112 protein-coding genes and 5 tRNA genes (2 of these 117 only partly in view) are annotated in these 110,482 nt (G+C 68.0%); 84 read left to right on the forward strand and 33 right to left on the reverse strand.

All coding sequences use genetic code 11. The features are described 5' to 3' along the window. The 3 genes from ACFOMD_RS12960 to ACFOMD_RS12970 all read right to left on the reverse strand — a co-directional run. Positions 1-158, reverse strand: the 5' portion of a protein-coding gene (locus tag ACFOMD_RS12960; protein ID WP_380862028.1) for a hypothetical protein. It extends 28 nt beyond the left edge of the window; the window shows 158 of its 186 coding nt (coding positions 1-158); it begins with the start codon at positions 156-158; its stop codon lies off the left edge, out of view. After that, positions 151-384 (reverse strand): hypothetical protein, encoded by a 234-nt coding sequence (locus ACFOMD_RS12965; RefSeq protein WP_380862030.1) that lies wholly within the window; start codon positions 382-384, stop codon positions 151-153. The genes ACFOMD_RS12960 and ACFOMD_RS12965 overlap by 8 nt, the downstream gene beginning before the upstream one ends. Positions 385-476: 92 nt before the next feature. Beyond that, entirely contained in the window at positions 477-1,577 is a 1,101-nt protein-coding gene (locus ACFOMD_RS12970) for an NAD(P)-dependent alcohol dehydrogenase (protein WP_380862032.1), read from the reverse strand. A gap of 176 nt (positions 1,578-1,753) precedes the next feature. On the opposite strand from ACFOMD_RS12970, the gene ACFOMD_RS12975 reads away from it, so the two are divergent. The 6 genes from ACFOMD_RS12975 (at position 1,754) to proC (ending at position 8,319) form a co-directional block, all read left to right on the forward strand. Next, on the forward strand, positions 1,754-2,836 hold the full coding sequence (locus ACFOMD_RS12975) for an efflux RND transporter periplasmic adaptor subunit (protein ID WP_380862034.1): 1,083 nt from the start codon (positions 1,754-1,756) through the stop codon (positions 2,834-2,836). Between the two features lie 3 nt (positions 2,837-2,839). Then, positions 2,840-5,953, forward strand: a complete 3,114-nt coding sequence (locus ACFOMD_RS12980) for an efflux RND transporter permease subunit (protein WP_380862036.1) — start codon at positions 2,840-2,842, stop codon at positions 5,951-5,953. Positions 5,954-5,957: 4 nt separating this feature from the next. Next, a complete protein-coding gene (locus tag ACFOMD_RS12985) occupies positions 5,958-6,521 on the forward strand; it encodes a TspO/MBR family protein (RefSeq protein ID WP_380862038.1) in 564 nt (187 codons plus the stop codon). 4 nt (positions 6,522-6,525) lie between these two features. Continuing rightward, positions 6,526-6,858, forward strand: a complete 333-nt coding sequence (locus ACFOMD_RS12990) for an accessory factor UbiK family protein (RefSeq protein WP_380862040.1) — start codon at positions 6,526-6,528, stop codon at positions 6,856-6,858. 118 nt (positions 6,859-6,976) lie between these two features. Beyond that, positions 6,977-7,465, forward strand: a complete 489-nt coding sequence (locus ACFOMD_RS12995; RefSeq protein WP_380863443.1) for a type III secretion system chaperone family protein — start codon at positions 6,977-6,979, stop codon at positions 7,463-7,465. 11 nt (positions 7,466-7,476) lie between these two features. Further along, entirely contained in the window at positions 7,477-8,319 is an 843-nt protein-coding gene (gene proC, locus ACFOMD_RS13000) for a pyrroline-5-carboxylate reductase (protein ID WP_380862042.1), read from the forward strand. Here the strand turns inward: proC and ACFOMD_RS13005 are convergent. Next, positions 8,264-8,761: a MarR family transcriptional regulator gene (locus tag ACFOMD_RS13005; RefSeq protein WP_380862044.1), complete on the reverse strand. Its 498-nt coding sequence runs from the start codon at positions 8,759-8,761 to the stop codon at positions 8,264-8,266. The genes proC and ACFOMD_RS13005 overlap by 56 nt on opposite strands. A gap of 189 nt (positions 8,762-8,950) precedes the next feature. Here ACFOMD_RS13005 and ACFOMD_RS13010 point away from each other — a divergent pair, with 189 nt between their 5' ends. Both ACFOMD_RS13010 and ACFOMD_RS13015 read left to right on the forward strand, forming a co-directional pair. Continuing rightward, on the forward strand, positions 8,951-9,160 hold the full coding sequence (locus tag ACFOMD_RS13010; protein WP_380862046.1) for a hypothetical protein: 210 nt from the start codon (positions 8,951-8,953) through the stop codon (positions 9,158-9,160). A gap of 89 nt (positions 9,161-9,249) precedes the next feature. Next, a complete protein-coding gene (locus ACFOMD_RS13015; RefSeq protein WP_380862048.1) occupies positions 9,250-12,108 on the forward strand; it encodes an SLBB domain-containing protein in 2,859 nt (952 codons plus the stop codon). Positions 12,109-12,149: 41 nt separating this feature from the next. Here the strand turns inward: ACFOMD_RS13015 and ACFOMD_RS13020 are convergent, their stop codons facing one another. Next, positions 12,150-12,917 carry a YdcF family protein gene (locus ACFOMD_RS13020; RefSeq protein ID WP_380862050.1) on the reverse strand — a complete coding sequence of 256 codons (768 nt, stop codon included), beginning with the start codon at positions 12,915-12,917 and terminating at the stop codon, positions 12,150-12,152. Then, positions 12,914-13,909, reverse strand: a complete 996-nt coding sequence (locus ACFOMD_RS13025) for an NAD-dependent epimerase (protein ID WP_380862052.1) — start codon at positions 13,907-13,909, stop codon at positions 12,914-12,916. Before ACFOMD_RS13025 ends, ACFOMD_RS13020 begins: the two co-directional genes overlap by 4 nt. 117 nt (positions 13,910-14,026) lie before the next feature. Here ACFOMD_RS13025 and ACFOMD_RS13030 point away from each other — a divergent pair, with 117 nt between their 5' ends. The 10 genes from ACFOMD_RS13030 (at position 14,027) to apaG (ending at position 25,330) form a co-directional block, all read left to right on the forward strand. After that, positions 14,027-15,049, forward strand: a complete 1,023-nt coding sequence (locus ACFOMD_RS13030) for a glycosyltransferase family 4 protein (RefSeq protein ID WP_380862054.1) — start codon at positions 14,027-14,029, stop codon at positions 15,047-15,049. Between the two features lie 46 nt (positions 15,050-15,095). Next, positions 15,096-15,170, forward strand: a tRNA-Gln gene (locus tag ACFOMD_RS13035). 112 nt (positions 15,171-15,282) lie between these two features. Further along, positions 15,283-16,131: a MurR/RpiR family transcriptional regulator gene (locus ACFOMD_RS13040; protein ID WP_380862056.1), complete on the forward strand. Its 849-nt coding sequence runs from the start codon at positions 15,283-15,285 to the stop codon at positions 16,129-16,131. Then, positions 16,128-17,477 (forward strand): aspartate aminotransferase family protein, encoded by a 1,350-nt coding sequence (locus ACFOMD_RS13045; protein ID WP_380862058.1) that lies wholly within the window; start codon positions 16,128-16,130, stop codon positions 17,475-17,477. Before ACFOMD_RS13040 ends, ACFOMD_RS13045 begins: the two co-directional genes overlap by 4 nt. After that, complete coding sequence (locus ACFOMD_RS13050) at positions 17,468-19,015, forward strand: M81 family metallopeptidase (RefSeq protein ID WP_380862060.1); 1,548 nt, start codon at positions 17,468-17,470, stop codon at positions 19,013-19,015. The genes ACFOMD_RS13045 and ACFOMD_RS13050 overlap by 10 nt, the downstream gene beginning before the upstream one ends. After that, the gene (locus ACFOMD_RS13055; RefSeq protein ID WP_380862062.1) at positions 19,012-21,006 is read left to right on the forward strand and encodes a S9 family peptidase; all 1,995 of its coding nucleotides are present in this window, start codon (positions 19,012-19,014) and stop codon (positions 21,004-21,006) included. Before ACFOMD_RS13050 ends, ACFOMD_RS13055 begins: the two co-directional genes overlap by 4 nt. Continuing rightward, positions 21,003-22,226, forward strand: a complete 1,224-nt coding sequence (locus tag ACFOMD_RS13060) for a dicarboxylate/amino acid:cation symporter (RefSeq protein WP_380862064.1) — start codon at positions 21,003-21,005, stop codon at positions 22,224-22,226. The genes ACFOMD_RS13055 and ACFOMD_RS13060 overlap by 4 nt, the downstream gene beginning before the upstream one ends. Position 22,227: 1 nt before the next feature. Further along, positions 22,228-23,667 (forward strand): amidohydrolase, encoded by a 1,440-nt coding sequence (locus tag ACFOMD_RS13065; RefSeq protein ID WP_380862066.1) that lies wholly within the window; start codon positions 22,228-22,230, stop codon positions 23,665-23,667. 50 nt (positions 23,668-23,717) lie between these two features. Beyond that, entirely contained in the window at positions 23,718-24,926 is a 1,209-nt protein-coding gene (gene metZ, locus ACFOMD_RS13070; protein WP_380862068.1) for an O-succinylhomoserine sulfhydrylase, read from the forward strand. Further along, positions 24,923-25,330: a Co2+/Mg2+ efflux protein ApaG gene (apaG, locus tag ACFOMD_RS13075; protein WP_380862070.1), complete on the forward strand. Its 408-nt coding sequence runs from the start codon at positions 24,923-24,925 to the stop codon at positions 25,328-25,330. Before metZ ends, apaG begins: the two co-directional genes overlap by 4 nt. A gap of 29 nt (positions 25,331-25,359) precedes the next feature. Here the strand turns inward: apaG and ACFOMD_RS13080 are convergent, their stop codons facing one another. From ACFOMD_RS13080 to ACFOMD_RS13095, 4 genes are all read right to left on the reverse strand, one after another. Continuing rightward, positions 25,360-25,776, reverse strand: a complete 417-nt coding sequence (locus ACFOMD_RS13080; RefSeq protein ID WP_380862072.1) for a DUF3617 domain-containing protein — start codon at positions 25,774-25,776, stop codon at positions 25,360-25,362. A 73-nt stretch (positions 25,777-25,849) separates the two neighbouring features. Then, positions 25,850-26,761: an Hsp33 family molecular chaperone HslO gene (locus ACFOMD_RS13085; RefSeq protein ID WP_380862074.1), complete on the reverse strand. Its 912-nt coding sequence runs from the start codon at positions 26,759-26,761 to the stop codon at positions 25,850-25,852. Between the two features lie 82 nt (positions 26,762-26,843). Continuing rightward, positions 26,844-27,776 (reverse strand): ornithine carbamoyltransferase, encoded by a 933-nt coding sequence (argF, locus tag ACFOMD_RS13090; RefSeq protein WP_380862076.1) that lies wholly within the window; start codon positions 27,774-27,776, stop codon positions 26,844-26,846. A 1-nt stretch (position 27,777) separates the two neighbouring features. Then, positions 27,778-28,965, reverse strand: a complete 1,188-nt coding sequence (locus ACFOMD_RS13095; RefSeq protein ID WP_380862078.1) for an aspartate aminotransferase family protein — start codon at positions 28,963-28,965, stop codon at positions 27,778-27,780. Between the two features lie 160 nt (positions 28,966-29,125). Between ACFOMD_RS13095 and ACFOMD_RS13100 the strand changes: the two genes are divergently transcribed. Together ACFOMD_RS13100 and ACFOMD_RS13105 are read left to right on the forward strand one after the other, a co-directional pair. Beyond that, a complete protein-coding gene (locus ACFOMD_RS13100; protein ID WP_380862080.1) occupies positions 29,126-29,380 on the forward strand; it encodes a type II toxin-antitoxin system prevent-host-death family antitoxin in 255 nt (84 codons plus the stop codon). Between the two features lie 4 nt (positions 29,381-29,384). Next, positions 29,385-29,831, forward strand: a complete 447-nt coding sequence (locus tag ACFOMD_RS13105) for a hypothetical protein (RefSeq protein WP_380862082.1) — start codon at positions 29,385-29,387, stop codon at positions 29,829-29,831. Here ACFOMD_RS13105 and ACFOMD_RS13110 read toward each other — a convergent pair. Continuing rightward, positions 29,828-30,613, reverse strand: a complete 786-nt coding sequence (locus ACFOMD_RS13110; RefSeq protein WP_380862084.1) for an ABC transporter permease — start codon at positions 30,611-30,613, stop codon at positions 29,828-29,830. The genes ACFOMD_RS13105 and ACFOMD_RS13110 overlap by 4 nt on opposite strands. A gap of 132 nt (positions 30,614-30,745) precedes the next feature. Here ACFOMD_RS13110 and ACFOMD_RS13115 point away from each other — a divergent pair, with 132 nt between their 5' ends. Together ACFOMD_RS13115 and ACFOMD_RS13120 are read left to right on the forward strand one after the other, a co-directional pair. Beyond that, entirely contained in the window at positions 30,746-31,309 is a 564-nt protein-coding gene (locus ACFOMD_RS13115) for a GcrA family cell cycle regulator (protein ID WP_380862086.1), read from the forward strand. Positions 31,310-31,333: 24 nt separating this feature from the next. Beyond that, positions 31,334-32,449: an alpha/beta fold hydrolase gene (locus ACFOMD_RS13120; protein WP_380862088.1), complete on the forward strand. Its 1,116-nt coding sequence runs from the start codon at positions 31,334-31,336 to the stop codon at positions 32,447-32,449. Between the two features lie 102 nt (positions 32,450-32,551). Here ACFOMD_RS13120 and ACFOMD_RS13125 read toward each other — a convergent pair whose 3' ends face one another. Beyond that, positions 32,552-34,315, reverse strand: coding sequence for a PHA/PHB synthase family protein (locus ACFOMD_RS13125; protein WP_380862090.1), 1,764 nt, complete (start codon positions 34,313-34,315; stop codon positions 32,552-32,554). Positions 34,316-34,398: 83 nt separating this feature from the next. Between ACFOMD_RS13125 and ACFOMD_RS13130 the strand changes: the two genes are divergently transcribed. The 11 genes from ACFOMD_RS13130 (at position 34,399) to ACFOMD_RS13180 (ending at position 44,473) form a co-directional block, all read left to right on the forward strand. Further along, complete coding sequence (locus ACFOMD_RS13130; protein WP_380862092.1) at positions 34,399-35,616, forward strand: LL-diaminopimelate aminotransferase; 1,218 nt, start codon at positions 34,399-34,401, stop codon at positions 35,614-35,616. Further along, positions 35,613-36,071 (forward strand): endonuclease domain-containing protein, encoded by a 459-nt coding sequence (locus ACFOMD_RS13135; RefSeq protein WP_380862094.1) that lies wholly within the window; start codon positions 35,613-35,615, stop codon positions 36,069-36,071. Before ACFOMD_RS13130 ends, ACFOMD_RS13135 begins: the two co-directional genes overlap by 4 nt. Positions 36,072-36,073: 2 nt before the next feature. Then, a complete protein-coding gene (locus tag ACFOMD_RS13140; RefSeq protein WP_380862097.1) occupies positions 36,074-37,366 on the forward strand; it encodes a homoserine dehydrogenase in 1,293 nt (430 codons plus the stop codon). Between the two features lie 46 nt (positions 37,367-37,412). Beyond that, positions 37,413-38,396 carry a class II fructose-bisphosphatase gene (glpX, locus tag ACFOMD_RS13145; protein WP_380862099.1) on the forward strand — a complete coding sequence of 328 codons (984 nt, stop codon included), beginning with the start codon at positions 37,413-37,415 and terminating at the stop codon, positions 38,394-38,396. A gap of 158 nt (positions 38,397-38,554) precedes the next feature. Further along, on the forward strand, positions 38,555-40,324 hold the full coding sequence (recJ, locus tag ACFOMD_RS13150) for a single-stranded-DNA-specific exonuclease RecJ (protein ID WP_380862101.1): 1,770 nt from the start codon (positions 38,555-38,557) through the stop codon (positions 40,322-40,324). Positions 40,325-40,374: 50 nt separating this feature from the next. Then, positions 40,375-40,450 (forward strand) — tRNA-Glu (locus tag ACFOMD_RS13155). Between the two features lie 154 nt (positions 40,451-40,604). Next, on the forward strand, positions 40,605-41,456 hold the full coding sequence (locus tag ACFOMD_RS13160) for a chromate resistance protein ChrB domain-containing protein (protein ID WP_380862103.1): 852 nt from the start codon (positions 40,605-40,607) through the stop codon (positions 41,454-41,456). After that, on the forward strand, positions 41,453-42,670 hold the full coding sequence (gene chrA / locus ACFOMD_RS13165) for a chromate efflux transporter (RefSeq protein ID WP_380862105.1): 1,218 nt from the start codon (positions 41,453-41,455) through the stop codon (positions 42,668-42,670). The genes ACFOMD_RS13160 and chrA overlap by 4 nt, the downstream gene beginning before the upstream one ends. Before the next feature lie 46 nt (positions 42,671-42,716). Beyond that, positions 42,717-43,112 (forward strand): hypothetical protein, encoded by a 396-nt coding sequence (locus tag ACFOMD_RS13170; protein WP_380862107.1) that lies wholly within the window; start codon positions 42,717-42,719, stop codon positions 43,110-43,112. Positions 43,113-43,173: 61 nt separating this feature from the next. After that, on the forward strand, positions 43,174-43,668 hold the full coding sequence (locus tag ACFOMD_RS13175; protein WP_380862109.1) for a DUF1003 domain-containing protein: 495 nt from the start codon (positions 43,174-43,176) through the stop codon (positions 43,666-43,668). 34 nt (positions 43,669-43,702) lie between these two features. Then, entirely contained in the window at positions 43,703-44,473 is a 771-nt protein-coding gene (locus tag ACFOMD_RS13180) for an SDR family NAD(P)-dependent oxidoreductase (RefSeq protein ID WP_380862111.1), read from the forward strand. Here the strand turns inward: ACFOMD_RS13180 and ACFOMD_RS13185 are convergent. The 4 genes from ACFOMD_RS13185 to ACFOMD_RS13200 all read right to left on the reverse strand — a co-directional run bounded on the left by ACFOMD_RS13185 (position 44,470) and on the right by ACFOMD_RS13200 (position 46,903). Next, a complete protein-coding gene (locus ACFOMD_RS13185) occupies positions 44,470-45,441 on the reverse strand; it encodes an MBL fold metallo-hydrolase (protein ID WP_380862113.1) in 972 nt (323 codons plus the stop codon). The two genes, ACFOMD_RS13180 and ACFOMD_RS13185, sit on opposite strands and share 4 nt — an antisense overlap. A 51-nt stretch (positions 45,442-45,492) precedes the next feature. Then, complete coding sequence (locus ACFOMD_RS13190) at positions 45,493-46,218, reverse strand: SIMPL domain-containing protein (protein ID WP_380862115.1); 726 nt, start codon at positions 46,216-46,218, stop codon at positions 45,493-45,495. Between the two features lie 94 nt (positions 46,219-46,312). Continuing rightward, positions 46,313-46,567: a GlsB/YeaQ/YmgE family stress response membrane protein gene (locus ACFOMD_RS13195; RefSeq protein WP_380862117.1), complete on the reverse strand. Its 255-nt coding sequence runs from the start codon at positions 46,565-46,567 to the stop codon at positions 46,313-46,315. 72 nt (positions 46,568-46,639) lie between these two features. Further along, entirely contained in the window at positions 46,640-46,903 is a 264-nt protein-coding gene (locus ACFOMD_RS13200; protein ID WP_380862119.1) for a GlsB/YeaQ/YmgE family stress response membrane protein, read from the reverse strand. A gap of 331 nt (positions 46,904-47,234) precedes the next feature. Here ACFOMD_RS13200 and ACFOMD_RS13205 point away from each other — a divergent pair, with 331 nt between their 5' ends. Genes ACFOMD_RS13205 through ACFOMD_RS13215 form a run of 3 tightly spaced genes read left to right on the forward strand, consistent with a single transcriptional unit; the run spans position 47,235 to position 52,834 of the window. Further along, a complete protein-coding gene (locus tag ACFOMD_RS13205) occupies positions 47,235-48,401 on the forward strand; it encodes an efflux RND transporter periplasmic adaptor subunit (RefSeq protein WP_380862121.1) in 1,167 nt (388 codons plus the stop codon). A 29-nt stretch (positions 48,402-48,430) separates the two neighbouring features. After that, on the forward strand, positions 48,431-51,574 hold the full coding sequence (locus tag ACFOMD_RS13210) for an efflux RND transporter permease subunit (protein ID WP_380862123.1): 3,144 nt from the start codon (positions 48,431-48,433) through the stop codon (positions 51,572-51,574). Between the two features lie 57 nt (positions 51,575-51,631). Continuing rightward, positions 51,632-52,834, forward strand: a complete 1,203-nt coding sequence (locus tag ACFOMD_RS13215) for a DUF445 domain-containing protein (protein WP_380862125.1) — start codon at positions 51,632-51,634, stop codon at positions 52,832-52,834. A gap of 100 nt (positions 52,835-52,934) precedes the next feature. Here the strand turns inward: ACFOMD_RS13215 and ACFOMD_RS13220 are convergent, their stop codons facing one another. Next, positions 52,935-54,134, reverse strand: coding sequence for a pyridoxal phosphate-dependent aminotransferase (locus tag ACFOMD_RS13220; RefSeq protein ID WP_380862127.1), 1,200 nt, complete (start codon positions 54,132-54,134; stop codon positions 52,935-52,937). Between the two features lie 102 nt (positions 54,135-54,236). Between ACFOMD_RS13220 and ACFOMD_RS13225 the strand changes: the two genes are divergently transcribed. The 12 genes from ACFOMD_RS13225 to groL all read left to right on the forward strand — a co-directional run bounded on the left by ACFOMD_RS13225 (position 54,237) and on the right by groL (position 64,503). After that, a complete protein-coding gene (locus tag ACFOMD_RS13225) occupies positions 54,237-54,617 on the forward strand; it encodes a MerC domain-containing protein (protein WP_380862129.1) in 381 nt (126 codons plus the stop codon). 31 nt (positions 54,618-54,648) lie between these two features. Beyond that, positions 54,649-55,125 (forward strand): Fur family transcriptional regulator, encoded by a 477-nt coding sequence (locus ACFOMD_RS13230; RefSeq protein ID WP_380862131.1) that lies wholly within the window; start codon positions 54,649-54,651, stop codon positions 55,123-55,125. A 73-nt stretch (positions 55,126-55,198) separates the two neighbouring features. Further along, on the forward strand, positions 55,199-57,124 hold the full coding sequence (gene dxs / locus ACFOMD_RS13235; RefSeq protein WP_380862133.1) for a 1-deoxy-D-xylulose-5-phosphate synthase: 1,926 nt from the start codon (positions 55,199-55,201) through the stop codon (positions 57,122-57,124). Further along, complete coding sequence (locus tag ACFOMD_RS13240) at positions 57,121-57,648, forward strand: hypothetical protein (protein WP_380862135.1); 528 nt, start codon at positions 57,121-57,123, stop codon at positions 57,646-57,648. Before dxs ends, ACFOMD_RS13240 begins: the two co-directional genes overlap by 4 nt. Before the next feature lie 79 nt (positions 57,649-57,727). Further along, positions 57,728-58,096, forward strand: coding sequence for an endonuclease domain-containing protein (locus ACFOMD_RS13245; protein WP_380862137.1), 369 nt, complete (start codon positions 57,728-57,730; stop codon positions 58,094-58,096). Positions 58,097-58,098: 2 nt separating this feature from the next. Continuing rightward, a complete protein-coding gene (locus ACFOMD_RS13250) occupies positions 58,099-58,419 on the forward strand; it encodes a hypothetical protein (RefSeq protein WP_380862139.1) in 321 nt (106 codons plus the stop codon). Then, complete coding sequence (locus tag ACFOMD_RS13255) at positions 58,419-59,168, forward strand: TlyA family RNA methyltransferase (RefSeq protein WP_380862141.1); 750 nt, start codon at positions 58,419-58,421, stop codon at positions 59,166-59,168. The genes ACFOMD_RS13250 and ACFOMD_RS13255 overlap by 1 nt, the downstream gene beginning before the upstream one ends. 61 nt (positions 59,169-59,229) lie before the next feature. Next, a tRNA-Leu gene (locus ACFOMD_RS13260) sits at positions 59,230-59,314 on the forward strand. A gap of 44 nt (positions 59,315-59,358) precedes the next feature. After that, positions 59,359-60,996 (forward strand): trigger factor, encoded by a 1,638-nt coding sequence (gene tig, locus ACFOMD_RS13265; protein ID WP_380862143.1) that lies wholly within the window; start codon positions 59,359-59,361, stop codon positions 60,994-60,996. A 177-nt stretch (positions 60,997-61,173) separates the two neighbouring features. Beyond that, positions 61,174-62,367 carry a GGDEF domain-containing protein gene (locus ACFOMD_RS13270; RefSeq protein ID WP_380862145.1) on the forward strand — a complete coding sequence of 398 codons (1,194 nt, stop codon included), beginning with the start codon at positions 61,174-61,176 and terminating at the stop codon, positions 62,365-62,367. Between the two features lie 152 nt (positions 62,368-62,519). Continuing rightward, the gene (gene groES / locus ACFOMD_RS13275; RefSeq protein WP_380862147.1) at positions 62,520-62,816 is read left to right on the forward strand and encodes a co-chaperone GroES; all 297 of its coding nucleotides are present in this window, start codon (positions 62,520-62,522) and stop codon (positions 62,814-62,816) included. Positions 62,817-62,862: 46 nt separating this feature from the next. Continuing rightward, positions 62,863-64,503 (forward strand): chaperonin GroEL, encoded by a 1,641-nt coding sequence (gene groL, locus ACFOMD_RS13280; RefSeq protein ID WP_380862149.1) that lies wholly within the window; start codon positions 62,863-62,865, stop codon positions 64,501-64,503. 55 nt (positions 64,504-64,558) lie between these two features. Here the strand turns inward: groL and pabB are convergent, their stop codons facing one another. After that, the gene (gene pabB, locus ACFOMD_RS13285) at positions 64,559-66,313 is read right to left on the reverse strand and encodes an aminodeoxychorismate synthase component I (RefSeq protein ID WP_380862151.1); all 1,755 of its coding nucleotides are present in this window, start codon (positions 66,311-66,313) and stop codon (positions 64,559-64,561) included. A gap of 98 nt (positions 66,314-66,411) precedes the next feature. On the opposite strand from pabB, the gene ACFOMD_RS13290 reads away from it, so the two are divergent. Further along, a complete protein-coding gene (locus ACFOMD_RS13290) occupies positions 66,412-67,077 on the forward strand; it encodes an MBL fold metallo-hydrolase (RefSeq protein WP_380862153.1) in 666 nt (221 codons plus the stop codon). Here ACFOMD_RS13290 and ACFOMD_RS13295 read toward each other — a convergent pair. Continuing rightward, entirely contained in the window at positions 67,074-67,469 is a 396-nt protein-coding gene (locus ACFOMD_RS13295; protein ID WP_380862155.1) for an MAPEG family protein, read from the reverse strand. The genes ACFOMD_RS13290 and ACFOMD_RS13295 overlap by 4 nt on opposite strands. A gap of 180 nt (positions 67,470-67,649) precedes the next feature. Between ACFOMD_RS13295 and rpmF the strand changes: the two genes are divergently transcribed. The 9 genes from rpmF to ACFOMD_RS13340 all read left to right on the forward strand — a co-directional run bounded on the left by rpmF (position 67,650) and on the right by ACFOMD_RS13340 (position 73,894). Further along, positions 67,650-67,829 carry a 50S ribosomal protein L32 gene (gene rpmF / locus ACFOMD_RS13300; RefSeq protein WP_380862157.1) on the forward strand — a complete coding sequence of 60 codons (180 nt, stop codon included), beginning with the start codon at positions 67,650-67,652 and terminating at the stop codon, positions 67,827-67,829. 24 nt (positions 67,830-67,853) lie between these two features. Then, positions 67,854-68,894 (forward strand): phosphate acyltransferase PlsX, encoded by a 1,041-nt coding sequence (gene plsX, locus ACFOMD_RS13305; protein ID WP_380862159.1) that lies wholly within the window; start codon positions 67,854-67,856, stop codon positions 68,892-68,894. Beyond that, positions 68,891-69,868 carry a beta-ketoacyl-ACP synthase III gene (locus ACFOMD_RS13310; RefSeq protein WP_380862161.1) on the forward strand — a complete coding sequence of 326 codons (978 nt, stop codon included), beginning with the start codon at positions 68,891-68,893 and terminating at the stop codon, positions 69,866-69,868. Before plsX ends, ACFOMD_RS13310 begins: the two co-directional genes overlap by 4 nt. 39 nt (positions 69,869-69,907) lie before the next feature. After that, the gene (locus ACFOMD_RS13315; RefSeq protein ID WP_380863445.1) at positions 69,908-70,258 is read left to right on the forward strand and encodes an integration host factor subunit alpha; all 351 of its coding nucleotides are present in this window, start codon (positions 69,908-69,910) and stop codon (positions 70,256-70,258) included. Positions 70,259-70,263: 5 nt separating this feature from the next. Further along, positions 70,264-70,692, forward strand: coding sequence for a MerR family transcriptional regulator (locus tag ACFOMD_RS13320; RefSeq protein WP_380862163.1), 429 nt, complete (start codon positions 70,264-70,266; stop codon positions 70,690-70,692). Positions 70,693-70,766: 74 nt separating this feature from the next. After that, complete coding sequence (locus ACFOMD_RS13325) at positions 70,767-71,204, forward strand: MarR family winged helix-turn-helix transcriptional regulator (protein WP_380862165.1); 438 nt, start codon at positions 70,767-70,769, stop codon at positions 71,202-71,204. A gap of 1 nt (position 71,205) precedes the next feature. Beyond that, positions 71,206-71,976 carry an enoyl-CoA hydratase gene (locus tag ACFOMD_RS13330; RefSeq protein WP_380862167.1) on the forward strand — a complete coding sequence of 257 codons (771 nt, stop codon included), beginning with the start codon at positions 71,206-71,208 and terminating at the stop codon, positions 71,974-71,976. A gap of 321 nt (positions 71,977-72,297) precedes the next feature. Continuing rightward, entirely contained in the window at positions 72,298-73,173 is an 876-nt protein-coding gene (tesB, locus tag ACFOMD_RS13335; protein WP_380862169.1) for an acyl-CoA thioesterase II, read from the forward strand. A gap of 13 nt (positions 73,174-73,186) precedes the next feature. Further along, positions 73,187-73,894, forward strand: a complete 708-nt coding sequence (locus tag ACFOMD_RS13340; RefSeq protein WP_380862171.1) for a class I SAM-dependent methyltransferase — start codon at positions 73,187-73,189, stop codon at positions 73,892-73,894. A gap of 130 nt (positions 73,895-74,024) precedes the next feature. Here ACFOMD_RS13340 and ACFOMD_RS13345 read toward each other — a convergent pair whose 3' ends face one another. Then, entirely contained in the window at positions 74,025-75,806 is a 1,782-nt protein-coding gene (locus ACFOMD_RS13345) for an ABC-F family ATP-binding cassette domain-containing protein (protein WP_380862173.1), read from the reverse strand. Positions 75,807-75,917: 111 nt separating this feature from the next. Between ACFOMD_RS13345 and ACFOMD_RS13350 the strand changes: the two genes are divergently transcribed. From ACFOMD_RS13350 to ACFOMD_RS13360, 3 genes are all read left to right on the forward strand, one after another. Continuing rightward, positions 75,918-76,211 (forward strand): PepSY domain-containing protein, encoded by a 294-nt coding sequence (locus ACFOMD_RS13350; protein WP_380862175.1) that lies wholly within the window; start codon positions 75,918-75,920, stop codon positions 76,209-76,211. A 10-nt stretch (positions 76,212-76,221) separates the two neighbouring features. Then, entirely contained in the window at positions 76,222-76,890 is a 669-nt protein-coding gene (locus ACFOMD_RS13355; protein WP_380862177.1) for a response regulator transcription factor, read from the forward strand. A 76-nt stretch (positions 76,891-76,966) separates the two neighbouring features. Next, entirely contained in the window at positions 76,967-78,289 is a 1,323-nt protein-coding gene (locus ACFOMD_RS13360) for a sensor histidine kinase (RefSeq protein ID WP_380863447.1), read from the forward strand. On the opposite strand, the gene ACFOMD_RS13365 is transcribed toward ACFOMD_RS13360, so the two are convergent. Next, on the reverse strand, positions 78,279-79,457 hold the full coding sequence (locus ACFOMD_RS13365) for an alanine racemase (RefSeq protein ID WP_380862179.1): 1,179 nt from the start codon (positions 79,455-79,457) through the stop codon (positions 78,279-78,281). The genes ACFOMD_RS13360 and ACFOMD_RS13365 overlap by 11 nt on opposite strands. Positions 79,458-79,733: 276 nt before the next feature. Between ACFOMD_RS13365 and ACFOMD_RS13370 the strand changes: the two genes are divergently transcribed. From ACFOMD_RS13370 to ACFOMD_RS13410, 9 genes are all read left to right on the forward strand, one after another. After that, a tRNA-Gln gene (locus ACFOMD_RS13370) sits at positions 79,734-79,807 on the forward strand. 46 nt (positions 79,808-79,853) lie between these two features. Further along, the gene (locus ACFOMD_RS13375; RefSeq protein WP_380862181.1) at positions 79,854-80,669 is read left to right on the forward strand and encodes a hypothetical protein; all 816 of its coding nucleotides are present in this window, start codon (positions 79,854-79,856) and stop codon (positions 80,667-80,669) included. A 150-nt stretch (positions 80,670-80,819) separates the two neighbouring features. Beyond that, positions 80,820-81,872 (forward strand): Ppx/GppA phosphatase family protein, encoded by a 1,053-nt coding sequence (locus ACFOMD_RS13380; protein WP_380862183.1) that lies wholly within the window; start codon positions 80,820-80,822, stop codon positions 81,870-81,872. After that, positions 81,872-82,552, forward strand: a complete 681-nt coding sequence (locus tag ACFOMD_RS13385; RefSeq protein ID WP_380862185.1) for an RlmE family RNA methyltransferase — start codon at positions 81,872-81,874, stop codon at positions 82,550-82,552. Before ACFOMD_RS13380 ends, ACFOMD_RS13385 begins: the two co-directional genes overlap by 1 nt. A 55-nt stretch (positions 82,553-82,607) precedes the next feature. Beyond that, complete coding sequence (locus ACFOMD_RS13390) at positions 82,608-83,597, forward strand: agmatine deiminase family protein (RefSeq protein ID WP_380862187.1); 990 nt, start codon at positions 82,608-82,610, stop codon at positions 83,595-83,597. A 49-nt stretch (positions 83,598-83,646) separates the two neighbouring features. After that, on the forward strand, positions 83,647-84,495 hold the full coding sequence (gene aguB / locus ACFOMD_RS13395; protein WP_380862189.1) for an N-carbamoylputrescine amidase: 849 nt from the start codon (positions 83,647-83,649) through the stop codon (positions 84,493-84,495). Between the two features lie 62 nt (positions 84,496-84,557). Continuing rightward, positions 84,558-85,055 carry a 2-amino-4-hydroxy-6-hydroxymethyldihydropteridine diphosphokinase gene (gene folK / locus ACFOMD_RS13400; protein ID WP_380862191.1) on the forward strand — a complete coding sequence of 166 codons (498 nt, stop codon included), beginning with the start codon at positions 84,558-84,560 and terminating at the stop codon, positions 85,053-85,055. 57 nt (positions 85,056-85,112) lie between these two features. Further along, entirely contained in the window at positions 85,113-86,300 is a 1,188-nt protein-coding gene (locus ACFOMD_RS13405; RefSeq protein ID WP_380862193.1) for a hypothetical protein, read from the forward strand. A 37-nt stretch (positions 86,301-86,337) separates the two neighbouring features. Then, a tRNA-Lys gene (locus ACFOMD_RS13410) sits at positions 86,338-86,413 on the forward strand. Positions 86,414-86,486: 73 nt separating this feature from the next. Here ACFOMD_RS13410 and ACFOMD_RS13415 read toward each other — a convergent pair. Beyond that, on the reverse strand, positions 86,487-86,792 hold the full coding sequence (locus ACFOMD_RS13415; protein WP_380862195.1) for an addiction module antidote protein: 306 nt from the start codon (positions 86,790-86,792) through the stop codon (positions 86,487-86,489). 17 nt (positions 86,793-86,809) lie between these two features. After that, positions 86,810-87,013, reverse strand: coding sequence for a type II toxin-antitoxin system RelE/ParE family toxin (locus ACFOMD_RS13420; RefSeq protein ID WP_449329080.1), 204 nt, complete (start codon positions 87,011-87,013; stop codon positions 86,810-86,812). A 140-nt stretch (positions 87,014-87,153) separates the two neighbouring features. On the opposite strand from ACFOMD_RS13420, the gene ACFOMD_RS13425 reads away from it, so the two are divergent. Both ACFOMD_RS13425 and ACFOMD_RS13430 read left to right on the forward strand, forming a co-directional pair. After that, positions 87,154-87,477, forward strand: coding sequence for a hypothetical protein (locus ACFOMD_RS13425; protein WP_380862197.1), 324 nt, complete (start codon positions 87,154-87,156; stop codon positions 87,475-87,477). Positions 87,478-87,485: 8 nt separating this feature from the next. Beyond that, on the forward strand, positions 87,486-87,779 hold the full coding sequence (locus tag ACFOMD_RS13430; RefSeq protein ID WP_380862199.1) for a PRC-barrel domain-containing protein: 294 nt from the start codon (positions 87,486-87,488) through the stop codon (positions 87,777-87,779). Here ACFOMD_RS13430 and ACFOMD_RS13435 read toward each other — a convergent pair. Further along, complete coding sequence (locus ACFOMD_RS13435; protein WP_380862201.1) at positions 87,772-88,794, reverse strand: hypothetical protein; 1,023 nt, start codon at positions 88,792-88,794, stop codon at positions 87,772-87,774. The genes ACFOMD_RS13430 and ACFOMD_RS13435 overlap by 8 nt on opposite strands. A 33-nt stretch (positions 88,795-88,827) precedes the next feature. On the opposite strand from ACFOMD_RS13435, the gene ACFOMD_RS13440 reads away from it, so the two are divergent. Next, on the forward strand, positions 88,828-89,355 hold the full coding sequence (locus ACFOMD_RS13440) for a 2'-5' RNA ligase family protein (RefSeq protein WP_380862203.1): 528 nt from the start codon (positions 88,828-88,830) through the stop codon (positions 89,353-89,355). Here ACFOMD_RS13440 and moaB read toward each other — a convergent pair. The 3 genes from moaB to ACFOMD_RS13455 are packed head-to-tail and all read right to left on the reverse strand — an operon-like array spanning position 89,330 to position 92,355. Beyond that, on the reverse strand, positions 89,330-89,857 hold the full coding sequence (moaB, locus tag ACFOMD_RS13445) for a molybdenum cofactor biosynthesis protein B (protein WP_380862205.1): 528 nt from the start codon (positions 89,855-89,857) through the stop codon (positions 89,330-89,332). The genes ACFOMD_RS13440 and moaB overlap by 26 nt on opposite strands. Then, positions 89,847-91,592, reverse strand: a complete 1,746-nt coding sequence (locus ACFOMD_RS13450; protein ID WP_380862207.1) for a lytic transglycosylase domain-containing protein — start codon at positions 91,590-91,592, stop codon at positions 89,847-89,849. The genes moaB and ACFOMD_RS13450 overlap by 11 nt, the downstream gene beginning before the upstream one ends. Beyond that, positions 91,585-92,355, reverse strand: a complete 771-nt coding sequence (locus tag ACFOMD_RS13455) for a uracil-DNA glycosylase (RefSeq protein ID WP_380862209.1) — start codon at positions 92,353-92,355, stop codon at positions 91,585-91,587. Before ACFOMD_RS13455 ends, ACFOMD_RS13450 begins: the two co-directional genes overlap by 8 nt. A 120-nt stretch (positions 92,356-92,475) precedes the next feature. Here ACFOMD_RS13455 and ACFOMD_RS13460 point away from each other — a divergent pair, with 120 nt between their 5' ends. The 6 genes from ACFOMD_RS13460 (at position 92,476) to ACFOMD_RS13485 (ending at position 99,202) form a co-directional block, all read left to right on the forward strand. Beyond that, positions 92,476-94,131, forward strand: coding sequence for an electron transfer flavoprotein-ubiquinone oxidoreductase (locus ACFOMD_RS13460; protein ID WP_380862211.1), 1,656 nt, complete (start codon positions 92,476-92,478; stop codon positions 94,129-94,131). An 18-nt stretch (positions 94,132-94,149) separates the two neighbouring features. Next, entirely contained in the window at positions 94,150-95,826 is a 1,677-nt protein-coding gene (locus tag ACFOMD_RS13465; protein ID WP_380862213.1) for a tetratricopeptide repeat protein, read from the forward strand. Continuing rightward, on the forward strand, positions 95,823-96,656 hold the full coding sequence (locus tag ACFOMD_RS13470) for a 4-(cytidine 5'-diphospho)-2-C-methyl-D-erythritol kinase (protein WP_380862215.1): 834 nt from the start codon (positions 95,823-95,825) through the stop codon (positions 96,654-96,656). Before ACFOMD_RS13465 ends, ACFOMD_RS13470 begins: the two co-directional genes overlap by 4 nt. A 64-nt stretch (positions 96,657-96,720) precedes the next feature. Next, positions 96,721-97,908, forward strand: a complete 1,188-nt coding sequence (locus tag ACFOMD_RS13475) for an acyl-CoA dehydrogenase (RefSeq protein WP_380862217.1) — start codon at positions 96,721-96,723, stop codon at positions 97,906-97,908. A gap of 187 nt (positions 97,909-98,095) precedes the next feature. Continuing rightward, positions 98,096-98,380 (forward strand): hypothetical protein, encoded by a 285-nt coding sequence (locus ACFOMD_RS13480; protein WP_380862219.1) that lies wholly within the window; start codon positions 98,096-98,098, stop codon positions 98,378-98,380. Between the two features lie 105 nt (positions 98,381-98,485). Next, positions 98,486-99,202: an N-formylglutamate amidohydrolase gene (locus ACFOMD_RS13485; protein WP_380862221.1), complete on the forward strand. Its 717-nt coding sequence runs from the start codon at positions 98,486-98,488 to the stop codon at positions 99,200-99,202. A gap of 123 nt (positions 99,203-99,325) precedes the next feature. Here the strand turns inward: ACFOMD_RS13485 and ACFOMD_RS13490 are convergent, their stop codons facing one another. Together ACFOMD_RS13490 and ACFOMD_RS13495 are read right to left on the reverse strand one after the other, a co-directional pair. Beyond that, positions 99,326-100,132, reverse strand: a complete 807-nt coding sequence (locus ACFOMD_RS13490; RefSeq protein ID WP_380862223.1) for a PEP-CTERM sorting domain-containing protein — start codon at positions 100,130-100,132, stop codon at positions 99,326-99,328. A 111-nt stretch (positions 100,133-100,243) separates the two neighbouring features. Continuing rightward, entirely contained in the window at positions 100,244-101,014 is a 771-nt protein-coding gene (locus tag ACFOMD_RS13495; protein WP_380862225.1) for a PEP-CTERM sorting domain-containing protein, read from the reverse strand. Between the two features lie 319 nt (positions 101,015-101,333). Between ACFOMD_RS13495 and ilvD the strand changes: the two genes are divergently transcribed. Further along, positions 101,334-103,055, forward strand: coding sequence for a dihydroxy-acid dehydratase (gene ilvD / locus ACFOMD_RS13500; RefSeq protein ID WP_380862227.1), 1,722 nt, complete (start codon positions 101,334-101,336; stop codon positions 103,053-103,055). On the opposite strand, the gene ACFOMD_RS13505 is transcribed toward ilvD, so the two are convergent. After that, positions 103,052-103,204: a hypothetical protein gene (locus ACFOMD_RS13505; RefSeq protein WP_380862229.1), complete on the reverse strand. Its 153-nt coding sequence runs from the start codon at positions 103,202-103,204 to the stop codon at positions 103,052-103,054. The two genes, ilvD and ACFOMD_RS13505, sit on opposite strands and share 4 nt — an antisense overlap. 46 nt (positions 103,205-103,250) lie before the next feature. Here ACFOMD_RS13505 and ACFOMD_RS13510 point away from each other — a divergent pair, with 46 nt between their 5' ends. The 3 genes from ACFOMD_RS13510 to ACFOMD_RS13520 all read left to right on the forward strand — a co-directional run bounded on the left by ACFOMD_RS13510 (position 103,251) and on the right by ACFOMD_RS13520 (position 106,480). Beyond that, positions 103,251-104,690, forward strand: coding sequence for an NAD(P)H-hydrate dehydratase (locus tag ACFOMD_RS13510; protein ID WP_380862231.1), 1,440 nt, complete (start codon positions 103,251-103,253; stop codon positions 104,688-104,690). Further along, complete coding sequence (locus ACFOMD_RS13515; RefSeq protein WP_380862233.1) at positions 104,687-105,892, forward strand: class I SAM-dependent RNA methyltransferase; 1,206 nt, start codon at positions 104,687-104,689, stop codon at positions 105,890-105,892. Before ACFOMD_RS13510 ends, ACFOMD_RS13515 begins: the two co-directional genes overlap by 4 nt. 147 nt (positions 105,893-106,039) lie before the next feature. After that, complete coding sequence (locus ACFOMD_RS13520) at positions 106,040-106,480, forward strand: SRPBCC family protein (RefSeq protein ID WP_380862235.1); 441 nt, start codon at positions 106,040-106,042, stop codon at positions 106,478-106,480. Between the two features lie 154 nt (positions 106,481-106,634). Here the strand turns inward: ACFOMD_RS13520 and ACFOMD_RS13525 are convergent, their stop codons facing one another. The 3 genes from ACFOMD_RS13525 to ACFOMD_RS13535 form a co-directional block, all read right to left on the reverse strand. Beyond that, on the reverse strand, positions 106,635-107,060 hold the full coding sequence (locus tag ACFOMD_RS13525) for an MAPEG family protein (RefSeq protein WP_380862237.1): 426 nt from the start codon (positions 107,058-107,060) through the stop codon (positions 106,635-106,637). Between the two features lie 84 nt (positions 107,061-107,144). After that, entirely contained in the window at positions 107,145-108,200 is a 1,056-nt protein-coding gene (locus ACFOMD_RS13530; RefSeq protein ID WP_380862239.1) for a 1,9-bis(guanidino)-5-aza-nonane synthase, read from the reverse strand. 131 nt (positions 108,201-108,331) lie between these two features. Then, on the reverse strand, positions 108,332-109,522 hold the full coding sequence (locus ACFOMD_RS13535) for an alanine racemase (protein ID WP_380862241.1): 1,191 nt from the start codon (positions 109,520-109,522) through the stop codon (positions 108,332-108,334). 243 nt (positions 109,523-109,765) lie between these two features. Here ACFOMD_RS13535 and ACFOMD_RS13540 point away from each other — a divergent pair, with 243 nt between their 5' ends. Continuing rightward, positions 109,766-110,482, forward strand: partial view of a threonine ammonia-lyase gene (locus ACFOMD_RS13540; RefSeq protein ID WP_380862243.1) — the 5' portion only. Its footprint extends 189 nt past the window's final position; the window shows 717 of its 906 coding nt (coding positions 1-717); the start codon lies at positions 109,766-109,768; the stop codon falls past the right edge of the window.

The following is a 110,482-nucleotide window of genomic DNA, read 5'->3' on the forward strand; positions in this document are numbered from 1 at the left end:
CCGCGCCGGGCATCGCCCGGCTCGCCGTGGAGCTGGGTAACGCCCGCCTCGCGGTGCGGCTTGCGCTTGCCGCCGCGGCCGTCGGCCATGGTGTCGCCGCCATCGGCGCGCAGCGCAGCGCTGCTGTCCTGCGGTTTGGGGGGCGCTGGATCACTCATCGTCGAAGTCACGCGGGTCGGGCCCCGGGCCGCCGGCGACCAGATTGGTGTCGATGATGCTGGCGCCGTCGAGGCTGTCCTCGCCGCGGATCGACGGATCGCCGTCACGCGACGGGTTGCGGCCGTCGGCCGTCCCGCGCAGGCCGCCGAGATGGCCGGTCGAATTGAAGTCGGTGCCCGAGGGGCCGACGCTGTCGCTGCCGAGATCTTCGCGTTCGTTCGCCATCGTCGCTCTCCTGTCTGCGCGGGTACAGGGAGAACGAAGCAGGGCAGGCGCGGTTGCGCCGCCCCCGGCCCTGAAGGCGACGGAACGGCCGATCAGTGCGGCATGCGCAGAATCGGCTTGATGCTCTTGCCGCTGCGCATGTCGGCGATCGCCTCGTTGATCTCGTCGAGGCCGTAATAGGTTATCAGCCGGTCGAACGGGAATTTGCCCGCTTCGTGAAGCTCGATCATCCGCGGGATGAACTCCTGCGGGTCGGCGTCGCCCTCGGTCACGCCGATGATCTTGCGGCCGGCAAGCAGCATCGACGGCATGATCGTCACCTCGACGCCCGGGGCGACCGCGAGCACCGCGCAGGTGCCGCGCTGCGCCAGCACGTCGATCGCGGCCTTGATGCTCGACGGCTTGCCGCTGGTGTCGACCGAGAAGGTCGCGCCGTCGGGCAGGATCGCCTTCAGCTGCTTCATCAGATCCTCGGCGTCGCCGCGAACGGTGTGGGTCGCGCCCAGTTCCTTTGCCAGCTCCAGACGGCCGTCATGCACATCGACCGCGACGACGGTGCCGCAATCGCTGGCCACGCCCGCCATCATCGCCGCCATGCCGACAGTGCCGACGCCGAACACCACGAGGCTGTCGCCCGCCTGCGGCTTCAGCGTGTTGAGCACGGTACCGGCACCGGTCTGCAGCCCGCAGCCGAGCGGCCCCAGTGCTTCCAGATAATGGTGGCGCGCGACCTTCACGGTGTTGCGCGCGGTCGATAGGGCAAAGGTGGCGAAAGAGGACTGGCCGAAGAAGCCGCCCCACACCTTCTCGCCGCCATCATCATGGTAGGTCGGCTCGCGGTTCGGCCGGTAGCCCTTGAAGTTCCGCAGGCCGAATTCGAGGCAATATTGCGGCTTGCCGTCATCGCAGACCGCGCAGGCACCGCAGGAGGCGTAGGACAGGATGACATGGTCGCCGCGCTTGACGTGCGTCACGTTGGCGCCGACCGCCTCGACGATGCCGGCGCCTTCATGGCCGAGCACGATGGGGAGGGGCGGGGCGAAGGCGCCGTGCTGGCAGGCGATGTCCGAATGGCAGATGCCGACCGCGACGAGACGGACCAGCACCTCGTCCTCGCTGGGCGCCGCCATCTCCAGCGACTTCACCTCGAAGGGTTTGCCGAACTCGCTGATGACCGCCGCTTCGACCTTCATGCCATTTCTCCCCGTCGTTCGTTGTCCCCACGCTAGTCCGCCACGAAACGGCGCGCGAGCCCCTTGAAGCGTGAGGGATCAAGGGCCTGCGCTACGTAGCGTCATTGCTTTGTCGCGTTGTTGCGGCCAAAGGGCAGCCTTGCGAGTCCCCCGCAAAGTTCAGGAGCCGCGTCCCGATGATTTTCCGCCCGCGTTCGGCACTTCCGGTCCTCGCGCTGCTCGCGCTCGCCGCCTGCGGCGATGGTGATGCCGCCAAGGCGCCCGGCGGACCCGGCGGCGGGCAGGCGCCCTCGGTGACCACCGCGACGGTGCAGCCGATCGCCTTTTCCGATCGCATCGAGGCGGTGGGCACAGCCTATGCCCGCGAGTCGACGACGATCGCCGCGACGGTGACCGAGCGGATCGTGCGGCTCAACTTCACCGATGGCGCCTATGTGCAGCGGGGCCAGATCATCGCCGAGCTGTCGCGCGGCGAGCAGGCCGCCGGCCTCAACGAGGCGCAGGCGCGGCTGACCGAGGCTCAGCAGCAGCTGACCCGCCTTCGCCAGCTGCAGGATCGCGGCTTTGCCACCAATGCCCGCGTCGACGAGCAGGTGGCGATGGTCAATGCGGCGCGCGCGCAGGCCGGGCAAGCGCAGGCGCAGATCGGCGACCGCGTCATCCGCGCTCCGTTTTCGGGCGTCGTCGGCCTGCGCCGCATCTCGGCGGGCGCGACCGTCAGTCCGGGCACCGAGATCGCGACGATCAGCGACCTGTCGCAGATCAAGCTCGACTTCGCGCTGCCCGAGACCTTCCTGTCGGCGATGCGCACCGGCCAGGCGATCGAGGCCCGCGCCGCCGCCTTCCAGAACGAGGTGTTCCGCGGGGCGGTCGAGAGCATCGAGCCGACCGTCGATCCGGTCACCCGCTCGGTCACGGTGCGCGCGGTGCTGCCCAACCCGGATGCGCGGATCAAGCCGGGCATGCTGCTGACCGTCAACGTGCTCGCCAACCCGCGTACCACGCTGGCGGTGCCCGAACTGGCGCTCGTTGCCGAACGTGATCGCAGCTTCGTGTTCAAGGTAGATGACGAGAGCACCGCGCTGAAGACGCCGGTCGAGGTCGGCATCCGCCAGCAGGGCATGGTCGAGGTGAAGCGCGGCCTTGCGGCGGGGGACCGCATCGTCGCCGAAGGCACGATCAAGGTACGTGACGGGGGCAAGGTTCGCACGGCGCCGGCAGCGGGAACTGCTGCCGCCGCGCGCGGCGCAGCGGAGTAGCCGATGTTTCTATCCGATGTCTCGGTCAAGCGGCCGGTCTTCGCGGCGGTCATCGCCATCCTGCTGGTGCTCGCCGGCGCCGTCGCCTTCTTCAGCCTGTCGGTGCGCGAAGTGCCCGACATCGACCCGCCGATCGTCTCCATCGAGACCAACTACCGGGGCGCCGCCGCCAACGTCGTCGAAAGCCGCATCACCCAGGTCATCGAAGACCGGATCAGCGGCATCGAGGGCGTCGAGTCGATCACCTCGAACTCGGAAAACGGTCGCTCGTCGATCAGCATCGAATTCTCGTCCAACCGCGATATCGACGCGGCGGCGAACGATGTGCGCGACCGCGTCAGCGGCGTGCTCGACAACATCCCCGAAGAGGCCGACCCGCCCGAAATCCGCAAGGTCGACGCCGACGAGCAGCCGATCATGTGGATCGCGCTGTCCGGCAAGGGCTGGACCTCGATGCAGCTCACTGACTATGCCGACCGCTTCCTCGTCGATCGCTTCGGCTCGATCGACGGCGTCGCGCGCGTGCAGATCGGCGGCGAGGCGCGGCCCTCGATGCGCATCTGGATCGACCGCGAGCGGCTGGCGGCGCTTGGCCTGACCGTCGGCGATGTCGAGGCGGCGTTGCGCCGCCAGAATGTCGAGCTGCCGGCGGGGCGTGTCGAGACGCAGGGCCAGAACCTGACCGTCCGCCTCAACCGCGCCTATGCCAACGCCAATGATTTCCGGCAGTTGATCGTCTCGCGCGGCGAGACCGGCTATCTCGTCCGCCTCGGCGATGTGGCGCGCGTCGAGGTCGGGCCGGAGAATCCCTACAGCCTCTTCCGCGGCAACGGCGTTTCGGCGGTCGGCCTCGGCATCGTCCGCCAGTCGGGCGCCAACACGCTCGAAGTGGCCGACGCGGCGCGCGCGGTGATGGAATCGGCGCAGAAGAATCTGCCCGAGGGCGTCAACCTCGACGTGAACAGCGATTCCTCGCAGTTCATCTCGGCCGCCATCGACAACGTCTACCAGACCTTGATCGAGGCGGCGGTGCTCGTCGTGCTGGTCATCTACGTCTTCCTCGGCTCGGCGCGCGCCACGCTGATCCCGGCGATCACCGTGCCGATCTGCCTGCTCGCTACCTTCATCGTGCTGTGGGCGCTCGGCTTCTCGATCAACCTGCTGACCTTGCTGGCCCTGGTGCTGGCGATCGGCATCGTCGTCGACGACGCCATCGTCGTTCTCGAAAATATCTATCACCGCATCGAGCAGGGGGAGAGCCCGCTGGTCGCGTCCTACAAGGGCGCGTCGCAGGTCGCCTTCGCCGTCGTCGCCACCACGCTCGTCGTCTGCGCGGTGTTCGTGCCGGTGATGTTCATCAGCGGCAACACCGGCATGCTGTTCCGCGAGCTGGCCGCCGCGATGATCGGGGCCATCGCCTTCTCAGGCTTCATCGCGCTGTCGCTGACGCCGATGCTCTGTTCGAAGATGCTGAAGCCGGCGGGCAGCTCCAACCGCTTCACCCGCTTCGTCGATGCGCGCTTCGAGCGCCTGAACGCGCGCTATGAAGGCGTGCTTCGCCGCATCATCAACAAGCCGCTGCTGGCGGGCGGCGCGGCGCTGATGTTCGTCATCGCCTGCCTGGGCCTCGGCACCACGCTCCAGTCGGAGCTGGCACCCGAGGAGGACCAGGGCAATTTCCAGATCTCGGTGACCGCCGCCGAGGGCACCGGCTGGGACACGATCGTCCGTTACATGGGCGAGCTCGAGCGCGAGCTGCTGCCGATGATCGAGGACGGCCCGATCCGCCGCCTGATGGTGCGCGCGCCCAACTCCTTTGGCGCCAGCGAGGATTTCGCCGGCGGCCGCATCATGGTGTTCCTCCACTCCTGGGCCGACCGCGACGTGACCACTCGCGAAGTGGTTCAGCAGGTCGAGGACAAGCTGCGCGACAACCCCGCAGTGCGTGTCAGCGCCGCGGTGCCGTCGGCACTGTCGCGTGGCCGCGGCCGGCCGCTGATGTTCGTGATCGCCGGCGACACCTTCGAGGAACTCGCCAGCGCCCGCGACAAGCTGCTGGCGGCCGCCGAGAGCAATCCGAACATCCGCGATCTCGATAGCGACTACAAGGAAACCCGCCCGCAGGTGCTGATCGACATCGACACCGCGCGCGCCGGCGACCTCGGCGTGTCGGTGACCGAGATCGGCTCGACGCTCGAGACGATGATGGGTTCGCGTCGCGCCACCACCTTCGTCGACCGCGGCGAGGAATATTATGTGGTGCTGCAGGCCGAGGCCGAGGACCGTATCAGCCCGCAGGATTTGACCAACGTCTATGTCCGCTCGTCGACGACCGGCCAGCTGGTGGCGCTATCGAACCTGGTGACGTTGCGCAACTTCGCCGACGCGGGCTCGCTCGGCCGCTACAACAAGCTGCGCGCGGTGACGCTCAGCGGCAGCCTCGCGCCCGGCTATTCACTCGGCGAGGCGTTGACCTGGCTGGAGAATGAGGCGGCGCAGATCCCCGAGATCACGCAGGTCGGCTACAAAGGGGAATCGCTCTCCTACAAGCAGACGGGCTCCTCGATCGTCATCGTGTTCCTGCTGACGATCATCATCGTCTACCTGGTGCTGGCGGCGCAGTTCGAAAGCTTCATCCACCCGGCGGTGATCATCCTGACCGTGCCGCTGGCGGTCGGCGGCGGCGTGCTCGGGCTGGTGGTGATGGGCGGGACGCTCAACATCTACAGCCAGATCGGCATCGTCATGCTCGTCGGTTTGGCGGCGAAGAACGGCATCCTGATCGTCGAGTTTGCCAACCAGCTGCGCGACAGCGGCCGGTCGATCGAGCAGGCGGTGATCGAAGCCTCGACCCGGCGCCTCCGCCCGATCCTGATGACCTCGATCGCCATCGTCGCCGGCGCCATCCCGCTGATGATCGCGAGCGGCGCCGGCGCCGCGGCGCGGCAGGCGATCGGCGTGGTCATCGTGTGGGGCGTCAGCATCGCCACGCTGCTGACGCTGTTCCTGATCCCGGTGTTCTACAACCGGCTGGCCCGCCGCACCGGCTCACCGGAAGCGGTGGCACGCAAGCTCAAGGACGAACTGGGCGGCGGCGCCGCGCAGCCGGCCGAGTAGGCACATGTCGCAGCTGGCTTCCCCCGCGCAGCTTCGCGGCGCGCTGCTGCGTGCCGTGCTGGTGGCGGTGCCGCTGATCATCCTGCTCGGCACGATTTCGGGCCGGGTGGCGGGGTCAGCCGAGTCGAACCCCTGGTTCCAGGCGCTGGTGAAGCCCGACATCTACCCGCCCGGCTATGTGTTCGGGATCGCCTGGACGATCCTCTATGCGATGATGGGCATCGCGGTGGCGATGATCTGGAGCGCGCGCGGCGCGACGATGCGCTGGCCGGCGCTGCTGCTGTTCGTGGTGCAACTCGCCGCCAATCTCGCCTGGTCGCCCTTGTTCTTCCGCGCGCAGCGAATCGAGGATGCCTTCTGGCTGCTGGTCGGCATCGGCGTCGCGGCGCTGCTCACCACCATCGCCTTCTTCACGGTGCGCCGCCTTGCAGCGCTGCTGATGCTTCCCTATCTCGCGTGGCTCGGCTTTGCGGGCGTCCTCAACTGGCGCATCCATGAGCTGAATTTGGACGGCGGACCCGCTATCGCCGTCGCAAGCGTTGAGCTTGCGTTGCCGTCACAGGAGTAGGCCCGTGCAGACGCAGAACCGTTTCTTCGAGGATCTCGCCAAGCTGGCGACGGGCGCGGCCGGTACGCTGGCCGGCGTCGGTCGCGAAATGGAGGCTAACATGCGCCAGGCGTTCGAACGGATGATCGGCGGCATGGACCTGGTCAGCCGCGAAGAGTTCGAGGCGGTGAAGGCGATGGCCGCCACTGCGCGCGCCGAGGCCGAGGCGCTGAAGGCGCGACTCGACGCGCTGGAAGGCCGTTCGGCGGTGCCAACGAGCGCCGATCCTACGCCCAAGCCGGCGCCGAAGCGTAGCCGCGGCGCCTCACGTGCATCGCCCGGCGACGCCAAAGCGTGATTATCCACAGGAATCCGCATTTTGCCGCCTCCGCGGGGCTTGCGGACTCGCATGACGCCCGACAGCATTATCGCTGCAGGGGTAGGAGCTTTGCCGGGTGACCCACCTGGAAACCGAGATGACCCAGGCGCCGGCGGCGCCGATCGACATGCTAGAGCATTATTTCGGCGCGCATGGCTGGGCCTGTGAACGGCACGGCGACGAGGAAATCGTGGCGTCGGTCGAAGGGTCGTGGACGCAGTATCAGCTGCGCGCGCTGTGGCGCGAGGACGAGCGGATGCTGCAGTTCGTGGCGCTGCCCGACGTGCGCGTGCCCGATGCCAAGCGCTCGGCGATCTACGAGACGATCGGCCTGATCAACGAGCAATTGTGGATGGGCCATTTCGAGATGTGGGCGGCCGACGGCACCTTGCTGTTCCGCCACGCCACCCTGCTCGACGGCGATGACGAGATCGGCCTGTCGCTCGATCAGGCGGAAACGCTGGTCGAGGCGGCGATCGACGAGTGCGAGCGCTACTATCCGGTGTTCCAGTTCGTGCTGTGGGCCGGCAAGAAGCCCGCCGAGGCGCTCGACGCCGCGCTGATCGACACCGTCGGCGAAGCCTGATTCTCCCGGCGATGGACGCCCCGCGTCTCGACCGGATCGGCACCCTCTGGGTGGTCGGCTGCGGTAACATGGGCAGCGCGCTGCTCACCCGCTGGATCGCCTGCGGTGTCGATCCCGAGCATGTCGTTGTCATCGATCCCGGTGCGAAGGACGTCCCGGCCGGTATCCGCGTGGTCGCGACGGCCGCTGAAGCGGGACGGGCGCCCGACATCGTGCTGCTGGCGATCAAGCCGCAGTTGCTCGCCGAGGTCGCGCCGACGCTCACCGCGCACTTCGACAACCCGCTGATCCTGTCGATCCTCGCGGGCGCACGGCTGGCGACGCTCGGCAGCCTGTCGTTGCGGGTGATCCGCGCCATGCCCAACACCCCGGCCCGGATCGGGGAGGGAACGACGGTGCTGTGCGGCGGCGTTCCCGAGGATCGTGGCTTCGCCGAGGCGCTGATGGCGACGGCGGGGGCGGTTCACTGGATCGACGACGAATCGCTGTTCGATGCAGTGACCGGCGTGTCGGGATCGGGCCCGGCCTATGTGTTCCGCTTCATCGAGGCGCTGGCGGCGGCGGCGACCGCTGCGGGGCTGCCCGCCGAGACGGCACAGGCGCTGGCGCTCGAGACGGTGACGGGGGCGGCGGCGCTCGCGGCGCTGCGCGAATCAAGCCCGGCGGAGCTGCGCAAACAGGTGACGAGCCCCAACGGCACGACGGCGGCGGGGCTTGCGGTGCTCGATGGTGACGGCAGCTTGACCGCGCTTCTGGCCGAGACGGTCGCGGCGGCGGCCGCGCGGTCTGCCGAGCTGGCTAGCGCAGCGTCGCCTGCAATTCCTGGATCATCGGCCGGTCCAGCGGCGGGATAAGACCGAGCAGGACGGCCCAAAAGCCCGTCACCGCCTGTTGCCCGGCCTGCGTATAGGCGGCGACCATCCGCTCACGCAGCTTGTCGAACAGCATCGCTTCCATCGCGGTGCCCTCCGGCGTGAGGCGCAACAGCCGCTGCCGCCGGTCGCGCTTGCCGACTTCCTGACTGACGAGGCCCTTGGCCTGCAATTCGCCAAGCACGCGGCTCAGCGACTGTTTGGTGATGTTGAGCAGACGCAGCAAGTCGGAGACCGGCATGCCGGGACGGCGGGCGATGAAGTAGAGCGCGCGATGGTGCGCGCGGCCGAGCCCGACCTCCTCGAGCCGCGCATCTGCGCCTTTGATCATGCTGCCATAGCCGAAGTAGAGGAGTTCGATCCCCCGGCGCACTTCGGCTTCGCGCAGGAATTGCGGCGAGGCCGCGGGCGTCAGTTCAGCCATGCCCGATATCTTCCACGGATAGGCCGGACGGGCAACCGGCGCGTTGGGCCGAGTGCGCGCTTCTTTTGCCGCGCCGCGCAACGACTTGCTCTTGTAACATGGCTGGAGTATGAGGCGCTCGGGTTCAATAGACGAAATACGTCCTGACTCGCATCTTGCGGGTCATGGGGAGTGGGCACAGTATTGGGCATGACGCGCAAGGCAAGGTTCTTTGCGATGGTGGCGCTGGCCACCGGACTGGCGATGGTTCCGGCCATCGGTTCGCAGGGCGCGGGAGCGCTCGGCGAGTCGCGTTCGCATGCCGATTCGCACATGCTCACGCCTGGCCAGTCGCCGCTGGTGCTCGACGCGGCAAGCGGCGTGGCGGAAGCGCGCGTGGCGGAGATCGTCCGCCTCTAGGCGAACGCGACGCGAGGCGCCGTTGACGGCCTGCGCGCTTGTTCCTATCACCCGATCAGACATCGGGGTTTCTGACATTGGAGTGGTCTGTGCGACGCCAGTTGCGGTTCAATTTCGCGCGGCGTCTGACCGCGCTCTGCGTTGCTTCGCTCGTTGTCGTGATCCCGGCGTTGGCGCAACAGATCGACCCCTCCGTTCTCGGCCGTATCCAGGGGCAACTCGGCGCGGGCACCAATGCCGGCGAGCAGCTCGACCAATCGCGTCAGGAAGGCGACATGGACGCGGCGAGCACCGCTGCCCAGCCTGCCGGGCCGACCAGCGAGGAGCTCGAACTCCGGCGTCAGCGTTCGCGCGTGCAGCTCGACCGCCTGTACACGCCGTCGACCGTCGAGCGTGAGTATCGCGAGCGCCTGGGCGACCCGACGCTCCGCCAGTTCGGCTACGACCTGTTCCGCTCGTCGGAGGGCGGCAGCGGCCCGCTGACCGGTGCCGTCGGCGATGGCTATATCCTGGGTGTCGGCGATCAGGTCGTCGTATCCTTCCAGGGCGCGACGAACGAGAGCCAGACCGTGCGCGTCGACCGGGAAGGCCGGATCGTCGTCGGGCAGATTCGCCCGATCCGCGCCGCGGGCCGCTCGATCGGCGCGGTTCGTTCCGAACTCGCCGCCGAAACCCGGCGCACGCTGCTCGGCACCGATGTTTATATTTCGCTCGGCTCGGTTCGGGCGATCTCGGTTTTCGTCGGTGGCGAGGTGGAGCGTCCCGGCCAGTATCGCATGACCTCGCTCGGCGACGTGGCGACGGCGATCGCGCGCGCCGGCGGCATTCGCCGCAACGGCTCGCTGCGCAACGTGCGGATCGAGCGCTCAGGCGGCGGTCGCACCACGGTCGACCTCTACGGTCTGCTCGGCATCGGCACGCCGTCGTCGGTACGCCTTCAGGACGGCGACCGGATCGTCATCCCGGTGATCGGCGGCACCGTCGCGGTCGCCGGCGCGGTGGCGCGTCCGGGCATCTACGAGGTTCGCGGCTCGACGACGCTCAGCCAGCTCATCAGCTATGCCGGCGGCGCGCTGCGCCCGCGCGGCTATCAGGCGGCCGTCAGCCGGATTGCGCCGGACGGCAGCGAGAGCTTCATCCGCGCGACCGGTTCGGCCCAGACGATCATGGCCGGCGATGCCGTGCAGGTGTCGGGCGGCAGTGCCGGCGGCGCGCAGAACCGCGTGGCGTTGAGCGGCTTCGTCGCCAACCCTGGCGCGCGGGCGCTGGGCATGACGGCGACGGTGCGCGAACTGCTCGGCGATCCCGACGATCTTCGGGCCGGCACCTATCTGCCGATGGCGGTGCTGGCGCGGCGTGACGAGATCACCGGCTCGCGGGTGTATGAGGGCGTCAACCTGATCACCGCGCTGCGCAACAGCCCCGCGGTGCCGCTGCGCAGCGGCGACGACCTGTTCGTGTTCAGCCGCACCGACATCGATTTCCTCAACAGCGCCGCGGTGCGACGGGTGGTGACCGGGCAAGGCAATCTGCTGCCCGAGTGCCGGTCGCTCGAAAATCTCCGCACGCTGGCGGAGGATGTGCAGTCGTCACGCTTTGCCGCGGTGGCGCGCGGTTCCGGCCGGTTGGCTACGGCGCGCCGGCCCGTGCTGTCGCGCAGCAACTACGATCTCGACGAACGGCAGCGCCGCCGCGGCGAAACGCCGACGGTCGAGGGCGGGCTGCCGTCGACCCAGACGCAGCAGCAAGTGCCGGCCAGTGCATCGGGCGCCGGCAACGCGCAGCAGGCGCAGGTGCCGCAGCTCGACGACGATGAGGCGGATATCCGCCGTCGCCGGCTGCTCAACGCCGAGCGCGAGGCCGACCGCTATGCGCGCTCGGGCGGCGAACTCGAAGGCCAGAATACCGGCGAACCGCTGTGCCCGGCGGTGTTCGAGGCCCAGCCCGACCTGCTGCCGATGCTGATCGAGCATGCGGTGACCATCGGCGGCGCGGTGCGCGAGCCGGGCGCCTACCCGGTGGCCACCGATATCGCGGCCGCCAGCCTGGTCAGCGTCGCGCAGGGCACGACGGTCAATTCGCGCAACATGCTCGCCTCGGTGATCCGCGCCGACGATGATGCGGCGGTGGCGCCGCAGCCGAACGCGGGGCTCGCCTCGCTGGTCATCCGGCCTGGCGACGACCTGCGCATCGGTGCCTCGCAGCCGCAGTTCGAGATGGGCGGCGTGCTGCTGTCAGGCGAGTTCGCGCAGCCGGGCTATTACACGATCCGCAAGGGCGAGACGCTCGGCCAGCTCATCACGCGCGCCGGCGGCCTGTCGAGGCTGGCCTATCCCTATGGCGCGATCTTCACGCGCAAGAGCGTGAAGGAGCTCCAGCAGGAGGGCTTCAAGCGCACCGCCCGCGAGCTGAACGCCGGCCTGCTGGCCGCGATCAGCCGCCGCGGCGCCGAGGCTGGGTCGCTGACCGCCGCCACCGACCTGATCGACCGCCTGAGCAACATCGAGGCGCCCGGCCGCATGGTCGTGGAGACCGACCCGCAGGTACTCGCCGTTCGTCCGGAACTCGACACCGTGCTCGAGGGCGGCGACGTGATCGTCATGCCGAAGACGCCGAACTTCGTGCTGGTGCTCGGCGACGTCAACAATCCGGGCGCGCTGCAGTTCGTTGCCGGCAAGTCGACCAAGAACTATGTTCGCGAGGCGGGCGGTCTGCAGTCGTCGGCCGAAGCCGACCGGGCGTTCCTGGTGCTGCCGAACGGCACGGCGCAGCCGCTGTCGTCGGCCGGCTGGACGCGTACCGCCGCGGTGGTGCCGCCGGGCAGCACGATCATCGTGCCGAAGGAAATCGATCCGGGCCGGACGCTCGACCTCGTCCGCGATGTCGCGACGATCTTCGGCCAATTCGCGACGGCGATCGCCTCGATCGCGATCCTGTCGAACCAATAAGGCCGGCAGCGGCGCCTTCCTCGCGAAGGCGCCGAGCGCCCTTAACCGACGGGCAGCAGCGTGCTGGTCCGGCCGCGCACCCGGTAATAGGCGAGGCCGATCCATTCATGGAGCGCAGTGTCGACCTGGCGGAGGTTGCCAATCACCGATCGCGCGCTGCCGGTACCTGATGGCCGGATCGTGTAATCGACGGGATAGGGTGCGGCACGTACGCCATTCGCCTCGAAGCAGGCGACAGCGCGCGGCATGTGCATCGCCGAGGTTACCAGCAGGATTTCCCCGCTGAGCCGCCGCGCGGCGACGCCGGCCGCGTTGGCGCAGGTGTCGAGCGTGTGGTCGATGATGCGGATACGTTTCGCGGCGATGCCGAGGCGGGTCCAGGCGAGGCGCGCCCATTCGACATCGGCACGGCCATGGCGCCGCACGCCGCCGGCGATCCACAGCGTGGCGCGCGGGTGCGCGTGCGCCAGCGCCGCCGCCTCGAGCAGCCGGTCACCGGCACCGCCGACCTCCGGCCGACCGGCGACCGCCGACGCGTCGAGTTCTTCGGATCCGGCCAGCACCACGATATGCGCGGGGTCGGCCATTGCCGCGTCATACGGCGGGAAGTGCGTCTCAAGCGGGCGGGCCAGCCAGTCGCCGGTCGGTACGAGGCCGAAGGCGATGAACAGCGCGAGCGACGCGATCAGCAGTCGCCGCGGCCAGCGGGCGCGGGTGCGCTTCAGGAAACCGGCAAGCAGTGCCAGCAACGCGAGCCACGCCGGCCAGGTGGCGGGCCCGAACAGGCCCCAGATCGCGTAGTTGCTCACACCCCGTTGTAGCGGCGGAACCACTCGACGAAGCGGGGCACGCCCTCGTCGATGCTGGTCGTCGGTGCGAAGCCGAGGTCGCGCTGGATCGCCGAGATATCGGCGAAGCTGTCCTTCACGTCGCCGTCCTGCATCGGCAGATATTCCTTGATCGCCTCGCGCCCGACCGCCGCTTCGATGAGGCCGATCATCCGCATCAGTTCTTCCGAGCGGTGATTGCCGATGTTGTAGAGGCGATGCGGGTTCACCGAGCCGCCGGCCTTCGGCTGACCGTCGTCCGCCGGCGGATTGTCGAGCGAGGCGACGATGCCGGTGACGATATCGTCGATATAGGTGAAGTCGCGGCGCATGTTGCCGCCGTTGAAGATCTTGATCGGCCGGCCCTGCAGAATGGCGTCGGTGAACAGCCACATCGCCATGTCGGGACGACCCCAGGGGCCATAGACGGTGAAGAAGCGCAGCCCGGTCTGCGGCAGCCGGTAGAGATGGCTGTAGGTCTCGCTCATCAGCTCGTCGGCCTTCTTGGTCGCGGCATAGAGCGAGATCGGGTGATCGACCCGGTCCTCGACGGCGAAGGGAAGCTTGGTGTTGCTACCGTAGACCGAGGACGACGATGCGTAGACGAGATGTCGCACGCCGTTGTGGCGGGCGTATTCCATCAGGTTCAGGTGCCCGACGAGGTTCGACTGAACATAGGCGTGCGGGTTGGTGATCGAATAGCGGACACCGGCCTGCGCGCCGAGATGGACGATCCGGTCGATGCCGAGGCCCTGCAGCGCGGCGTTGACCGCGGCCATGTCGGCGAAGTCGCACTGCACGAAGCGAAAGGCGTTGTGGTGTCGCTCCAGTTCGGCGACGCGCGCCTGCTTCAGGCCGACATCATAATAGTCGTTCAGGCTGTCGAGGCCGATCACTTCGTCGCCCCGCGCGAGCAGGCGCTGAGCGACGTGGAAGCCGATGAATCCCGCCGCACCCGTTACCAGCACCGTCATCGGTCAACCCCTTGCGTCCGCATCGCTCCTCGGGCATCGCCGGGAGACTTGAAGGCGGCTTAGAATATCCGCCGCGTTGCCGCAATCGAGGCTGTCCGGGGTGAAGCGTTGAGCAATATGGCATGGATCGCTCTGGCCGCCGCGTTGGCGCTGGTCATCAGCGGGCTGGTCGGCGCCAACGCGATGCGCCTCGGCAAGGCGATTGGCGTTCTCGACTTCCCCGATACGGCGGGCGGCCGAAAGCAGCATGCGAAGATCACGCCGCTGGTCGGCGGGCTTGGAATCGTATTGTCGGTCGTCGCGGTGGTACTGGCGGTGCTGGCCGATCCGACGACGGTGGCGGCGGTGCGCATCCATCTTGCCTGGTTCGCCTTCGCGGTCGCCAGCATGTTCCTGATCGGCCTTGCCGACGACCGCTTCGCGCTGGGGCCGAAGATCCGCCTGGCGCTCGCGTTTATCGTGCTGCTGCTTGTCGTGCTCTATGCACCCGACTTTGGGCTGCCGTTCCTGCGCTTCTCGATCTCCGACCGCACCTGGTTCCTCGACGATGCGGGGCAGGGGTTCGCGCTCCTCTGCCTCGTCGGGCTGCTCAACGCGGTCAATATGGCGGACGGCAAGAACGGCCTCGTCACCGGCATCTGCCTGGTCTGGAGCCTCACCCTGCTGCCGCACTGCCCCGGGCCGCTGCTCCCGGTGCTGGCGGCGACGACCGTCGCGCTGGCCGTGACGATGGCCTTCAATCTGAAGGGCAAGCTGTTTCTCGGCGACGGCGGCAGCTACGCGCTCTCGGGCGTCTTCGGCCTGTTCGCCATCTATACCTACAATCACGAGTTCGCGGCGATCCGCGCCGACCATATCGCGGTGCTGTTCGCGATCCCGGTTTTCGACACCATCCGGCTGATGTCGGTGCGTATTCGCCGCGGTGTATCGCCGTTCCTGGGCGATCGTGATCACCTGCATCATCATCTGGCGCTGCGCTGGGGCTGGCCGCGCCGCGGGCTGTTCATTTACCTTGCGATGGTCGCCGGGCCGAACGCGCTGACCTTGCTCTGGCCGCAGCTGAGCCTCGCCTGGCTGGCGCTGGCGCTGGCCGCCTACACGGTGGTGATCTCGCACGCGGCGCGCACGACGCGCGCTTAAGGGGTTTTCAGCACCCGGAGGCGCCGATATATCGCCTCCACCCTGTTGGGGCGTAGCCAAGTGGTAAGGCAGCGGTTTTTGGTACCGCCATTCCCTGGTTCGAATCCAGGCGCCCCAGCCAATCCGCGAAAACCTGAACCTCGCCACCGATTTTCGTCGCGCCTGCGGATGAAACAGATGTTGCGTATCTGCGATTCGCTCTGCGACATTCGTTTCATCGGGCGAGGGGAGCGATGGCGTCATCTTTGGCGAGACGGCTGGTTCGGGCAGCGGCAACGCTGCCGCCGCAGTTGTCGGCGGCCGCCCGCTATGTCGCCGACCACCCCTTCGACGCCGCCAGCCTGCCGATGCGGGCGCTGGCGCGGGGCAGCGCGCAGTCTCCGACCACCTATACGCGGCTGGCCCGATCGTTGGGCTTCGGCGGCTGGGACGAACTGCGCGCGGCGCTGCTCGCCGAGGCGCGCGAGGATCTGGATGCGGCGCGGGCCGCTCCCTTCTCCAGCCGGCCGGCGCCCGATGCGGGGGTGGCGGCGCGGATGCTCGCCGCCGACCAGCAGGCGATCGGCGCGATCGACACCGTCTCGCTGGAAGCCGCGGCGGACGTGCTGGAGGCGGGGGCGCGGGTGTTCGTCGCCGGCTTCCGTTCCTGCGCCGCGCCGGCCGCGCATTTCCATTATCTCTACCGGCTGTTCCGACCCGAGGTGGCGCTGATCGGCACCACCGGCGCGCTCGACCTCGATCTCGGCGGGCTGCGGCGCGGCGATGCGCTGCTGCTGTTCGGCTTCGCGCCTTATTCGCGTGACGGACTGATGACCGCGCAGGCGGCGCTGGCGGCGGGGGCGCGGCTGGTGGTGGTGGCCGACGACGCGTCCGCGCCGCCGACGAAGGGCGCCGACGCGGTGCTGACCTATGATGCCGGCTCGCCAGGCTTTTTCCCCTCGCTGACCGCCTGCACCGCGCTGCTGCAGGCGCTGGCCGAGACGCTGTATCTTCGGGCTGGCGCCGAAGGGCGGGCACAGTTGCAGGCCTCCGAGGCGCGTATCGCGGCGCACACCGCCTATGTCTCGGCGGGGCGGCTATGACCTTGCTGCTGCACCGCGACCTGCGCCGCCCGCCGGCGCGCGCGCTGAGCGCCAGCGGTGTCCGCATCCGCACCAGCGCAGGACGCGAGGTGATCGATGCGTCGGGCGGCGCCGCCGTCTCCTGCCTCGGCCACGCGCATCCGGCGGTGATCGAGGCGATCCGCCGCCAAGCGGAGACGCTGGCCTATGCGCACAGCGGCTTCTTCACCACCGAGCCCGCCGAACGGCTCGCGGAGGCGCTGGTCGGCGACGTGCCGGGCGGGCTGACGCGGGCGCTGTTCGTCAGCGGCGGGTCGGAGGCCATGGAGGCGGCGGTGAAGCTCGCGCGCCAATATTTCCTCGAAGTGGGCGAGCCGCAGCGGCGCCGCTTCGTCGCGCGGCGGCAGAGCTATCATGGCAATACGCTCGGCGCGCTGGCGCTGTCGGGCAATCTGCCGCGCCGTGAGCCCTATGCGCCGTTGCTCGGCACCGCCTTCAGCCATGTCTCGCCGGCGTTTGCCTATCGTTATCGCGCGGCGACCGAGAGCGATGCCGACTATGTCGAGCGGCTGCGCGCCGAACTGGTGGCCGAGTTCGAGCGGCTGGGCGGCGACACCGTCGCGGCCTTCGTCGCCGAGACGGTGGGTGGAGCCACGTCGGGGGCGGTGACCGCGCCCCCCGGCTATTTCCGCATGGTGCGTGAGGTGTGCGACCGCTACGGCGCGCTGCTCATTCTCGACGAGGTGATGTGCGGCTTGGGGCGAACGGGTACCCGCCACGCCTGGATGGCGGAAGGCGTTGCGCCTGACCTGCAAATTGTCGCGAAGGGCCTGGGCGGCGGCTACCAGCCGATCGGCGCGCTGCTGGTTGGCGCGGGCATCGTGGACGCGATCGAGGCGGGCTCGGGCACGCTGATGCACGGCCACACCTATATGGCGCATCCGATTGCCTGTGCCGCCGCGCTCGCGGTGCAGCGGGTGATCGTCGAACAGGAACTGGTCGGCGAGGTGCAGCGGCTCGGGCGGCGGCTCGAGGCGCGGCTGCACCAGCGGCTGGGGCAGCATGCGCATGTCGGCGACATCCGCGGGCGCGGGCTGCTGATGGCGGTCGAGCTGGTTGCCGATCGCGAGACGGAGGCGCCGTTTGCGCCGCAAGCGGGCGTGGCGGCGAGCATCAAGGCGGCGGCGCTCGACCGCGGGCTTGCCTGCTATCCAGGCAACGGCACCATCGACGGCATCAGCGGCGACCATGTGCTGCTGGCGCCGCCCTTCGTCAGCAGCGCCGCCGACATCGACCTGATCGTCGAGCGGCTGGCCGATGCGATCGACGCGGTCTGCGCGCGGGCGAAAGGGCAGCCATGCGGATGACGCGGCGGGAAATTCTCCTCAGCGGCGCGGCGCTCGCTACCATCGCCGCCGCGCCGAAGCGGCCGCGGCTGGCGGTCGCGATGCTTTCGCACGAAGGCAACAGCTTTGCGCCGGTGACGATCGGCTTTGACGAATTCCGCAGCAGCGTCTGGGCGAAGGGCGACGAGGCGCAGCGCTTTACGGGCAGCGCCACCGAACTGGGCGGGGTGCTGGCCTTTGCTGCCGCGAACCCCGGCTGGCAGGTCGATTTCCTGCGGCTGGCGCAGGCGACGCCCTCGGGGCCGGTGCGCGCCGATGTGTATGACGCGATCGTTGCCGAGGTGGTCGCCGACCTGAAGGCGGACGGGTCCTACGACGCAGTGCTGCTGATCCTGCACGGCGCGCTGCTGGTCGAGGGGCGCGACCTCGCCGACCTCGCTTTCGTGCAGGCGGTGCGCGACGCAGTGGGGCCGGGGGTGGCGCTGGGGGCGAGCTTCGACCTCCATGCCAACATCGACCCGCGGCTGGTGGCGCTGCTCGACGGCGGGAGCGGCTATAAGACCCACCCGCATGTCGATCAGGCCGAGGCGGCGCAGCGGGCGCTCACCATGCTCAAGGGCAAGGTCGAGGGGCGGCTGAACCCTGCGGGCGCGCTGGTGAAGGCGAAGGCGATCCTGCCGTCGATCAACATGCGCACCGCCGATGGGCCGATGGCCGAGCTGGAGACGGTCGCCGCCGCGATGATCGGCGGCAAGGTGCTCGACGCGGTGCCGTTCGGCGGCTTCTCCTATGGCGACAGCGTCGCCGCCGGCGCGTCGGCGCTGGTGTTCACCGATGGCGACCGGACGCTGGCGCAGGCGACGGCGACCCGGCTCGCCGGTGAGATCGACGCTCGCACCGACCGCTTTTTCATGGCGTTGCCGAAGCCGGCCGAGGCGATCAGGAAGGCGCTGGCCGGGCCGAAGCCGGTGGCGATCGTCGATGCGGGCGACAATCCGCTGTCGGGCGGCGTCGCCGACACGCCCGAGCTGCTGCGCGCGCTGATCGCTGCGAAGCTAACGGTCCCGACATTGTTCGCCTTTTTCTGGGACCCGACGGTGGTCGAGGCCGCCCGCGCCGTGGGTATCGGTGGGATGGTCGAGGGCACGCTCGGCGGGCGGCTGACGCCTGACTTCGGCGCGCCGGTGCCGTTCAGGGCGAAGGTGCTGAAGCTGACCGAGGGCAAGTTCGACGCGCAGCCACCCTTCATCATCGGCACGAAGCTCGATTTCGGGCGCACCGCGCTGCTGCGGATCGAGCGGACCCAGATCGATGTGATCGTCACGAGCATCTGCGCCTCGCCGCACGATCCGGGGCTGCTGACCCTGCACGGGCTGAAGATCGGTGACCATGCGCTGCTCGCCATCAAGGCGAAGAACCATTTCCGCGCCGCCTACGGCCCGCATCTGGCCGCCATCATCGACACCGACGCGCCGGGACCGGCGGCGCTCGACATCGCCAGCTTTCCGTTCCGCAAGGCGCCGAAGACGCTGATCCCGCTCAACCGGAGGCCCGGATGATCCGCGCGCTGCTGCTGATGTTCGCCCTGATCGCGGCGCCCGTAAGCGCTCGACCGTTCACGGCGAAAGATCTGGCGACGATGGAGCGGGTGGGCGACCCGCAGCTGTCGCCCGACGGCCGCTGGCTCGCCTACACGCTGCGGACGGTCGACTATGACGCCGGCGCAGCAAGGCAGGCCGTGTGGGCGCTCGATCTCACCAAGCGTGACGCCAAGGCGGTGCGGGTCACCGAGCCGGCGGCGGGGCCTCCGCGTCCACGCTGGGGTGAGGGCGGGGAGCTGTACTTCCTGCGCGTCGACGGCGAGGGGGTTCGGCAGCTCTGGCGGACCAGCGTTGGCGGGGGGACGAAGCAGCTTACGCGCGCGCCGGTCGATGTCGGCGCCTATCGCGTGCTGCCGGGCGGCAGGACGGCGATCGCGATCATCCGCAGCTTTACCGATTGCGAGACGCTGGCCTGCACCGCCGAGCGGCTCGCGGAGCGCAAGCGGACGCGCAAGGCGTCGCAGCTTTACGACGACCTGAGCGTCCGTTTCTACGACAGCTATGGTGACGGGCGGCGCGGCACCTTGGTGCGGCTCGATCTCGACGGCGGGGCGGCGGTGCCGCTGGCGCGCGGCTTCGATGTCGAGGACGACTATGACTTCGACGTCACGCCCGACGGGCGGACGATCATCTTCTCGGCGCTGGCATCCGGCGTGTCGCCGACGATCAGCGCGCACAACCATCTGTATCGGGTGGCTGTCGATGGGAGCGCGGCGCCGACACGATTGTTGCCCGAGCAGGGCGGGTCGGCGTTCCGGCCGGCGATCTCGGGCGGCAAGCTCGCCTATCTGCATCGTGGCGGCAACGGCTCGGACGGCGAGCGGAGCCGGTTGTTCGTCGCTGTGCTCGACGGCAGCGGGGCGAAGGAACTGGGCGCGGCGCTCGACCGCTGGCCGATGGAGATTGCGTGGAGTGGCGATGGCAAGCGGCTCTATGGCGCTGTCGACGATGACGGGCAGGGGCGGATTTTCGCCTACGACTTGTCGGGCAAGGTGACGCCGCTGACCGGGGAGGGCGTGGCGTCGTCGATCGCGGTGGGTGGACCAGCATTGGCTTGGCTTTCCAGTCGCTTCGATTCACCGGCTCAGGTGATGGTTGAGCGAGATCGCGCGACCCGTCAGGTCACGCAGGCCGCCGCCGCGCAGCTTGCCGACGTGTCGATGGCGAAGACCGAGAGTGTCAGCTTTCCAGGGTGGAACGACGAGCCGGTGCAGGCCTTCGTCACTCGCCCGCCGGTGGTGCCGGGGCGCAAGGTGCCGGTGATCTTCCTGATCCACGGCGGGCCGCACAGCGCCTACAGCAACGAATGGTCCTACCTGCGCAATCCGCAGATCTGGGCGTCGCGCGGCTATGCGACGGTGATGGTCAATTTCCACGGCTCGGTCGGCTGGGGGCAGGATTTCGCGAAATCGATCGTCCGTCATCGTGGCGACCGGCCGCTGGAAGACTTCAAGCGCGTCTGGCCGGCAATCCTCGCGCGCTTCCCCGATCTCGACGGCAACCGTGCCTGCGCGATGGGCAGCTCGTTCGGCGGCTATATGGTGAAGTGGATGGCGGGCGTCTGGAACGAGCCGTGGCGCTGCTTCGTGGCGCATGCCGGCGCCTTCGACACGCGCGGCCTCTCCTATTCGAACGACATTTTCTACCACAACGACCAGACGATCAGCGGCGGCCAGGCGCCGTGGGCGGCGGTCGAGGACGTCGAGCGCTTCAACCCGGTCGCGCAGGTCGACAAATGGTCAAAGCCCATCCTGATCACCCACGGCGCACGCGACTATCGTGTGCCGTTCGACCAGGGCCTGTCCGCCTTCGCCGCCGCGCAGCGCCGCGGCGTGCCGAGTCAGTTGCTGCATTTCCCGAACGAGCATCATCTGATCCTCGGGCCGCAGGCGACGGTCGAATGGTATGCGGCGGTCAACGCCTGGCTCGACCGCTGGACCGCGCCATGAGCCGCTGGTTCGCGACGCCGCTGTGGCAGCGCATCCTGCTCGCGATCCTGCTCGGCGCGGCGGCAGGCTGGGCGCTCGGCGAGCGGGCCGAGCATATCCGCTGGATCGGCGACCTGTTCATCCGCCTCATCCGCATGCTGGTGGTGCCGCTGGTGCTGGCGATGATCGTCACCGGCGTCGCGGCATTGGGCGATCCCAAGCGCCTCGGCACGATGGGGGGACGCACCATCGGCCTTCTCATCGCGATGACCGCGCTGGCGGTGTGCGTCGGGCTGGCGCTCGGAACGTGGCTGCAGCCGGGGGCGGGGGTGCAGCTGACCGCGACGGTCGCCGCCGAAGGCGCGCCGCCGCGTTCGATCGGCGATCAGTTGCTGGCGATCGTCCCGGTCAACCCGTTCGCGGCGATCGCCAGCGGCGAGATGCTGGCGATCATCTTCTTCGCCATGTCCTTGGGCCTCGGCGCGCTGCTGGTCGGGGCGAAGGCAAAGCCGCTGGTGACCTTCGCGGAAGGAGCGGCGGCGGTGATGCTGCGGCTGGTGGCGCTGTTCATGGAGCTGGCGCCGCTCGGCGTGTTCGCGCTGATCGCGGCCACCGTCGGCAATCACGGGCTGGCAGTGTTCGCCACGCTGTTCTGGCTGGCGGCGGCCCTCATCCTCGGCACTTTGTTCCAGATCTTCGTGGTGCAGGCGGCGCTGGTCGGCCTCGTCGCCCGCTACCCGCTCGGCCGCTATTTCAAGGGTATCGTCGAGGCGGTGCTGATGGCCTTCTCGACCACCTCGAGCGCCGCCACCCTGCCGACCTCGATGAAGGTCGCCGAGGAGAAGCTGCGCCTCGGCAAGCCGATCGCCTCGGCGGCAATTCCCTTGGGCGTCGGCCTCGCGCGGGACGGCACCGCCGTCTACGTCGGGCTGCTCAGCATGTTTGCGGCGCAAATCTACGGCGTGGCGCTGGCGCCGTCCGATTATGCCGTGCTGGTGCTGGCGGCGACCCTGCTGGCGCTCGGCGCGGCGGGCGTGCCGTCGGCGGCGCTGTTCATGCTGACCGGCGTGATGTCGATGATCGGCGTCGACGACCTGCGCACCGCCGCCATCGTCGCCTTCATCCTGCCGTTCGACCGGCTGCTCGACATGGTCCGCACCGTCCCCAACGTCACCGCCAACCTTGCTGTCGCCACCGCCGTCTCGCGCTGGGAAGGCGAGCTCGAATCGGAGAAACCGTGAAATGCGTAAGCTGCTGATCGCCGCGCTGCTGAGCAGCCCCGTCGCCGTCCATGCCGTGCCGCTCGGTGAGGCGGGCAGCGCGCAGATCATCGCTGCCGTCGACCAGCGCGCGCCGGCGATCCAGTCGGCGGCGCTCGACATCTGGCGGTTCGCCGAGGTGGGCTATCAGGAATCGAAGAGCAGCGCGTTGCTCCAGAAGCAGCTGAAGGATGCCGGCTTCGAGGTGAAGGCGAATGTCGCTGGCATGCCGACCGCCTTCGTGGCGACGTTCAGCAACGGCAAAGGGCCGGTGGTCGGCATGCTCGCCGAGTTCGATGCGCTGCCGGGCCTGTCGCAGGCCGCCGAACCCGGCCGCAAGCCGGTGACGGCGGGCGGCGCGGGGCATGGCTGCGGCCATAATCTGTTCGGCGCGGCATCGGTGGGGGCGGCCATCGCGATCAAGTCGTGGATGCAGGCCAACAAGGTCGCGGGCGAGCTTCGCCTCTACGGCACCCCGGCGGAGGAGGGCGGTGGCGCCAAGGTCTATATGTCGCGCGCCGGGCTGTTCGACGATGTCGGCGCGGTGATCCACTGGCATCCCGACGATACCAACAGCGCCGCGCAGGATTTCGCGATGGCGAACATCAGCGGCAAGTTCCGTTTCCGCGGCGTCGCGGCGCATGCGGCGGGATCGCCCGACAAGGGCCGCTCGGCGCTCGATGCGCTGGAGATCATGGACGTCGCCGTCCAGTTCATGCGCGAGCACATCCCCGACGGGGTGCGCATCCACAACATCGTCACCAACGGCGGCTCGGCGCCCAACGTCGTCCCCGACTTCGCCGAATCCTATTACTACGTCCGCCACAAGGACCCCGAGGTGGTGCGCGAGGTGTTGGCGCGCGTGCGCAAGGTCGCCGACGGCATCGCCATCGCCACCGAGACGCAGGTCGAGTTCGAGCTGATGAACGGCGTGTTCGCGCTGCTGCCCAACGACACGCTGGGCCGGCTGATGGACACCAACCTGCGCAAGGCCGGCACGCCGGCATGGACCGCGCAGGAGACGGCGTTCGCGCGCGAACTGTCGAAGACATTGGGCGACGGCGCCAAGCCGCTGGAGAACGCCTCCAAGATTCCCGCCTATAGCTCGGGCGGCCCCGGCGGCGGCTCGACCGATGTCGGCGACGTCAGCTGGGTGGTGCCGACCGTCGGTCTCAACGTCGCCACCTATGTACCTGGAACACCGGCCCATTCATGGCAAGCGGTGGCCGCCGCTGGCACGGGCATCGGCACCAAGGGTGCGGTGGTTGCCGCCAAGGCGATGGCGCTGACCGGCGCGGAATTGTTCAGCAATCCCGAGATCATCGCCGCCGCCCGTGCCGAGTTCGACGAGCGGCGCGGCAAGGGCTTCAAGTACAAGCCGCTGATCGGCGACCGCTCGCCGCCGCTCGACTATCGGAAGTGAAAGCTGCGCTTCGTTGACCTCGGCCCGTCGCCACGGCAGGAGGGGCGCCTATGAAGCGCAGCACCGGACAAGACCGATCGATCACCCGCCACTGGCGGCCCGCCACGCAGGCGGTGCGCGGCGGCACCGCGCGGTCGGACTTCGGCGAGACCTCCGAAGCGATCTTCCTAACCTCGGGCTATTGCTACGACGAGGCGGAGGAAGCCGCGGCGCGGTTCCGCGGCGAGCGGCCGGGCATGACCTATTCGCGGCTGCAGAACCCGACGGTGCAGATGCTCGAGGAGCGGCTGTGCCTCTTGGAAGGCGCCGAGGCATGCCGCGCGCAGGCGACGGGCATGGCGGCGATGACGGCGGCGCTGATGTCGACCCTGTCGGCGGGCGACCATCTGGTGGCGGGCCGGGCGGCGTTCGGATCGTGCCGGGTGCTGGTCGACTCCATTCTGCCACGCTTCGGGGTCGAGACCACCGTCGTCGACGGCGGCGACCTCGATGCCTGGGCGAAGGCGCGCAAGCCCAATACCAAGGCGTTTTTCTTCGAGACGCCGGCCAACCCGACGCTCGATATCATCGACATGCAGGCGGTGTGCGACCTGGCGCACGACGCGGGCGCACTTGCCATCGTCGACAATGCCTTCGCCTCGCCGGTGCTGCAGCGGCCGCTGGAATTCGGCGCCGATGTCGTCGCTTACTCGGCGACCAAGCTGATGGACGGGCAGGGGCGCGTGCTCGCCGGTGCCGTGCTCGGCAGCGAGCAGTGGATGAACGACACGCTGCTGGCGTTCACGCGCCATACCGGGCCGAACCTGTCGCCGTTCAACGCCTGGGTGGTGCTGAAGAGCCTCGAGACGCTCGACCTGCGCGTCCGCCGGCAGAATGACAATGCGACCGAAGTGGCGCGCTTCCTCGAAACGCGGCTGCCGCGCCTGCTCTATCCGGGGCTGGAGAGCCACCCGCAGCACGCGCTGGCGATGAAGCAGATGACCGGCGGCGGCACCATTCTCGCGCTGTTCGTCGATGGCGGGCGTCCACAGGCGCATGCCCTGCTCGACGCGCTGCAGCTCATCGACATCTCGAACAATGTCGGCGACTCCCGTTCGCTGATGACGCATCCGGCCTCGACGACGCATGCCAGCGTCACCGCCGAGGCGCGCGAGGAGATGGGGATTACCGAGGGGATGCTGCGGCTGTCGGTCGGCCTCGAAGACCCCGCCGACCTGATCGACGATCTTGACCAGGCGCTGCGCGCGGTCGGCCTGTGAAAGTGCTGTTTCCCTATGCGGCGACGACGCGCGGCGTGACCGTGCGCGTGGCGCCGTCCTACCTGCCCGACCAGTCGGACCCGATGGCCGGGCGCTGGGTCTGGGCCTACCATATCCGGCTGGAGAATGGCGCCGACGGCACGGTGCAGCTGATCAGCCGCCACTGGATCATCACCGACGGGCGCGGGCAGGTCGAGGAAGTGCAGGGGCCGGGCGTGATCGGCGAGCAGCCGATCATCGAGCCGGGGCGGTCCTACGACTATGTCTCGGGATGCCCGCTGACGACGCCGTCCGGCATCATGCGCGGCAGCTATCAGATGATCGACGCCGACGGGAACGGCTTCGATATCGCCATTCCCGCCTTTTCGCTGGACGGCCCGCGCGGTATGGACCGCCTTAACTAACTTCTAGTTAGCTCGCGCAGGCGTAGCTTTCAGCTGGCGCAGGCGCCCGTGCGCTCGTAGCGGCTGCGCATCTCGTAGGGCTCGCGGCCGTCGATACCCTGCGCGAACACCAGATAGCCGGTGCCCTCGCGGCGGATCGTGGTGCGGCCGTTGCCCTTGCCCTTGCAGGAATAGGTCACCGTCGCGCGATCGTCGCCGTCTTCGACCACCGTGTAGCCGCAGTCGGCGCCACCGGCGCTGCTGTTGCCGGCGTGGATCAGCGCCTCGGGGCTGGCGAAGCACTGCGCCGCACCGTTCGGGTCGCGCGCCTGCGCATCCGAGTCGAGCGGGGTCATCTTCCACTGGCCGGCCTCGAAGCCGCTGCCGAACAGCTTCAGCGAGGGCGCCGGCGCTGCGGCGGCCAGCAGGCCGAGCGGGATCAGGGTCAGAAGAAGCTTGCGTCGCACGGTCAATACTCCGAGCCGAAAAGGGGGCGACCCTTCATATAGGGGTCAATCATGCCAAAAACGCGGCAGTCGCTCAAACGTCGATCGCAAAGATGGTCGCGCAGAAGGCGCAGTCGACCTTCACCTTGCCGTCCGCCTCGCGCATGTCGGCCAGCTCTTCCTCGGAAAAGCGCGACAGCACGCCCTTGATATAGTCGGCCGAGCAGCGGCAGCCGTTGCCCAGGGCGACGGGCGGCGTGACGCGCGTCTCCTCTTCGTGGAACAGCCGCCACAGCAGCGCGTCGAGCGGCAGCGCCTCGTCGACGAGCTCGCCTTCGCTGGTCGAGCCGGCGAGCGCCGCGACATGCTCCCAATCGGGGTGCATGCGCTCGACGTGCAGGCGCGCGCGGCCGACCTCGCCCGCGGGGAGGTGCTGGACGAGCAGCCCGCCGGCGCGCCAGCGGCCCTCAGGAACGCGCGCGACGCCGACGCGCAGCAGGGTCGGAATCTGCTCCGAGCTGTCGAAGTAGTTCTCGACGGCATGGCTCAAGGTGTCGCCCTCCAGCGGCACGATGCCCTGGTAGCGTTCCTGGGTGACGGTCTGGTCGAGCGTGATCGCCAGATAGCCCTCGCCGAAGATCGTCGGCAGGCTGGCCTGCGGGCCGACCTCGTCAATGCGCGACGGGTCGAAGCGCAGATAGCCGCGCAGCTCGCCGCCGCGATAGTCGCAGACCAGCAGGTCGACCGGGCCGCCCTTTGACTGGGCCTGCATCGTCATCTGACCCTCGTCGGCGCGCAGGGTCGAGCCGACCAGCGCGGTCAGCACCAGCGCCTCGGCCAGCAGCCGGCCAAGCGGTTCGGGGTAGGCGTGCGCCTTCAGGATCTTGTCGAGCGTGGCGCCGAGGCGCACGAGGCGACCGCGCGCGTTCCGCCCGGGCACGGTGAAGCCCAGGACGCTGTCGGTGGCGGGCGCGGGAGCGTCCGCCGGCTGGCGGTCGGTCTGCATGGTCAGAAACTCTCGATGGGGAGGGGGCGCGAAAAGCCGGCCCCCGGTTCATGACCCCAGATGGGAAGCCTCAGGCCCCCGGTCAACCGAGCTTGCCGAGGCACCAGAGCAGGATCGCCTTCTGCGCGTGCAGACGGTTCTCCGCCTCGTCCCACACCGCCGACTGCGGGCTGTCCATCACCGCGTCGAGCACTTCCTCGTTGCGGTGGGCGGGCAGGCAGTGGAGGAACACCGCCTCGGGCGCGGCGCGCGCCATCAGCTCGGGCGTGACCTGATAGGGCATCATCGCCTTGATCTTCTCGGCGCCGCCGTCCTGGCCCATCGACACCCAAGTGTCGGTGACCACCACGTCGGCGCCTTCGACGGCCGCCTTGGCGTCACGCAGCATGTCGAGATGGCCGCCGCGAGCCTGCGCGCAGGCGACGATGCCGGCATCGGGCTCGTAATTCTGCGGCGTCGCAGCGCGCACCTCGAAGCCGAGCAGCGAGCCCGCCTCGATGATCGAATGCAGCACATTGTTGCCGTCGCCGAGCCACGCCCAGCGGGTGCCCTCGACCGGGCGGCCCAGCCGTTCCTCGACGGTCATGATGTCCGCCATGATCTGGCAGGGGTGCGACAGGTCGGTGAGGCCGTTGATCACCGGCACCGCGGCGTAGCGCGCCAGCTCCTCGACGGTGGCGTGCGCCGAGCAGCGCAGCATGATCGCGTCGACATAGCGCGACAGCACGCGCGCGGTGTCGGCGATCGTCTCGCCGCGGCCGAGCTGCATGTCGTTGGGCGACAGCACCATCGCCGAGCCGCCCAATTGGCGCATGCCGATGTCGAACGACACGCGGGTGCGCGTCGACGGCTTCTCGAAGATCGCCGCCAGCACATGGCCGTGGAGCGGCGCGTCGAGATCGGGCAGGCCCTTGGGCTTGCCGACGCGCGCGGCCTTGCGGCGGTGCGCCTCATCGAGAATGGCCCGGAGCCCCTCGCGGCCGGCGGTCGCGAGGTCGAGGAAATGCCTGGTCATGTCAGGCCGCTTCGGCGGGCTTGAACGCCCGCGCCGCTTCCGAAAGCTTCTCCACGCACTCGCGGATATGGCTCTCGTCGATGTTGAGCGGCGGCAGCAGGCGGACGATGTTGTCGCCGGCCGCGGCGGTGAGGATGCCGAACGAGCGCGCATGATTGACGAAGGCGCGGCTGTCCGACTTCAGCTTCAGGCCGAGCATGAGCCCCATGCCGCGGACATGATCGAACAGATCGTCGTGGTTGGGGATCATCTGCTCGAGCGCGCCGCGCAGCCGCTCGCTGGTGGCGCGGACCTCGGCGAGGAATTCCGGCGTCGCGACGACGTCGAGCACCGCCTCGCAGGCGGCCATCGCCAGCGGGTTGCCGCCGTAGGTCGAGCCGTGGGTGCCGATCACCATGCCGGCCGCCGCGGCCTCGGTCGCGAGGCAGGCGCCGACCGGGAAGCCGCCGCCGATCGCCTTCGCCACCGCCATGATGTCGGGGGTGACGCCCAGCTGCTCATAGGCGAACAGCGTGCCGGTACGGCCGACGCCGGTCTGCACCTCGTCGAGGATCAGCAGCAGGTCATGCTCGTCGCAGAGCGCGCGCAGCTGCTGCATGAATTCCGGCGTCGCGGGGCGGAGGCCACCTTCGCCCTGCACCGGCTCGATCATGATGCCGGCGGCATCGGGGCCGATCGCCGCCTTCACCGCCTCGATGTCGCCGTGCGGCACCGCGGTGAAACCGGGGAGGAGGGGCTCGAAGCCCGAGCGCAATTTCTCCTGGTCGGTCGCCGAGATGGCGCCGAGGGTGCGGCCGTGGAAGGCGTTCTGGAAGGTGATGATCCGGTGCTTCCCCGGATTGCCCTTGGCGAATTGATAGCGGCGGCAGGTCTTGATCGCGCACTCGACGGCTTCGGCGCCGGAGTTGGCGAAGAACACCGTGTCGGCGAAGGTCAGCTCGACCAGCCGCTCGGCGAGGTGGCGCTGCTGCGGCGAGCCGTAGAGGTTCGACGTGTGCATCAGCGTCGCCGCCTGGCGCTGGATCGCCTCGGTCAGGTGCGGATGGCCGTGGCCGAGCACGTTGACCGCGATGCCGGCGGCGAAATCGAGATATTTCCTGCCGTCCGCGTCGAACAGATAGGCGCCTTCGCCGCGCACCGGCTCGACTTCGCAGCGGCCGTAGACGGGCATGAGGGCGGAAATCGTCATCGCTTGGGCTCCTTCGCCAAGAACGGAAAAAGGCGGCCGTGCCGGCCGCCTGGTTCCAGATTCGCCCTTTTGCGCCGTTAGGCTGCTGAGTCAATCATGGCTTGTCCGTCCGGCGCATAGATATATATAAACTACGTATATTGAGGAGAATGGAGTCATTATGCGGACGGTCACGGGCGAACAGCTTCAGAAGCGTAGCGGCGAAGTCAGGGCGGAAGCACGTCGTGCCCCGGTCGAGGTTACCTACCATGGGCGGCCCGAACTCATCGTGATGTCGGTCGAAGACTATGCCGTGCTTCGCATCAACCGGAAGCTCGCCGCTCATCGTGACGAAATGGCCGCCGCCAAGCTGGAACGGATTGCCGGCAACCGGATGGATGCCGCGCACGCGGACCTCGATGCGTTGATGGACTGACCAGATGCGTCTGCCGCCGCCCGAAATCGGCCGCGTCGTTCATTATGGTTTCGTCTGGGCCGGCGCTGGCCGAGCGGCGCCGCCCGATGCCGCCAAGAGCCGGCCCTGCCTGATCGTCGATGTCGAGGAGATCGTCGAGCGCGATGCGGGCAGCCGCCCGGTCAAGCGCGTTACCTACCTGCCGATCTCGCACACGCCGCCGCGCAAAGGCGAGGAGACGATCGACGTGCCGGTTCGGGTCGCGCAGCATCTCGGGCTGACGCGGGAAAAATCGTACATCTACACCAGTTACGCGGTCGAGGATGACTGGCCGTTCGACCTCGAGGCCCGGCCGGGTTCGACCGAATGCGACTATGGGCTGGTGCCGCCGCGCCTTTTCGAAGCCGTAGCCGAAAATTTCGCCGCCTATCTGAAGCGGCATCCGCAAACCACGCACAAGCGAAGTGGCTAGGCCTTCAGCTTCCACCCCTTGCGGAGCGCGGTGTAGCAGAGCGCCCACAGCAGGATGTTGATCGCGAGCAGCAGCAGCGCGCCGGGCAGCAGCGGGCCGTCTGACACGCCGATGAAGCCGTAGCGGAAGCCGTCGATGATGTAGAAGAAGGGGTTGGCGTGGCTGATCGCCTGCCACGGGCCCGACAGCCGGTCGACGGTGTAGAAGGTGCCCGAGAGCAACGACAGCGGCTGAACGACGAAGTTGGTGACCGCGGCGGCATGGTCAAACTTTTCCGCCCAGATGCCGGTCAGCACGCCGAGCAGCCCCAGCATGATCGCGCCCATCGAGCCATAATAGAGGATGGCGAGCGGGTGGCGGATGGCGACGTGGACGTCGGGCCAGGCGAGCATGAACATCCACACCGCGATACCGACGAGCCAGCCGCGGGTCAGCGCGCCGGCGACATAGGAGATCAGCAGCTCGCCCGAGGAGAGCGGCGGCATCAGCGAGTCGATAATCGTGCCCTGGATCTTGCCGATCAGGATCGACGACGACGAGTTGGCGAAGGCGTTCTGGATCATCCCCATGACGATGAGGCCGGGGGCGAGGAAATCGTTGAACGGAATGCCGCCCATCACCGTCCGGCCGCCGCGTCCCAATGCCACGGTAAAGATGGCCAGGAAGAGGAGCGTGGTGATCGCCGGCGCCCACACCGTCTGAAGCTGCACCTTGAAGAAACGGCGCACTTCCTTCAGATACAGCGTCGCCAGACCCCGCCAGTTGACGAAGGGGATGACCATAACCCCCGGTTCGGCTCGTCCGGCCTGTGGCGCCTTGGCATTCCCGTCAATCATGGTTGTGGGCTTAGACGGTCGCTTTTCGTGTCGCAAGCGCGAGGGGGCGGGCCGCCAGAACGAACAGGATTATCGCTCATGTCGTGGACCGACGAACGCATCGACCAGCTGAAGCAACTCTGGGAGAAGGGGCTGACCGCCAGCCAGATCGCCGAGAAGCTGGCGGGCGGCATCAGCCGCAACGCCGTCATCGGCAAGGCGCACCGCCTTGGCCTCAAGGCGCGCCCGTCGCCGGTGAAGAGCGGCGAGAGCTCGGCCGCCGAGGCGGCGCCCGCCGCGCCGCGCCCGACGCCGGCTGCCGCACCGGCAGCTCCGGCGGCCAGCGCTGCTGCTGCGCCGAGCCCGGTCGAAGCGCCGCGCCCGAAGCCGGCAGCGCCTGCCGCACCGCGCGTCGTCGCCACCACGACCGGCGCGGGTGGCAAGACCAGCCTCCTCGATCTCAGCGACAAGATCTGCAAATGGCCGATCGGCCATCCGGGCGACGCCGATTTCCATTTCTGCGGCAAGCCGGCCCAGCCGAGCTTCCCCTATTGCGGCGAGCATTGCGCTGTCGCCTATCAGGCGCAGCTGCCGCGCCGCGACCGGCCGGGCGGCGGTGGCCGTCCGTTCCCGCCGACCATGCCGGGCATGCGACCGCGCTGATCTTTCGCTGACGGGGGTTTGACCATGCTTCGTGCGCTGCTTCTCGCTGCAACTCTGGCGGCCGGGAGCGGCGCCGCGCTGGCGCAGACCGCGCCGATTGCGGCGACGCCGGCGGTGGCTCCGTCGCGTTATGCGGCGCTGGCGAAGGACGGCGACTTCGTCGTTCGCGACTTCAAATTCCGCTCGGGCGAGACCTTGCCCGAACTGAAGATGCATTATCTGACGCTCGGCACGCCGAAGCGCGACGCGGCGGGGAATATCGTCAATGCGGTGATGGTGCTGCACGGCACCAGCGGCTCGGGGCGGCAGTTCCTGCAACCGCAGTTCGCCGACGAGCTCTACGGCCCCGGCCAGCCGCTCGACCTCGCCAAGACCTACGTCATTCTCCCCGACAATATCGGCCACGGCGCCTCGTCGAAGCCGAGCGACGGGCTGAAGATGCGCTTCCCGTCCTACGACTATGACGACATGGTCGAGGCGCAGCGGCGGCTGCTGGTCGACGGGCTCGGCGTGAAGAAGCTGCGCCTGCTGATGGGCACCTCGATGGGCTGCATGCACGGCTTCGTCTGGGGCGAGGCCAACCCCGGCTTCGTGCAGGCGATGATGCCGATGGCCTGCCTGCCGGCGCCGATCGCCGGGCAGAACCGCATGTGGCGCAAGCTCGCGATGGACGCGATCAAGGCCGATCCGGCGTGGAACGGCGGCAACTACACCGCGCCGCCGGCGCAGGGGATGCGTACCGCGGCTACCTTGCTGGCGATCGTCGGCGGCAACCCGCTGGCGCTCGCCAAGCAGCTGCCGACGCGCGAGGCGGTCGACAAGTCGCTTGAGGGGCGGATTGAACGTGACAACGCAAGCCGCGACGCCAACGACCTGATCTATCAGATCAATTCGTCGCGGAACTATGACCCGTCGAAGGGGCTGGAGAAGATGACCATGCCGGTGGCGTGGATCAATTCGTCGGACGATTTCATCAACCCGCCGGGACTGGGCATTGCTGAGCCGGCGGCCAAGCGGTTGCCGAATGGTACCTATCGGCTGATCGAGGGTACGCCGGAGACCAAGGGGCACGGCACGCATACGTGGGCGAAATTCTGGAAGGCCGATCTGATCGAGCTGTTGAAGCGGTCGGAGAAGTAGCCGCCGTCACCACACCCACTGCGTCATACCGGCGAAAGCCGGTATCCAGTCGAGCGTTGGTCTGGATACCGGCTTTCGCCGGTATGACGGATAGGGGTGGGGCTAGATTCTAACCTTCACATAACGCCCCGGCGCGTCCTCGATCGCCTTGAGCTTGCCCTTGCCGGGCACCCGCGCCGGCACCTTGTCGCCCGAGCGCGGGGCGAGCCAGGCGATCCAGTCGGGCCACCAGCTGCCTTTCACTTCCTTCGCGGACGCGACGAACTCGTCGAGCGTCGGCGGCACCGTCGCGGCGTCGCTCACCCAGTGCTGGTATTTGCCCTGAGACGGCGGGTTGACCACGCCGGCGATATGTCCCGAGCCGGCGAGGACGAAGCGCATCGGGCCCTTGAAATGGTGGGTGATCTCGAACACCGATTTCGCCGGGGCGATATGGTCTTCCTTGCCCGCCTGGATATAGGCGGGCGTCTTCACCTTGGTCAGGTCGATCGGCACGCCGGCGATGCTGACGCCGCCGGGCTGGACCAGCTTGTTGTCGCGGTAGAGGTCGCGAAGATAGGACTGGTGCCACTTGCACGGCACGTTGGTCGCGTCCGAGTTCCAGTAGAGCAGGTCGAAGGGGAGATAATCCTTCCCCATCATGTAGTTGTTGACGACATAGTTCCAGATCAGGTCGTTCGACCGCAGCAAGTTGAACGTCGTCGCCATGTGGCGACCGTCGAGATAGCCCTTGTCCTTCGACAGCGCCTCGATGTTGGCGAGCTGCTCATCGTCGACGAAGATGTTGAGCTCGCCGGCGTTCGAGAAATCGACCTGGGCGGTGAAGAAGGTGACGCTGTTTACCTTCGCCGCCTGTTTCGTCGCCGCCAAATAGGCGAGGGTCGCGGCCAGCGTGGTGCCGGCGACGCAATAGCCGATGGTGTTGACCGACGGCGCGCCGGTCGCCTCGATCACCTTGTCGATCGCGGTGAGGATGCCCTCGGTCACATAGGTGTCGAGCACCACGTCGGCGTGGTTCTCGTTGGGGTTGGCCCAGGAGACGACGAACACGGTAAGCCCCTGTTCGACCGCCCAGCGGATGAAGCTTTTCTCCGCGGTGAGGTCGAGGATGTAGAATTTGTTGATCCACGGCGGGAAGATCACCAGCGGCGTCTCGAACACCGTCTCGGTGGTCGGCGCGTACTGGATGAGCTGGAACATCCGGTTCTCGAACACGACCTTGCCGGGCGTCACCGCGACGTTGCGGCCGACCTCGAACGCGTCCTCGTCGACCATGCGCATCCGGCCGTTTTCAAGGTCTTGCAGCAGGTTCTCAAGACCCTTCATGAGGTTCTCGCCCTGCGTTTCGACCGTCGCGCTCAGCACATCGGGGTTGGTCAGCGCGAAATTCGAGGGGCTCATCGCGTCGACGAACTGCTTGGTCAGGAACATCGCCTTGGCGCGGTCATGCTCGCCGAGACCTTCGAGCGCACCGACGCTCTCCATGACGTGCTGCGCGCTCAGCAGATAGGATTGGCGCATGAACTCGAAGGCCGGGTTCTCGCGCCACGCCGGGCTGGCAAAGCGCTTGTCCTTGGCAGCCGCCACAGGGCTCTCCTCGGGTTTGCCGCTGAGGAAGGCCGACCAGAGCTTGACGCTGTCCTGCCAGAGCGCGGTCTGCGCCTCGAACAGCTTGGCCGGATTGGCGGCGGCGGCATTCGCCATCGCCGTCCAGGTGTTGAACATCCCCAACGGGTCGGGGTTGCCGCCCGAGCCGCCGTCCTGCCGCGTCCAGAATTCGAGCATCGCCTGTTGCGCGCGCCCCATCAGGTGCGTCCAGCGCTGGAACTGCTCGATCGCGGCGTCGGAGGACGCGGTTTCGCTCATCAGGGCCTCGCCTTTTTCGTTTTGGGCTGCTTATAACACCTGCGGCTTTGAAGGCCCCATGCGTGAAAGAAAGTTACAACCCCATGTCCGAGGAATTCTACCGCGTCCGCCGTCTGCCGCCTTACGTGTTCGCCGAGGTGAACGCGATGAAGGCAGCAGCACGAGCGCGCGGCGAGGATATCATCGACCTTGGCATGGGCAACCCCGACACGCCGCCGCCCGCGCACGTCGTGGCGAAGCTGGCCGAGGTGGCCGCGAAGCCCGACGCACACGGCTATTCGGCGTCGAAGGGTATTCCGGGCCTGCGGAAGGCCAAGGCCGCTTATTATCAGCGCCGCTTCAACGTCACGCTTGATCCCGAGAGCGAGATCGTGGTGACGCTCGGCTCGAAGGAGGGGCTCGCCAACCTCGCGCAGGCGATCACCGCGCCGGGCGACGTCATTCTGGCGCCGAACCCGAGCTACCCGATCCACACCTTCGGCTTCATCATCGCCGGCGCTGTGATCCGCTCGATCCCGGCGGCACCCGGCCCGGACTTCTTCGAGAAGCTCGAGCGGGCGGTGAAATATTCGGTGCCGAAGCCGACGTGCCTCGTGATGGGCTATCCGTCGAACCCGACCGCCGAGGTCGTCGACCTCGATTTCTATGAAAAGGTCGTGGCGTTCGCGAAGGAGCACAACATCTGGGTGCTTTCCGACCTCGCCTATGCGGAGATCTTCTTCGACGGCGTGCCGACGCCCTCGATCCTGCAGGTGCCGGGCGCCAAGGACGTCGCCATCGAGTTCACCTCGATGTCGAAGACCTATTCGATGGCCGGCTGGCGCATCGGCTTTGCGGTCGGCAACAAGCAGCTGATCTCGGCGCTGACCCGCGTGAAGTCCTACCTCGACTATGGCGCCTTCACGCCGATCCAGGCGGCGGCGGTCGCCGCGCTCAATGGCCCGCAGGAGTGCATCGAGGAGGTGCGCCAGCTCTACAAGCGCCGCCGCGACGTGCTGGTCGAAAGCTTCGCCCGCGCCGGCTGGGACGTGCCGAGCCCCCGCGCCTCGATGTTCGCCTGGGCACCGATCCCGCCGGCGCTGAAGCACCTCGGCGCGCTGGAATTTTCCAAGCAGCTGCTCACCCACGCACAGGTCGCGGTGGCGCCGGGCGTCGGCTTCGGTGAGGAAGGCGAGGGCTATGTCCGCATCGCGCTCGTCGAGAACGAGCACCGCATTCGGCAGGCGGCGCGCAACATCAAGCGCTACCTCCAGTCGATGGGGGTGAACACGCCGGCGATGACGAAAGCGGTGAGTGGGTGAACGAAGGGGCGGACGAAGCCCCTCTCCCTGGAGGGGAGAGGGGTTGGGGAGAGGGTGGTATCCGCCATCGCGCTCCCGCCGGTCACACGCACCGCGCCCGCTCGCTTCGCCACGAGGCGACCGACGCCGAGCGCAAATTTTGGGGCGCGGTACGCGCCGGTCGGCTGAACGGCTGGAAATTTCGCCGCCAGGTTCCGATCGGCCGCTACATCGTCGATTTCGCCTGCCCGGCGGGGCGCCTGATCGTGGAACTCGACGGCAGCCAGCACGCAGAACAGCGACTTTATGATGCTGCCCGTACCCACTTTCTTCAATCACAGGGCTATCGCGTGATGCGCTTCTGGAACAACGAGTTTCTGACGAACTTCGAGGGAGCGATGTCGATGGTGAGCCATGCGCTCACCCCCCACCACCCTCTCCCCAACCCCTCTCCCCTCCAGGGAGAGGGGCTATGAGCATGACCAAACCCCTTCGCGTCGGCTTGGCCGGCTTGGGCAATGTCGGCGCGGGCGTCGTCAAGCTGCTCGACACCAACCGGGCGCTGGTCGAGCGCCGCGCCAATCGGGGGATCGAGGTGGTGGCGGTGTCGGCGCGCGACCGGCATCGGGATCGCGGCGTCGATACCACGCGGTTCGAGTGGGTCGATGACGCGACGCAGCTTTGCCACCGGGACGATGTCGATGTCGTCGTCGAGTTGATCGGCGGCGCGGACGGCCCGGCGTTGACCTTGGCGCGGGCGACCTTCGATTGCGGCAAGTCGCTGGTCACCGCCAACAAGGCGATGCTGGCGCATCATGGGCTGGAGCTCGCGGAGCGCGCCGAGAGCGCAGGATCGGCGCTCAAATACGAGGCGGCGGTCGCGGGCGGCATTCCGGTCATCAAAGGCCTGCGCGAGGGTGCTGCGGCCAATGAGCTGGCGCAGGTCTACGGCATCCTCAACGGCACCTGCAATTACATCCTGACCTCGATGGAGCAGGACGGCTCGCCCTTCGCCGAGGTGCTCGCCGAGGCGCAGCGGCTGGGGTACGCCGAGGCCGACCCGAGCTTCGACATCGACGGCATCGACGCGGCGCACAAGCTCGCCATCCTCGCCAGCCTGTCGTTCGGCGCGCGGCCCGATTTCGGCGCGGTGGCGACGCAGGGCATCCGCGAGGTCGACATCGCCGACATCCAGCATGCCGCGACGCTCGGTTTCCGGATCAAATTGGTGGGCCTCGCGCGGCAGGAGGCGGGCGGGCTGTTCCAGCGTGTCCACCCGTGCCTCGTGCCGCTCGGCCACCCGCTGGCGCATGTCGACGGCTCGCTGAACGCCGTCGTCGCCGAGGGCAATTTCGTCGGCCGGCTGTTCTTCCAGGGCCGCGGCGCGGGTGAGGGGCCGACGGCGAGCGCCGTCGTCGCCGACCTGATCGACGTGGCGCGCGGCGAGTTCGGCCCGGCGTTCGCGATGCCGGCGTCAAAGCTCGGCGCGCTGCCGGCGGCGCCGCAGGGCGACCATGTCGGGCGCTATTACCTCCGCCTCACCGTCGCCGACCGGCCCGGCGTGCTCGCCGAGCTGACGGCGGCGCTGCGTGACGAATCAGTGTCGATCGAAAGCCTGATCCAGCGCGGCACCGCGGCGAACGGCGGTGTCTATGTCGTGATGGTGACGCATGAGGGGCCGGAGCGGGCGGTGCGCGCGGCGCTTGGCCGGATGAGCGCGTCGGACAGCGTTATCGGCCAGCCGATGATGATGCATATTCTCGACTTCTGACGAGCGGGCGGCTACGGGGCTCCCCAAATCCGAAGTGGGGAATTTCATGGTTCAAGCCAGCAAGACTCTCGATCGCGTTCTGGTGCTCGAGATGGTGCGCGTCACCGAATGCGCCGCGATCTCGGCGTCGAAGCTGATCGGCCGCGGCGACGAGAAGGCGGCCGATGCCGCCGCCGTCGAGGGCATGCGCGACGCGCTCAACCAGCTCGCGTTCGACGGCACCGTCGTCATCGGCGAGGGCGAGCGCGACGAGGCGCCGATGCTGTATATCGGCGAGAAGGTCGGCAGCGCGCAGGGCACCGGCCCGAAGATCGACATCGCGCTCGATCCGCTGGAAGGCACCACCATCACCGCGAAGGCCGGCCCCAACGCGCTGGCCGTGCTGGCGATCGCCGAGCAGGGCGGGCTGCTCAACGCGCCCGACGTCTACATGGACAAGCTGGCGATCGGGCCGGGCTATCCGGAAGGCACCATCGACCTCAACAAGTCGGTGACCGAGAATGTCCAGTCGCTGGCGAAGGCGAAGGGCGTCGCGCCCGACGAGATCATCGCCTGCGTGCTCGACCGTCCGCGCCATGAGGCGATCATCCGCGAGCTGCGTTCGCTCGGCTGCGGCGTCGTCCTCATCCCCGACGGCGACGTCGCGGGCGTGATCGCGGTGACCAACCCCGACACCACCATCGACATGTACATGGGCTCGGGCGGTGCGCCGGAGGGTGTGCTCGCGGCGGCGGCGCTGCGCTGCGTTGGCGGCCAGTTCCAGGGCCGGCTGCTGTTCCGCAACGACGACGAGCGCGGCCGCGCCCGCCGCTGGGGCATCGAGGATCTCGACCGCGTCTATCACCTCAACGAGCTGGCGAAGGGCGACGTGATCTTCGCGGCGACCGGCGTCACCGACGGCTCGCTGCTCGACGGCGTCAAGCGCCGGCGCGACGGCACGATCACCACCGACTCGGTGGTGATGCGCGCCTCCTCGGGCACCGTGCGCTGGGTGAAGGGTGAGCACCGCCGCGGCAGCGTCCGCGATTAGTCGCCTCGCACTGCCGCACCCGTCATCCTGACGAAAGTCAGGATCTCCTGCCACGTTCGTCGCGGTGCGCAGGGTCGTCGCGTTTAACCCGGGATGAGGTCCTGACTTTCGTCAGGATGACGACCTGCACTACAGTGCGGTGATGGGGTGCAGCGTACATGAGTAATTCGGTCTTCGGCATCGAGCAGTCGGTGCTCGGCCAGCCGTGGCGGTGGCGGGGCGGGCGCGAGCGGGCGGCCGAGCTGGCCAGCCGCGCCGGACTCGACGACATCGTCGCGCAGCTGTTCCTCGCGCGCGGCGCCTCGTTCGACGATCTGGAGCGGTTGCGCAGCCCGACGATCCGCGACTGGCTGCCCGACCCCTCGATCTTCCGCGACATGGGCGTGGCGGCCGAACGGATTGCCGCCGCGGTGCGCAGCGGTGAGCCGGTGGTGGTGTTCGGCGACTATGACGTCGACGGCGCCACCTCGGCGGCGCTGCTCATCCGCTTCCTGCGCGCCTGCGGGGCGGATGCGACCTATTACATCCCCGACCGGCTGATGGAGGGCTATGGCCCCTCGGGCGAGGCGCTGGAGCGGCTGGCGGGGCAGGGCAAGACGCTCGCGATCACCGTCGATTGCGGCACGCAGGCGTTCGAAGCGCTGGAGCGGGCCTGCGCGGCGGGCCTCGACGTGGTGGTGGTCGACCATCACAAGGCGTCGACCGCGCTGCCGGCCTGCGTCGCGGTGGTGAACCCCAACCGGATGGACGAGGAGGAAGGCGCCGCCTACGGCCACCTCGCCGCGGTCGGCATGGCGTTTATGCTCGCGGTCGCGGTCAACCGCCTGCTGCGCGACACCGGCTGGTTCGCCGGCCGCCCCGAGCCGAAGCTCATGGAGCTGCTCGATCTCGTCGCGCTCGGCACCGTCGCCGACGTGGTGTCGCTGACCGGCCTCAACCGCGCCTTCGTCGCGCAGGGGCTGAAGGTGATGGCGGCGCGGCGCAACATCGGCATGGCCGCGTTGTTCGACGTGGCGAAGCTGGAGCGATCGCCGCAGGCCGGCGACCTCGGCTTCATGATCGGGCCGCGCATCAACGCCGGCGGCCGGGTCGGGCGCTCCGACCTCGGGGTGCGGCTGCTGACCAGCGAGGACCCCGAGGAGGCGCGCGTCATCGCCGCCGAGCTCGATTTCCTCAACGGCGAGCGCCGCGCGCTGGAGACCAGCATCACCGAGGCGGCGGTCGCGGCGAGCGTGGGGCAGGGCGACAGCCCGGTCGCGGTGATCGCCGGGCAGGGCTGGCACCCCGGCGTCATCGGCATCGTCGCCAGCCGCATCAAGGACAGGCTCAACAAGCCCGCTGTGATCATCGCCGTCGACGCCGATGGCGTAGGGAAGGGCTCGGGCCGCTCGCTGCCCGGCGTCGATCTGGGCGGCGCGGTGCTGGCGGCGAAGGACCTGGGGCTGCTGGTCGCGGGCGGCGGCCATGCGATGGCGGCGGGCCTCACCGTCGACGCCGACAAGGTCGCGGCGTTCACCGAATTTCTCAACGATCGGCTCGGCGCCGACGTGACCCGCGCGCAGGAAGGCGCCGCGCTCACCCTCGACGCCGCGCTGGCGCCGGGCGGGGTGTGCGTCGAGCTGGCCGAAGCGCTCGACGGCGCCGGCCCCTACGGCGCCGGCTGGCCGCAGCCCCGGGTGGCGGCGGGGCCGGTGACGGTGGTCAAATGCGATGTGGTCGGCACCGGGCACGTCCGCGTCATCCTGTCGGGGGCCGATGGTTCGCGGGTGAAGGCGGTGGCGTTCCGCCATGCCGACACCGCGCTCGGCGCCGCGCTCGCCAACGCGCGCGGCCGCCGCATGTATGTCGCCGGCCGCATCAAGCGCGACGACTGGGGCGCCAAGCCCAGCGCCGAATTGCATCTCGATGATGCGGCGTGGGCCGATTGAACGGTTGACCGATACCGACGCCCTAGCTAAGTCAGCGCCTCTTCCGCTGCGGCCCCATCGTCTAGCGGTCTAGGACGTCGCCCTTTCACGGCGAAAACACGGGTTCGAGTCCCGTTGGGGTCACCACCTTCGAGCCACTTCGTCGGTCAAAGCGGCAACCTCCTGCTCACCGCCGATTGACACCGCCCGCCGAACGCGGAAATCTGGGCGCATGGGGATCGCGATCACCCCATGAGGCGTCAGGCTGAAGCATCGCGTCCTGGTTGATGAAGGACGCCCTATGCCTGCCCCACATTCGATCACCGCCGAAAAGCTTGCTCGCCTGATCGGCCAGCCGACCGCGCCGCGGATCGTCGATATGCGAACCGACGCTGAGTTCGCGCGCGACCCGCGGCTGATTCCCGGCGCGCGGCGGCGGCGCTTTGCCGAGCCTGCGCACTGGGCGCCCGAATTTGGCGGGCAGGCCGTCGTGGTCGCATCGGGCGATGGCGGGGATATCGCCGACGGTGTTGCCGCGTGGCTTCGGCAGGAGCGCGTCCCCGCCGAACGGCTGGAGGGCGGCGTTGCGGGCTGGGCGGCGGCGGGGCTGCCGCTGGTGCCCGAGGCGAAGCTGCCGCGCCGAGATTCGAACGGCCGCACCGTCTGGGTGACGCGGCAGCGGCCGAAGGTCGACCGCATCGCCTGCCCGTGGCTGATCCGCCGCTTCGTCGACCCGGCCGCCGTGTTTCTGTTCGTGCCGCCTGCCGAGGTCGCCGCTGTCGCCGCACGGTTCGATGCGACACCCTTCGACGTCGAGGGCGACGGCATCGCGTGGAGCCACCGCGGCGACCGCTGCACCTTCGACGTGATGGTCGAGGAACTGGGGCTGACGGGCTTTCCGGCGCTGGAACAGCTCGCCGTCATCGTGCGCGGGGCCGACACCGGCCATCCCGAGATCGTGCCGGAGGCGGCGGGGCTGCTCGCGGTGTCGCTCGGCCTGTCGCGGATGTTCGCCGACGATATCGAGCAGCTCGATGCCGGCATGCTGGTCTATGACGCGCTCTATCGCTGGTGCCGCGACGCCACCGACGAGGTCCATAACTGGAGTTCGCACCAGCCCCGCGGCGCGCGGCCGGCGGGGGACGGCCGGTGAGCGGCGCGGTGATCGCCCCCGCGCCCGCCGACACCCATCGCCCACCGGATCTCAGCCACCCGGCGCTGTTCCTGCGCTTCCTGCGCTTCGGCCTGATGGCGTTCGGCGGGCCGGTGGCGCAGATCGCGATGATCCGGCGCGAGCTGGTCGACGAGGAGCGGTGGATTTCCAGCGCGCACTTCAACCGGCTGCTGGCGGTGATGCAGGCGCTGCCGGGGCCGGAGGCGCACGAGCTGTGCGTGCATCTCGGCATTCGCGCCAAGGGGCGGCTCGGCGGGCTGCTCGCCGGGCTCGCCTTCATGCTGCCGGGCTTCATCCTCGTGCTGGCGCTTGCCTGGGCCTATACGCGGTTCGCGTTTCAAAGCCGGCTTCTCGCGGCGGTGTTCCTCGGGGTGCAGGCGGCGGTGATCGCGGTGATCGTGCGCGCCGTCCACCGGATCGGGGAGCATATCCTGATCGACCGCTGGTTGTGGCTGGCCGCCGGGTTGGCGGCCGGCGCCACGTTGCTCGGCGCGCCGTTCTGGATCGTGCTGCCGGGGGTGGGCATCGGCTATGCGCTCGCGGCGTCGCGGCGGTACGGGCTTGCCGCGCTGGTGCTGCTGGTTGCGGCGGCAGGCGGGTGGCTGATCAGCGGTTCGGCCGGTGCCGCTACCCAGGCCGCAGTCGCCGCACCCACCGCGGCTGCGCTGTTCGTGGCCGGGCTGAAGGGCGGCCTGCTGACCTTCGGCGGCGCCTACACCGCGATTCCGTTTGTCCGAACCGACACGGTCGGGCGCGGGTGGATGAGCGACGCGCAGTTCCTCGACGGCCTCGGCCTGTCGGGCATCCTGCCGGCGCCGCTGGTCATCTTCGCGACGTTCGTCGGCTGGGTGAGCGGCGGGCTCGCCGGCGCGCTGGCGATCACCGCCGGCATGTTCCTCCCTGCCTTCGCTTTCTCGCTGCTGTTCTACGAGCGACTGGAGGCGCTGATCGAGCATCGCCGGCTGCAGCTTTTCCTGGCGGGCGTGGCGGCGGGCGTGGCCGGGCTGATCGCGATGACGCTGCTCGATCTGGCGCGCGCGACGGTGGACCGCACGCCGGCGCTGATCGTCACCGGCGCGATCTTCGTGACTTCGCTGCTCGTGCTCTATCGGTGGAAGAACAAGCTGGCGACGCCGGTCGTCCTCGCGGTCGGCGGGCTGGCGGGGACATTGGCATTGACCTCGTCAGGCTGACGCGACAGCTTGGCGCCGATCGCGAAACGCGACGGGGGGAATGCCGATGTTCAACGATCTGCCGGATATTCTGCTGCGCCACCGCATGGCCGTGGGCATCGTCGCCATCCTGATCGCGATCGCCACCTGGGCGGTCGATCTGACCGATCTCGTCTATGCCTGCCCCTATTGCCGGAGCCAGCGCACCGTTATCGGCCTGCTCGGCATCCTGCTGCTGCTGCCCAATCCGGCGCACTGGCTGGTGCGCTACCTGTCGGCGGTGTTCGCGGTTTTCGGTCTGTCGGTCGCCGGCACCCAGCATTTCAAGGGCTGGGCGCGGATCATGGGCGGCGAGTTCGAATGGGGCGCACAGTGGTACATCAACCCGTGGATGCTCTCCGGCTTCGCGATCTTCATCATCACCGGACTTCTGTTGCTGATCTGGCGCTGGCGCAAGCGATAGGCTGTCCGCGCTTTGACGCGAACCTCCCGCCGCGCGATGACGTAGGGCGGGAGGTGCGCGCATGAGTGATCAACCTATCGACATGGTGCGGCTCGCCGAGCGGGCGCTCGCGACCGAGCCGGGGACACTGCCGGCGCGGGTGCGCCACGTCGTCGAGCGGGCGGCGCGGCGCGAAACGGTGAGCCGGCCGCATCCGGCGGCGGGCGAGGGCGGGGACAGCTTCGGCCAGCGGCTCGCGGATCGCGTTGCCGCGGTCGGCGGTTCCTGGGGCTTCATCGCCGGTTTCGGGCTGTTCCTGCTCGGCTGGGCGCTGACCAACGCGCTGCTGCTGACGCACCCGCCCGATCCCTATCCCTTCATCTTCTTGAACCTGCTGCTGTCGATGCTGGCGGCGATTCAGGCGCCGATCATCATGATGAGCCAGAACCGGCAAGTGGTGCGCGACCGGCTTCAGGCCCAGCAGGATTATGAGGTGAATTTGAAGGCCGAACTGGAGATTCTGGCGCTTCACGAAAAGATGGATCGGGTGCTGGCGCAGCTCGATGAACGGCCATAGTAAGTCAGCGAACGATTTTAGGCGGGGAGCAGCAATGACGGGACTTTTCGATCTTTCGGGCAAGGTGGCGGTGATCACCGGCTCGTCGCGCGGCATCGGCAAGGCGATCGCCCACCGGATGGCCGAACATGGCGCCAACGTCGTCATTTCCTCGCGCAAGCTCGACGCCTGCGAGGCGGCGGTGGCCGAGATCAACGCCGCGGTCGGGCGTGACGCCGCCATAGCGGTGCCGGCGAACATCTCGTCGAAGGACGACCTCCAGCGGCTGGTCGATGAAGCCAACCGCGCGTTCGGCAAGATCGACATCATCGTCTGCAACGCGGCGGCGAACCCCTATTTCGGGCCGATGGCGGGCATCGCCGACGAGCAGTTCGACAAGATTTTGAAGAACAACATCGTCGCCAACCACTGGCTGATCCAGATGACCGCGCCGCAGATGGTCGAGCGCGGCGAGGGGGCGGTGATCATCGTCTCGTCGATCGGCGGGCTGAAGGCGTCCAACCAGCTCGGCGCCTACTGCATCTCGAAGGCGGCGGACATGCAGCTGGCGCGCAACCTCGCGCTCGAGTTCGGGCCGAAGGGGGTGACGGTCAACGCCATCTGCCCCGGCCTCGTCCAGACCGATTTCGCCAAGGCGCTGTGGGACAATCCCGACATCCTGAAGGCGGCGAAGGCGAACTCCTGCCTGAAGCGCATCGGCCAGCCCGACGAGATCGCCGGCATGGCGGTGTTCCTCGCCTCGAAGGCCGGTGCCTTCACCACCGGGCAAAGCTTCGTCATCGATGGCGGCGCCACCGTCGTCTAGGCGGCGGTTCGCCCTTTGCGGTCGTAATAGAGGCGGCCCATCAGCTCGAACAGCGCGAGCGTGTTGCGCGGGCTGTGGTCGTGCGCGAACTCGCGGTAGAGCGTGTCGACGTTGACCGCGAGGCGCTCGGCATCGCTCCACGCGTCGAAGCGACCGAGGCCGATGTCGAAGGCCGCGTCGGCGGCGGACATGCCCGCGTCATAGCGCTTGCGCGCCTCCTGCGTGATGTAGCCGAGATAGTCGTGGACGGCGCGCACCCCGGCGCGGTCGGTCAGCGGGCCGTGGCCGGGGACGATATGGTCGACGTCCATGTCGAGGATCATCTCGCAGGCGGCGAGCCAGTTGGAGACCGGCCCTTCCCACATGATCGGCGTGCCCTCGATGAACAGGATGTCGCCGGTGAACACGGTGCGGTCGGTCGGGACATGTACCAGCACGTCGCCGGCCGTATGCGCCGGGCCGACCTCGATCAGCCGCACGCCCTTGTCGCCGACCTTCAGGTCGAGCCGGCCGTTGAAGGTCTGCGTCGGGGCGCGGCTGTTGACGCCGGCGAAGTCGAAGGGCGCGAAGATTTCGGCGAAGTAATTGCCGGCGACGCCGAGCTGCCCCGCGGCGCCCGCAGCCTTCAACTGCGCCAGCATCTGCGGCGAGAATTCGGCCATTTCCTTGGCCGACGCTTCCGATGCGACGATCTCGGCTTGCGGCAGCAGGCCGTTGCCATGGGTGTGGTCGCCGTTGGCGTGGGTGTTGACGACGGTGCCGATGTCGGATGCGCCGAGGCCGGTGGCGTCGCGCATGACGCCGAGCATCTCGGCGGTCAGCGGCTCGTCGAACAACGTATCGACCAGCAGCGCCTCGTCGCCGTCGCGGATCAGCCCTGCGTTCGACCAGCCCCAGCTGCCGTCGGGCTGAAGATAGGCGTAGATTCCGCTGCCGAGATCGACGAGCCCCTTGCCATAGCCTGCCATATCGAAGTCCTCCCCGTCCGCCACGCTAGGGCAGACGGGGACGGGGTCAAGCTACTCGAGTTCGAAGACGACGTTGACGGTGACGCTCAGCTCGACCTCGCCGGCGGCGACCGGCGTCGAGGCGTCCTTCATTTCCGCCATTGCCTGCGCGCGCATCACCGGGACCGGGTAGGGCGGCGGGGTGACCGCGCTGCCTTCGCTGATCTGCAGGATGCGCTTCACGCGCAGGCCGGCGGCCTTGGCGTAAAGCTCGGCGCGCTGGCGGGCCTTGGTCATCGCGGCGACGCGGGCTTCGTCGAGCGCCGGCTCGGGCTTGTCGAGGCGGAAGGTCGGGCCGTTGATCTGGTTCGAGCCCTGCGCGACCAGCGCGTCGATGGTCTTGCCCATGTTGGCGATGTCGCGCACCCGCACCGAGACGTTGTTGCTCGCCTGATAGCCGGTGAGCAGCGGCGGCTGGTTCTCGCGGTACATATATTGCGGGCTGAGGTTGATGCCCGAGGTCTGGATGTCGCGGTCGGCGATCCCGGCGCGCTTCAGCGCGGCGACGACGGCGGTCATCTTGTTCGCGTTGAAGCGCATCGCCTCGCTGGCGGTCTTCGACTGGGTCATCACGCCGGCCGACAGATCGGCGACGTCGGGCGCGCGCTCGACCTTGCCCTCGGCGGCGACGGCGAGCGTGGTGCCGACGGTCGGCGCCTGAACGATGGGCACCACCTGGGCGGCCGCGGGAGCGGCGAGCGCGAACAGACTGGCGGCAATGGCGAAACGTGCGATCATCGGATCAATCCTTCCGAACGAAAACTGGTGTTGACGCGGCAGATGCCGCACCGCGACTTTCGCGGGGCTGAACGGCGTAACGATTGCGCAACGATCAGGATGCGCGGGCGCGCAGCACCAGGCGATAAATCAGAATGAGCACGAGCGCGCCGACGGCGGCGGCGGCGTAGCTCACTGGCTCGTCCGCCTCGAACAGGTCGAGCGCGCGGCCGAGAAAGCCGGCGAGCATGGCGCCCGCGATCCCGATAAGGATGAGGAGGACGGGGCCGCTCGCGGCGCGGCGCGGGGCAACCAGGCGGGCGAGCAGGCCGACGACGAGGCCGACGATCATCCAGCCGAGCAGTTCCACGCCATTCCCCCCTCAACAGCCGACAGCCGGAGCCCGAAAGCCCCGGCCGGCGGCCAGCTTAGACGACGAAGGTTAACCGATCGTGCGGCGGCTGGTGAACACGCGGTACAGCCACAGCAGGATCACGGCGCCGAGCGTCGCGATCAGCAGGTTCCAGATGTTGCCACCGGCGCCGAAACCGATCGCCGAGGCGATGAAGCCGCCGATAATCGCGCCGACGATGCCGAGCAGGATGGTGACGATGATGCCGCCCGGGTCGCGGCCCGGCATGATGAACTTGGCGAGCGCACCCGCGATGAGGCCGATAACGATCCAGCCGAGAATGCCATAATCCATGTAATCGCTCCCTGATCGGGGACAGCGGGGTCCCGGGTTTACAGTGCGGGCGACGGCGGAAAATGCGGGCCACGCCCAGCCTTTTTCGCCCCTGTCACCCACCTGACGATCCGAACGACCGGCCGCGCGTTTGGTTGCCCGTTCAGAATGCGTAAACGTTGCTGTGGTGAAACGGCTAGCTACTGGTCGAACGGGAAAATCCGTTGGTCGAACGCCATATTCCAGCCCCGAAGAGCATGATATGGCCCCCGCGCCCGCGGAAATGCGGCTTGCGGCAACTGATATATTCATATAACACACCGTTGCCGACATATCGGGGACTCGAAGGTTGATGAACATGCATGCACCCATCCGCGCCGATGGCTCGGCTGATGCCGACGAAGCGCAGGGCTTCGTGGCCCGCAACCGGCGAATCCTCATTGTCGGCGTCCTTGTCGCCGCCGCTCTGGCCTGGGCGGCCACGAAGTTTCTCGGCGGCGGCGATGACGCGCCGGCGGAAGAGGCCAAGGCGCCGCGCGTCTCGGTGGTGGTGCCGGGCGTCGCCTCGGTTGCCGCCGAAGTGCGCGTGTCGGGCGCCGTTGCGGCTCGCCGCGAGATGCCTGTCGGCGTGCAAGGCGAGGGCGGCATGGTCACCGCCGTGCTCGTCGAGGCGGGCGACACTGTCCGCGCCGGCCAGGTGATGGCGCGCCTCGACCGCGCCGTGCAGGCGCAGCAGGTCGCGCAGCTCACCGCGAGCGTCCAGCAGGCGCGCGCCGATCTGGCGCTATCGCAGAGCGAGCTCGACCGTGCGCTGACGCTGGTCGAGAAGGGCTTCATTTCGAAGGCGGACATCGACCGCCGCACCGCCACCCGCGATTCGAACGCCGCGCGCGTTCGCGTCGTCTCGGCACAGCTTGGCGAATCGCAGGCCCGCCTCGCGCGCCTCGACATTCGCGCGCCGGGCGCCGGTCTCGTGCTCGCCCGCGACGTCGAGCCGGGCCAGATCGTCAGCGCCGGCGGTATGCCGCTGTTCAAGATCGCGCAGAACGGCGCGATGGAGATGAAGGCGCGCGTTGCCGAGCAGGATCTGGCGCGTCTCCGCCGCGGCATGCCCGCGACGGTTCAGCTGGTCGGCAGCCCGCGCGAGTTCGGCGGCGAAATCTGGCTGCTCGAGCCGGTGATCGACGCGCAGACCCGCCAGGGCGAAGCGCGCATTGCGCTGGTCAACGATCCCGAACTGCGCGTCGGCGCCTTCGCCAACGCCCGCATCGCCGCGGGCACGGCGCAGCAGCCGAAGCTGCCGCAATCGGCGGTGCTCGCCGACACCAAGGGTCCCTATGTGTTCGTGGTCGGCAGCGACAACAAGGTCACGCGCCGCGACGTGAAGACCGGCGAGGTCGGCGAGACCGGTATCGCCATCGCCTCGGGCCTCACCGGCAACGAGAAGGTGGTGCTGTCGGCGGGCGCGTTCCTCAACGAAGGCGAAACCATCGACCCGGTGCTGCAGGCCAAGCGCTGAGCTGAAGCCCGGTCGGGGAAGGATCAAGCATGCGTAATATTTCGGCCTGGGCGATCCGCAATCCGTTGCCGCCGATCGTGTTCTTCGTCGCGCTGACGCTGGCGGGCATCGTCAGCTTCATCCGGATGGACGTGAACAATCAGCCCGACGTCAGCTTCCCGCTGATCACAGTCAACGTCTCGCAGCCGGGCGCGGCGCCGTCGGAGCTGGAGACGCAGGTCACGCAGCGCGTCGAGGCCGCGGTGCGCGGCGTCAGCGGCGTCGACGAAATCACCGCCTGGGCGACCGAGGGCAACACCACGGTAAGCGTGCAGTTCGACATCGGTACGCCGGTCGACCGCGCCGTGAACGACGTGCGCAACGCAGTGTCGCAGATTCGCGGCGATCTTCCCGACGGCATTCTCGAACCGCAGGTGACACGGATCGACATCGAGGGTGGTCCGCTGTCCTACATGTCGGTCGAATCGACCGACATGACGCTCGAGGAACTGAGCTGGTTCGTCGACAATACGGTCGCGAAGCGGCTGCTGTCGGTGTCGGGCATGGCGCAGGTCCAGCGCTCGGGCGGCGTCAACCGCGAGATCCGCATCGTCCTCGATCCGGCGAAGCTGCAGTCGCAGGGCATCACCGCCGCGCAGGTCAACCAGCAGCTGCGCCTCGTCAACATCAACGCCACCGGCGGTCGCGCCGAGGTGGCGGGCGCCGAGCAGGCCGTGCGCGTGCTCGGCAATTCGCGCAACGCCTATGCGCTCGGCGAGACGCAGATCTCGGTCGGCAACGGCCGCACCGTCCGCCTCGCCGATATCGCGAGTGTCACCGACGGCTATGGCGAGCAACGATCGCTCGCGAAGATGAACGGCCGCCAGGTGCTCAGCTTCTCGATGTCGAAGGCCAAGGGCACCTCGGACGTCACCGTCTACGACGACGCGGCGAAGGTGCTGCAGGCGCTCGAGAAAGAGAATCCGAAGATCAAGTTCACCGAGCTGTACACGACGGTCCAGTACACCAAGGACCAGTTCAAGTCGGCGATGGAGGCGATGATCGAGGGTGCGGTGCTCGCCGTGCTCGTGGTGTGGCTGTTCCTGCGCGATACCCGCGCGACGATCATCTCGGCGATCGCCATCCCGCTGTCGGCGATCCCGGCCTTCTGGTTCATGGACCTGATGGGCTTCACGCTGAACGGCATCAGCCTGCTGGCGCTGAGTCTCGTCGCTGGCGTGCTCGTCGACGATGCGATCGTGGAGATCGAGAATATCGTCCGCCACATGCGCATGGGCAAATCCGCCTATCAGGCCTCCATCGACGCGGCGGACGAGATCGGCCTCGCGGTGGTCGCCACCACCCTGTCGATCGTTGCGGTGTTCTTGCCCGTGGGCCTGATGCCGGGCTTTTCGGGCCAGTATTTCAAGCAGTTCGGCCTGACGGTCGTTGCCGCAGTGCTGATGAGCCTTGCCGTCGCGCGCCTCATCACGCCGATGATCGCGGCCTATTTCCTGAAGGCGCATGGCGAAGCCTCGCACGGCGAGGGCAGGTCGATGGATATCTATATGCGCATCCTGCGCTGGACGCTCGACCAGCGCGCCGCCGATGTGCGCCGGAAGGCGCCGTCGCGGCTGACGCGCTTCTTCGCCTTCACCCGCGACCATCGCTACTGGATGATGGCGCTCGGCTTCCTGTCGTTCATCCTGACCATCTTTGCCTATGGTTCGCTGCCGACGGCGTTTCAGCCGACGACCGACCAGGACAACAGCCAGGTCAGGATCATCATGACGCCGGGCACCACGCTGCAGCAGACGCAGAATGTGGTCGACGAAACGGTGCGCCGCCTGCGCCAGGAGCAGGAGGTGCAGGATGCCTTCGCCGACGTCCAGGTGGGCGAGGCGACCATCTACCTGAAGCTGCGCAAGGATCGCGAGCGGTCGAGCGTCGATTTCGAGCGCGGCGCGCAGCCGTCGCTGTCCGAAATTCCCGACGCGCGCATCAACTTCGCTTCGCAGCAGGGCGGCGGGCCGAGCAGCCGCGACATCGTGCAGATGTTCGCCGGCGACGACCCCGACGAGCTCTATGCAACCGCGACCGAGCTGGTCGAGCAGATGAAGGGCATCCCCGAGGTGCGCGCGCCGCGCATCGAAGGCGACATGCGCCGGCCGGAGATCACGGTGACGCCGCGCTTCGACCTCGCCGCGGACCTCGGCGTCACGACGCAGGCGCTCAGCCAGACGATCCGCATCGCTACGATCGGCGATATCGACCAGAACGTCGCGAAATTCTCGCTGTCCGATCGCCAGATCCCGATCCGCGTCGTCATCGACGAATCTGCGCGACAGGACCTCGCGACGATCGAGAATTTGCCGGTGCCGACGGTCAACGGCGGCTCGGTGCCGCTGAAGGTTGTCGCCGACATCGGCCTCGGGTCGGGCCCGACGATCATCCGCCGCTTCAACCAGAAGCGCCGGATCGTCATCTCGGCCGATCTCGCGCCGGGCAAGGTGACCGGCGACGCGATGGGCAAGATCAACAATCTGCCGTTGATGAAGGAGCTTCCGACCGGGGTCGAGAAGGTCACCTTCGGCCAGCAGAAGTTCATGATGGAAATGCTCATCAACTTCGTGGTGGCGGTGATCTCGGGCGTGCTTCTGGTGTTCGCGGTTCTGGTGCTGCTCTATCGCAAGGTGCTGCCGCCGTTCGTCAACATGGGCTCGCTGCTGCTGGCGCCGCTGGGTGGCGCGGTGGCGCTGCACCTGACGGGCAACATCCTGTCGATGCCGGTGTTCATCGGTATCCTCATGCTGCTCGGCATCGTCGCCAAGAACTCGATCCTGCTCATCGACTTTGCGCTGGAGGAGATCGCCAAGGGCGTCGACAAGACCACGGCTATCATCGACGCCGGTCACAAGCGGGCGCAGCCGATCGTGATGACGACCGTCGCGATGGTCGCCGGCATGATCCCGACCGCCTTGTCGCTGTCGGGCGACGCCGCGTGGCGGGCACCGATGGGCCTCACCGTGATCGGCGGCCTGATCCTGTCGACCCTGCTGACCCTGCTGATCATCCCCGCTGGCTTTAGCCTCGCCGACGACATGGAGCGCTGGCTGGCGCCGAAGTTCGGCAAGCTGACCAGCGGGGGCGCGGCAAAGAAGCCCGGCGGTGCGGCACCGCAGCCCGCCGAATGAGTTAGGAGCCGGGTGAGGCTCGATCGACTTGACCTGAACGCAAGTCCCGCGCGCGGGATGAAGGTGGCCGCGACCGGCATGCTGGTCGTGGCCGCCGTCGTTTTCATCGCGGCGCGCACCTGGCAGGATCAGTACCCGTGGCTCGGCTACGTCCGCGCCTTTGCCGAAGCCGCGATGGTCGGCGGCCTTGCCGACTGGTTCGCGGTGACGGCGCTGTTCCGCCATCCGCTGGGCATTCCGATCCCACACACCGCGATCATTCCGCGCAACAAGGACCGGATCGGCGACACGCTGGCGAGCTTCCTGCGCCAGAATTTCCTCACCCCGCGCATCGTCGCGCGGCGGCTGGAGGCGTTCGACATGGCCGCCGCCGCAGGCCGCTGGCTCAGCGCGCCGTCCCGCTCGGGCACTCCGCGCCGCGGCGTCGCCAAGCTGACGCAACAGGTGATGGAGGCGCTCGACAATGAATCGATCGGCGGCCTCGTGCGCAATATGGCGGCGAACCGCATCCGAGCGATGGAAGTGTCGCCGATGCTCGGTTCGGCGGTCGATGCGGCGATCGAGGGCAACCGGCACGAGCCGTTGATCGATGCCGTCATCCAGTGGGCGGCGCGCGCGCTCGACGCCAACGAGTTCATGATCCGCGAGGCGGTTCACCAGCGCACCACGTGGCTGCTGCGCGTCGCGAACGTCGACGAGACGATAGCCGACAAGATCATCGATGCGATCCGCAACCTGATCTACGAGGTGGCGGGCGACCCGCACCACCCGATGCGCGGGAAGGTAACGCAGGGCCTGCGCGACTTCGCGTTCGACCTGAAGCATTTGCCCGAGACGCGCGAACGGGTGGAGACGATCAAGAACGAGCTGCTCGACCATCCCGAGGTGGCGAAGTATCTCGGCGGCCTGTGGTTGAGCCTCAAGACCGCGATCCTGCGCGCCGTCAACGACCCCGACGCGGCGCTGGCCGGGCGGCTGGGCGAGGCGGCGAAGAGGCTCGGCGAGACACTGGAGGCCGACCCGAAGCTGCGCGCCGCCGTCAACCTCTACGCCCGCCGCGCCATTGTCGGCATCGTCGCCGAATATGGCGATGAGCTGGTGCGCATCGTATCGGATACCGTGCGCAGCTGGGATGCACGGACGATCACCGACCGTGTCGAGAATGCGGTCGGGCGCGACCTTCAGTATATCCGGATCAACGGCACGCTGATCGGCGGGTTGGTCGGGTTGACCATCCACACGGCGTCGGAGCTGCTGTAGCTCGCACGCAATCACAGCCGTCATACCGGCGAAAGCCGGTATCCAGTCGGACGCTGGTCTGGATACCGGCTTTCGCCGGTATGACGGGTGGAGGTAGGTGTTAAACCAGCGCCGCGCAGGCGCGCTGGATGCGCTTGCAGGCTTCCTCGAGAATCGCGGTCGAGGTCGCGTAGGAAATGCGGAACGCCGGCGAGCCGCCGAAGGCCGCGCCGTGCACCACCGCGACGCCCTCGGCCTCGAGCAGATAGGCGGCGACCGCCTCGTCATCGGTCAGTACGGCGCCCGCTGGCGTCTTCTTGCCGATCAGCCCGGCGCAGTCCGGATAGACGTAGAAGGCGCCCTCGGGCCGGTGGCAGCGCAGGCCGACGGTCTGGTTGAGCATCGACACCACGAGGTCGCGGCGGCCCTGGAAGGCGATGCGGCGCTCGGCGAGGAAATCCTGCGGGCCGTTCAAGGCCGCGGTCGCCGCCGCCTGCGCGATCGAGCAGGGATTCGACGTCGACTGCGACTGCAGCTTGCCCATCGCCTTGATCAGCGGGGCGGGGCCGCCGGCGAAACCGATGCGCCAGCCGGTCATCGAATAGGCCTTCGACGCGCCGTTCACGGTCAGCGTGCGCGGGTAGAGGCTCGGGCAGACCTTGGCGATCGTCGCGAAGGTGAAGCCTTCATAGACGATATGCTCATACATATCGTCCGACAGGATCCAGACGTGCGGATGGCGTTCCAGCACCTCGCCGAGCGCCTTCAGCTCGGCGGCGGTATAGCCGGCGCCGGTCGGGTTCGACGGCGAATTGAGGATCAGCCAGCGGGTGCGCGGGGTGATCGCCGCGTCGAGCTGCGCCGGGGTGATCTTGAAGCCGGCGTCGATGCCCGCCTCGACGAACACCGGCGTCGCGCCCGTGAAGCTGACGATATCGGGGTAGGACACCCAGTAGGGCGCCGGGATGACGACCTCGTCGCCGGCGCCGATCGTCGCGACCAGCGCGTTGAAGATCGTCTGCTTGCCGCCGACGTTCACCGTGACCTGGTCGGCGCCATAGTCGAGGCCGTTGTCGCGCTTGAACTTGGCGCGCACCGCTTCCTTCAGCGCGGGCGTGCCGTCGACGTTGGTATATTTGGTGTCGCCGCGGCGGATCGCCTCGATCGCCGCTTCCTTGACGAAGTCGGGCGTGTCGAAATCGGGTTCGCCGGCGCCGAGGCCGATGATGTCGCGACCCTGACGCTTCAGCTCCGCCGCCTTGGCGGTCACGGCGAGCGTCGCCGAGGGCTGGATGCGTTGGATGGCGTCGGACAGCTTCATCGAAATCCCCCGATCTGGCGCTCCACAGAGCGCAAGGCGAGGGCGGTATAGACGGCGGGCGAAACGATTCCAATGCGGCGATGTTAGCGCTTGAACTGTGCCATGAGACATTATAACAAGCGCGGCATGGATTTCCGCTGGATCGATCGTTCCGCGATGGGGCTGTCCGGGCTGTGCCTCGTGCACTGCCTGGTCGGCAGCCTGTTGCTTGCGGCGGTGTCGGTGAGCGGCGGCTTCCTGTGGAATCATGCCTTCCATATCGTCGGGCTGGCCTTCGCCATACCGCTCGCCGCCTTCGCGCTGTGGCGCGGCGTGGTGAAGCATGGCCGCTGGCTGGTCGCCGCGGTCGGCGGCCTTGGTCTCGGCGCCATGACCGCGGCGCAGTTCGCGGTGCACGGGGCGGCTGCCGAAATCTTCTACACCGTGGTCGGCGTCAGCCTGCTCGGCGTCGCGCATCTGCTCAACCTGCGCTGGAGCGCTTGAGCCGGGGGCCGGGAAGGCCCATATTGGCGCCATGTCAGCCACCGCCCACCATCATCATGACCATGTGAACCACGCCGCCGGTGCCTCGCTGACGGTTGCTGCGCGCGATGCGCTGGTCGCGGGCGGCGAGCAGTGGACCGACATGCGCCAGGCGGTCTTCGAGTCGCTGGCGAGCTTTACCCAGCCGGCGAGCGCCTATGACATCGCCGACAAGGTCAGCCAGAATCTCGGGCGGCGGGTGGCGGCGAACACCGTCTATCGCATCCTCGACCTGTTCGTGGCGAAGAACGTCGCGATGCGCGTCGAGAGCCGCAACGCCTATCTGGCGAACGCACACCCCGATTGCCTGCATGACTGCATCTTCCTCGTCTGCGACGGGTGCGGCGCCACGACTCACGTCGACGACGATGTGCTGGCGAAGGGCGTTCGCGAGACGGCAAAGGCCGCCGGGTTCAGCCCCGAGCGCCCGGTGATCGAGGTGAAGGGGCGATGCTCGGATTGCAGCTAACGTTCGTAGGACGTTCGACAACGTCCTTGTTCGCGCGTAAGCAACCGGCTTGTGTAATTGCTCTGGATCGATCGTGACCAAAGGCCCCGTCACCCCGCTGCTCGACACGGTTTCGACGCCCGCCGACCTTCGCAAGCTTCAGCCCGATCAGCTCCGCCAGCTTGCTGACGAGCTGCGCGCCGAGATGGTCGATGCGGTGAGCGTGACCGGCGGCCATCTCGGCGCCGGTTTGGGCGTCGTCGAGCTGACGGTGGCGCTGCACTATGTGTTCGAAACGCCGCGCGACACCCTGATCTGGGACGTCGGCCACCAGGCTTATCCGCACAAGATCCTCACCGGCCGCCGCGACCGGATTCGCACCTTGCGGCAGGGCGGGGGCCTCTCGGGCTTCACCAAGCGCAGCGAGAGCGAATACGATCCGTTCGGTGCCGCGCACAGCTCGACCTCCATCTCGGCGGCGCTCGGTTTCGCCGTCGCCAACAAGCTGGCGGGCACGCCGGGCAAGGCGATCGCCGTGATCGGCGACGGCGCGATGTCGGCGGGCATGGCCTATGAGGCGATGAACAACGCCGAGGCCGCGGGCAATCGCCTCGTCGTCATCCTTAACGACAACGACATGTCGATCGCGCCGCCGGTCGGCGCGCTGTCCGCCTATCTGGCGCGGCTGGTCTCGTCGGAGAGTTTCTTGGGGCTGCGCGGCGTCGCCAAGCGCGTCGCCAAGAAGCTGCTGCCGCAGCGCCTGCAGCGCGCCGCCGAGCGCGCCGAGGAATATGCGCGCGGCATGGCGACGGGCGGGACGCTGTTCGAGGAACTGGGCTTCTATTACGTCGGCCCGATCGACGGCCATAACCTCGACCATCTGCTGCCCGTGCTGGAGAATGTCCGCGACGCGGAGCATGGGCCGATCCTCGTCCATGTCGTGACGCAGAAGGGCAAGGGCTATGCCCCGGCCGAGGCGGCGGCGGACAAATATCATGGCGTGGTGAAGTTCGACGTGGTGACCGGCGCGCAGGCCAAGGCGCCCGCGGGGCCGCCGAGCTACACCGCGACCTTCGCCAAGGCGCTGATGGCCGAAGCCGCGCGCGACGACCGGATCGTGGCGATCACCGCCGCGATGCCGTCGGGCACCGGGCTCGACAAGTTTCAGGCGGCCTATCCCGACCGCACCTTCGATGTCGGCATCGCCGAGCAGCACGCCGTCACCTTCGCCGCTGGCCTCGCCGCACAGGGCTACCGGCCGTTCTGCGCCATCTATTCGACCTTCCTGCAGCGCGCCTATGACCAGGTCGTCCACGATGTGGCGATCCAGAATCTGCCGGTGCGCTTCGGCATCGACCGCGCCGGCCTCGTCGGCGCCGACGGCTCGACACACGCGGGCAGCTTCGACGTCACCTATCTGGCGACCTTGCCGAACATGGTGGTGATGGCGGCGGCCGACGAGGCCGAGCTGGTCCATATGGTCCACACCGCCGCGCTGCATGACAGCGGGCCGATCGCCGTCCGCTATCCGCGCGGCGAGGGCACGGGCGTGCCGCTGCCCGCCGAGCCGCAGGCGCTGCCGATCGGCAAGGGCCGCCTCGCTCGCGAGGGCAAGAAGGTGGCGATCCTGTCGCTCGGCACCCGCCTGACCGAGGCGCTGAAGGCTGCCGACGAGCTCGACGCCAAGGGGCTGTCGACGACCGTCGCCGACATGCGCTTCGCCAAGCCGATCGACTATGATCTCGTCCGCAAGCTCGCCGCGACACACGAGGTGGTGCTGACCGTCGAGGAGGGCGCCATCGGCGGCTTCGGCGCGCATCTGCTCACCTGGCTGTCCGACGAGGGGCTGCTCGATGCCGGCCTCAAGGTCCGCACCCTGCGCCTGCCCGATATCTTCCAGGAGCATCACAAGCCCGAGGTGCAATACGCCGAGGCGAAGCTCGATGCGGCGGGGATGGTGGAGACGGTGCTGTCGGCGCTGCGCCACAACAGCGTGAAGGTGCTGGGCGCCCGCGCGTGACCGGACAGCGCTTCGCGTGGCGGCCGGTGTTCGGCGCCGACGCGGCCTGGTCCGCCTTCTGGATCTTCGCGGTGCCGTTCGGCATGTCCGCCTGGTTCCTGTTCCTCTGCGAATGGCTCGGCTTCCCGCTGCCTGAGGGCACCAACAAGTGGATGGTGATCCCGCTGCTGCTCATCTTCCTGCCGCTGCAGGTGGGGGTGGTGCGCAGCCTGCTCGACCCGCGTGAGCGGCTGGTTGTCGATGCCGAGGGCGTGCTGTGGCGGCCGTGGTCGGAAAGCGTGATTCCGTGGAGCGCGATCCAGCGGGTGACGCACACGACGGCGGTGGGACAGGACTATGTCGGCCTGTGGCTCGACGACCCGAAGCGCCACGGCGCGACCGGGTTGAAGCGCTTCCTGAGCTGGCATTCCAAGCACGGCGACGTGCCCATCCACATGAAGCCGAGCGGCGCCACCGTCCCGCAACTGTACGCCGCCATTGCCACCTTCCGCCCCGACCTCGTGCCGGCCGATGGTGGGCGTTAACGCACAACGCCCGAGAAATCCCCTCCCCGAGGGGGAGGGGTAAGGGGTGGGCTCCAACCGCCAACGCGACCCTCTCCTCATGGCCCGCGCCGCCGACCTGCGTGCGCGCCTGACGCCTGCGGAAGTACGACTTTGGACGGCGCTAAGCCGTCGCCGGCTGAACGGCACCAAGTTCAGCCGTCAGATCGTCGTTGCTGGCTACATCTGCGACTTCGTTTGCCGCGAGCATCGACTGATCGTCGAGGTCGATGGCAGCCAGCATTTCGAGAGCCGCTATGACGTAGTTCGCGATCAAAGGTTGGTCGCCAGCGGCTATCGGGTTCTGCGCTTCTGGAACGACGAGGTTTTGGAAACGCTTGAAGATGTGCTTCAGCGGATAGCGCACGCCCTGTCGGACAGCCCACCCCTTACCCCTCCCCCTCGGGGAGGGGAGACGATAGAAGGGTGAGCATGATCAAATGGATCGCCTTTGGGCTCGGCTCCCTCGTCTGGGTCGCCGTCTGCTGGTTCTTCGCCTCGATGGTCGCGCTGTCGGAGGCGGGGCCGAAGGCGTCGATCGCGCAGGATGCGTGCGCGAAGCAGCTGATCCTGGCCGCGCGGGCCGAGGGGCGGGAGGTGGGGCGGATGGATGCGCTCTACACGCCGCAGTGCCGCGCCGAGCATGATCGGGTGATGACGTCGCTGTCGCGGCCCTACCTTCGCAACGGGCTGCTGATCGGCTTCGGGCCGGTGCTGTTGCTCGGGCTGCTGATGTTCTGGCGGCGCGGCTGATGGCGAAGCTGCGGGCCGACCAGATGCTTGTCGATCGCGGACTGGCCGAGAGCCGGACGCGGGCGCAGGCGCTGATCCTCGCGGGCCTCGTCTATGCCGGCGACAGGCGGGTGGAGAAGGCGGGGCAAACCCTCGCGGCGGACGCTGAGCTGATCCTGAAGGGCCGCGATCATCCTTGGGTGTCGCGCGGCGGGGTGAAGCTGGCGCATGGGCTCGACCATTTCGGCTGGGACGTGGCCGGGGCGGTGGCGATCGATGTCGGTTCGTCGACCGGCGGCTTTACCGACGTGATGCTGACCAAGGGCGCGGCGAAGGTCTATGCGGTCGATTCCGGCACCAACCAGCTGGCGTGGAAGCTGCGGCAGGACCCGCGCGTCGTCGTGCACGAACAGACCAGTGCGCGCATCCTCACCGCGGAGCATATCCCCGAACCCATCGACCTGATCGTCTGTGACGCCAGCTTCATCGGGCTCGCCAAGGTGCTCGAGCGTCCGCTCACGTTCGCCAAATCCCACGCCCGCCTGCTCGCACTGATCAAGCCGCAGTTCGAGGCGGGGCCGGGCGAGGTGGGCAGGGGCGGCGTCGTGCGCGATCCCGTCATCCACGAGCGCGTCTGTGCCGAGGTTGCCGCTTGGGTGGCGGCGCAGAACGGCTGGTCGGTCACCGGCATCGTGCCAAGCCCGATCACCGGGCCCGAAGGCAATGTCGAGTTCCTGATCGCTGCCGAACGCGCGCCTGTCGCGGCATAGCTTCGCGCGAACTTGCACGCGCGAAGTTGATAATATAGACCCCGCCGACCCGAGTTTTTCCGCGGGCGTGGCGGAATTGGTAGACGCGCTGGATTTAGGTTCCAGTGTCGAAAGACGTGGGGGTTCGAGTCCCTTCGCCCGCACCAAGAAGCTCCACCCGCGAACATCTTTAGAGAAGTTGGAAAGCCAGATGCGCATTGCCGAGACGCTCAACGAAGGCCTGAAGCGCGAATATAGCGTGACGATTCCGGCCAAGGACCTGAACGCCAAGATCGACGCGCAGGTCGCGACCGTCGCCAAGCAGATTCGCATGCCGGGCTTCCGTCCGGGCAAGGTGCCGCTCAACCTCGTCAAGAAGATGCACGGCGCCTCGCTGCGCCAGGATGCGCTGCAGGAAGCGCTGAACGAGGGCGTGCAGAAGGTCATTGCCGACAAGAAGCTGCGTCCCGCGATGCAGCCGCAGGTCGATGTCGAGAGCATCGAGGAAGGCAAGGACGTCGCGTTCAAGGTCGCCGTCGAAGTGCTGCCGACCGTGCAGACCCCGGCCGTTGACGGCATCAAGCTGGAGAAGCTGGTCGCCGAGCCGACCGACGCCGACATGAACACCGCGCTGCAGCGCCTCGCCGACCAGCAGAAGAGCTTCGAGGCGGCGCCGGCGAAGCATGCGGCGAAGACCGGCGACGTGGTCGTCATGGACTTCGTCGGCACCGTCGATGGCGAGGCCTTCGAGGGCGGCACCGGCGAGGGTATGCAGATCGAGCTCGGCTCGGGCCGCCTGATCCCGGGATTCGAGGAGCAGCTGGAGGGTGTGAAGGCCAACGACCAGCGCACCGTCAAGGTGACCTTCCCCGACGATTACAACGTCGCTTACCTGAAGGGCCGCGAGGCGCAGTTCGCGGTCACCGTCAACGAGATCCGCACCGCCAAGGAAGCGAGCCTTGACGACGAGCTGGCGAAGAACCTCGGTCTCGAGAGCCTCGACAAGCTCAAGGAGATCATGAAGGATTCGCTCGGCAACGAACTCGCCGGCCTTAGCCGCACCTACATGAAGCGCAAGCTGCTCGATCATCTCGCCGCGTCGCATGACTTCGACGTGCCGCAGTCGATGGTCGAGGCCGAGTTCGGCCAGATATGGCAGCAGCTCGAGCATGAAGCCGGCCACGAGGCCGACGTCGAGGCCGCCAAGGCCGAGATCGAGAAGGATCGCGACGAGTATCGCCGCATCGCCGAGCGCCGCGTGCGCCTGGGCCTGCTCCTGTCGGAGATCGGCCAGGCCAACGACGTGCAAGTGACGCAGCAGGAAATGAACCGGCTGATCATGCAGGAAGCGAGCCGCTATCCGCGCGACCAGCAGCAGCAGGCCGTGAAGTTCTTCCAGGAGAACGCGATGGCCTCGGCGCAGCTGCGCGCGCCGCTCTATGAGGAGAAGGTTGTCGACTTCCTGCTCGAGAAGGCCGACCTGACCGAGCGCAAGGTGTCGCGCGAGGAGCTGGAAGCCGCGATCGAGAGCGAGGACGAATCGCCGATCGGTCACGTGCACGGCCCGGGCTGCGGCCATGATCACCACGATCACGACCACAGCCACGCCAAGCCGAAGGCCAAGAAGGCTGCGGCGAAGAAGGAAGAGGCGCCCGCCGCCGAGGCGAAACCCGTAAAGGCCGCCAAGGAAACCAAGCCGGCGAAGGCCGAGAAGGCTGCGGAAAAGCCGGTGGCCGAAGCGAAGCCCGCCAAGAAGGCTGCGGCGCCGAAGAAGGCTGAAGCAGCCCCGGCCGCTGAGAAGCCCGCCAAGGCAGCTGCACCCAAGAAGGCGCCGGCCAAGAAAGCCTGATCGCTTTTCGCGACTGATTTTCGACAAGCCGCCGCGCCGATCTTCGGCGCGGCGGTTTTCGTTTGTGCGAACCCATGCTATGGCAGCGCTGGGTTGCGGGTGGGGGCACCACGCAGGCTCGCTTTTTTAGTGTTGCGCCGCTCGGGGGGAGTGCGGCGCCCTGAAGGGTTTGAGCGAATGGTTCTCGATCCGGCGACGCTGGTCGTCGTCGCGTGCATCATGAGCCTCGTACTGGGGGCTTTGCTCCTGTTTTCGTGGTTGCAGGACCGGCGGATCGAGGCGTTGCGCTGGTGGAGCGCCGCGTGCCTTGTCGCGGCAGCGGCCTCGGTGCTGTTCCTTGCCGGCGGGCATGAGATGCGCAGCATCTGGCGCGAGATCGGCAACGGCGCCTTCATGCTGGCCTACGGGCTTTCCTATCTCGCCGCGCGCCGCTTCAACGAGCAATCGGCCCCGTGGACCGCGCTGATCGCCGGCATGGTGATCTGGCTGTCGGCCGTCTGGGTCTTTGACGTCACCTTCGTGCAGCGTGTCGTGCTGATGTCGCTGCTGATCGGCGGTTATGCGATCGTGACCGCGCGCGAGCTGTGGAATGGCCCCGACCGGCTGGTGTCGCAGCGCGCCGCCGCGGTGGTGACCGCGCTCAACGGCATCTATTTCCTCGGCCGTATCTTCGCCGGCCCCGGCCTGCTGCCGTCGTTTTCATGGATGCAGGGCTTCAGCGACGCCTGGGTGTCGATGGTCGGCCTCGTCATCCTGCTTTACGCGATGATCTTCGGCTTCCTCGTCATGTCGATGGCGAAGGAGAAGACCGACCTGTTCCACCGCCGCGCCGCGCTGATCGATCCGCTGACCGGCGTCGCCAACCGTCGCGCCTTCATGGTTCGCGCCGAATCGATGCTGGCCGAGGCGCGGCAGGCGGGCGAGCCGGCCGCGGTAATCATGTTCGACCTCGACCATTTCAAGGTGGTCAACGACACCCACGGCCATCTCGCGGGTGACGATGTGCTGACCGAGTTCGCGGCGATCGCCGTCGATCGGCTGCCGCGCCGGTCGATGCTGTGCCGGATGGGCGGCGAGGAATTCGCGGCGATCGTGCCGGGTACCGACCATGTCTCGGCCCTGGATATCGCCGAGCGCATCCGGCTCGATCTGTGCAGCGGCGCGCGCAAGATACCGGCGACGGTGAGCGCGGGCGTCGCGATGAGCAGCACCAGCCGCGAGTCGCTCGCCGACCTGCTGTCGATGGCTGACGAGGCGCTCTACAACGCCAAGAAGACCGGCCGGAATCGCGTCGTCGCGGCGATGGGCTCGCCCGGTCGCGCGCCAGCTTCCAAGCCGGTCCAGCCCCAGCTAGACGCCGCGCTGGCCTGAACGCTCGCGCCGCGGCTGAGACGCCGCAAAAACTTCACGCCGCGTTGCCTTGACAGCCCCCGGGCTGGGCCACATATCCCGCGTGCCGCTAGCACTCCCGCAAGGTGAGTGCCAACGCACCGCATTCACAAGCCAACAACAGGGTGAAGCACATGAACTTCCGTCCGTTGCACGATCGCGTGCTCGTTCGCCGAATCGAAGCCGAAGAGAAGACCTCGGGTGGGATCATCATCCCCGACACCGCCAAGGAAAAGCCGCAGGAGGGCGAAGTCGTCGCCGCCGGCTCGGGCGCGCGTGGCGAGGACGGCAAGGTGACCCCGCTCGACGTGAAGGGGGGCGACCGCGTTCTGTTCGGCAAGTGGTCGGGCACCGAAGTGCGCGTCAACGGCGAGGACCTCCTCATCATGAAGGAGAGCGACATCCTCGGCATCGTGGAGCAGGGCGGCTAAGCGCCGCTTCCCGGTTCAGCGAAATCAGACAAGAAGGTAGAGCATCATGGCAGCTAAGGACGTCAAATTCTCGCGCGACGCGCGTGAGCGCATCCTCCGTGGCGTGGACATTCTCGCCGACGCGGTGAAGGTCACGCTCGGCCCGAAGGGCCGCAACGTCGTCATCGACAAGAGCTTCGGCGCCCCGCGCATCACCAAGGACGGCGTCACCGTCGCCAAGGAGATCGAGCTCAAGGACAAGTTCGAGAACATGGGCGCGCAGATGGTGCGCGAAGTGGCCTCGAAGACCAACGACATCGCCGGTGACGGCACCACCACCGCGACGGTTCTCGCCCAGGCGATCGTTCGCGAGGGCATGAAGTCGGTCGCCGCCGGCATGAACCCGATGGACCTGAAGCGCGGCATCGACATCGCCGTGACCAAGGTGGTCGAGGACCTGAAGGCGCGCTCGAAGCCGGTCGCCGGCACCGCGGAGATCGCCCAGGTCGGCACCATCTCGGCGAACGGCGAGACCGAGATCGGCCGCATGATCGCGGAAGCGATGGAGAAGGTCGGCAAGGAAGGCGTCATCACCGTCGAGGAAGCCAAGGGCATGGCCTCGGAGCTGGATGTCGTCGAAGGCATGCAGTTCGACCGCGGCTACCTGTCGCCCTACTTCATCACCAACGCCGAGAAGATGCAGGTCGAGCTCGATAATCCCTACATCCTCATCCACGAGAAAAAGCTGTCGAACCTGCAGGCGATGCTGCCGGTGCTCGAGGCCGTGGTGCAGAGCGGCCGTCCGCTGCTCATCATCGCCGAGGACGTCGAGGGCGAGGCGCTGGCGACCCTGGTCGTCAACAAGCTGCGCGGCGGCCTCAAGGTCGCGGCCGTCAAGGCGCCGGGCTTCGGTGATCGCCGCAAGGCGATGCTCGAGGACATCGCGATCCTGACGCAGGGCCAGATGATCAGCGAAGACCTCGGCATCAAGCTCGAGAACGTGTCGCTGCAGATGCTCGGCAAGGCCAAGCGCGTCACCATCGACAAGGACAACACCACGATCGTCGACGGTTCGGGCGAGGGCGACGCGATCAAGGGTCGCGTCGAGCAGATCCGTGCGCAGATCGAGAACACCACCTCGGACTACGACAAGGAGAAGCTCCAAGAGCGTCTCGCGAAGCTCGCCGGCGGTGTCGCGGTGCTGAAGGTCGGCGGTGCGACCGAGGTCGAGGTGAAGGAGCGCAAGGACCGCGTCGACGACGCGCTTCACGCGACCCGCGCCGCGGTCGAGGAAGGCATCGTCCCCGGCGGCGGTACCGCGCTGCTGTACGCGACGAAGGCGCTCGACGGCCTCAAGGGGGCCAACGACGACCAGACCCGCGGCATCGACATCGTCCGCAAGGCGCTCTACGCGCCGGTTCGCCAGATCGCGCAGAACGCCGGCCATGACGGCGCCGTCGTCTCGGGCAAGCTGCTCGAGTCGAACGACGACACGCTCGGCTTCAACGCGCAGACCGACGTGTACGAGAATCTCGTACAGGCGGGCGTCATCGATCCGACCAAGGTCGTCCGCACCGCGCTGCAGGATGCGGCCTCGGTCGCCGGCCTGCTGGTGACCACCGAAGCGGCGATCGCCGAGCTGCCGGAAGACAAGTCGGCGCCGGCGATGCCGGGCGGCATGGGCGGCATGGGTGGCATGGACTTCTAAGTCCGCGCCAACCAGCGACCGAAAGGAAGGGCCGGGAGCGATCCCGGCCCTTTCTCTATGCGCGCAAGGTCGCGGAGATCAGCCCGCGCAGCGAGTTGCCGATGAAGAAGCCCTCGGCGAGATCGGCCGGGGTGAGGTCGACCTCGATCGCCTCGCTCGATGCGAGCAATTCGGCCCGCAAGATGCCCGGTAGCAATCCGGCCGACCGCGGAGGCGTCAGCAGCTTGCCGTTGCGCTTTACGAACAGGTTGGTGAAGCTGCCCTCGGTCACCTGACCGGCCGCATTGACGAAGATCGCCTCGAACGCCCCGCTGGCCGCGCGCGCCTCATCGTAGAAGCCGCGATCGGTGGTCTTGTGGAACAGCCGGGGGTCGCTGACCTCGACGGGGAGGGGGCGCAGTGCCACCTCGACCGGCCCGGCCGGGTGAGTCGGCAGCGGCGAGGCCTGTACGGTCGTGGTGCCGTCTGGCGCCAGCAGCAGGCGGATGCGCGCGTCCCACGCGAGCTCGCCCACCGTCGCCTGCACCTGGTTGAGCAGCGCATGGCGGTCGAAGCGGAAGCCCCAGTGCTTCGCCGACCGCGACAGCCGGTCGACATGCGCGGCGAAGCGGACCAGCCCGTCCTCGGCATCGAAGCGCAGCGTCTCGATCAGGTCGAAGCGGCGCGGCGCGCGAGTCAGGAACGCCGCTTTGGCGAGGCATTCGGCCCATTCGGCCGCGGGCTCGCTGTCGGCGACGATTCCCGAACCGAGGCCGAGGGTCGCCTCGCCGTCGCTCAGCACCAAGGTGCGGATCGCGACGTTGAACACGGCGTCGCCATTGGGGGAGAGGCGACCGATGCTGCCGGTGTAGAGGCCACGCGGCGCGGGCTCGATGTCGGCGATCACCTCCATCGCGCGGATCTTCGGCGCGCCGGTGACCGAGCCGCAGGGGTAGAGCGCCTCGATCACGGCGACGGCGTCATGGCCTTCGCCGAGCGTCGCGCTGATCGTCGAGGTCATCTGGTGGACGGTCGGGTAGGTCTCAACCTCGAACAGCGCGTCGACCTCGACCGAGGCGGGTGCGGCGACGCGCGACAGGTCGTTGCGCAGCAGGTCGACGATCATCAGGTTTTCGGCGCGGTTCTTCTCGTCGGCGGCGAGCGCCGCCGCCACGGCGGCATCGTCGGTCGGCGAGCGGGCGGCGGTGCCCTTCATCGGGCGGGCGGTGAGTTTGGCGGCGGCGAGGGTGAAGAACAGCTCGGGCGAGAAGGACAGCGCCCAGACGCTGCCGGTGTGGACCAGCGCGCCATAGGGCGCCGCCTGTGCGCCGCGCAGCCGCCGGTAAAGCGCCAGCGGGTGGCCGTCGACCGCGACATCGGCCTGAAAGGTGATGTTCGCCTGATAGATGTCGCCGGCGGCGATCAGCCGCTGTGCGTCCTCGACCATCGCGGCGTGCGCGGCGGCATCGACGCGTGGGGTGAGCTTTCCGACACTGGCGCGGCCATCACCGAGCAGCGCCTCGACCTCGGCAGCTTCGAGCAGGCTTCGCCGCTCGAACAGCCCGAACCACAGCAGCGGCAGGCCGTCCTGCGGCGGACGGAAGCGCGGCAGCAGCTTCGGCTCCAGCGCATAGCCGGCTTCGAACGAGATGAACCCCGCCGCCCACTGGCCGGCGGCGGTCGCTTCGCGCAGGCGCTGCAGGGCGGGGCGTACGGCGTCGGGTGTCGTTACCTCGATGATGGCGGTCGGGCGGCTGAACAGTTCGGCCCGGCCGCCGCGGCGCGCATCGTCGAGCAGGACGAAGGGGGCGGTGGGGTCGAACGCAGCCATCACCCGGCAGGCTTTGGCACGGCGCGGCGCGGGGCGCGAGACGGAATGATGGTGAACACGGGCTTGGGGGAAGCGCGCGGCTGCACTACATCAACGGCATGACCGACCCGACCCGCCCGCTCAACGCCGTCATCATCCCGGTGACGCCGCTCCAGCAGAACTGCACCCTGATCTGGTGCACCAAGACCATGAAGGGGGCGTTCACCGACCCCGGCGGCGACCTCGAGCGGCTGAAGGCCGTCGCGGCGGAGCAGGGCGTGACCATCGAGAAGCTGCTGGTGACGCACGGCCACATCGACCACTGCGGCGAGACCGGCGTGCTGGCGCGCGAACTGGGCGTGCCGATCGAAGGCCCGCACCCCGACGACAAATTCTGGATCGATTCCAATCCCGAGAGCGGCCGGCAATATGGCGTGCCCCGCGCCGAGGCGTTCACGCCCGACCGCTGGCTACATGACGGCGACCAGGTGACCGTCGGCGACCTGACGCTCAATGTCTATCACTGCCCCGGCCACACGCCGGGCCATGTGGTGTTCCACCACGCCCCGTCGAACCTCGCCATCGTCGGCGACGTGCTGTTCCAGGGCTCGGTCGGCCGTACCGACTTCCCGAAGGGCGATTTCCCGACCTTGGTGAACTCGATCACCGGGCGGCTGTGGCCGCTCGGCGACGCCACCGCGTTCGTGCCGGGCCACGGCCCGATGTCGACCTTCGGCCGCGAGCGCGCCTCCAATCCGTTCGTCGGGGACGCGGCACTCCGCTAGATGGTGCGGACGGCGAGGACCAGCGCCCAGACGCTGAGGCCCGCCAGCGCTGCCCAAGTGCCGACGATGCCCGAGACGCGCAGCTTGTTGGGCGAGGGGCGGCCCATGCCGATGGCGTGGGCGATGCGGGCGAGGATGAAGATGGCGGAAACGATGCCGAGCGCGACGCTGTAGCCGGTCTCGAACTCGATCAGCGCGATCAGGATCAGGATGATCGGCACATATTCGCCGAAATTCGCGTGCGCGCGGGTGCGCGCCATCAGGTCGGCATGGCCGCCGTCGCCGAGCGAGATTCGCTCCGACAGGCGCACCTGGCTGACGCGGTAGGAGAGGACGAGATAGATCAGGCCGCAGATGGCGGCCGTGAAGGTGGTGACCTCGAGTTCCGGCAACTTTCCCTCCCGCTTTTTTGTCGGCGAAAGACTGCGGCAAACCGCGCGGCGGGGGAAGGGAAAACGCGGGCGTCTTCTGCTTGCAAGCGAAGCGGAAATGGCTATTGTCGCGCGCTCATTGATTCAGGGCGTGCCGGCACAGGCCGAAATCCCGGATAAACCATTAGAATAGGTGCCAAAATGGCCGTTCCTAAGCGAAAAACTTCCCCGTCGCGTCGCAACATGCGCCGCAGCCATCACGCCCTGACGGCGACGCAGTTCCAGGAATGCTCGAACTGTGGCGAGCTGAAGCTGCCGCATCACATCTGCAACGGTTGCGGCCATTACAATGGCCGTGAGGTCAGCGAGCCCAAGGCCTAACGAGCGGAGTAGGACGCCGGCGCAATGACCGTTCGTCCGATAATCGCGCTCGACGCCATGGGGGGTGACGGCGGCCCTGCGATCACGATCGCGGCCGCCGAGATCGCGCACAAGCGCTATCCCAAGCTGTCTTTCCGCTTCTACGGCCGCGAGGATGCGATCCGCGCCGAACTGGCGCGCGCGCCGCGCGTCGCGAAGAACGCCGTCATCGTCCACAGCGACGAGGAAGTGCTCGGCACCGACAAGCCGAGCCAGGTGCTGCGCCGCGCCCGCCGTTCCTCGATGGGCATGGCCGTCGAGGCGGTGAAAGCCGGCGAGGCGCATGCCGCCGTATCGGCCGGCAACACCGGCGCGCTGATGGCGATCGCCAAGCTCGGCCTTCGCACCATGGAGGGCATCGACCGCCCGGCGCTCGCCGCGCTGCTGCCGACGCTCCGCTCTGAATCGGTGATGCTCGACCTCGGCGCCAATACCGAGTGCGACGAGAAGAATCTCGTTCAGTTCGCCGTGATGGGCGCTGCGTTCGCGCGCACCGTGCTCGGCCTCAAGAAGCCCAAGGTCGCGCTGCTCAACATCGGCGAGGAAGACCTGAAGGGCACCCATGAGCTGAAGGCTGCCGCCGCGATGCTGCGCGGGGCCGATCTGCCGATGGAGTTCGTCGGCTTCACCGAGGGCGACAAGATCAGCAAGGGCGACATCGACGTCATCGTCACCGACGGTTTCTCGGGCAACATCGCGCTGAAGACCGCCGAGGGGACGGCGAAGCTCGTCGTGACGCTGCTCGCCAACGCCTTCCGCAGCTCCGCGCTGACCAAGCTCGGCTACATCATGTCCCGCCCGGCGCTGCGTGCGCTGCGCGGCCATCTCGACCCCAACAACCACAATGGCGCGGTCTTTCTCGGGTTGAACGGCATCGTGGTGAAGAGCCACGGCTCCGCCACCGCACGCGGCGTCGCCAACGCTATCGGCGTGGCGCACGACCTCGTCACCGCGGACATCACCCGCCGTATCGCCAGCGACTTGGCCAATTTCGACGCCCACCGCGCGCCGGCCGCCGCGGAATGACCGTCACCCGTTCGCGTATCGTCGGCACCGGCACCTATCTGCCGTCGCGCGTCATCGAAAATGCCGAGATGGCGGCGCTGGTCGATACCTCCGACGAGTGGATCGTCGAGCGCACCGGCATCCGCCGCCGCCATATCGCCGCCGAGGGCGAGCTGACCTCCGACCTCGCGGTCAACGCGGCGAAGCAGGCGCTCGAATCGGCCGGTATCGACGTGCAGGCGGTCGACCTGATCGTCGTCGCCACCGCGACCCCCGATCAGACCTTCCCGGCCACCGCGACGCGGGTGCAGGCGAAGCTCGGCCTCACGCACGGTGTCGCCTTCGATGTCGCCGCTGTCTGCTCTGGCTTCCTCTATGCGCTGACTGTCGCCGACGCGATGATCCGCGCCGGCCAGGGCAAGACCGCGCTGGTGATCGGCGCGGAGACCTTCAGCCGCATCCTCGACTGGGAAGACCGCACCACCTGCGTGCTGTTCGGCGACGGCGCCGGCGCCGTGGTGCTGCGCGCCGAAGAGGGGCAGGGGACGAACGACGACAAGGGGCTGCTTGCCGCGCGCCTCCATTCGGATGGCCGCTACAATGAGCTGCTGTATGTCGATGGCGGGCCGGGCTCGACCGGCACCACCGGCAAGCTTCGCATGAAGGGCAAAGAAGTGTTCCGCCACGCGGTCACCAACCTGTCGAGCGTGATGCTGGAGACGCTGGCGGCCGCCGGGCTCAAGCCCGAGGACGTATCTTGGGTGATTCCGCACCAGGCAAATCTGCGAATCCTCGAAGGCACGGCGAAGAAGCTGAGCCTGCCGATCGACCGCGTCGTCGTCACCGTCGACCAGCATGCCAACACCTCGGCGGCCAGCGTGCCGCTGGCGCTCGACGCCGCGGTGCGCGACGGGCGCATCAAGGATGGCGACCTGCTGCTGCTCGAGGCGATGGGCGGCGGCTTCACCTGGGGCGCTGCGGCCGTCCGCTGGTAAAATCTTTTGTCGGCAATCGTTACGGCGCCGACATTGTGGATTTGCGGCGATTACGGTAGCGTTTCAAGGAATCAGCCAGTCGCGAGGCATATCATGGCCGCACATACACTTACCCGAGCCGACCTCAGCGACGCGGTGCATCGCGAACTCGGTCTTTCCCGCGCCGATTCCGCCACCTTGGTGGAGCAGGTGCTCGACGAAATCTGCACCGCCCTGACCAAGGGCCAGAACGTCAAGATTTCCTCGTTCGGCACCTTCATGCTGCGCGACAAGGGCCGCCGCATCGGCCGCAATCCGAAGACCGGCAAGGAAGTGCCGATCGAGCCGCGCCGCGTGCTGACCTTCCGGCCGAGCCAGCTGATGCGCGACCGCATCAACGCCAAGGGCTGAGCAGGGTGGCCGACGCCAAGGCCGTCGGGGCCTTCCGCACGATCAGCGAAGTCTCCGACGACATCGGCGTGCCGCAGCATGTGCTGCGCTTCTGGGAAACCAAGTTTCCGGCGATCAAGCCGATGAAGCGCGGTGGAAACCGCCGCTATTATCGCCCTGAGGATATTCAGCTTCTTCAGGCAATCAATCGCCTGCTTTACACCGATGGCTACACCATCAAGGGCGTGCAGAAGCTGATCAAGGACCGCGGCACGCGCGCGGTGATCGGCGTCGGTGGCGAGGGCGCGCCGGTGCCGCCGCCCGCCGCGCCGTCCGACCTGTTCGTCAGCGAGCAGCCGGTCGAGGTGTCGGCGTTCGGCGCCTCGCAGGTCGTCGAGCTTCGCGCCATCCGCGACCGTCTCGCCGCCGCACTCCAGCAGTCGCTCGCCGCCTGATTTCCGAGACCTGAGCACTCCACCTGACCAAAAGTGCAGGCGATCTATTTCGTATACGAAGTAAATAGCTTCGCATGCGAGGGGAACCGCGGCTCTTTCATCTGCTGGCACAGGCGCACCGTGCCGTCGTGCAGCGCGCCGAGCGCGAGAGCGTAGCGCAGCTGGGCGTGACGCCGACGCAGCTGGCGCTGCTCTATGCGCTCGAAGGCGAGGCGGGCGTTGCCATGACGACGGTGGCCCGGCTGCTCGAACTGAGCCCGGCGGCGCTGAGCGGCCTAGCTGACCGCTGCGAGGCGGCGGGGCTGGTGACGCGGCGACCGAGCGCCAGCGATGGCCGGGCGATCGAGCTGGTCGCCACGCCGCACGGCCGCGACCTTCGCGAGAAATCCTATCCGCTGCTGTCCGACCTCAACGCGCGCCTCGTCGAAGGTCTCGACACGACCGAGCAGGTGGCGGCGGCGAAATTCTTGACCGGTCTGATCGACCGGTTCGGCAAATCCAGAGGAGATTGAGATGAGCGATGTGGTGCGGGTCGAGCGCGATGGCGGCGTGATGACCCTGCGGATAAACCGCCCCGACAAGCGCAACGCGCTGACCCACGCGATGTACGCGGGGATCGCCGACGGGCTCGACGCGGCGGCGGCCGATCCCACCGTGCGCGTGGTGGTGATTGCGGGTGCCGGCGGGCATTTCACGGCCGGTAACGACCTCGGCGATTTCCTTGCCGGGCACAGCGGCGAGGGCGAGCGGCCGGTGGCGCGTTTTCTGCGCACGATCAGCCACTTCCCCAAGCCGCTTGTTGCGGCGGTCGAAGGCGTCGCGGTCGGCGTCGGCACCACGATGCTGCTGCACTGCGACCTCGTCTATGCCGCCGAGGACGCCAAGCTGCAGCTTGCCTTCGTCAATCTCGCGCTGGTGCCCGAGGCGGCGTCGAGCCTTCTGCTGCCGCGCGTCGTCGGCAACGCCCGCGCCGCCGAGCTGTTCATGTTCGGCGAGGTGTTCAGCGGAGCGGACGCCGAGCGCTACGGCATCGTCAACAAGGCGGTGCCGGCCGGCGAACTGGAGGCGTTTGTCGCCAGCCGCGCCGCGACCTTGGCTGCGAAGCCGGCGAGTGCGCTGCGCGCCACCAAGAAGCTGCTGCGTCACGCCACGACCGATACCGTCCCGGCGCGGATGGCCGAGGAGGGCGAGCTGTTCGCCGCCGGCCTCAAGTCCGAGGAGACGCGCGAGGCAATGACCGCGTTCATGGAAAAGCGGGCGCCCGACTTCAGCCGCTTCGCCTAGGGTCTGAACTCAATAGGAATGGCGTTCGGGACGGCGTCAGGAAGGCCATGGCAAGTAAGGTCGCGCAGACCAGCTAGCAGATGCTAGCTGGCAAGCGGCCGGAGCGTGGCCATGGCCTTCCTGACGCCGCGCGAAGCGTGGCAGTGAGAAGCCCAAGGGCGTCGTCGACGCCGCTTGCCGGGGGCCTTCAGGCCCGCCTGCGCGACCTCTCCTCGCCCTTGGGCTTCTCACTGCCATCCCGAATGCCATTCCTATTGAGTTCAGACCCTCTATACGCGCGGCGGGTTGCGATCCCCGCAACGGCTTGGCAAGGATCGGTGCGTGACCGATCCTGCCACCCCCACCGTCGTCGACAAGCTGGTCGACCTTCTCGACCTCGAACAACTCGAGGTGAACCTGTTTCGCGGGCCCAAGACCGACGAGCCGTGGCGGCGCGTCTATGGCGGGCAGGTGATCGGGCAGGCGCTGGTCGCCGCCGCGCGCACCGTCGAGGGCGAGCGGCCGGCGCACTCGCTGCACGCCTATTTCATCCGCCCCGGCGATCCGGCGATCCCGATCGTCTATGAGGTGTCGCGCGACCGCGACGGCCAGAGCTTCACCACGCGGCGCGTCGTCGCCATCCAGCATGGCCGGCCGATCTTCAACATGGCGGCGTCCTTCCAGGTCGACGAGGGCGGCGTCAGCCACCAGTTCGACATGCCCGACGTGCCGGGCCCCGAAGGGCTGATGAGCGAGCTCGAGCTGCGGCAGCGCGACGGGCACAAGATTCCCGAGAAATTCCGTTCGCACTGGCTGCGCGAGCGGCCGATCGAGATTCGGCCGATCGCGCCGCGCGACATGTTCAATCCGGGGAAAGGGCCGCCGGCGCACGATGCGTGGTTCCGTGTCGCCGGGCCAATCGGCGACGACCGCGCGCTGCACCAGTGCATGCTCGCCTATGCGTCGGACATGACCCTGCTCGACACCTGCTTGCTGCCGCATGACATTTCCTGGCTCAATCCCAAGCTGCAGAGCGCCAGCCTTGACCATGCGATCTGGTTTCACGAGCCGTTCCGCGCCGACGAATGGCTGCTCTATGTGCAGGACAGCCCGAAGGCAGCCGGCGCGCGCGGCTTCAACCGCGGCTCGATCTACACGCGCGACGGCCGGCTGGTGGCGAGCGTCGCGCAGGAAGGGCTGATCCGCATCCGTGACTAGGCTGGGCGCCTTGGTGACGATCGCGCTGTTGCTGGCGAGCTGCGACGCGCGCTCGGCCGGCGAAGAGGCCGGCCATGTCATGCACGAAAGCGCGCCGGCGTCGGCCTTCCCGAAGCCGCACCGCGCCGTCGCCGACATCGTCAGCGACCAATTCTCCAACGAGGACGACCGCGACAGCGCCGGCGAGGCGGAGAAAGTGATGGCGTTGCTCGGGGTGAAGCCCGGCATGACCGTCGCCGACATTGGCGCGGGCAACGGCTATTACACCGTCCGCCTGTCGAAGCAGGTCGGCGAGAATGGGCGGGTGTTCGCCGAGGACATCATGCCCGCCTATGTCGACCGGCTGCGCGGTCGCGTCGAGGCGGAGGGGCTGCCCAACGTCACCGTGACGCTCGGCGAGCCGCACGACCCCAAGCTGCCGACCGGCGAGGCCGATCTCGCGCTGCTCATGCACATGTATCATGAGGTCGAGCAGCCGTTCGGCTTGCTCTGGCACCTCCACGCCGCACTGAAGCCCGGCGGAAGGGTCGCGGTCGCCGATATGGACCGCCCGACCAACCGCCACGGCACCCCGCCGGCGCTGCTGCGCTGCGAGCTGGCGGCGCTGGGGTATCGGCAGATCGGCTTCCACCAGCTGGCGGCGGGCAGCGGCTATCTGGCGGTGTTCGAGACGGCGGAGCCGCGGCCGAGCCCGAAGGCGGTCCAGCCCTGCAAGGGGTAGGGAGCGCTCCGTTCGTCATCCCCGCGAAGGCGGGGACCCAGCACAGGAAAAGGCGCCCGCCTTGCGGGCAAGTTGGTTGAGGACTGGGTTCCCGCCTTCGCGGGAATGACGGAAAGTGAGGGCAAGGCCGCTACCCCGCCAGCGTCTCCGCTTTCTCTGCCAATTCCAGCCACCGCTCCTCAGCCTTGCCGAGGCGGGTGCGGGCCGATTCGAGGGCGTCGTTGGTCTTCGAGAAGCCCGTCGGATCGCGGCTGTAGAGCGCGGGATCGGCCATCGCCGCTTCGTGGTTCTCGATCTCGCGCTGCAGCGCCTCGATCTCGCCGGGCAGCAGGTCGAGTTCGCGCTGCTCCTTGTAGGTAAGCTTGGTCGCGGCGGCCTTGGTCGCGGCGGCGGGGGCAGGGGCGGCTTTCGGCGCTGACGCCGCGCGCGGCGCGTTGCGCTTCACTTCCCAGTCGGCATAGCCGCCGGCGACGATGTCGGCGCGGCCCGAGCCGTCGAGACCAACGACCATGTTGACGGTGCGGTCGAGGAAGTCGCGGTCGTGGCTGACAATGAGGACGGTGCCCTCATAATCGGCGATCACCTCCTGAAGGAGGTCGAGCGTCTCCATGTCGAGGTCGTTGGTCGGCTCGTCGAGGATGAGCAGGTTCGAGGTGCGCGAGAATTCGCGCATCAGGAGCACGCGCGAGCGTTCGCCGCCCGACAGCGCGTCGACCTTCGCCTCGGCGACGGCGGGATCGAACAGGAATTCCTTCAGATAGCCGGCGAGATGCTTCTTCTCGCCGCGCACGTCGATCCAATCGCCGCCGTCGGCGACGATGTCGCGCACCGTCTTCCCCGGTTCGAGCAGTTTCCGCTGCTGGTCGATCAGCACGCCGTCGAGCGTCTTGGCGCGCTTCACCTTGCCCTCATCGGGCTCGATCTCGCCGGTGAGCAGCTTGAGGAGGGTGGTCTTGCCCGCGCCGTTGGGGCCGACCACACCGATCCGGTCGCCGCGCTGGATGCGCAGGGTCAGGTCCTTGATCACCGCGCGGTCGCCGTAGCGTTTGGTCACATGCTCGGCGTCGATCACCACCTTGGTCTTGGTGTCGTCGGCGACGATGGCGAGCTTGGCGGCGCCGGCCGGGCCGGTCATCGCGCGGCGCGTGGCGCGCATCTCATTGAGCTTGGCGAGGCGGCCCTGATTGCGGCGGCGGCGGGCGGTGACGCCGCGCGCCAGCCAGTGCAGCTCCTGCCGCAGCTTGTTGTCGAGGCGGGCGGCGTTGGCTTCCTCTTCCTCATAGACCCGTTCGGTCCATGCCTCGAAGCCGCCGAAGCCGACCTCCGCTCGGCGCAGGCCGCCGCGGTCGAGCCACAGCGAGGCGCGGGTCAGGCGGGTGAGGAAGGTGCGGTCGTGGCTGATCGCGACAAAGGCGCCGGCGAAGCGCTGCAGCCAGCTTTCCAGCCACTCGATCGCGGCGACATCGAGGTGGTTGGTCGGCTCGTCGAGCAGCAGCACGTCGGGGTTCTGCGCCAGCGCGCGGGCGAGCTGCGCACGGCGGCGCTCACCGCCGGAAGCGGTGCTGGCCGCGCGGTCGAGATCGACGCCCAGCTGGTCGGCGATGGCGTCGACATCGTGGCGGGCAGGGGCCTCGGGCTCGCTCAGCGCGAAGTCGCGCAACGTCTCGAACGCCGCCATCGCCGGTTCCTGCTCAAGGATGACGATGCGCGTGCCGGGGCGGATGGTGCGCCGCCCTTCGTCGAAGTCGACCTTGCCGGCGAGCAGCTTCAGGAGCGTGGTCTTGCCGGCGCCGTTGCGGCCGATCAGCGCCAGCCGGTCGCGTTCGCCGACGAACACATCGAGGTTGCGGAACAGCCAGCCGGTGCCTTGCACCAGACCGATGTTTTCGAGGGAGAGGACGGGCGCTGACATGGCCGGCGCTGATAGCCGGTAGGTTAACCGGCGGCAAATGCGGCGTTCAGAAGCTATTCACGGCCAAGCCTCTATGCCGACAGCCAAGTTATGCGTAGGTGGTGTGCAGTGATGATCCGACCGCTCCTTCTGGCGATCGCGACGGCGACCGTTCTGGCCTCGGGCCCGGCGGGTGCGCAGTATCGCGACCAGGACGAAGCCTATAAGGCGGCGCGCTCCGGCGAGATCCGGCCGCTGGGCGAGATCATCGCGCGCGTCACCCCGAAAGTCCGCGGTTCTTTCGTCGGGTCGGATTTCGACGCCGGAACCCGCACCTATCGCCTGAAGTATATGCGGGAAGGGTCGCTGGTCGTGGTCGATGTCGACGCCAGCACCGGCCGTGTTCTCGGCATGTCGGGCAAGTAAGGGAGCATCCATGCGCGTCCTGATCGTCGAAGACGAACCCAACCTCGCTCGCCAGTTGCGCAGCACGCTCGAAGGCGCCGGCTATGCGGTCGACACCGCGAGCGACGGCGAGGACGGCCACTATCTGGGCTCGACCGAGAATTATGACGCCGTGGTGCTCGATCTCGGGCTTCCCGAGGTCGACGGCCTGACCGTGCTCGACCGCTGGCGCAAGGAGGGCAAGACCACGCCCGTGCTGGTGCTGACCGCGCGCGACAGCTGGTCGGACAAGGTCGCGGGCCTCGACGCCGGCGCCGATGATTATCTCGCCAAGCCCTTCCAGACCGAGGAGTTGATCGCCCGGCTGCGCGCGCTGATCCGGCGCGCCAGCGGCAACGCCAGCTCGGAACTGACGGCGGGGCAGGTGCGGCTCGATACGCGCACCGGCCGCGTCACGCTCGCCGGCGAGCCGGTGCGGCTGACCGCGCAGGAGTACAAGCTGCTCAGCTATCTGATGCACCACAAAGGCAAGGTCGTGTCGCGCACCGAGCTGATCGAGCATATCTACGATCAGGATTTCGACCGGGATTCCAACACGATCGAGGTGTTCATCACCCGCATCCGCAAGAAGCTCGGTGCCGATCTGATCAGCACCATCCGCGGACTTGGCTACAGTCTCGACGATCCCGTCGGCGCCTGACCGCCGGCCCGCGAGGGCGTGGCCGGTCGAGGCGCTGCGATTCCGCCTGCTGCGCGAAGGGTCGCTCACCCGGCGCATGCTCGTGGTGGCGGCGCTGTGGATCGCCACCCTGCTGCTGTCGGGCGGTTTTGCGCTCGACAGGGTTCTCACCGGCTCCAGCGCGCGCAGCTTCGATGCGCAGCTGAATTATGCGCTGACCGCGATGATCGCGGCGGCGGAGATCGGCCCCGAGGGCGAGCTGCTGTTCACCCGCGCGCTCGTGGATCAGCGCTTCGACCAGCCTTATTCGGGGCTCTATTATCAGGTGAGCGGCGGCGCGCATGAGCCGTTCCGCTCACGGTCCTTGTGGGACCGGGCGCTGAAGCCCGACCTCGGCAAGACCGATGTCCGCATCCACGCCTACACCAGCCTCGAATTCCCCAGCGAGCCGTTGCGCATCGTCGAGCGCGACGTGACCCTGCCGGGCTCGCCGGTAAGCTGGCGGTTCCAGGTGGCGGAAAGCACGCTCGAGCTTGAGGAGCAGGTCGCGGAGTTGCGGCGCACGCTCACCTGGTCGCTGTCGATCCTCGGCTTCGGGCTGTTCGTGCTGGCGGTGTTGCAGGCGGCCTATGGCCTGTGGCCGCTGCGCCGGGTCAGCCGGGCGATCGCCGCGATCCGGTCGGGGAACGAAACTCGCGTGCCGAGTGATTTTCCGCCTGAAATCGCGCCCTTGGTGGTCGAAATTAATGCATTGCTTGAGCATAGCGAGCGGCAGGCGGAAGAGGCGCGAACGCATGCCGGCAACCTTGCCCATGCGCTGAAGACGCCGATGAGCGTGCTCACCAACGAGGCGGCGGCGAAGACACCCGACCTGCCCGAGGCGGTGCTGCGCGAGACGGCGACGATGCGCCGGCACGTCGACCATCATCTTGCCCGCGCCCGCGCCATCGGCCGCCGCGGCGCCAGTTCGGCACGCGCGGCAGTGTGGCCGTCGCTGGAGGCGTTGCAGCGCGCCATCGAGCGCATCCACGGCGAGCGCGAGGTCGTCATCGACATCGCCGGCGACAAGGAACTGGCGTTCGCCGGTGAGCGGCAGGACCTTGAGGAGATGATCGGCAACCTGCTCGACAACGGCGCCAAATATGGCGGCGGGCGGGTGTTCGTCAGCGTGAAGCGCGTCGGCGGCATGGTCGAGGTGACCGTCGAGGACGACGGCCCCGGCATTCCGGCGGCGGCGCGTGAGCAGCTGTTCCAGCGCGGCGCCCGCCTCGACACCGGCAAGCCCGGCACCGGCCTCGGCCTCGCCATCGTGCGCGACGTGGCGGAGATCTACGGCGGCAACGTCGAACTGGGCGAATCGGAAGACCTCGGCGGCCTCAGCGTGACCTTGCGCCTGCCGGCCGCCGCCGCTAGCCGCTGACCCGCCGGGCGTCGATCGGCCAGCGCTCGAGCGTGCCGTCCTCGTCGGCGACGAAGATCGCATCGTAGAGATTGACCGTCGGGTCGCAGTGGCCCGGTTGCAGCCAGACGAGGTCGCCTGACTTCGGCGCATCGGCGGGCCAGGGCACGGCGGGATCGGAATCAATGACGGTAATGGTGCGGTCGCGCGTCAGTGCGTCGCGGGCCGCGGCGGCGAATTGCTGGAAGGTGGCAGGGTGAGCAATGCCGCCATGCTCGTCGCCCATCGAGAACCAGCGCGAGCCTTCGGGGGCGCCCGCCACGACCTTCGCAGGTGGCCCGTCGACCGCCACCGCCTTCAGTCCGGCATCGTTGGTCACATGCGTCTTGTGCTGCGCCGAGACGATGCTCGCCGCGATGAACAGCGCCGGCTCGAACGGCCAGGGCTCGCCATCGGGTGCGCCACAGCCGTCATATTCGGCATCCATGAAGGCGTAGGAGCCGGCCTGAAGCTCGGTGAACACGCCGGCGGCGAGATCATAGGCGAACGTGCCGGTGCCGCCGCCGGTGACGCGGGCCGGGGACAGCCCTTCGGCATTGAGCGAGTCGACCAGCGCCGCCAAGATCGCCGTCGCCGCTTCATTCGCGCTGCGGCGTGCGTCGAGGTCGGCGAGATGCTGAAGGTGGCCGAGATAGGCCTGCACGCCGTCAAAGCGCAGCGCGTTCGAGGTGGCGATGCGGCGGGCGAGCGCGACCGCCTCGGTCGGCGGGCAGCCCGCGCGGTGCAGCCCGAGATCGACATCGACGACGACGTTCAGCACGACGTCCGCTGCCCGAGCCGCCTCGGCGAGCCGGTCGACCTGCGCGTCATCGTCAGACACCACCGAGATCCGCACGCCCGTCGCCACCAGCGCCGCCAGCCGCGCCGCGCCCCACGGCGCGATCGGTGCGGTCACCAGCAGATCATCGATCCCCGCCGCCGCGAACGCCTCGGCCTCGCCAACCGTCTGGCAGCACAATCCGACCGCGCCGCCCGCGACCTGCAATCGCCCGACCTCGGAGCATTTGTGCATCTTGCCATGCGCCCGCAGTGCCACCCCGGCGGCGTCGCAGCGCGCCTGCATGGCGGCGAGGTTGCGCATCAGCGCCGACCGCCGCACCACCAGCGCGGGGGTGAGGGGCGGCGTCACGCGGGCGAGGAAAGCGGGGAGCGTCTGCATCGAAATATCGTGACCTTCGTGCCCCGCCAAAGGCAAGGGCGATCCCGACTCCCCCAAGGCGTCATCCTGACGAAAGTCAGGATCTCGTGCAGAACTGGAACTGATGTCGATGGGCGCGCATACCAGCAGGCTCCAGCCATGCGGGACGAGATCCCGACTTTCGTCGGGATGACGTGGTAGAGAGGAGGTTGGCGGCCCGCACGCCGTTGACAGGCAGGTTCCCTCCACCTATCAACCCGGCCGCGTTGCCCCGTCGTCTAAAGGTAAGACTACGGACTCTGACTCCGTCAATCGAGGTTCGAATCCTCGCGGGGCATCCAGCATTTTCCTCATAATTTGAAATTCTTAGGCGCACTGTTGCTATAAGTGGCGCCAGCGCGCGCCAAAAGGGGCACGCACGAAGCCGCTTCGCTTGAAGAATACGCGATCACCGCTAACTTGGTTGCGAGGTTGATGGCGATGGGCGACGCTACGGCAAGAGGGGCGAAGGAGCAGGTAATCGCAGATGTCGCGAGGCCGTCCGGTCGTCGGCTTGGTACCATCGGTGCCTTGGTCAGCGTGGCGTACCTCTCTACGCTGGTTTATTGGATCAGCCTGCCAAAGCTTGCCCAATTACCCTACAATGAGCTCGGCGATTTCTTGGCTGGCGCCTTTGCGCCACTTGCGTTTTTGTGGCTGGTGCTCGGTTTCATCCAGCAGGGACACGAACTGCGCAACAGCGCGCGTGCTTTAAATCTCCAAGCTGACGAACTACAGAACTCGGTAACTCAGCAAGCAGCCTTGGTTGATGTGACGCGAGAGCAGCTTGAAATTGAGAGGCTAAGTCGCGAAGCTGCGGAACGTGAGGCAGACAGGCTCGCTAAGCCCCACTTAGTCCTGCACAGTGGCGGCTGGGGAAGCTCTATCCGCGGGCGCACCTATAGTTTCGACATCGAGAATTTAGGCGCGCCCTGCACGCAATTTGATCTCGCTAATCGAGAAGGCACAAGCCTGCTGCGGCACGGTTCGCTTAAAAGCGGAGCCAGGCCGACGTTTGATATCGTTTACAAGCATGATGACGCAACGCAGGAGCAGTATCTCACAGCTTCGTACATCGACGCACGTGGATTGCCGGGTAACAAACGGTTCAAGGTTTCTTTGAACGAGCATGGCCATTTCAGCGAACCTGTTGCTATAGATTGATTATGTCAATTGAGGTTTGAATCCTCGCGGGACCTCCACTCCAACACGTCGAAAATAGCGCCTCCGGCCCGCTCCATTGCGATCCGGTGACGTTCAGGTTAGCCTGTCGCCAAGTGCCGATGCTGGTTTCCGCATCGGTTGGAGTTTATAATGGCGACCACCATGCCGCTCGACGCTGGCCAAGGCCGGCGCGACTCTTCTTCCGCCCCGCCGTGGGCGGAATCCGCCCGCCGCCAGCGCCGGGCCTATGCCGCGCTCGATCTCGGCACCAATAATTGCCGTTTGCTGATCGCCCGCCCGGCCCGCCAGGGTTTCTACGTCGTCGATGCCTTTTCGCGCATCGTGCGGCTGGGCGAGGGGCTGATCCAGTCGGGCAAGCTGTCGGAGGCCGCGCAGGACCGCGCCGTCGAGGCGCTGAAGATCTGCGCCGACAAGCTGCGCCGCCGCGATGTGCATATCGCGCGCAACGTCGCGACCGAGGCGTGCCGGCGCGCCACCAACGGCGCCGCCTTCATCGAGCGCGTCTATGCCGAGACCGGCATCGCGCTCGACGTCATCACCTCGGCGGAGGAAGCGCGGCTTGCCGTGCTCGGCTGCCAGACCCTGATCGAGCCGGGCACCGAACAGGCGCTGGTGTTCGATATCGGCGGCGGCAGCACCGAGCTGATCCTCGTCGACCTCTGCCCGCGCGGCCTCGTCGACATCAAGGCGTGGACCAGCGTGCCATGGGGCGTCGTCTCGCTCGCCGAGACCGAGCCGCTGCACTTCGACAGCACCGAGGCGCGGCTGGAGGCCTATGCGCGCAAGAAGCAGCGGGTGATGGATCATTTGAGCGGCTTCGCGGCGAGCATCGCCTCGCAGCTTCGCCCCGGGCTGCAGATGCTCGGCACCTCGGGCACCATCACCACGCTCGCCAGCCTGCACCTCGGCCTGCCATCCTATGACCGGCGGCAGGTCGACGGCTGCTGGGTGCCGCACGGCTCGATGCGCGACATCTCCTCGATGCTCGCCTCGAAGTCGCCCGCCGACCGCGCACGGGTGCCGTGCATCGGCACCGAGCGCGCCGATCTGGTGGTCGCGGGCTGCGCTATCCTCGAAGCCATCCTCGACGCGTGGCCGGGCGAGAAGCTGCGCGTCGCGGATCGCGGCATCCGCGAGGGCATCCTGCGTACCCTGATGGGCCGCGACGGGTATCACGTCTGATGGCGGGGTCACCGTCAGGACGCTCGCAGGGGGGCAGGGCGCGGGTGAAGACCGCGCGCGGCCGCACCGCCGCGTCGACGCGCTGGCTCGAACGCCAGTTGAACGACCCCTATGTGAAGGCGGCGAAGAGCGAGGGCTATCGCTCGCGCGCCGCCTACAAGCTCCTCGAGCTCGACGAGCGCTTCAAGCTGCTTGGCCATGCCCAGCGGGTCATCGATCTCGGCGCGGCACCGGGCGGCTGGACGCAGGTGGTTCTGAAGAAGCGGCCGAAGGCGAAGGTCGCGGCGATCGATCTGCTGGCGATGGACCCGATTCCGGGCGTTGCCATCTTCCAGAAGGATTTCCTCGACGATGATGCCGAGGCGATGCTCGTCGCGGCGATCGAGGGCGCGCCCGACCTCATCGTCTCTGATATGGCGGCGAACACCGTCGGCCACCGCCAGACCGACCAGATCCGCACGATGGCGCTGGTCGAGACGGCGATCCACTTTGCGACGCAGGTGCTGGCCCCCAATGGCGCCTTCATCGCCAAGGTGTTCGCGGGCGGCGCCGACCCGGCGCTGGTCGCCGAGTTGAAGCGCCACTTCAAGAGCGTGAAGCACGCGAAGCCGCCGGCGAGCCGCAAGGAATCGTCGGAATGGTATGTGATCGCGCAGGGGTTCAAGGGCGCCGCCGGTTGAACCGCGGGGCGGGGCCTGCCACATACGCCGCCTTGCTTGATTCCGGAGACCCGCAATGACCGCCCGCCAGCCCGCCGAATGGTTGCCGCATACCGCGACCTGGACGGCGTGGCCGTCGCACCCCGAGCTGTGGGAAGAGGACCTCGATCCCGCGCGCGAGCAGGTGGCGGCGCTGGTGCGCGCGATCACCGACGGCGGCGCCGGCGAGAAGGTCGAGCTGCTGTGCGCCAATGAGGATGCCGAGGCAAACGCGCGCGAAATGCTCGCCGGCGAGAATGTCGGTTTCCACCGCGTCGGCTTCGGCGACATCTGGCTGCGCGATACCGGCCCGATCTTCCTGACCAGCGAGCTGGGGCAGGTGACGGCGGGGTTCCGCTTCAACGGCTGGGGCGGCAAATATGTGCTGGAAGGCGACGACCGTGTCGCGCCGCAGGTCGCCGCCTGGGCCGGCGTGCCGATTTCCCGTCACGACTGGGTGCTGGAGGGCGGCGCCATCGACGTCGACGGCACCGGGCTGGTGGTGACCACCGAGCAGTGCCTGCTCAACCCCAACCGCAACCGCGGCATCACCCGCGAGGAGGCCGAGGCGAAGCTGCGCCGTGACCTCGGGCTCGACCGCGTGCTGTGGCTCGGCGACGGCCTCGCCAACGATCACACCGACGGCCATGTCGACAATCTCGCGCGCTTCATCGCCGAGGGCGTGCTGGTGCTGCCCGAGGCGTCGGACGCCGACGATCCCAACCGCGATGTGTTCCGCGATGCGCTGGAGCGCGCCCGCGAAGCGCGGCTGGAGGTTGTCACGGTGCCGTCGGTCGGCCGGCTCGAGAATGAGGACGGCGACATCGTCCCGGCGAGCTACATGAACTTCTATTTGTCGAACACCGCCGTCGTCGTCCCGACCTACGGCAGCCGCCATGATGATTCGGCGGTCGAGGCGATCGGCAAGCTATTCCCCGGCCGCCGCGCCGTCGGCCTGCCGGCCAACGCCATCCTGACCGGTGGCGGGTCGTTCCACTGCATCACGCAGCAGCAGCCGGCGGCATGAGTTTCCCCTCCCCCTCGGGGAGGGGAGTTAAGCGCAAGGAGTCGAGGATTTGAGCCAGATCACCGTCGGCGCGCTGCAGCTCGCCTTCACTGACGACATCGACGCGAACATCGCCGCGGTTTCCGAACTGATCCGCGAGGCGGCGGGGAAGGGCGCCAAGCTCATCCTGCCGCCCGAGCTGTTCGAGGGGCCCTATTTCTGCCGCACGCAGGACGAGGGGCATTTCGCCAGCGCGCAGCCGGTCGACCGCCACAAGGCGGTGCTGGCGATGCAGAAGCTCGCCGCCGAGCTGCAGGTCTATATCCCGACCAGCTTCTTCGAGGCAGACGGCCATCATCACTACAACAGCCTCGCGATGATCGACGACAAGGGCGCGGTGATGGGCGTCTACAGAAAAAGCCATATCCCGGACGGCCCCGGCTATTCGGAGAAATTCTACTTCCGGCCCGGCAACACCGGCTTCAAGACGTGGAAGTCGCCCTATGGGGTGATCGGCGCCGGGATCTGCTGGGACCAATGGTATCCGGAGACCGCCCGGACGCTGATGCTGATGGGTGCGCAGATCCTGCTGTTCCCGACCGCGATCGGCACCGAGCCGCATGACCCCGACCTCGACACCAGCCGGCTGTGGCGCCGCGCGATGATCGGCCATGCCGTGTCGAACGTCGTGCCGGTGGTGGCGTCGAACCGCATCGGCACCGAGCATGGCCAGCGCTTCTACGGGCACAGCTTCATCTGCGACGAGCGCGGCGACATGCTGGCGGAATTCGGCGCGACGGAGACCGGCGTGCTGACCGCGACGCTTGACCTCGAACAGGCCCGCCGCCACCGCGCCGCCTTCGGCTTCTTCCGCGACCGCCGGCCCGACCTCTACGGCCGGCTGGCACAGGACATCTGACGATTCTCCCTCTCCCCGCCGGGGAGAGGGTCTGGGTGAGGGGAGCGAGCGAAGCGAGCTGCATGGACGCTAACGTCATCATCGCGCTCGGTTCGAACCGTCGCCACGGCCGTTATGGCCCACCGGCGCTTGTGGTGACCGCCGCGATCGAGGCGCTGGGCGCGCACGGCATCCGTGTCGACTGCCGCTCGCGCATCCATGCGACCGCACCGGTCGGGCCCAGCGATCGCACGTTCGCGAATGCGGTGATCGCGGCGCAGACTTCGCTGTCGCCGCATGACCTGCTCGCCGCGCTCAAGGAGATCGAACGCGACTTCGGCCGGCGGCGCGGGCGGCGCTGGGGGGCGCGGGTGCTCGATCTCGACATCATCGCCTATGGGGACACGGTCCTGCCGTCGCGCGCGGTGTGGCCGGGCCGGCACGGGCTGGCGATCCCGCACCGGGCGATGCATCTGCGCGATTTCGTGCTGCTACCGATGCGGGAAGTGGCGCCCGACTGGCGTCACCCGCTGTTCAATCGCACGGTTCGGCAGCTGGTCGCGCGGGGTTGGCGGGCCTGACGACGTAGTGAACGAGCGGCGCCACGAAGAGCACCGTCGATCAATGGGGAGAGTGATGTGATGCGGTGGCTTGCGGCTTTGCTGATGTGCTTCGGGCTGACGGCCGCGGCGGTAGCGCAGCCGGCGCCCACGCGGGTGGCGATTCTGGGCGTCGAACACGCCGGGCAGCTCGTGGCGCGCGGCGATTCACCAGCGCATCTCGCCGCCTTCATCCGCCGCATGAAGCCCGACGCGATCTGCGTCGAGCGCGCGCCCGAGCCCTTTGCGCGCGGCGATCAGTATGAATTCACCTATGAAATCCAGCATGTGATCCTGCCGGTCGCCGCCGCTGAGCGCATCGCGCTGTGCCCGTTCGACTGGATGCCTTCCGGCGAGGACCAGAAGCTCGGCTTCGGGCTCGATCTTGAAGCGACCCCCGAGGTTCGCCAGCCGGAGGGCTTTCAGGGCTTCCTGTTCTTTCCCGAGCCAGCGACCTTGAAGCGCACGCTGTTCGCCGCCGATGCGCCGGCCAGCCTGCAGCGCTATCGCGATTTTGCGAGCATCCCCGCGCCGCAGGCGTCGCGCGACATCGCGCGGCGACTCTATCTCTATCGCACCTATATGCAGGCGCAGCGCATCCGCGCCGCCGCGAAGGCGCATCCCGGCAAGACGCTGCTCGTGGTGGTCGGCGAGTTCCACAAGCATGACCTCGAAGCGATCCTTGCCGGCGACAAGACGATCGACCTCGTCCAGCCGTCGAGCTTCGGTGCGCCGACCGATGCCGAGATCGCCGCGTCGACGACGCACGCGCAATTGGCCGCCATCCTGTCGTTCAACCTGCTCGGCCGGCAGGCGGCGAGCGGCAACCTCGACCTCGCCTGGCTTGGCGAGGTGTTGGCGGCGTTCGAGCGTGACGGTGGCAGCGAGGCGCGGCTCTTCCGTCTTCGCCATGACCAGCTCAGCGGAAAGTTGAGCGGGGCGAACGCAGCGAAAGCCTATCGCGATCTCGCCAAGGCGCCGGACCAGCCTTTTACGTGGACCGGGGTCGAGCAAGGCGGACGCGTGGACAGCTTTTTCGACGCCTACGGCAATCTGACCGTGGCGCAACGCGCCCGGATCGAGGCGGCGAAGGCGATGCTGCCCGGAAAGCAGCGTGAGGCCGACGCGCTGGTGGCGCAGGTCGGGGCCGACCTCTCACCGCGCAAGGCCCGCCAGCTCGACGCCTGTTGGCAGCGCGAAGCGCAAAGCGCGCGCGCGAAGCGTTGACGCTGCCCGGCCTCGCCCCCATAAGGCGCGGCACCTGGGGCCCTTAGCTCAATCGGTAGAGCAACTGACTTTTAATCAGTAGGTCGCTGGTTCGAATCCAGCAGGGCTCACCAGGTTTCACGCAGCCGCTACCGCCCGACCGGCAAGTGACCTTCGAGTTCTTTGGATTGTCGCAGGCGGTACGCCTTATGCTGGCTCCAGCGAGGTTTCTCTAACCTCGGCGGTCAATCTGAGCCCTAGAGACTGGAGCACTCTTAGCACTGTCCCAAACTCCGGGTTTCCGGATGGGCTGAGGGCTTTGTAGAGGCTCTCTCTCGCGACGCCTGCGTCGCGGGCCACTTGGGACATTCCCTTTGACCGGGCGATGACGCCGATCGCATCAGCGATGAAGGCGAGATCGTCCGTTTCAAAGGCGGCGGTCATATATTCAGCCACCGCTTCGGGCGCATTCAGGTACTTGGCGGCGTCGAAGGGGCGCGTTGGGACACCCATAAGACTTGCTCCTGCAGTTATAGCTTCTTTGCGAGATCCTTTGCGGCCTGAATGTCGCGAGCCTGGGTGGATTTATCACCACCGCACAGGAGGATCACGACGGTCGTTCCACGGGACACATAATTGACCCGGTAACCCGGGCCGTAGTCGATGCGCATTTCACTGACGCCGCCGCCGACACGTTCGACATCGCCGGGGTTGCCCATCGCGAGGCGCTGGATGCGCTATGCGATACGGGCGACGGCGCGTTGATCGCGGAGGCTTTCCAGCCAAGCCGTAAAGGCGTCAGTTTCATGCACGATCGGCATAATACAGGGATGTATTCTTCAGGATACGATATGTAAACTATAGGATACAAATCATGCTTTCCGGAACTTCGCCCTGGCTCCACGGTTCGACGGGCATGGAGCAAGCCGCCAACTGGATCGCGCCGATCGCCACCACCATCGCCGCCGTCATGGTCGCCGCCAATCTCGGCAGCCGGATCACCGGTTTCGGCTTCATCGTCTTCTCGGTCGGCTCGATCGCCTGGATGGCGGTCGGCTGGTTCAACGATCAGCCCAACCTCGTATGGCAGAACGCCGCGCTGCTGCTGGTCAACATCGTCGGTATCTGGCGTTGGATCGGTTTGCGCGCGCGCTACGAGAAGGGCGCGCAGGTTGCCGTCGAGCATACCGCGCCATGAGTGGGCTGATGCCGGCCGCAGCGATCTGCGGCGCCAGTGTGACGGGCAGCGATGGCGAGAGCCTCGGCACGGTCAGCGAGCTGATGATCGACAGCAGGTCGGGCGGCATCGCCTATGCGGTGCTGGCGTTCGGCGGCGTGATGGGCGTCGGCGAGAAGCTGTTCGCGGTGCCGTGGGCGGCGTTCAGCGCCGATCCGGCCTCGGGTGAGCTTTCGCTCAAGGTCAGCGCCTCGGCGCTCGCCGAACGTGAAGGCTTCGACAAGGACGCGTGGCCGACGTCGGCCGATGCGAGCTTCAGCTAGGGTTGGTGCGCACCTGATCGGCGAGCTGCTCGCTGGCGAGGTTCTTGTGCTTCGCCTCGACCTCGAAGTCCGCCCACGCCAGGTGCCGCGCCACGAGATCGTTGACGGCGCGGTTCCACATCATGTCCGAATGACCGCGCAGGTCACGGGGCTTCAGCCCGGCCGCGAGCAGCGCCGCATAGTCGGGCAGAGCGTCGGCATCGTGCCCGTCGAGCAGCGGCTCGCGCGAGATCGAGACATGCGCCAGCGGCCGCACGCCGCGCCATGACGCCTGCACCTGCGCGATGCGCGGGTCGTCAGGCTGGAGATACTCGCCTTCGCTCTTGATCCAGTGATGGTGGATGTCGACGACAAGGGCCACGTCGTCGGCGACGGGGAGCAGATCGTCGAGCCCGAAGCTGACCTCGTCATTCTCGACGGTGACGAGATAGCGCGCCGCATCCGACAGCAGCGCGAGCCCGGCGCGGATACCGTCGGCGCCAAGCGCGCGCTGGCCGCCATGGACGTTGACGCTGGCGCCGTGCGGATGCCAGCCGCCGCCGTAGCCGAGCAGGGCGAACAATTCGGCGTGATATTCGATATCGGCGATGGCGTTGTCGAGCGAACGGCCGGTGGTGGCGAGGATCGCGTGCTGCGCCGGATGCATCGAGAGGCGAACGTCACCGGCGCGTGCCGCGTCACCGGCCAGCGCCAGCTCGCGCTCGATCGCGGCGCGCAAATCGTGATCGGCATAAAGCGGTTTGGCGGTCGGGTGCGTGAAGCCCGGCAGCAGGTCGCTCGACAGGCGCAGCATGCGTTCGAGCGGCGGGCGGGCCGCCACCTCGTTGATCTGCGCGCGCACCGCCGAAAGGTTATGACGGGCGATCTCATCGAGCTTCGCGAAGGCGACCGCCGGCGACTGCCGCGCGAGATAGGCCATCGTTACCGTGCGGACGTTGAGCGCGCGATCACGGGTGGCGTCGCCGTCGGGCGAGATATATTTGCAGCAATAGCCGATGCGGGGCGTATCGTTCATCGGACGACAACGCAGCGGGGCGGATTGCGACGCATGATCGACTACCGGCCGCTGATCCTCACCGCGCGCATGGAGCCGCGGGCGCAGGCCTATTTCCAGAAGCTTCGCGAGCTGCATTTCCCCGCCGAGCGCAATGTGGTGCCGGCACACCTGACCTTGTTCCACCATCTACCGGGTGGGGAGGTGGATTCGATCATCGAGCGGCTGAAGACGCTGGGGCGGGGAACGCCGCCGGTGCGGGTCGAGGTGACGGGGCTGCGCTCGCTGGGGCGCGGGGTCGCGTTCGATCTGCGGTCTTACGCGTTGGAGGCGCTGCGCGACGAACTGGCCGACGCATGGGAGACCTTGCTGATCGCGCAGGACCAGCAGGGCTTCCGCCCGCATGTCACGGTGCAGAACAAGGTCGAGGCGCGCGAGGCGAAGGAACTGCTCGCCGCGCTGTCGGCGGACTTCCAGCCCTGGTCGTTCGTCGTCGATGGCCTGCTGCTGTGGCGCTACCTCGGCGGGCCGTGGGAAGCGCTTAGCGAGACCAAGCTCAGCGCTCGCGGAGGCGCGGCATGAGCTCGACGAAGTTGCAGGGGCGGAAGCGGCTGTCGAGCTGCGTCGCGAGAATGCCGTCCCAGCCGTCCTTCACCGCGCCGGTCGAGCCGGGGAGCGCGAACAGATAGGTGCCGTTGGCCACGCCCGCGGTGGCGCGCGACTGGATCGTCGAGGTGCCGATGCTCTGGAAGGACAGCCAGCGGAACAGCTCGCCGAAGCCAGGAATCTCCTTTTCGCAGACCTCCTCAAAGGCTTCCGGCGTCACGTCGCGGCCGGTCACGCCGGTGCCGCCGGTGGTGATGACGCAATCGACGCTGTCGTCATCGATCCAGCCACTCAGCACGCCGACCAGCGTGTCGACGTCGTCGCGGACGATCTGGCGGTCGGCGAGTACGTGACCGGCAGCGGTCAGCCGCTCGACCAGCGTGTCGCCCGAGCGGTCGTCGGCGAGGCTGCGGCTGTCGGAAACGGTGAGGACGGCGATGCGGACGGGGATGAACGTCCGCGTCTCGTCAATCGGCACGGACGACGGCCCGGTTCGGCTCCGCCTTCACCGCCGTCGCGCCGGGCAGGCCGGGGAAGCGCGGCCACAGGCCCTGCGCCACCGCCTTCAGGCTTTCGGGCGCCGCACCGTTGCCGGCGCGCTGCTGGTACATCCAGTAGTTCCGCAGCACGACCTCGACGTAATGGCGCGTCTCGACGAACGGGATCGATTCGATGAACAGCAGCGGGTCACCCTTGTCGTTCAACGACGTGTTCCAGTTCTTCACCGACCCCGGCCCGGCGTTGTAGGCGGCGATCACCTTGGGCAGCAGCCCCTGCGTCCACGTCGAATCGCGCAGGCCTTCGAGGTAGCTCTGACCGAGCTCGATGTTGAACGAAGGGTCGGCGAGGCGGGCGGGGTCATGCGCTTCGCCCATCTCACGGCACAGATCCTTGGCGGTGCCGGGCATCAGCTGCATCAGCCCGCGCGCGCCGACGCGCGAGGTGGCGTCGGTCTGGAAGTTCGATTCCTGCAGCGCGTGCGCGAACACCAGCGACGGGTCGACACGCCAGCCGCGATAGGGCGTCCACGCCGGGGCGGGGAAGCGCGCGGTCATCGGCGCTGAGGCGCCGGCGGGCGGGCGGTGCGCCAGCCAATATTGCGTGGCCGGCAGGTTGAGGCGGGCGGACAGGCGCAGCAGCGCTTCGTAATTGGCCGGATCGCCGGTGGCGGCGAGGTGCTTCAGCTCGCGGTCGGCCAGGCCGAGCTGGCCGATCTCGACCAGCGCCGCGGCACGGCGGGCGCCGCCGAGCTTCGCCAGATGGTTCCAGTCGGCCTGGATGAAGTCGGGCTCGGCCCAGTCGTTGGTCGACGTCTGGCCGAGCGTGTGCGCGGCGAGCAGGCCGTAGAAGCTGTCGCCGTAGCTGGCGGCGGTGCGGAGGCGCGCGCTCACTTCCTGCGGCTTGCCGCAGGCCATGAAGGCGCGGCTCGCCCAGAAGGCACCGGCGGCGCGCAGGTCGGCGCTGCCGCCGCGGCCCGCCACCTTGTCGAAATGCGCCGAGGCATCGACGCAATTGTCGGCGCGATAAGCCGCAAGGCCGGCCACCCAATTGCCCATCGCCGCCCATTCGCCGCTGCCGTCACCGGCGGCGGCGCCCATGCGTAGCGCGCCGGCATCGTCGCCATCGGTATAGTAATTCCAGGCGATGCGCTGCGCCCATTCGCTGCGCGACGGCTCGACGACATCGGCGCTGCGGCTGCGCCACGCGGCTTCGGCGTCGGCAACGCGGTCGGCGGCGAGCAGCGGCTTGATGACCTGCGCCAGCGCCTGACCGGCGGCATCGGCGCGGGCCGAGCGGGGCGACATCGGCGCGGTGTAGGAGACGACGCGCATCGAGCGCGAAGCGGGGATCATCGGGAGATCGGTCGCCCCCGCGGCGCGCGCGGCGTCGGCGACGCGCTGCGACTGCGGCAGATCGGTGTGGGCGCGGGCAAAGTCGCCGAGCGTGGCGGCGCTGTTCTTGCGCTTGAGCAGCAGGCCCGCCTGCAGCAACGGGGTCAGCACGCCGGTCGGATGCGCGGCGATGGCGGCTTCGGCGGCGGCGGTGCGGCCGGCGTCGAGATCGCGGAACGCCTGCGTATAGGCGGCGCGCGATGCGGCATCGAGCTGCGCCGGCACCGCCTGCTGGGCGGCGGTGAAGCGCGCCGAGATCGCCTCCGCCTGCGCGGCGACGGGGGCGGCGGCGAGCAGCAGGGCGGTGACGAGCTTACGCATCGATCCTCGACTTGAAGGCCCGCAGGTCGGCCCAGGCCAGCGCCTTGGCGGCAGGCTGGCGGAGCAGATAGGCGGGATTGACGGTGATGAGGGTGGGCAGGGCTTTGCCGGCGATGGTCAGGTCTGTCCAGGTGCCGCGCAGCTTGGTGATCGCGACATCGGTTTCGACGAGCGCCTTGGTCGGCTTCTCACCCATCAGCAGCAGCGCGCGCGGGCGCGCCATTTCGATATGGCGGCGCAGGATCAGCGTGCAGAGCCGCGTCTCCTCGGGCGACAGGCTGCCGCCGACCGAGCGCCACAGATAAAGATTGGTCAGATAGACCGACGAACGGTCGCGGCCGATCGCCGCAAGCATGCGGTCGAGGAGTGCGCCCGAGGGGCCGGAGAAGGGCCGGCCGGTGCGGTCGTCGTCGGGCGCGGCGTCCTGGCCGATGATCATCACGCCCGAGGCGGGGTCGCCGTCGGCGAAGATCGGCTTGGCGCGGAGAGTGGCGGCGGCTTGTTTCAGCGCGTCGAGGCTGTCGGCGGCGAGGACGCGGCGCTCGACCTCGGCGCTGTCGGCCGAGGGAGGTGCCGGGCGTTCGGTGCGAGAAGCAGGGCGCTCGGCGCGCTTTTCGGCGGGCGCATCGATAACCGGCGGTGCGGGAGCGGCCAGCCACGGGTACGGGGCGTCACCGACGAGCGTATCGACGCCCGCTTCGACCAGCCACGACAGTGCTGACAAGGCGTCGGCGCGCGACGCGGCAAGACCCCCAAGCCCCATCCGGCCAACCTCTCCGGGCCGTTGGCACTGGTCAACTGTAGAGGCGGTTCGTATGTGTCGAGTGATGGCATAGACGCGACGGGCCGTTGTGAGGGGTCCGGAAGGGAGAGGGCGCGGCGAATGACTGAACGTGAATCGATGGCCTATGACGTGGTGATAGTCGGCGGAGGCCCCGCCGGTCTGGCCGCCGCCATTCGCCTGAAGCAGCTCGGCACCGAGCAAGGCCATGAGATCGCGGTGTGCGTCCTCGAAAAGGGCTCGGAGATCGGCGCGCACATCCTGTCGGGCGCGGTCGTCGACCCCAAGGCGCTCGACGAGCTGATCCCCGACTGGCGCGACCGCGACTGCCCGATGGCGCAGACGCCGGTGACGGAAAACCATCACTGGGTGCTGACCGAGGGCAACAAGATCGAGTTCCCGCACTTCCTGCTGCCGCCGTTCATGCACAATGAGGGCTGCTACACCGGCAGCCTCGGCAGCTTCTGCCGCTGGCTCGCGGGGCAGGCCGAGATGCTCGGCGTCGAGATATTCCCCGGCTTTGCTGCCGCCGAGGTGCTGTTCAACGACGACGGCTCGGTCAAGGGCGTCGCGACCGGCGACATGGGCGTGCTGCGCGACGGCACCCATGGCCATGCCTATCAGCCGGGCATGGAGCTGCACGCGAAATACACCTTCTTTGCCGAGGGCGTGCGCGGCCATCTGTCGAAGCAGCTGATCCGCCATTTCGACCTCGCCAAGGATTCGGACCCGCAGGTCTACGGCATCGGCATCAAGGAGCTGTGGGACATCGACCCGGCGAAGCATGTGCCAGGCCGCGTCATCCACACGCAGGGCTGGCCGCTGACCGACGCGTGGGGCGGCGGCTTCCTCTATCATCAGGCGAACGGCCAGGTGGCGCTCGGCTTCGTCACCGCGCTTTCCTACAAGAACCCCTATCTGGAGCCGTTCCAGGAGATGCAGCGCTGGAAGCTGCACCCGGCAATCCGCGAGATTCTCGAGGGCGGCCGTCGCGTGTCCTACGGCGCGCGCGCGATCAACGAGGGCGGCTTGCAATCGGTGCCGAAGCTGACCTTCCCGGGCGGCGCGCTGATCGGCTGCTCGGCGGGCTTCGTCAACGTGCCGCGCATCAAGGGCAGCCACACCGCGATGAAGACCGGCATGATGGCGGCCGAGGCCGCCTTCGCGGCGGTGAAGGGCGGGTCGGAAGGCCGCGACGAGCTGGGCGCCTATGAGGCCGCCTATCAGGACTCGTGGGTGAGGAAGGAGCTGGAGAAGGTCCGCAACGCCGAGCCGTCGGTGGCGAAGTTCGGCGGCTTCTTCGGCACGCTCTATTCGGGCATCGACCTCTGGGCGCATCACCTCGGCATCAAGCTGCCGTGGACGTTCAAGCATCACGCCGACAATGAGCAGCTGTGGCGCAAGGAACATTGCCACCCGATCGCCTATCCGAAGCCCGATGGCGTCATCACCTTCGACAAGCTGTCCTCGGTGTTCCTGTCGAACACCAATCACGAGGAGGATCAGCCGATCCACCTCACCCTGAAGGACGCCGACATTCCGATCGCCGTGAATCTCGCGCTCTACGACGCGCCGGAGCAGCGCTACTGCCCGGCGGGCGTCTATGAGATCGTGGGACGCGACGAGGGCAATCCCCGTCTACAGATCAACGCGCAGAACTGCGTCCACTGCAAGACCTGCGACATCAAGGACCCGACGCAGAACATCAACTGGGTGGTTCCCGAGGGCGGAGGCGGCCCCAACTACCCGAATATGTAAGCGTCCAGAGGAGCAAGCATGCGCCAGTTGAAGCGTTTCGCCGTCGTCGCCCTGTTGCTGGGCGGCACCGCCGCGCAGGCGACGATCCTCGACAGCTATCGGTCGGGCCTGCACGACTATGTGCAGGGCCGCCACGCCTGGTCCGACGACGAACTGGGCCGCGCCTCGGGCTATTTCGCCGGCGCGCTGTCGCATGCCCCCGACGATCCCGTGCTGCTGCGCCGCACCTTCGATCTCGCGCTCGCCGCCGGCGATCAGGCGATGGCAATGAAGCTGGCGCCGCGCATCGCCAAGAACGAGCGCTACGACACGACCATCGCGCTGCTCCAGGTTGCCGACGCCCTGCAGAAGAAGAATTGGAAGGGCCTCGACGCGGCGCGTCAGCAGCTGTCCGACGCCGGCTTCGCCGGCTTCGCCGCGCCGGTGATCGAGGCGTGGACCCTGGAAGCGCGCGGCAAGACCAAGGCGGCGCTCGCCAAGCTCGATCCGGCCTCGCAGGAGGGCTTTGCCAAAGCCTACCTCACCGAGCATCGCGCGCATCTGCTCAGCGCCGACAAGCAGTGGGACGGGGCCGCGGCGCTCTACGAGACCTTGCTGGCGGGCGAGGGCGCCTCGGTGACGCGCATCCGCCTCGCCGCCGCCACCGCGCTGCAGAAGGCGAAGCGCGGGGACGACGCACGCAAGGTGCTGGAAGCCGGCGCCCGCGATCCGGTGATCGCCGCGGCACTGGCGCGCTTCAACGCCGGCGAGCCGTTGAAGGGCGGCGTCACCGCGCCGCGCGACGGCATTTCGGAGCTGTTCGCGCGCATGGCCGCCGACCTGTCGCGCGAGCGGCCGATCCCGATCGCGCTGGTGCTGGCGCGGCTGTCGACCTTCCTGACGCCCGAGAACGGCGAATCCTGGCTGGTCACTGGCGATGTGCTGGCGCGCAGCGGCCAATATGACGCCGCGCTGACCGCGCTCGACCATATCAAGCCGACCGATACCATCGGCTCGCTCGCCCGCGCCCGCCGCGCCGGCATCCTGCTCGAAACCGACCGCGCGCCGCAGTCGGTGGCGCTGCTCGAAGCCGCGGCGAAGGTGCCCGAGGCGTCGCTGGAGGATTGGTCGCGCCTCGGCGAGGCCTATCAGCGCACCGAGCGCTTCGCCGATTCCGCCAAGGCCTATGACAAGGCGCTGGCGATGGCGAAGACCGACACGCCCGACCTGTGGACGCTCTATTTCTCGCGTGGCGCGGCGCATGAGCGCGCCGGCAACTGGCCGCAGGCGGAGGGCGATCTTCGTCAGGCGCTGAAGCTGGCGCCGAAGGAAGCCGCCGTCCTCAACTATCTCGGCTATGCGCTGCTCGATCGCGGCGAGCGGCTGCCCGAGGCGACGACGCTGATCGAGCAGGCGGTCGAACTGCGGCCCGACGACGGGCATATCGTCGACTCGCTCGGCTGGGCGCATTTCGTCGCCGGCCGCTATGACAAGGCGGTCGAGCTGCTCGAGCGCGCGGTCGCCGACGTGCCCGACGACGCCACGATCAACGAGCATCTCGGCGACGCCTATTGGAAGGTCGGCCGCCATGTCGAGGCACGCTTCCGCTGGAAGGCGTCGCTCGAAGGCGAGCCGGCCGACGACGCGCGCAAGCGGGTGCTGGCGAAGCTCGACTATGGCCTCGACCGCGCCGCGCTGGCCGCCCGCCAGCCGTGAGGCTGGACGATATCGGGTTCGCCAAGCTCAACCTCGCGCTGCACGTCCGGCGGCGGCGCGCGGACGGCTATCATGACCTCGAAACCATTTTCGCCTTCACCGAGCTGGGCGATGCGCTGAGCGTCGCGCCGGCCGAGACGCTGAGCCTGACGCTTGCCGGTGACTTTGCCGGCGCGGTGCCGCCGGGGCCGGACAATCTGGTGCTGCGCGCCGCTCAGGCGCTCGACGACGGGCAGGGACGGGGGGCGGCGATCACGCTGGAGAAGCGCCTGCCGATCGCGGCGGGGCTGGGCGGTGGTTCGGCCGACGCGGCGGCGACCCTGCGGTTGCTCAACCGGCTGTGGAATCTCGATCTGCCGCTCGGCCGTCTCGCCGAGATCGGCGCGACGCTTGGCGCCGATGTCGCCGCCTGCGTCCACAGCCGCACCTTGCGCGGGGAGGGGAGGGGCGAGGCGCTCGCCGGCCTCGACGATGCCGGTCTGGCGGGCACCGCGGTCATCCTCGTCAATCCGCGCGTCGCGGTGCCGACACCGGCGGTGTTCGCGCGCTGGGACGGCGAGGATCGTGGGCCGCTCGCCGAGGGCGATCCGATCGCTACCGCCGCCGCCGGGCGCAACGACCTCGAACCGCCGGCGCTGACCCTCGCGCCGGTGATCGGCAAGGTGCTCGATGCGCTGTCGGGCGTGAAGGGCGCGCAGCTGGTGCGCATGTCGGGGTCAGGCGCGACCTGTTTTGCGCTTGTGGCCTCGGATTCGGCGGCCGAAGCCGGTGCCGAAGCGATTTCGAGCGCGAATCCGGGCTGGTGGGTGGCCGCAACCCGCCTTCGCTAGCCTTTCGGGCCGCGAAACGATGTCCTATACGGCGCGGCAAGCAACAAATGAGCGAAGGATCATCATGGGCGCGTCCGCTTCCTGGCCGAAGTTCAACTGGGAGGACCCGCTTCTCCTCGACCGGAGCCTGACCGAGGAAGAGCGGATGGTGCGCGACAGCGCGCGCGCCTTCGCCGACGAGCATCTGATGCCGATCGTGAAGGGCGCCAACCGCCACGAGACCTATGACCGCGAGCTGATGCGCCGCTTCGGCGAAGCCGGGCTGCTCGGCCCGACCATCGAGGGCTATGGCTGCGCCGGCACCAGCTACGTCGCCTATGGCCTGATCGCCCGCGAGGTCGAGCGCGCCGATTCGGCCTATCGCTCGGCGATGTCGGTGCAGTCGTCGCTCGTCATGTATCCGATCTGGGCCTACGGCACCGAGGAGCAGCGCCAGCGCTATCTGCCGAAGCTCGCCAGCGGCGAATGGGTCGGCTCGTTCGGCCTGACCGAACCCGACGCCGGTTCGGACCCCGGCAGCATGAAGACGCGGGCGAAGAAGACCGCCGACGGCTATGTGCTCAACGGCTCGAAGATGTGGATCACCAGCTCGCCGATCGCCGACGTGCTGGTCGTCTGGGCGAAGTGCGACGATGAGGCGATCCGCGGCTTCGTCGTCGAGCGCGGCGACAAGGGGCTGTCGACCGCGAAGATCGACGGCAAATTCTCGCTTCGTGCCTGGGTGACCGGCGAGATATCGCTGGTGGACGTGCATCTGCCCGAAGGCCGGCTGCTGCCCAACGTCAAGGGGCTGAGCGGGCCGTTCGGCTGCCTCAACAACGCCCGCTACGGCATCGCCTGGGGTGCGATGGGCGCCGCCGAATTCTGCTGGCACGCCGCGCGCCAGTACGGCCTTGATCGCAAGCAGTTCGGTCGGCCGCTGGCGCAGACGCAGCTGTTCCAGAAGAAGCTCGCCGATATGCAGACCGAGATCACGCTCGGGCTGACGGCGGCGTTGGCGGCGGGGCGGCTGATGGACAGCCACGACCTCGCGCCCGAGGCGATCAGCCTTTTAAAGCGCAACAATTGCGGCAAGGCGCTCGATATCGCGCGGCAGGCGCGCGACATGCACGGCGGCAACGGCATCTCGGACGAATATCATGTCATCCGCCACGCCATGAACCTCGAGGCGGTGAACACCTATGAGGGCACCCATGACGTCCATGCGCTGATCCTCGGGCGGGCGCAGACGGGGTTACACGCCTTCTTCTAAAGCCTCTCCAAACCAAGGGTAGGCGGCGCTGCTGCATTGCAGCATAACGCACGCTGCTGTGCAAACCGCGTGGCACTCAGAAACCGCTTGACGCGCGACTGAGTGCTACTTAAAAGCACGAGTCATATAGTTTCGAGCGTAACTCAGTAGAGCGGCCGGGCGCCGCAAACTTGGCAAGGAGACTCCCATGCGCAACCTTCTGATCGCCGCCGCGACCGCCGGCCTGTTCCTCGCTGCTGCCCCGGCTTCGGCCGACGAGACCTGCGCCGCGAGCCCGTCGGCCCTCCGTACCGCTGCCAGCACCTCGGCTGATGCTGCGGCCGCGAAGAAGGCCCTCGGCTTCGTCGCCATCGGCGAGAAGCTGTGCGACGCCGGCGCCGACCGCGCCGCGGGCAAGAAGTTCGCTGCCGCCGCCAAGGCGCTCAATGTCGACCTCGCGTCGCTGACGCCGGCTGCTGCTGCCGCCAAATAAGCTTCTCCCCTCCCCAGGGGATCTCTGCCGGCCGCGCTTCCTCCCTCGGAAGCGCGGCCGTTTTTCGTTTGTTTGCCGTGTCCCGCCGCCGCTAAGACGAGGGGCATGGACCCCGTCGTCATCGCCGGCCGCACGCCGATCCTGCTGGTCGCCGACCATGCCTCCAACATCGTCCCCGACGACATCGCGCTCGACATCGATCCAGCGCTGCTCGACGAACATGTCGCGATCGACATCGGCACCGATGCGCTGACCCGGCGGCTGGCCGAGTTGCTCGACGCCTCGGCGGTGATCGCCGGCGTGTCGCGGCTGGTGCTCGATCTCAACCGCGAGCCCGACGCCGCGGGACTGATTCCGGAAAGCAGCGACGGCCGCACCATTCCCGGCAACAGCGGGTTGTCGCTCGAGGTGCGCGAAGCGCGGCTGCGGCGCTTCCACATTCCCTATCACGACGCGATCACTGCGATGATCGAGCGCGTGCAGCCGCGGCTGCTGGTGGCGATGCACAGCTTCACGCCGAGCCTGCTGACCCGCCCCGAGCTGACGCGGCCCTGGCCGGTGGGCATTCTCTACAATGAGGACGAGCGCGCCGCGCGGCCGATGATCGCCGCGCTGCGCGGGCAGGGTATGCACGTCGGCGACAACGAGCCCTATTCGGGGCGCGAACTCAACTACACGATGAACCGCCACGCCGAGGGGCGGGGGCTACCCTACATCAACATCGAGGTGCGGCAGGATTTGCTGGAGACGGCGGAGGATATCGAGGGTTGGGCGCAGAGGCTGGCCGATGCCGTCAGCGCGACGGCGGCGACGCTGGCGTAGAGCGCTCCCACGCCCCCTTTCGTCATCCCCGCGAAGGCGGGGACCCAGTCCATCACGAAGCAAATGCCCGCTATCGCGGGCGCTGATTTCCGTGCTGGGTCCCCGCCTTCGCGGGGATGACGGTCAAGCTTTGGGCTTCCGCCGCCGCACGCCGAGCGCCAGTACGCCGAGGCCGAACAGGCCCACCGCCGCCGGCTCGGGCGCGGGGACCGGATATTCGACGCGGATCGACGCCACCTTGAACGCGTCGGGGCGGTCGACGAGGCCCCAGCGGTTCGCCTCGCTGACGCTGGCGGCGATCACCAGCGTGTTGCCGCTGTAGCGCGTGCCGGCGTTGAATTCGCGCAACCCGCTCGTGTCGCCAGAGGCCTCGATATAGTGGGTCATCGCCGACAGGCGCTGCGCCGTGTCGGCCATGTTGATGCTGGTCGCGAACGGTACCGTGCTGGTGCCGATGAAGAAGCTGGCATCGGCGTCGCGCCCGGTTCCCCAGAGGCCCGCCGTCATCGCGAAGGCGTTGAGCGTGGCGCCGGTGACGGTGACATTGTCGTCGAAGCGGATGACGAGGAAATCGGTGCCGGTGAGGTTGTCGATGGCCGCCTGGTTGTTGAGCGCGCCCGTGCCCTCGTCTTGGTTGGTGATGCCGAGGCCGTCGCCGGCGTAGTTGACGAAGGCGGTGCGCCAGTTGGTCAGCGCGCCGGTAAGGACGTTAGGCGTCGCCGACCAGGCGGTGACCCGCGCGCTCGACGACAAGCCGAGGTTGTCGGTGAAACTGAAGACGCGGGCGATGCCGTCGGTGCCGTCGAGGCCGCAGCTCGTGGTGCAGGTGCCGCCAAGGCTGATGGTGACAGGCGCGGCGAGCGCCGGGGCAGCGGGAACGGCAAGGCAGGCGGCGACGGCGGCAACCATCACCCGAAAAAACTGGCGCACGCGATACACTCCACACGCGCCCGCAGACACCCGGGCGCTTGAGGAATGTAACTAATGGCGATGCGTTAACGCACCAGCCGATTAGATCGACAATGGTGCTAAAAAGCCGGGTTAGCCGCGACGGCGGCGGCGCAGGCCGAGGCCCAGCACGCCGAGGCCGAACAGACCTATGGCCGCCGGCTCGGGCGCCGGGATCGGATATTCGACTTTGATCGACTGCACCTTGAAGCTGTCGGCGCGGTTCCCGCCGCCGCTGCGCATATAGTCGCCGACGCTCGCCGCGATGATCAGCACGTTGCCCTTGTACTCGGTCGTCGTGTTGAAGTTGCGATAATTGTCCGAGCCGGGGCCGGTGGTGTCGATGTAGCGGTTCGTCGCCGACAGCCGCTGCGTCGTGTTCGCCATGTTGATGCTGGTGCCGAAGGCGACCGTCGACGAGCCGATGTAGAAGCTGGCGTCGGTGTCCTTGCCCGACGATCCCGAGATGGTCATCGCATAGGCGTTGAGGTCGGCGCCCGTGGCAACCACGTCGCCGTCGAAGTGGAACACCAGGAAGTCGATGCCCGACGAATTGTCCATCGTGTGGCCGTTGTTGCTCGACCCGTCGCCCTCGTTGCGGTTGGTGACGCCGAGGCCGCCACCCTGATACTGGCCGACGAAGCCCGTCTGCCAGTTGCTCAGCGCGCCCGTCGAGGTGTTCTGCGTCGCCGACCAGGCGGTGACGCGAACCCGCGACGACAGGCCGAGCCCGTCAAGGAAGGTGTAGACGCGCGCGTTGCCGTCGGTGCCGTCGGTGTTGCATTCGGTGGAGCAGGTGCCGGCCAGGTTGATCGAAACCGGAGTCGCGACCGCTGGCGCCGGCGCAAGCACGCCCGCAGCCATCGCGGCAACCGCAATCAGAATCGGCCTAAAACGGATCATCTTTGAACGCACCCCTGTAACGACCTCTTATAAGCAACTTCGGTGCCATTCGGCAAAAAGAAACGTGTTTACGAGGGGAAGCGACATGCGCGCGCAGGTTGCCCTGGCAGCGATTGTAAAGCTGGCCGACAGCCCCGCGCAGATTGATTCCTCGATCGGACGGCAAAGATTGCAGCGCCCTGCCGAATCTTCTACCGGCTGCCCACCTAGAGTTGGTAGATGAATATTTTACGAAACGATCCTTTGTTGATCGTTAGTTGCGCAAAAATCGGAGGCGGGGATGACGCAGCGGTTCGATAAATCACGGTTGCCCAGCCGCCATGTCAGCGTCGGGCCCGAGCGCGCGCCGCACCGCTCCTATTATTATGCGATGGGCCTCGACGAGGAGGCGATCTCGCGTCCCTTCGTCGGGGTTGCCTCGGCGGGCAACGACAGCGCGCCGTGCAACACCACCCTCGACGCGCAAGCCGACGTGGCGCGCGAGGGCGTGATCGCCGCCGGCGGCATGCCGCGCCGCTTCAACACCATCACCGTTACCGACGGCATCGCGATGGGCCATCAGGGCATGAAGGCGTCGCTGGTCAGCCGCGAGGTCATCGCCGATTCGGTCGAGCTGTCGATGCGCGGCCATTGCTATGACGCGCTCGTCGGCTTTGCCGGCTGCGACAAGTCGCTGCCCGGCATGATGATGGCGATGCTCCGCCTCAATGTGCCGTCGATCTTCGTTTACGGCGGCTCGATCCTGCCGGGCCAGTATCAGGGCCGCGACGTCACCGTCATCGACGTGTTCGAGGCGGTCGGCGGTCATGCCGCCGGCACCTGCCCACTGCATGAGTTGACCGCGCTGGAGAAGGTCGCGTGCCCCGGCCATGGCGCCTGCGGTGGCCAGTACACCGCCAACACCATGGCCTGCGTCGCCGAGGCGATCGGCCTGTCGCTGCCCAATTCCAACATGACGCCGGCGCCCTACCAGACACGCGGCGACATCGCCCATGCGGCCGGCGTTCAGGTGATGACGCTGATCGAGAAGAACTTGCGACCGCGTGACATCTGCACGCGCGAAGCCTTTGAAAACGCGGCGCGCGTCGTGGCGGCCACCGGCGGCTCGACCAACGCCGCGCTGCACCTGCCGGCGATGGCGGCGGAAGTCGGGATTGAGTTCGACCTGTTCGACGTCGCGCGCATCTTCAAGTCGACGCCCTACCTCGCCGACCTGAAGCCGGGCGGCAAATATGTCGCCAAGAACATGTATGAGGCGGGCGGCGTCTACATGCTGATGAAGACGATGCTCGACGGCGGCTTCCTCAACGGCGACTGCATGACGGTGACCGGCAAGACGCTCGGCGAGAATATCGAAGAGGTGACCTGGAACCCCGACCAGAAGGTGATCTACCCGGTCTCCAACCCGATCACCCCGACCGGCGGTGTCGTCGGCCTGCGGGGCAGCCTTGCGCCCGATGGCGCGATCGTGAAGGTCGCCGGCCTGCAGAAGCTGCAGTTCACCGGGCCGGCGCGGGTGTTCGATTGTGAGGAGGACTGCTTCGCCGCGGTCGAGAAGCGCGACTATCGCGAGGGCGAGGTGCTGATCATCCGCTACGAAGGGCCGAAGGGCGGCCCCGGCATGCGCGAGATGCTGTCGACCACTGCCGCCATCTACGGCCAGGGCATGGGCGACAAGGTGGCGCTGATCACCGACGGGCGTTTCTCCGGCGCCACGCGCGGCTTCTGCGTCGGCCATGTCGGCCCGGAGGCCGCCGAGGGCGGGCCGATCGCGCTGGTGCAGGACGGCGACATCATCATCCTCGATGCCGAGAGCGGCGCCATCGAGTTGGACGTGCCCGCCGAGGAACTGGCGAAGCGCCGCGGCGCGTGGAAACCGCGTGCGCACGACTATCAGTCCGGCGCGCTGTGGAAATATGCGCAGCTCGTCGGCCCGGCGCGCACCGGTGCGACGACGCATCCCGGCGCCAAGGCCGAGACGCACGTGTTCGCGGATATCTAACGGGTCGGGGCTGCGGTCGGCTCGATCATCGACCAGATCGGGCGGCCGTTGGCATCGCGCGGAACCTCGCCTGGCACATGGGTCGGCGCGGTGGCGCAGGCGGTCAGCGTCAGCGTCACGGCGGTCAGCAGCAAAGTCCGTGATGGCATGGCGCACGCTCCACAACTAGAACAGGTGCCGGATTTACGCCGCACCATGCCCGACAGTTCCCCTTTGACCGGCGGCCACCGCCCCATCGTCACCGCCGCCGAGATGCGCGCGCTGGAGGCGGCGGCGATTGCGCAGGGCGTCAGCGAGTTCGAGCTGATGGCGCGCGCAGGGCACGCGGCCGCGCGGGCGATCATCGCCTATGCCGCGCCGGCCGACACGCTGGTGCTGTGCGGCCCCGGCAACAATGGCGGTGACGGCTATGTGATCGCGCTGGCGCTCGCCGAGGCGGGCTGGCCGGTGCGCGTCGCCGCGTTGGCGCCGTCGGGTACGGACACCGCGCGGCAGGCGGCGGAGGGCTGGACGGGGCCGGTCGAGACGCTCGACAAGGCGACGGCGCCCGCGTCGCTGCTTGTCGATGCGCTGTTCGGGATCGGGCTGACCCGCCCCCTCGACGGGCGGCTGAGCGCCATTCTGGCGCGGTTGGGAGAGGGGGCGGGCACTCGCGTCGCCATCGACCTGCCGAGCGGCGTTGCCACCGACGACGGTGCTTGCCTGTCGCCGCCGCTCGCCTGCGACCTGTGCATCAGCTTTGGCGCGGCCAAGCCGGCGCACTATCTGCACCCCGCCGCCGCCCATGTCGGCCGGCTGGTGATCGCGCCGATCGGGCTGGCACCGGCGCACAGCGATCTCACCGTCATCGGCAAGCCGCGCTTTGCCGCGCTCGACGCCGACACGCACAAATATCGCCGTGGCCATGTGCTGGTCGTGGGCGGGCCGGCGCATGCCACCGGCGCGGCGCGGCTGGCGGCGCTGGCGGCGCAGCGGGCCGGGGCGGGCTATGTGACCTTGCTGTCGCCGTCGGCGGCGCTGGCGGCCAATGCGGCGCAGTTAACGGGCGTCGTCCTCGCCGAAGCCGACACGCCGCGCGACATCGCCAAGGCCTTGGCCGAACCGCGCGCCGGGGCGCTGGTGATCGGGCCGGCGCTAGGGCCGGAGCGCCACAAGGTCATCGCCGCGCTGGAGGTGGGCAAGCCGGTGGTGCTCGACGCCGATGTGTTCACCTTGTTCGCCAACGACGCGGCGGGGTTGGCGAAGCTGATCGCCGGCCCGGCGGTGCTGACGCCGCATGACGGCGAGTTCGTCCGGCTGTTCGGCGACCTTCCCGGCAGCAAGGTCGAGCGCGTCTGCGCCGCTGCCGCACGGATCGGCGCGGTCGTGCTACTCAAAGGCCCGGACACGGTGATCGCCGCGCCGGATGGCCGCGCCGCGATCAATGCGCACGCTTCGTCCGCACTGGCGACGGCGGGCTCGGGCGATGTGCTGGCTGGGATCATCGGCGCGCTGCTGGCGCGGGGGCTCGATCCGTTCGAGGCGGCGTGCGCCGGCGCCTGGCTGCATGGCGATGCGGGCCAGCGGGGCGGGGCAGGGCTGATCGCCGAGGATCTGCCGGGGCTGTTGCCCGCCGTGCTGGCGGATCTGGCATGAGCGCGGTGGAAACGGTGGTGCGGCTTGCCGCGCGCGGCGACGGTGTCACCGATGCAGGGCGTTTCCTGTCGGGCGTGGCACCGGGCGACAAGGTGATCGCCGAGGGCGAGAGCGTCACGGTCGAGGCGGGGCCGCATCGGCAGACCCCGCCGTGCCGCCACTTCCCCGAGTGCGGCGGCTGCCAGCTCCAGCATGTCGACGACGCGGCCTATGCCGAGTGGGTGTCGGCGCGCATCGTCCATGCGCTGGAATCGCAAGGGGTCGCCATCGGGGCGATCGAGCCGGTGCATCTGTCGCCGCCGCGCAGCCGCCGGCGGGCGTCGCTGCGCGCGGTGCGGCGTGGCAAGGCCATCGAACTCGGTTTCAACGCGGAATCGAGCCACCGCATCGTCGACCTGAAGGAATGCCACATCCTGCAGCCGGCGCTGTTCGCGCTGATCGCGCCGTTGCGCGAGCTGCTGGCGCCGCTGATCCGCGAGGGGCAGGGGGCGGGCGTGACGATGACCGTGACCGATGGCGGCATCGACCTGCTGCTGTCGAATATCGACGCGCGGCCGTTCGCGGTGCTCGACCGGCTGACGCAGTTCGCGGTGACGCACGGGCTGGCGCGGCTGGCGGTCGAGACTTCGCAGGGCGTCGACATCATCACCTATGGCGAGGCGGTCGTGCGCTTCGGCGGTGTGCCGGTCGCGCTGCCGCCCGGCGCCTTCCTGCAGGCGACGCCCGACGGCGAGGCGGCGCTGGTCAACGCGGTGCTGGCGGCGACCGAAGGCGCGAAGAGCATCGCCGACCTGTTCTGCGGTGCCGGCACCTTCGCGCTGCCGTTGAGCGCCCACGCCAAGGTCCATGCCGCCGACGCTGCGGGCGGGGCGGTGCAGGCGCTGGAAAGCGCGGCGCGGATGGCGGGGCGGCGGCTGACCACCGAGCATCGCGACCTGTTCCGCCGGCCGCTGCGCGCCGAGGAATTGAAGCGCTTCGACGCCGTCGCCATTGATCCGCCACGCGCCGGCGCCAAGGAGCAGATCGCCGAACTGGCGAAATCGAAGGTGCCGGTGATCGGCGCCGTCTCCTGCAATCCCAATACCTTCGCGCGCGATGCTGCGATGCTGGTAGAAGCGGGATTTCGCATCGAGCGGCTGTGGCCGGTCGGCCAGTTCCGTTGGTCCACGCATGTTGAGCTGGCGGCGCGGCTGGTGCGATGATTGCGTAAGGCTGCAACCGTTCGTCGCATATCGTGCGCCGTTCGGTTGCCGTTAAGCCATCTTCATATAAGTTTCATCTCGTCGATCGGGGGATCGGCGAGTGTGTAGGTCCGGGCGGGTGGTCCGGAAATATTGCGGGGGGCCGCAATGCATATCGCTTCTGGTTTGACGCGCTCGGGTTCGGTGCCGGCGGTGCTGCTGTTCATGCGCAGCCCGGAACAGGCGCAGGCGCGCATCATCTACCTCGAGGAAGACATCGGCGCGCCGGTGGACGCGGTGTTCGCCGCGTTTGAGGCGCAGCTCGGGGCGCAGGCGGCGACGCCGCTGGCGCGCGAGGCCGGGGCGCTGCTCACCGTTCAGTTCGCCATGCCGGCGGAATTCGACGAGATCGCCGCACAGCGCAGCGTGCTGACCCTGACCTTCGAGGCAAAGGGCGCCGACACCAAGATCACGCTGACCCACGCCGGCTTCGGCCGCGGCGGCGCTTGGGACGAGGCGCTGGCCTATTTCACGCAAGGCTGGCCGGCGGTGCTGCTGCAGATGAAGGATGCGCTTGAAAAGGCGCCGCGCGAGATGGCGGCGGTTTAAGGGCGGAGCGAAACCAACAAACTCATCGTCATTCCCGCGAAGGCGGGAATCCATTACCGCCGACGCTTCGGGTTATGGATCCCCGCCTGCGCGGGGATGACGATAGAAGAGGTTAGCGAGAGGGCCGCCCCGCCAAGGAGCGGCCCTTTTCGCGTCAGAAGACGATTATCGCCGCGTGGACGGTGAGCGCCAGCAGCGCCAAGGTCGCCAGCGCGAACACCAGGAAACGGAAGCGGATGACGTTGCTCGTCGCCTGAATGAGGCTGTGCAGCACCCGCAGGCCGACATAGGCCCAGGCCAGCTGCGCGTTGAGCCCGCCGCCGGCGCCGAGCACCGCGAGGGTCAGCGCTACCGCGTAGAACAGCGTCGGCTGCTCCATCAGATGGTTGTAATTGTGCGCCTTCCATTGCGTCTCGTCGGGCAGCACGCCGTCGAGCTGCCCCGGCCGGCCGCCGCGCGCCTTTGACATGTCGACGCCCGCCGCCTTCAGCGCCGGCAGGCGGGTGAACACCGCCCATACCAGCATGACCAGCGACCAGATGATCAGCGCCACCACCGGCGCCAGAATCGGACTCTGCATAGAAAAACCCTCCCCGCTCTTCTTTGAGGGCGGGGAGGGTCGTTCAGTTCGTTTCGGCTGTCAAACAGCCGATGTGGCGGATGTTCAGTCGAACATCTTGCCGTAGGCGCGCTTGGCGCGGTCCTTCCAGTGGCCGCGATGGTAGGCGTCCGACGCCAGCAGCGGCATCACCGAGCCGGCCTCGGCGAACACCATCTGCTCGAGCGCGGTGTCGACCTTGCCCCAGCTCGCCGCTTCCTTCAGCGTCGACGACGAGCAGGCGCCGTCGCGCACGTCGGCGACGGTGATCTGCACCGCGTATTTGTGCATCTCGACATCGTCATGGCCGAGGATTTCGGCGCAGACGACGGTGTCCTGGATGAAGTTCTTCGGCACGCCGCCGCCGATCATCAGCAGGCCGGTGGTGCCCGCCTTGATCTTGATGTCGGTCAGCTCGCGGAAGTCGGCGATGGCGTCGAGCACCATGTAGGGCTTGCCCTCCTTGGCGCGGTCGACCTGATGCTTGACGAGGCCGAAGCCCGCCGAGCTGTCGACGAACGCCGGGCAGAAGATCGGCACGTCATGCTCGTAGGCGAGCTTGACGAGGCTGTTGTCCTTCTTGCCGTGCTCGACGAGATACTTGCCCATCTCGCGGATGAAGGCGCGCGACGAATAGGCCTTCGGCTCCAGCGAGTTGGCGATCTCACCGATGGTGTGGTCGCAGTCCTGAAGCTGCTCCTCGTCGATATAGGTGTCGTAGATGCGGTCGATGTAGAGCGAGCGCAGCACATTGTCGTCAGGCACTTCGAGCGCCTGATAATGCTTGTGACCGAGGCCTTCGAAGAAATCCATGTCGACGATCGAGGCGCCGGTGGCGACGATTCCGTCGATCATGTTCGAGCGCAGCAGCTCGGCATAGAGGTCCATGCAGCCGCCCGCCGAGGTAGAGCCGGCGATGACGAGGAAGATCGAGCAATCCTTGTCGGCGAGCATCTGGTTGTAGATGCCCGTCGCCCGCGCGAGGTCGCGCGAGGTGAAGCTCATGCCGTCCATCGCGTCGATGATCGGCCGCGCGTCGAAGCTGCGGATGTCGATGTGGCGCACCTGCTTCGACAGAAGCTCGGCCTTGCGCTGATCGTTGATGAGATTGGTGTCGGTCACTGATGTCTCCAGTCAACAGAAAGGGTCTGCTGGCTCGGCGTCCGCTAAAGGGAACGCCGCCCGCGGCCGGATGTCTCCGGCGCCGAGCGGGAAAGTCCCACCGCCCGTCGCACGAGCGGTGGGAGAATCGCTTACTTCTTTTTCAGCGCCGTGACGGTGGCGCGCGGTGCCGGTGCCGGCACGTAGAGCGAGGCCATCGGCTCGTCGGTGACGATCACGGTCTCGCCGTTGCCGAAGCCGTTGAACTGCGTGCGCATCGCCGCGCCATAGGCGCCGAGCATGCCGATCTCGACATAGTCACCGGCCTGGATGTCCGCAGGCAGCGCGAACGGACCGGCCATATAGTCGAGGTCGTCGCAGGTCGGGCCGTAGAAGCTGAAATCCATCGGCTTCGTGGTCGACTCTTCGTCACGCACCAGGCTGACCGGAAAGCGCCAGTCGACGTGCGCGGCATCGAACAGCGACCCGTAGGCGCCGTCGTTGATGTAGAGCACGTCGCCCTTGCGCTTCTCGACCCGCACCAGCACCGAGGCGTATTCGGCGCAGAGCGCGCGGCCGGGCTCGCCCCAGAGTTCCGCCGAATAGGAGATCGGCAGCGATTCATAGGCGCGGTGGATGACGTCGAAATAGGCTTCGATCGGCGCCGGCTCCATGCCGGGATAGACCGACGGGAAGCCGCCACCGACATCGACGACGTCAACGGTCACGCCCGCCTGCACGATCGCGGCGCGCACCAGCTCCATCGCTTCCGAATAGGCCGCAGGCGCCATCGCCTGGCTGCCGACGTGGAAGCAGACGCCGAGCGCATCGGCGGCCTGACGGACGGCGAGCAGCAGCGCCGGGGCCTCGTCGAGGCTGACGCCGAACTTCGAGGCGAGGCTGAGCTTCGAATGCGCCGACGACACGCGCATGCGAACGCACAGCGTCAGGTCGGTGGCGTTCTGGGTCGCCTCGACGATCTTCTCCAGCTCGTCATGCGTGTCGAGCGAGAAGGTGCGGACGCCATGCTCGAAATAGGCCTCGGTGATCGCCTCGGGCGACTTCACCGGATGCATGAAGCACAATTTCGCTTGCGGCAGCGTCGCGCGGACGAGCCGAACCTCGGCGATCGATGCCACGTCGTAATGCGTGATGCCGTTCTCCCACAGGACCTTCAGCAGATCCGGCGAGGGGTTGGCCTTCACAGCATACATCGCCAGACCCGGAAACTTCTCCACGAAGAATCGGGCGGCGCGTGCAGCGGCATGCGGTCGAATGAGCGTCACCGGCAGGGCCGGTCGAAGGGTGGTCGCTACCCCCAGCGCAGTATTGTGCTTGTGCAATTCAAGGGACCTCCAGAGGCGGTTGACACCAAAGCTGCCTTGCGGTTGGAAGTCCCCATGGGGCAGCGGAGGGCGTATTTAGGGTCGATGACCCCCCATGTAAAGTATTTTTCACATGGTGAATTTTTGTCATATTTCCGTGGCCGATCAGAAGGTTATGCTTAATTGACTGATTCCGTTTCCTTATCCGTCCCCACGCGGGCCGACGTAGAGGCCGCAGCGAGCCGTATTCGCGGTGAAGCGGTGCGCACGCCACTGCTCCGCAGCGACGCGCTGGACGCCCTCACGGGCGGTAAAATCTTCATCAAACCGGAGAATCTGCAGCGCACCGGCTCGTTCAAGTTTCGCGGCGCCTACAACCGGCTGTCGGCGATGAACGCGGCGGAGCGCGCGGGCGGGGTGGTGGCCTTCTCCTCGGGCAATCACGCACAGGGCGTGGCGCTGGCGGCGAAGCTGCTCGGCATGCAGGCGGCGATCATCATGCCGTCCGATGCGCCGAGCGTGAAGGTCGACGCGACGCGCGGCTATGGCGCCGAAGTGATCTTCTACGACCGGCTGACCGAGAAGCGCGAGACGATCGCCGCCGAACTCGCCGCGACGCGCGGCGCGACCGTCGTGCCGTCGTTCGACGACCCGTACATCGTCGCGGGGCAGGGCACGGCCGGCCTCGAGATCACCGAGGATGTCGCGGCGATGGGCGTGAAGCTCGATCTCGCGATGGTCAATTGCGGCGGCGGCGGCCTCGCTTCGGGGATTTCACTGGGTTTGGGCGATGTCCCGGTGGTGATCGTCGAGCCCGAAGGCTATGACGATATCGCCCGCTCGCTGGCCAATGGCGCGATCGAGGCGGTGCAGAACCCGGGGCCTACGCTGTGCGACGCGCTGCAGACGCTCGTTACCTGTCCGCTGACCTTCGGCATCCTGCAGGCGAAGGGCGCGCGCGGGGTCGCGGTGTCCGAG

Origin of the sequence: Sphingoaurantiacus capsulatus (genome assembly GCF_042648405.1) — a bacterium.
GTDB lineage: Bacteria > Pseudomonadota > Alphaproteobacteria > Sphingomonadales > Sphingomonadaceae > Sphingoaurantiacus > Sphingoaurantiacus capsulatus.

What these genes read in the sequence shown, in the direction of transcription:
- ACFOMD_RS13170 (WP_380862107.1), top strand. Translation starts at nt 42,717, where the DNA reads ATGTTCAACGATCTGCCGGATATTCTGCTGCGCCACCGCATGGCCGTG.
- metZ (WP_380862068.1), top strand. Translation starts at nt 23,718, where the DNA reads ATGAAGCGCAGCACCGGACAAGACCGATCGATCACCCGCCACTGGCGG.
- ACFOMD_RS13100 (WP_380862080.1), top strand. Translation starts at nt 29,126, where the DNA reads ATGCGGACGGTCACGGGCGAACAGCTTCAGAAGCGTAGCGGCGAAGTC.
- ACFOMD_RS13355 (WP_380862177.1), top strand. Translation starts at nt 76,222, where the DNA reads ATGCGCGTCCTGATCGTCGAAGACGAACCCAACCTCGCTCGCCAGTTG.
- ACFOMD_RS13050 (WP_380862060.1), top strand. Translation starts at nt 17,468, where the DNA reads ATGCGGATGACGCGGCGGGAAATTCTCCTCAGCGGCGCGGCGCTCGCT.
- ACFOMD_RS13505 (WP_380862229.1), bottom strand. Translation starts at nt 103,204, where the DNA reads ATGCCATCACGGACTTTGCTGCTGACCGCCGTGACGCTGACGCTGACC.
- ACFOMD_RS13460 (WP_380862211.1), top strand. Translation starts at nt 92,476, where the DNA reads ATGACTGAACGTGAATCGATGGCCTATGACGTGGTGATAGTCGGCGGA.
- ACFOMD_RS13515 (WP_380862233.1), top strand. Translation starts at nt 104,687, where the DNA reads ATGAGCGCGGTGGAAACGGTGGTGCGGCTTGCCGCGCGCGGCGACGGT.
- groL (WP_380862149.1), top strand. Translation starts at nt 62,863, where the DNA reads ATGGCAGCTAAGGACGTCAAATTCTCGCGCGACGCGCGTGAGCGCATC.
- ACFOMD_RS13085 (WP_380862074.1), bottom strand. Translation starts at nt 26,761, where the DNA reads ATGCAGACCGACCGCCAGCCGGCGGACGCTCCCGCGCCCGCCACCGAC.
- groES (WP_380862147.1), top strand. Translation starts at nt 62,520, where the DNA reads ATGAACTTCCGTCCGTTGCACGATCGCGTGCTCGTTCGCCGAATCGAA.
- tig (WP_380862143.1), top strand. Translation starts at nt 59,359, where the DNA reads ATGCGCATTGCCGAGACGCTCAACGAAGGCCTGAAGCGCGAATATAGC.
- ACFOMD_RS13290 (WP_380862153.1), top strand. Translation starts at nt 66,412, where the DNA reads ATGACCGACCCGACCCGCCCGCTCAACGCCGTCATCATCCCGGTGACG.
- ACFOMD_RS13480 (WP_380862219.1), top strand. Translation starts at nt 98,096, where the DNA reads ATGCGCAACCTTCTGATCGCCGCCGCGACCGCCGGCCTGTTCCTCGCT.
- ACFOMD_RS13210 (WP_380862123.1), top strand. Translation starts at nt 48,431, where the DNA reads ATGCGTAATATTTCGGCCTGGGCGATCCGCAATCCGTTGCCGCCGATC.
- ACFOMD_RS13140 (WP_380862097.1), top strand. Translation starts at nt 36,074, where the DNA reads ATGACCAAACCCCTTCGCGTCGGCTTGGCCGGCTTGGGCAATGTCGGC.
- ACFOMD_RS13455 (WP_380862209.1), bottom strand. Translation starts at nt 92,355, where the DNA reads ATGGGGCTTGGGGGTCTTGCCGCGTCGCGCGCCGACGCCTTGTCAGCA.
- ACFOMD_RS13440 (WP_380862203.1), top strand. Translation starts at nt 88,828, where the DNA reads ATGATCGACTACCGGCCGCTGATCCTCACCGCGCGCATGGAGCCGCGG.
- plsX (WP_380862159.1), top strand. Translation starts at nt 67,854, where the DNA reads ATGACCGTTCGTCCGATAATCGCGCTCGACGCCATGGGGGGTGACGGC.
- ACFOMD_RS13045 (WP_380862058.1), top strand. Translation starts at nt 16,128, where the DNA reads ATGACCTTGCTGCTGCACCGCGACCTGCGCCGCCCGCCGGCGCGCGCG.
- ACFOMD_RS13110 (WP_380862084.1), bottom strand. Translation starts at nt 30,613, where the DNA reads ATGGTCATCCCCTTCGTCAACTGGCGGGGTCTGGCGACGCTGTATCTG.
- ACFOMD_RS13065 (WP_380862066.1), top strand. Translation starts at nt 22,228, where the DNA reads ATGCGTAAGCTGCTGATCGCCGCGCTGCTGAGCAGCCCCGTCGCCGTC.
- ACFOMD_RS12975 (WP_380862034.1), top strand. Translation starts at nt 1,754, where the DNA reads ATGATTTTCCGCCCGCGTTCGGCACTTCCGGTCCTCGCGCTGCTCGCG.
- folK (WP_380862191.1), top strand. Translation starts at nt 84,558, where the DNA reads ATGGACGCTAACGTCATCATCGCGCTCGGTTCGAACCGTCGCCACGGC.
- ACFOMD_RS13465 (WP_380862213.1), top strand. Translation starts at nt 94,150, where the DNA reads ATGCGCCAGTTGAAGCGTTTCGCCGTCGTCGCCCTGTTGCTGGGCGGC.
- ACFOMD_RS12965 (WP_380862030.1), bottom strand. Translation starts at nt 384, where the DNA reads ATGGCGAACGAACGCGAAGATCTCGGCAGCGACAGCGTCGGCCCCTCG.
- ACFOMD_RS13255 (WP_380862141.1), top strand. Translation starts at nt 58,419, where the DNA reads ATGGCGAAGCTGCGGGCCGACCAGATGCTTGTCGATCGCGGACTGGCC.
- ACFOMD_RS13385 (WP_380862185.1), top strand. Translation starts at nt 81,872, where the DNA reads ATGGCGGGGTCACCGTCAGGACGCTCGCAGGGGGGCAGGGCGCGGGTG.
- recJ (WP_380862101.1), top strand. Translation starts at nt 38,555, where the DNA reads ATGAGTAATTCGGTCTTCGGCATCGAGCAGTCGGTGCTCGGCCAGCCG.
- ACFOMD_RS13160 (WP_380862103.1), top strand. Translation starts at nt 40,605, where the DNA reads ATGCCTGCCCCACATTCGATCACCGCCGAAAAGCTTGCTCGCCTGATC.
- ACFOMD_RS13270 (WP_380862145.1), top strand. Translation starts at nt 61,174, where the DNA reads ATGGTTCTCGATCCGGCGACGCTGGTCGTCGTCGCGTGCATCATGAGC.
- ACFOMD_RS13450 (WP_380862207.1), bottom strand. Translation starts at nt 91,592, where the DNA reads ATGCGTAAGCTCGTCACCGCCCTGCTGCTCGCCGCCGCCCCCGTCGCC.
- ACFOMD_RS13425 (WP_380862197.1), top strand. Translation starts at nt 87,154, where the DNA reads ATGCTTTCCGGAACTTCGCCCTGGCTCCACGGTTCGACGGGCATGGAG.
- glpX (WP_380862099.1), top strand. Translation starts at nt 37,413, where the DNA reads ATGGTTCAAGCCAGCAAGACTCTCGATCGCGTTCTGGTGCTCGAGATG.
- ACFOMD_RS13330 (WP_380862167.1), top strand. Translation starts at nt 71,206, where the DNA reads ATGAGCGATGTGGTGCGGGTCGAGCGCGATGGCGGCGTGATGACCCTG.
- ACFOMD_RS13030 (WP_380862054.1), top strand. Translation starts at nt 14,027, where the DNA reads ATGGCATGGATCGCTCTGGCCGCCGCGTTGGCGCTGGTCATCAGCGGG.
- ACFOMD_RS13185 (WP_380862113.1), bottom strand. Translation starts at nt 45,441, where the DNA reads ATGGCAGGCTATGGCAAGGGGCTCGTCGATCTCGGCAGCGGAATCTAC.
- ACFOMD_RS13415 (WP_380862195.1), bottom strand. Translation starts at nt 86,792, where the DNA reads ATGGGTGTCCCAACGCGCCCCTTCGACGCCGCCAAGTACCTGAATGCG.
- ACFOMD_RS13040 (WP_380862056.1), top strand. Translation starts at nt 15,283, where the DNA reads ATGGCGTCATCTTTGGCGAGACGGCTGGTTCGGGCAGCGGCAACGCTG.
- ACFOMD_RS13360 (WP_380863447.1), top strand. Translation starts at nt 76,967, where the DNA reads ATGCTCGTGGTGGCGGCGCTGTGGATCGCCACCCTGCTGCTGTCGGGC.
- ACFOMD_RS13105 (WP_380862082.1), top strand. Translation starts at nt 29,385, where the DNA reads ATGCGTCTGCCGCCGCCCGAAATCGGCCGCGTCGTTCATTATGGTTTC.
- ACFOMD_RS13025 (WP_380862052.1), bottom strand. Translation starts at nt 13,909, where the DNA reads ATGACGGTGCTGGTAACGGGTGCGGCGGGATTCATCGGCTTCCACGTC.
- ACFOMD_RS13215 (WP_380862125.1), top strand. Translation starts at nt 51,632, where the DNA reads ATGAAGGTGGCCGCGACCGGCATGCTGGTCGTGGCCGCCGTCGTTTTC.
- ACFOMD_RS13175 (WP_380862109.1), top strand. Translation starts at nt 43,174, where the DNA reads ATGAGTGATCAACCTATCGACATGGTGCGGCTCGCCGAGCGGGCGCTC.
- ACFOMD_RS13205 (WP_380862121.1), top strand. Translation starts at nt 47,235, where the DNA reads ATGAACATGCATGCACCCATCCGCGCCGATGGCTCGGCTGATGCCGAC.
- ACFOMD_RS13115 (WP_380862086.1), top strand. Translation starts at nt 30,746, where the DNA reads ATGTCGTGGACCGACGAACGCATCGACCAGCTGAAGCAACTCTGGGAG.
- ACFOMD_RS12980 (WP_380862036.1), top strand. Translation starts at nt 2,840, where the DNA reads ATGTTTCTATCCGATGTCTCGGTCAAGCGGCCGGTCTTCGCGGCGGTC.
- argF (WP_380862076.1), bottom strand. Translation starts at nt 27,776, where the DNA reads ATGACCAGGCATTTCCTCGACCTCGCGACCGCCGGCCGCGAGGGGCTC.
- ACFOMD_RS13380 (WP_380862183.1), top strand. Translation starts at nt 80,820, where the DNA reads ATGGCGACCACCATGCCGCTCGACGCTGGCCAAGGCCGGCGCGACTCT.
- ACFOMD_RS13120 (WP_380862088.1), top strand. Translation starts at nt 31,334, where the DNA reads ATGCTTCGTGCGCTGCTTCTCGCTGCAACTCTGGCGGCCGGGAGCGGC.
- ACFOMD_RS13430 (WP_380862199.1), top strand. Translation starts at nt 87,486, where the DNA reads ATGCCGGCCGCAGCGATCTGCGGCGCCAGTGTGACGGGCAGCGATGGC.
- ACFOMD_RS13055 (WP_380862062.1), top strand. Translation starts at nt 19,012, where the DNA reads ATGATCCGCGCGCTGCTGCTGATGTTCGCCCTGATCGCGGCGCCCGTA.
- ACFOMD_RS13510 (WP_380862231.1), top strand. Translation starts at nt 103,251, where the DNA reads ATGCCCGACAGTTCCCCTTTGACCGGCGGCCACCGCCCCATCGTCACC.
- ACFOMD_RS13310 (WP_380862161.1), top strand. Translation starts at nt 68,891, where the DNA reads ATGACCGTCACCCGTTCGCGTATCGTCGGCACCGGCACCTATCTGCCG.
- ACFOMD_RS12995 (WP_380863443.1), top strand. Translation starts at nt 6,977, where the DNA reads ATGACCCAGGCGCCGGCGGCGCCGATCGACATGCTAGAGCATTATTTC.
- ACFOMD_RS13345 (WP_380862173.1), bottom strand. Translation starts at nt 75,806, where the DNA reads ATGTCAGCGCCCGTCCTCTCCCTCGAAAACATCGGTCTGGTGCAAGGC.
- ACFOMD_RS13010 (WP_380862046.1), top strand. Translation starts at nt 8,951, where the DNA reads ATGACGCGCAAGGCAAGGTTCTTTGCGATGGTGGCGCTGGCCACCGGA.
- ACFOMD_RS13005 (WP_380862044.1), bottom strand. Translation starts at nt 8,761, where the DNA reads ATGGCTGAACTGACGCCCGCGGCCTCGCCGCAATTCCTGCGCGAAGCC.
- ACFOMD_RS13130 (WP_380862092.1), top strand. Translation starts at nt 34,399, where the DNA reads ATGTCCGAGGAATTCTACCGCGTCCGCCGTCTGCCGCCTTACGTGTTC.
- ACFOMD_RS13520 (WP_380862235.1), top strand. Translation starts at nt 106,040, where the DNA reads ATGCATATCGCTTCTGGTTTGACGCGCTCGGGTTCGGTGCCGGCGGTG.
- ACFOMD_RS13200 (WP_380862119.1), bottom strand. Translation starts at nt 46,903, where the DNA reads ATGGATTATGGCATTCTCGGCTGGATCGTTATCGGCCTCATCGCGGGT.
- ACFOMD_RS13495 (WP_380862225.1), bottom strand. Translation starts at nt 101,014, where the DNA reads ATGGCTGCGGGCGTGCTTGCGCCGGCGCCAGCGGTCGCGACTCCGGTT.
- ACFOMD_RS12970 (WP_380862032.1), bottom strand. Translation starts at nt 1,577, where the DNA reads ATGAAGGTCGAAGCGGCGGTCATCAGCGAGTTCGGCAAACCCTTCGAG.
- ACFOMD_RS13095 (WP_380862078.1), bottom strand. Translation starts at nt 28,965, where the DNA reads ATGACGATTTCCGCCCTCATGCCCGTCTACGGCCGCTGCGAAGTCGAG.
- ACFOMD_RS13230 (WP_380862131.1), top strand. Translation starts at nt 54,649, where the DNA reads ATGTCAGCCACCGCCCACCATCATCATGACCATGTGAACCACGCCGCC.
- ACFOMD_RS13180 (WP_380862111.1), top strand. Translation starts at nt 43,703, where the DNA reads ATGACGGGACTTTTCGATCTTTCGGGCAAGGTGGCGGTGATCACCGGC.
- ACFOMD_RS13125 (WP_380862090.1), bottom strand. Translation starts at nt 34,315, where the DNA reads ATGAGCGAAACCGCGTCCTCCGACGCCGCGATCGAGCAGTTCCAGCGC.
- rpmF (WP_380862157.1), top strand. Translation starts at nt 67,650, where the DNA reads ATGGCCGTTCCTAAGCGAAAAACTTCCCCGTCGCGTCGCAACATGCGC.
- ACFOMD_RS13350 (WP_380862175.1), top strand. Translation starts at nt 75,918, where the DNA reads ATGATCCGACCGCTCCTTCTGGCGATCGCGACGGCGACCGTTCTGGCC.
- ACFOMD_RS13225 (WP_380862129.1), top strand. Translation starts at nt 54,237, where the DNA reads ATGAGACATTATAACAAGCGCGGCATGGATTTCCGCTGGATCGATCGT.
- ACFOMD_RS13390 (WP_380862187.1), top strand. Translation starts at nt 82,608, where the DNA reads ATGACCGCCCGCCAGCCCGCCGAATGGTTGCCGCATACCGCGACCTGG.
- ACFOMD_RS13435 (WP_380862201.1), bottom strand. Translation starts at nt 88,794, where the DNA reads ATGAACGATACGCCCCGCATCGGCTATTGCTGCAAATATATCTCGCCC.
- pabB (WP_380862151.1), bottom strand. Translation starts at nt 66,313, where the DNA reads ATGGCTGCGTTCGACCCCACCGCCCCCTTCGTCCTGCTCGACGATGCG.
- ilvD (WP_380862227.1), top strand. Translation starts at nt 101,334, where the DNA reads ATGACGCAGCGGTTCGATAAATCACGGTTGCCCAGCCGCCATGTCAGC.
- ACFOMD_RS13250 (WP_380862139.1), top strand. Translation starts at nt 58,099, where the DNA reads ATGATCAAATGGATCGCCTTTGGGCTCGGCTCCCTCGTCTGGGTCGCC.
- ACFOMD_RS13245 (WP_380862137.1), top strand. Translation starts at nt 57,728, where the DNA reads ATGGCCCGCGCCGCCGACCTGCGTGCGCGCCTGACGCCTGCGGAAGTA.
- ACFOMD_RS13220 (WP_380862127.1), bottom strand. Translation starts at nt 54,134, where the DNA reads ATGAAGCTGTCCGACGCCATCCAACGCATCCAGCCCTCGGCGACGCTC.
- ACFOMD_RS13485 (WP_380862221.1), top strand. Translation starts at nt 98,486, where the DNA reads ATGGACCCCGTCGTCATCGCCGGCCGCACGCCGATCCTGCTGGTCGCC.
- proC (WP_380862042.1), top strand. Translation starts at nt 7,477, where the DNA reads ATGGACGCCCCGCGTCTCGACCGGATCGGCACCCTCTGGGTGGTCGGC.
- ACFOMD_RS13325 (WP_380862165.1), top strand. Translation starts at nt 70,767, where the DNA reads ATGCGAGGGGAACCGCGGCTCTTTCATCTGCTGGCACAGGCGCACCGT.
- ACFOMD_RS13475 (WP_380862217.1), top strand. Translation starts at nt 96,721, where the DNA reads ATGGGCGCGTCCGCTTCCTGGCCGAAGTTCAACTGGGAGGACCCGCTT.
- ACFOMD_RS12985 (WP_380862038.1), top strand. Translation starts at nt 5,958, where the DNA reads ATGTCGCAGCTGGCTTCCCCCGCGCAGCTTCGCGGCGCGCTGCTGCGT.
- ACFOMD_RS13060 (WP_380862064.1), top strand. Translation starts at nt 21,003, where the DNA reads ATGAGCCGCTGGTTCGCGACGCCGCTGTGGCAGCGCATCCTGCTCGCG.
- ACFOMD_RS13190 (WP_380862115.1), bottom strand. Translation starts at nt 46,218, where the DNA reads ATGATCGCACGTTTCGCCATTGCCGCCAGTCTGTTCGCGCTCGCCGCT.
- ACFOMD_RS13525 (WP_380862237.1), bottom strand. Translation starts at nt 107,060, where the DNA reads ATGCAGAGTCCGATTCTGGCGCCGGTGGTGGCGCTGATCATCTGGTCG.